Annotated in this window: 97 protein-coding genes, 1 tRNA gene, 1 pseudogene and 1 riboswitch (2 of these 100 cut by a window edge); of the genes and pseudogenes, 40 read left to right on the top strand and 59 right to left on the bottom strand. The window is 41.0% G+C overall.

The features are described 5' to 3' along the window. Both DC083_RS02160 and DC083_RS02165 read left to right on the top strand, forming a co-directional pair. Positions 1 to 435 carry the 3' portion of an ATP-binding cassette domain-containing protein gene (locus tag DC083_RS02160; RefSeq protein ID WP_109188610.1) on the top strand. The gene continues 363 nt to the left of window position 1, outside the view, so 435 of the gene's 798 nt are visible here — the last part of the coding sequence; the start codon falls outside the window, past its left edge; its stop codon occupies positions 433 to 435. 133 nt (positions 436 to 568) lie between these two features. Further along, entirely contained in the window at positions 569 to 1,351 is a 783-nt protein-coding gene (locus DC083_RS02165) for a HugZ family pyridoxamine 5'-phosphate oxidase (RefSeq protein WP_109188611.1), read from the top strand. Between the two features lie 611 nt (positions 1,352 to 1,962). On the opposite strand, the gene DC083_RS02170 is transcribed toward DC083_RS02165, so the two are convergent. The 18 genes from DC083_RS02170 to nirD all read right to left on the bottom strand — a co-directional run bounded on the left by DC083_RS02170 (position 1,963) and on the right by nirD (position 23,832). Next, positions 1,963 to 4,257, bottom strand: coding sequence for a tetratricopeptide repeat protein (locus DC083_RS02170; protein ID WP_109188612.1), 2,295 nt, complete (start codon positions 4,255 to 4,257; stop codon positions 1,963 to 1,965). A gap of 631 nt (positions 4,258 to 4,888) precedes the next feature. Continuing rightward, positions 4,889 to 6,658: an ATP-binding protein gene (locus DC083_RS02175; protein ID WP_109188755.1), complete on the bottom strand. Its 1,770-nt coding sequence runs from the start codon at positions 6,656 to 6,658 to the stop codon at positions 4,889 to 4,891. Positions 6,659 to 6,826: 168 nt separating this feature from the next. Next, complete coding sequence (mqo, locus tag DC083_RS02180; protein ID WP_109188613.1) at positions 6,827 to 8,314, bottom strand: malate dehydrogenase (quinone); 1,488 nt, start codon at positions 8,312 to 8,314, stop codon at positions 6,827 to 6,829. Between the two features lies 1 nt (position 8,315). Then, on the bottom strand, positions 8,316 to 8,747 hold the full coding sequence (locus DC083_RS02185) for a cupin domain-containing protein (RefSeq protein WP_109188614.1): 432 nt from the start codon (positions 8,745 to 8,747) through the stop codon (positions 8,316 to 8,318). Between the two features lie 390 nt (positions 8,748 to 9,137). After that, positions 9,138 to 9,704, bottom strand: a complete 567-nt coding sequence (locus DC083_RS02190) for a hypothetical protein (RefSeq protein WP_109188615.1) — start codon at positions 9,702 to 9,704, stop codon at positions 9,138 to 9,140. A gap of 547 nt (positions 9,705 to 10,251) precedes the next feature. Further along, a complete protein-coding gene (locus DC083_RS02195) occupies positions 10,252 to 11,886 on the bottom strand; it encodes a thiamine pyrophosphate-binding protein (RefSeq protein WP_109188616.1) in 1,635 nt (544 codons plus the stop codon). A 199-nt stretch (positions 11,887 to 12,085) separates the two neighbouring features. Further along, the gene (locus DC083_RS02200) at positions 12,086 to 13,549 is read right to left on the bottom strand and encodes an aldehyde dehydrogenase (RefSeq protein ID WP_109188617.1); all 1,464 of its coding nucleotides are present in this window, start codon (positions 13,547 to 13,549) and stop codon (positions 12,086 to 12,088) included. Positions 13,550 to 13,742: 193 nt separating this feature from the next. Beyond that, complete coding sequence (locus DC083_RS02205; protein WP_109188618.1) at positions 13,743 to 14,534, bottom strand: aspartate dehydrogenase; 792 nt, start codon at positions 14,532 to 14,534, stop codon at positions 13,743 to 13,745. Positions 14,535 to 14,601: 67 nt separating this feature from the next. After that, positions 14,602 to 15,414, bottom strand: a complete 813-nt coding sequence (locus tag DC083_RS02210) for an SDR family oxidoreductase (protein ID WP_109188619.1) — start codon at positions 15,412 to 15,414, stop codon at positions 14,602 to 14,604. Positions 15,415 to 15,601: 187 nt separating this feature from the next. Continuing rightward, a complete protein-coding gene (locus DC083_RS02215; RefSeq protein WP_109188620.1) occupies positions 15,602 to 16,405 on the bottom strand; it encodes an alpha/beta fold hydrolase in 804 nt (267 codons plus the stop codon). A 119-nt stretch (positions 16,406 to 16,524) separates the two neighbouring features. Then, positions 16,525 to 17,046 carry a cupin domain-containing protein gene (locus DC083_RS02220; RefSeq protein ID WP_109188621.1) on the bottom strand — a complete coding sequence of 174 codons (522 nt, stop codon included), beginning with the start codon at positions 17,044 to 17,046 and terminating at the stop codon, positions 16,525 to 16,527. Between the two features lie 202 nt (positions 17,047 to 17,248). Further along, positions 17,249 to 18,478, bottom strand: a complete 1,230-nt coding sequence (locus DC083_RS02225) for an MFS transporter (RefSeq protein WP_109188622.1) — start codon at positions 18,476 to 18,478, stop codon at positions 17,249 to 17,251. Positions 18,479 to 18,788: 310 nt separating this feature from the next. Continuing rightward, positions 18,789 to 19,997, bottom strand: coding sequence for an NAD(P)/FAD-dependent oxidoreductase (locus tag DC083_RS02230; protein WP_109188623.1), 1,209 nt, complete (start codon positions 19,995 to 19,997; stop codon positions 18,789 to 18,791). 97 nt (positions 19,998 to 20,094) lie between these two features. Further along, positions 20,095 to 21,027 (bottom strand): VOC family protein, encoded by a 933-nt coding sequence (locus DC083_RS02235; protein WP_109188624.1) that lies wholly within the window; start codon positions 21,025 to 21,027, stop codon positions 20,095 to 20,097. Between the two features lie 20 nt (positions 21,028 to 21,047). Then, positions 21,048 to 21,824 (bottom strand): SDR family oxidoreductase, encoded by a 777-nt coding sequence (locus DC083_RS02240; RefSeq protein ID WP_109188625.1) that lies wholly within the window; start codon positions 21,822 to 21,824, stop codon positions 21,048 to 21,050. Between the two features lie 12 nt (positions 21,825 to 21,836). Beyond that, positions 21,837 to 22,907: an aromatic ring-hydroxylating oxygenase subunit alpha gene (locus DC083_RS02245; protein WP_109188626.1), complete on the bottom strand. Its 1,071-nt coding sequence runs from the start codon at positions 22,905 to 22,907 to the stop codon at positions 21,837 to 21,839. A gap of 27 nt (positions 22,908 to 22,934) precedes the next feature. Next, the gene (locus DC083_RS02250) at positions 22,935 to 23,234 is read right to left on the bottom strand and encodes a recombinase-like helix-turn-helix domain-containing protein (RefSeq protein WP_109188627.1); all 300 of its coding nucleotides are present in this window, start codon (positions 23,232 to 23,234) and stop codon (positions 22,935 to 22,937) included. A gap of 283 nt (positions 23,235 to 23,517) precedes the next feature. Further along, a complete protein-coding gene (nirD, locus tag DC083_RS02255) occupies positions 23,518 to 23,832 on the bottom strand; it encodes a nitrite reductase small subunit NirD (RefSeq protein ID WP_109188628.1) in 315 nt (104 codons plus the stop codon). 340 nt (positions 23,833 to 24,172) lie between these two features. Between nirD and DC083_RS02260 the strand changes: the two genes are divergently transcribed. Beyond that, positions 24,173 to 24,961 (top strand): IclR family transcriptional regulator, encoded by a 789-nt coding sequence (locus DC083_RS02260; protein WP_109188629.1) that lies wholly within the window; start codon positions 24,173 to 24,175, stop codon positions 24,959 to 24,961. Between the two features lie 351 nt (positions 24,962 to 25,312). On the opposite strand, the gene trhP is transcribed toward DC083_RS02260, so the two are convergent. The 3 genes from trhP to DC083_RS02275 all read right to left on the bottom strand — a co-directional run bounded on the left by trhP (position 25,313) and on the right by DC083_RS02275 (position 29,235). Then, a complete protein-coding gene (gene trhP, locus DC083_RS02265; RefSeq protein WP_109188630.1) occupies positions 25,313 to 26,761 on the bottom strand; it encodes a prephenate-dependent tRNA uridine(34) hydroxylase TrhP in 1,449 nt (482 codons plus the stop codon). A 292-nt stretch (positions 26,762 to 27,053) separates the two neighbouring features. Next, positions 27,054 to 28,832 carry an N-acetylglutaminylglutamine amidotransferase gene (locus DC083_RS02270; protein ID WP_109188631.1) on the bottom strand — a complete coding sequence of 593 codons (1,779 nt, stop codon included), beginning with the start codon at positions 28,830 to 28,832 and terminating at the stop codon, positions 27,054 to 27,056. 85 nt (positions 28,833 to 28,917) lie between these two features. Then, on the bottom strand, positions 28,918 to 29,235 hold the full coding sequence (locus DC083_RS02275; protein WP_109188632.1) for a HesB/IscA family protein: 318 nt from the start codon (positions 29,233 to 29,235) through the stop codon (positions 28,918 to 28,920). Positions 29,236 to 29,532: 297 nt separating this feature from the next. Between DC083_RS02275 and relB the strand changes: the two genes are divergently transcribed. After that, positions 29,533 to 29,775: a type II toxin-antitoxin system RelB family antitoxin gene (gene relB, locus DC083_RS02280; RefSeq protein ID WP_229822220.1), complete on the top strand. Its 243-nt coding sequence runs from the start codon at positions 29,533 to 29,535 to the stop codon at positions 29,773 to 29,775. After that, a complete protein-coding gene (locus DC083_RS02285) occupies positions 29,759 to 30,031 on the top strand; it encodes a type II toxin-antitoxin system RelE family toxin (protein ID WP_109188633.1) in 273 nt (90 codons plus the stop codon). Before relB ends, DC083_RS02285 begins: the two co-directional genes overlap by 17 nt. Positions 30,032 to 30,401: 370 nt before the next feature. On the opposite strand, the gene DC083_RS02290 is transcribed toward DC083_RS02285, so the two are convergent. Beyond that, complete coding sequence (locus DC083_RS02290) at positions 30,402 to 31,169, bottom strand: hypothetical protein (RefSeq protein WP_109188634.1); 768 nt, start codon at positions 31,167 to 31,169, stop codon at positions 30,402 to 30,404. A 212-nt stretch (positions 31,170 to 31,381) separates the two neighbouring features. Here DC083_RS02290 and tenA point away from each other — a divergent pair, with 212 nt between their 5' ends. The 3 genes from tenA (at position 31,382) to queG (ending at position 33,951) form a co-directional block, all read left to right on the top strand. Further along, entirely contained in the window at positions 31,382 to 32,065 is a 684-nt protein-coding gene (gene tenA / locus DC083_RS02295; protein WP_109188635.1) for a thiaminase II, read from the top strand. Between the two features lie 288 nt (positions 32,066 to 32,353). Then, on the top strand, positions 32,354 to 32,863 hold the full coding sequence (gene coaD / locus DC083_RS02300; protein WP_109188636.1) for a pantetheine-phosphate adenylyltransferase: 510 nt from the start codon (positions 32,354 to 32,356) through the stop codon (positions 32,861 to 32,863). An 8-nt stretch (positions 32,864 to 32,871) separates the two neighbouring features. Continuing rightward, positions 32,872 to 33,951, top strand: coding sequence for a tRNA epoxyqueuosine(34) reductase QueG (queG, locus tag DC083_RS02305; protein ID WP_109188637.1), 1,080 nt, complete (start codon positions 32,872 to 32,874; stop codon positions 33,949 to 33,951). Between the two features lie 423 nt (positions 33,952 to 34,374). Here queG and DC083_RS02310 read toward each other — a convergent pair whose 3' ends face one another. Then, positions 34,375 to 35,676 (bottom strand): CitMHS family transporter, encoded by a 1,302-nt coding sequence (locus DC083_RS02310; protein WP_109188638.1) that lies wholly within the window; start codon positions 35,674 to 35,676, stop codon positions 34,375 to 34,377. 828 nt (positions 35,677 to 36,504) lie between these two features. On the opposite strand from DC083_RS02310, the gene DC083_RS02315 reads away from it, so the two are divergent. From DC083_RS02315 to DC083_RS02350, 8 genes are all read left to right on the top strand, one after another. Continuing rightward, positions 36,505 to 37,170 carry a DUF1345 domain-containing protein gene (locus DC083_RS02315; RefSeq protein WP_109188639.1) on the top strand — a complete coding sequence of 222 codons (666 nt, stop codon included), beginning with the start codon at positions 36,505 to 36,507 and terminating at the stop codon, positions 37,168 to 37,170. Positions 37,171 to 37,299: 129 nt separating this feature from the next. Continuing rightward, a complete protein-coding gene (locus DC083_RS02320) occupies positions 37,300 to 37,632 on the top strand; it encodes a hypothetical protein (RefSeq protein ID WP_109188640.1) in 333 nt (110 codons plus the stop codon). A 147-nt stretch (positions 37,633 to 37,779) separates the two neighbouring features. Next, positions 37,780 to 39,060 carry a sugar transferase gene (locus DC083_RS02325; protein WP_229822223.1) on the top strand — a complete coding sequence of 427 codons (1,281 nt, stop codon included), beginning with the start codon at positions 37,780 to 37,782 and terminating at the stop codon, positions 39,058 to 39,060. Position 39,061: 1 nt separating this feature from the next. After that, positions 39,062 to 40,333 (top strand): oligosaccharide flippase family protein, encoded by a 1,272-nt coding sequence (locus DC083_RS02330; RefSeq protein WP_109188641.1) that lies wholly within the window; start codon positions 39,062 to 39,064, stop codon positions 40,331 to 40,333. Between the two features lie 5 nt (positions 40,334 to 40,338). Beyond that, the gene (locus tag DC083_RS02335) at positions 40,339 to 41,067 is read left to right on the top strand and encodes a glycosyltransferase family 25 protein (RefSeq protein WP_109188642.1); all 729 of its coding nucleotides are present in this window, start codon (positions 40,339 to 40,341) and stop codon (positions 41,065 to 41,067) included. Position 41,068: 1 nt separating this feature from the next. Further along, entirely contained in the window at positions 41,069 to 42,367 is a 1,299-nt protein-coding gene (locus tag DC083_RS02340) for a hypothetical protein (protein ID WP_109188643.1), read from the top strand. Then, positions 42,333 to 43,259 (top strand): glycosyltransferase family 2 protein, encoded by a 927-nt coding sequence (locus DC083_RS02345; RefSeq protein ID WP_109188644.1) that lies wholly within the window; start codon positions 42,333 to 42,335, stop codon positions 43,257 to 43,259. The genes DC083_RS02340 and DC083_RS02345 overlap by 35 nt, the downstream gene beginning before the upstream one ends. 1 nt (position 43,260) lies before the next feature. Continuing rightward, positions 43,261 to 44,073, top strand: a complete 813-nt coding sequence (locus tag DC083_RS02350; protein WP_109188645.1) for a glycosyltransferase — start codon at positions 43,261 to 43,263, stop codon at positions 44,071 to 44,073. 98 nt (positions 44,074 to 44,171) lie between these two features. Here the strand turns inward: DC083_RS02350 and DC083_RS02355 are convergent, their stop codons facing one another. Continuing rightward, entirely contained in the window at positions 44,172 to 45,254 is a 1,083-nt protein-coding gene (locus tag DC083_RS02355; RefSeq protein WP_109188646.1) for an LPS O-antigen chain length determinant protein WzzB, read from the bottom strand. Positions 45,255 to 45,670: 416 nt separating this feature from the next. On the opposite strand from DC083_RS02355, the pseudogene DC083_RS02360 reads away from it, so the two are divergent. The 4 genes and pseudogenes from DC083_RS02360 to DC083_RS02375 all read left to right on the top strand — a co-directional run. Continuing rightward, positions 45,671 to 46,264 (top strand): annotated as a pseudogene (locus DC083_RS02360) (IS5 family transposase); the annotation flags it as partial. 374 nt (positions 46,265 to 46,638) lie between these two features. Then, on the top strand, positions 46,639 to 47,802 hold the full coding sequence (locus DC083_RS02365) for an O-antigen ligase family protein (RefSeq protein WP_157954870.1): 1,164 nt from the start codon (positions 46,639 to 46,641) through the stop codon (positions 47,800 to 47,802). Between the two features lie 17 nt (positions 47,803 to 47,819). Next, positions 47,820 to 48,947: a glycosyltransferase gene (locus tag DC083_RS02370; protein ID WP_157954871.1), complete on the top strand. Its 1,128-nt coding sequence runs from the start codon at positions 47,820 to 47,822 to the stop codon at positions 48,945 to 48,947. 233 nt (positions 48,948 to 49,180) lie between these two features. Next, positions 49,181 to 50,014, top strand: coding sequence for a glycosyltransferase family 32 protein (locus DC083_RS02375; RefSeq protein ID WP_308430446.1), 834 nt, complete (start codon positions 49,181 to 49,183; stop codon positions 50,012 to 50,014). On the opposite strand, the gene DC083_RS02380 is transcribed toward DC083_RS02375, so the two are convergent. Further along, positions 50,011 to 50,976: a glycosyltransferase gene (locus DC083_RS02380; RefSeq protein ID WP_109188651.1), complete on the bottom strand. Its 966-nt coding sequence runs from the start codon at positions 50,974 to 50,976 to the stop codon at positions 50,011 to 50,013. The two genes, DC083_RS02375 and DC083_RS02380, sit on opposite strands and share 4 nt — an antisense overlap. A 144-nt stretch (positions 50,977 to 51,120) precedes the next feature. Between DC083_RS02380 and DC083_RS02385 the strand changes: the two genes are divergently transcribed. Continuing rightward, positions 51,121 to 52,251: a glycosyltransferase family 9 protein gene (locus DC083_RS02385; RefSeq protein ID WP_157954872.1), complete on the top strand. Its 1,131-nt coding sequence runs from the start codon at positions 51,121 to 51,123 to the stop codon at positions 52,249 to 52,251. A gap of 51 nt (positions 52,252 to 52,302) precedes the next feature. Here the strand turns inward: DC083_RS02385 and DC083_RS02390 are convergent, their stop codons facing one another. Then, positions 52,303 to 53,868: a sulfatase-like hydrolase/transferase gene (locus DC083_RS02390; protein WP_157954873.1), complete on the bottom strand. Its 1,566-nt coding sequence runs from the start codon at positions 53,866 to 53,868 to the stop codon at positions 52,303 to 52,305. A gap of 606 nt (positions 53,869 to 54,474) precedes the next feature. Between DC083_RS02390 and glyS the strand changes: the two genes are divergently transcribed. From glyS to rsmD, 4 genes are all read left to right on the top strand, one after another. Further along, positions 54,475 to 56,544 (top strand): glycine--tRNA ligase subunit beta, encoded by a 2,070-nt coding sequence (glyS, locus tag DC083_RS02395; RefSeq protein WP_109188654.1) that lies wholly within the window; start codon positions 54,475 to 54,477, stop codon positions 56,542 to 56,544. Between the two features lie 83 nt (positions 56,545 to 56,627). Continuing rightward, a complete protein-coding gene (locus DC083_RS02400) occupies positions 56,628 to 57,329 on the top strand; it encodes a D-glycero-alpha-D-manno-heptose-1,7-bisphosphate 7-phosphatase (RefSeq protein ID WP_109188655.1) in 702 nt (233 codons plus the stop codon). A 79-nt stretch (positions 57,330 to 57,408) separates the two neighbouring features. Further along, the gene (locus DC083_RS02405; RefSeq protein ID WP_109188656.1) at positions 57,409 to 58,260 is read left to right on the top strand and encodes a lysophospholipid acyltransferase family protein; all 852 of its coding nucleotides are present in this window, start codon (positions 57,409 to 57,411) and stop codon (positions 58,258 to 58,260) included. 15 nt (positions 58,261 to 58,275) lie between these two features. Beyond that, positions 58,276 to 58,905: a 16S rRNA (guanine(966)-N(2))-methyltransferase RsmD gene (rsmD, locus tag DC083_RS02410; RefSeq protein ID WP_109188657.1), complete on the top strand. Its 630-nt coding sequence runs from the start codon at positions 58,276 to 58,278 to the stop codon at positions 58,903 to 58,905. Between the two features lie 234 nt (positions 58,906 to 59,139). On the opposite strand, the gene DC083_RS02415 is transcribed toward rsmD, so the two are convergent. From DC083_RS02415 to DC083_RS02425, 3 genes are all read right to left on the bottom strand, one after another. Beyond that, on the bottom strand, positions 59,140 to 59,850 hold the full coding sequence (locus tag DC083_RS02415; RefSeq protein ID WP_109188658.1) for a nucleotidyl transferase AbiEii/AbiGii toxin family protein: 711 nt from the start codon (positions 59,848 to 59,850) through the stop codon (positions 59,140 to 59,142). Next, positions 59,843 to 60,052: a hypothetical protein gene (locus tag DC083_RS02420; RefSeq protein WP_109188659.1), complete on the bottom strand. Its 210-nt coding sequence runs from the start codon at positions 60,050 to 60,052 to the stop codon at positions 59,843 to 59,845. The genes DC083_RS02415 and DC083_RS02420 overlap by 8 nt, the downstream gene beginning before the upstream one ends. A gap of 305 nt (positions 60,053 to 60,357) precedes the next feature. Continuing rightward, complete coding sequence (locus DC083_RS02425; RefSeq protein WP_229822286.1) at positions 60,358 to 60,627, bottom strand: helix-turn-helix domain-containing protein; 270 nt, start codon at positions 60,625 to 60,627, stop codon at positions 60,358 to 60,360. 826 nt (positions 60,628 to 61,453) lie between these two features. Then, a riboswitch (TPP riboswitch) is annotated at positions 61,454 to 61,575 on the top strand. A 135-nt stretch (positions 61,576 to 61,710) separates the two neighbouring features. On the opposite strand from DC083_RS02425, the gene thiB reads away from it, so the two are divergent. From thiB to DC083_RS02445, 4 genes are all read left to right on the top strand, one after another. Then, positions 61,711 to 62,679 carry a thiamine ABC transporter substrate binding subunit gene (gene thiB, locus DC083_RS02430; protein ID WP_109188758.1) on the top strand — a complete coding sequence of 323 codons (969 nt, stop codon included), beginning with the start codon at positions 61,711 to 61,713 and terminating at the stop codon, positions 62,677 to 62,679. Further along, on the top strand, positions 62,655 to 64,358 hold the full coding sequence (gene thiP, locus DC083_RS02435) for a thiamine/thiamine pyrophosphate ABC transporter permease ThiP (RefSeq protein WP_275667250.1): 1,704 nt from the start codon (positions 62,655 to 62,657) through the stop codon (positions 64,356 to 64,358). The genes thiB and thiP overlap by 25 nt, the downstream gene beginning before the upstream one ends. Then, complete coding sequence (thiQ, locus tag DC083_RS02440; protein WP_109188661.1) at positions 64,342 to 65,064, top strand: thiamine ABC transporter ATP-binding protein ThiQ; 723 nt, start codon at positions 64,342 to 64,344, stop codon at positions 65,062 to 65,064. Before thiP ends, thiQ begins: the two co-directional genes overlap by 17 nt. Before the next feature lie 467 nt (positions 65,065 to 65,531). Continuing rightward, positions 65,532 to 67,490 (top strand): bifunctional 2',3'-cyclic-nucleotide 2'-phosphodiesterase/3'-nucleotidase, encoded by a 1,959-nt coding sequence (locus DC083_RS02445; protein WP_109188662.1) that lies wholly within the window; start codon positions 65,532 to 65,534, stop codon positions 67,488 to 67,490. A gap of 161 nt (positions 67,491 to 67,651) precedes the next feature. On the opposite strand, the gene DC083_RS02450 is transcribed toward DC083_RS02445, so the two are convergent. The 3 genes from DC083_RS02450 to hemE all read right to left on the bottom strand — a co-directional run bounded on the left by DC083_RS02450 (position 67,652) and on the right by hemE (position 69,754). Then, positions 67,652 to 68,056, bottom strand: coding sequence for a response regulator (locus tag DC083_RS02450; RefSeq protein ID WP_109188663.1), 405 nt, complete (start codon positions 68,054 to 68,056; stop codon positions 67,652 to 67,654). Between the two features lie 156 nt (positions 68,057 to 68,212). Beyond that, positions 68,213 to 68,662 (bottom strand): NUDIX domain-containing protein, encoded by a 450-nt coding sequence (locus DC083_RS02455; protein WP_109188664.1) that lies wholly within the window; start codon positions 68,660 to 68,662, stop codon positions 68,213 to 68,215. A 3-nt stretch (positions 68,663 to 68,665) separates the two neighbouring features. Further along, positions 68,666 to 69,754: a uroporphyrinogen decarboxylase gene (hemE, locus tag DC083_RS02460; protein WP_109188665.1), complete on the bottom strand. Its 1,089-nt coding sequence runs from the start codon at positions 69,752 to 69,754 to the stop codon at positions 68,666 to 68,668. Between the two features lie 424 nt (positions 69,755 to 70,178). Between hemE and rpsB the strand changes: the two genes are divergently transcribed. The 4 genes from rpsB to DC083_RS10170 all read left to right on the top strand — a co-directional run bounded on the left by rpsB (position 70,179) and on the right by DC083_RS10170 (position 74,501). Then, positions 70,179 to 70,949, top strand: a complete 771-nt coding sequence (gene rpsB, locus DC083_RS02465) for a 30S ribosomal protein S2 (protein ID WP_109188666.1) — start codon at positions 70,179 to 70,181, stop codon at positions 70,947 to 70,949. Positions 70,950 to 71,051: 102 nt separating this feature from the next. Beyond that, a complete protein-coding gene (gene tsf, locus DC083_RS02470; protein WP_109188667.1) occupies positions 71,052 to 71,915 on the top strand; it encodes a translation elongation factor Ts in 864 nt (287 codons plus the stop codon). A gap of 505 nt (positions 71,916 to 72,420) precedes the next feature. Beyond that, positions 72,421 to 73,818: a H(+)/Cl(-) exchange transporter ClcA gene (clcA, locus tag DC083_RS02475; RefSeq protein ID WP_229822226.1), complete on the top strand. Its 1,398-nt coding sequence runs from the start codon at positions 72,421 to 72,423 to the stop codon at positions 73,816 to 73,818. 542 nt (positions 73,819 to 74,360) lie between these two features. Then, entirely contained in the window at positions 74,361 to 74,501 is a 141-nt protein-coding gene (locus DC083_RS10170; protein ID WP_157954874.1) for a hypothetical protein, read from the top strand. Between the two features lie 149 nt (positions 74,502 to 74,650). Here DC083_RS10170 and DC083_RS02480 read toward each other — a convergent pair. The 5 genes from DC083_RS02480 to pxpB form a co-directional block, all read right to left on the bottom strand. Next, positions 74,651 to 74,726, bottom strand: a tRNA-Val gene (locus tag DC083_RS02480). Positions 74,727 to 75,187: 461 nt separating this feature from the next. Continuing rightward, a complete protein-coding gene (locus tag DC083_RS02485) occupies positions 75,188 to 76,417 on the bottom strand; it encodes an NRAMP family divalent metal transporter (protein WP_109188668.1) in 1,230 nt (409 codons plus the stop codon). 322 nt (positions 76,418 to 76,739) lie between these two features. Further along, positions 76,740 to 77,534: a LamB/YcsF family protein gene (locus DC083_RS02490; protein WP_109188669.1), complete on the bottom strand. Its 795-nt coding sequence runs from the start codon at positions 77,532 to 77,534 to the stop codon at positions 76,740 to 76,742. 21 nt (positions 77,535 to 77,555) lie between these two features. Further along, positions 77,556 to 78,521, bottom strand: coding sequence for a 5-oxoprolinase subunit C family protein (locus DC083_RS02495; protein ID WP_109188670.1), 966 nt, complete (start codon positions 78,519 to 78,521; stop codon positions 77,556 to 77,558). Then, positions 78,518 to 79,189 (bottom strand): 5-oxoprolinase subunit PxpB, encoded by a 672-nt coding sequence (gene pxpB, locus DC083_RS02500; protein WP_229822230.1) that lies wholly within the window; start codon positions 79,187 to 79,189, stop codon positions 78,518 to 78,520. Before pxpB ends, DC083_RS02495 begins: the two co-directional genes overlap by 4 nt. Positions 79,190 to 79,932: 743 nt before the next feature. On the opposite strand from pxpB, the gene DC083_RS02505 reads away from it, so the two are divergent. Together DC083_RS02505 and gltS are read left to right on the top strand one after the other, a co-directional pair. Further along, positions 79,933 to 81,960: a TonB-dependent receptor domain-containing protein gene (locus tag DC083_RS02505; RefSeq protein WP_109188671.1), complete on the top strand. Its 2,028-nt coding sequence runs from the start codon at positions 79,933 to 79,935 to the stop codon at positions 81,958 to 81,960. A 355-nt stretch (positions 81,961 to 82,315) separates the two neighbouring features. Further along, positions 82,316 to 83,521, top strand: a complete 1,206-nt coding sequence (gene gltS / locus DC083_RS02510; protein WP_109188672.1) for a sodium/glutamate symporter — start codon at positions 82,316 to 82,318, stop codon at positions 83,519 to 83,521. Positions 83,522 to 83,897: 376 nt separating this feature from the next. Here gltS and carB read toward each other — a convergent pair whose 3' ends face one another. The 18 genes from carB to ndhC form a co-directional block, all read right to left on the bottom strand. After that, complete coding sequence (gene carB / locus DC083_RS02515) at positions 83,898 to 87,125, bottom strand: carbamoyl-phosphate synthase large subunit (RefSeq protein WP_109188673.1); 3,228 nt, start codon at positions 87,123 to 87,125, stop codon at positions 83,898 to 83,900. A gap of 9 nt (positions 87,126 to 87,134) precedes the next feature. After that, the gene (locus DC083_RS02520) at positions 87,135 to 87,704 is read right to left on the bottom strand and encodes a carbamoyl-phosphate synthase domain-containing protein (RefSeq protein ID WP_109188674.1); all 570 of its coding nucleotides are present in this window, start codon (positions 87,702 to 87,704) and stop codon (positions 87,135 to 87,137) included. A 636-nt stretch (positions 87,705 to 88,340) separates the two neighbouring features. Beyond that, a complete protein-coding gene (locus DC083_RS02525) occupies positions 88,341 to 89,027 on the bottom strand; it encodes a murein L,D-transpeptidase catalytic domain-containing protein (protein ID WP_109188675.1) in 687 nt (228 codons plus the stop codon). 142 nt (positions 89,028 to 89,169) lie between these two features. After that, positions 89,170 to 89,739 (bottom strand): molybdopterin adenylyltransferase, encoded by a 570-nt coding sequence (mog, locus tag DC083_RS02530; RefSeq protein WP_109188676.1) that lies wholly within the window; start codon positions 89,737 to 89,739, stop codon positions 89,170 to 89,172. A gap of 163 nt (positions 89,740 to 89,902) precedes the next feature. Then, a complete protein-coding gene (locus tag DC083_RS02535) occupies positions 89,903 to 91,366 on the bottom strand; it encodes an NADH-quinone oxidoreductase subunit N (RefSeq protein WP_229822247.1) in 1,464 nt (487 codons plus the stop codon). 12 nt (positions 91,367 to 91,378) lie between these two features. Beyond that, positions 91,379 to 92,893 (bottom strand): NADH-quinone oxidoreductase subunit M, encoded by a 1,515-nt coding sequence (locus DC083_RS02540; protein ID WP_275667251.1) that lies wholly within the window; start codon positions 92,891 to 92,893, stop codon positions 91,379 to 91,381. Between the two features lie 9 nt (positions 92,894 to 92,902). After that, positions 92,903 to 94,936 (bottom strand): NADH-quinone oxidoreductase subunit L, encoded by a 2,034-nt coding sequence (gene nuoL / locus DC083_RS02545; RefSeq protein ID WP_109188677.1) that lies wholly within the window; start codon positions 94,934 to 94,936, stop codon positions 92,903 to 92,905. 2 nt (positions 94,937 to 94,938) lie between these two features. Further along, positions 94,939 to 95,247 carry an NADH-quinone oxidoreductase subunit NuoK gene (gene nuoK, locus DC083_RS02550; protein WP_109188678.1) on the bottom strand — a complete coding sequence of 103 codons (309 nt, stop codon included), beginning with the start codon at positions 95,245 to 95,247 and terminating at the stop codon, positions 94,939 to 94,941. Position 95,248: 1 nt separating this feature from the next. Then, a complete protein-coding gene (locus DC083_RS02555) occupies positions 95,249 to 95,926 on the bottom strand; it encodes an NADH-quinone oxidoreductase subunit J (RefSeq protein WP_109188679.1) in 678 nt (225 codons plus the stop codon). A 9-nt stretch (positions 95,927 to 95,935) separates the two neighbouring features. After that, positions 95,936 to 96,427 (bottom strand): NADH-quinone oxidoreductase subunit NuoI, encoded by a 492-nt coding sequence (gene nuoI, locus DC083_RS02560; protein ID WP_026878784.1) that lies wholly within the window; start codon positions 96,425 to 96,427, stop codon positions 95,936 to 95,938. A gap of 21 nt (positions 96,428 to 96,448) precedes the next feature. After that, the gene (nuoH, locus tag DC083_RS02565; RefSeq protein ID WP_109188680.1) at positions 96,449 to 97,501 is read right to left on the bottom strand and encodes an NADH-quinone oxidoreductase subunit NuoH; all 1,053 of its coding nucleotides are present in this window, start codon (positions 97,499 to 97,501) and stop codon (positions 96,449 to 96,451) included. Beyond that, positions 97,502 to 99,832: an NADH-quinone oxidoreductase subunit NuoG gene (gene nuoG, locus DC083_RS02570; protein ID WP_109188681.1), complete on the bottom strand. Its 2,331-nt coding sequence runs from the start codon at positions 99,830 to 99,832 to the stop codon at positions 97,502 to 97,504. It lies immediately after the preceding gene. Beyond that, positions 99,832 to 101,118, bottom strand: a complete 1,287-nt coding sequence (gene nuoF / locus DC083_RS02575) for an NADH-quinone oxidoreductase subunit NuoF (RefSeq protein WP_109188682.1) — start codon at positions 101,116 to 101,118, stop codon at positions 99,832 to 99,834. The genes nuoG and nuoF overlap by 1 nt, the downstream gene beginning before the upstream one ends. Further along, positions 101,118 to 101,639: an NADH-quinone oxidoreductase subunit NuoE family protein gene (locus DC083_RS02580; protein ID WP_109188683.1), complete on the bottom strand. Its 522-nt coding sequence runs from the start codon at positions 101,637 to 101,639 to the stop codon at positions 101,118 to 101,120. Before DC083_RS02580 ends, nuoF begins: the two co-directional genes overlap by 1 nt. A gap of 31 nt (positions 101,640 to 101,670) precedes the next feature. Next, entirely contained in the window at positions 101,671 to 102,930 is a 1,260-nt protein-coding gene (locus DC083_RS02585; protein ID WP_109188684.1) for an NADH-quinone oxidoreductase subunit D, read from the bottom strand. Between the two features lie 7 nt (positions 102,931 to 102,937). Continuing rightward, entirely contained in the window at positions 102,938 to 103,636 is a 699-nt protein-coding gene (locus tag DC083_RS02590; RefSeq protein ID WP_109188685.1) for an NADH-quinone oxidoreductase subunit C, read from the bottom strand. 7 nt (positions 103,637 to 103,643) lie between these two features. After that, positions 103,644 to 104,129, bottom strand: a complete 486-nt coding sequence (locus DC083_RS02595; RefSeq protein ID WP_026878777.1) for a NuoB/complex I 20 kDa subunit family protein — start codon at positions 104,127 to 104,129, stop codon at positions 103,644 to 103,646. Then, positions 104,120 to 104,473: an NADH-quinone oxidoreductase subunit A gene (ndhC, locus tag DC083_RS02600; protein WP_109188686.1), complete on the bottom strand. Its 354-nt coding sequence runs from the start codon at positions 104,471 to 104,473 to the stop codon at positions 104,120 to 104,122. The genes DC083_RS02595 and ndhC overlap by 10 nt, the downstream gene beginning before the upstream one ends. A 197-nt stretch (positions 104,474 to 104,670) precedes the next feature. On the opposite strand from ndhC, the gene DC083_RS02605 reads away from it, so the two are divergent. Continuing rightward, positions 104,671 to 105,891 carry a M20 metallopeptidase family protein gene (locus DC083_RS02605; protein WP_109188687.1) on the top strand — a complete coding sequence of 407 codons (1,221 nt, stop codon included), beginning with the start codon at positions 104,671 to 104,673 and terminating at the stop codon, positions 105,889 to 105,891. 358 nt (positions 105,892 to 106,249) lie between these two features. Beyond that, on the top strand, positions 106,250 to 107,959 hold the full coding sequence (locus DC083_RS02610; RefSeq protein ID WP_109188688.1) for a proline--tRNA ligase: 1,710 nt from the start codon (positions 106,250 to 106,252) through the stop codon (positions 107,957 to 107,959). Positions 107,960 to 108,460: 501 nt separating this feature from the next. Here the strand turns inward: DC083_RS02610 and tsaB are convergent. The 3 genes from tsaB to ettA form a co-directional block, all read right to left on the bottom strand. Continuing rightward, complete coding sequence (gene tsaB, locus DC083_RS02615) at positions 108,461 to 109,189, bottom strand: tRNA (adenosine(37)-N6)-threonylcarbamoyltransferase complex dimerization subunit type 1 TsaB (RefSeq protein ID WP_109188689.1); 729 nt, start codon at positions 109,187 to 109,189, stop codon at positions 108,461 to 108,463. Positions 109,190 to 109,344: 155 nt separating this feature from the next. Then, complete coding sequence (locus DC083_RS02620; protein ID WP_109188690.1) at positions 109,345 to 109,512, bottom strand: zinc-finger domain-containing protein; 168 nt, start codon at positions 109,510 to 109,512, stop codon at positions 109,345 to 109,347. Positions 109,513 to 109,548: 36 nt separating this feature from the next. Further along, a complete protein-coding gene (gene ettA / locus DC083_RS02625) occupies positions 109,549 to 111,219 on the bottom strand; it encodes an energy-dependent translational throttle protein EttA (protein ID WP_109188691.1) in 1,671 nt (556 codons plus the stop codon). A gap of 526 nt (positions 111,220 to 111,745) precedes the next feature. Here ettA and DC083_RS02630 point away from each other — a divergent pair. The 3 genes from DC083_RS02630 to phnD all read left to right on the top strand — a co-directional run bounded on the left by DC083_RS02630 (position 111,746) and on the right by phnD (position 115,024). Then, entirely contained in the window at positions 111,746 to 112,735 is a 990-nt protein-coding gene (locus DC083_RS02630; protein ID WP_109188692.1) for a sulfite exporter TauE/SafE family protein, read from the top strand. A 483-nt stretch (positions 112,736 to 113,218) separates the two neighbouring features. Further along, positions 113,219 to 113,902, top strand: a complete 684-nt coding sequence (locus DC083_RS02635; protein ID WP_109188693.1) for an MBL fold metallo-hydrolase — start codon at positions 113,219 to 113,221, stop codon at positions 113,900 to 113,902. 102 nt (positions 113,903 to 114,004) lie between these two features. Continuing rightward, positions 114,005 to 115,024, top strand: a complete 1,020-nt coding sequence (phnD, locus tag DC083_RS02640; protein WP_109188694.1) for a phosphate/phosphite/phosphonate ABC transporter substrate-binding protein — start codon at positions 114,005 to 114,007, stop codon at positions 115,022 to 115,024. Here the strand turns inward: phnD and mnmC1 are convergent. After that, positions 114,936 to 115,343 carry the 3' portion of an FAD-dependent 5-carboxymethylaminomethyl-2-thiouridine(34) oxidoreductase MnmC1 gene (gene mnmC1, locus DC083_RS02645; protein ID WP_109188695.1) on the bottom strand. Its footprint extends 960 nt past the window's final position, so 408 of the gene's 1,368 nt are visible here — the last part of the coding sequence; its start codon lies beyond the right edge, outside the window; its stop codon occupies positions 114,936 to 114,938. The two genes, phnD and mnmC1, sit on opposite strands and share 89 nt — an antisense overlap.

Raw genomic sequence — 115,343 nt, forward strand, 5'->3', positions numbered from 1 at the left:
CAATTAGAGCTTGATTCGATTATCAATCGACCTTATCAACACCTTTCCGGCGGTGAACAACATCGGGTACAAATTGCGAGAGTATTACTTCAAACGCTCTTCTCACTGGAGGACTCTCTGAACCTAGAAGAGCGCATTTTGCTCCTAGATGAACCCTTTAATCACCTTGATCTCTATCATCAGAAACAGTTATTACGCTATTTCAAGAGCCTAACTGAAGCAGGATTAACCATTATCTGTGTCATGCACGATATTAATCATGCACTACAGATCGCAGATCAAATTATCCTACTACAAAATGGGATCATTCAAGGAACACATTCGCCGGCAGAACTTTGGCATTCAAAAATTCTCTCGAATCTCTTCAAAGTGGATTTTGTCACGTTACAACATCCTGAAGAAGCCGATTTTTCCACCCTTGCTTTTAAGGTTTAAAGCAAGATTTCACTTTTTAGATTTGAAGTTTCATTTTTAAGATTTATTTTTAAATTTTATTTTTTAAAGACCATTTTATCCCCTCATTTGAGGGAAATCATTGACAACTCACTGACATTTAAGGAGATCTACAATGTCCCATCCACATGATGAAGTTACTAAAAACAATTTGACTCAATCTTATAGCAAACAAGATGCAGCAAGAGATTCACAAAAGCAATTACTCTCTAACTTCAATGGTGTATTAGCGACCATTATGCGGGATACGCTTGATATCGGTGGCTATCCACTCGGTTCTGTGGTGCCCTTTTGCCTCAATGAGCGCAATGAAATCGTGCTCTTAATTGCCGATATCGCGCAACATACTAAGAATGTGAAAGAGAATGGTAAAGCATCATTAACCCTTCATAATGATGATCAAGACAATATCCAAAAAGGTTGGAGATTAACGATTCTTGGCGATGTAGAGCTTGCAACAGAAGAAGAGATTCCCTTCCTAGCTCGCCGTTATGAGCGTTTCTATCCTGAAAGCACGCTCTACTATAAAGTCCACAATTTTGCTTTCTATCTACTAAAACCTAAAAAAGTACGTTATATCAATGGCTTTGGGGAAATTCACTGGGTTGACTACAATACTATTTTAGCCCCTACGATTTTTGATGAGAAAGCAGAAGCAGAGATGCTTGATCATATGAACGCTGATCATCACGATGCGCTTGTTCTCTATCTCAACACACAAACTACGGTCACTAAACCCGAGAAAGTGCGTATGGTTCAAGTGGATCAATATGGCTTTACTGTAGCGCACGATGAGGCTTTCTTCCGCTTTACCTTCGAACAAGAAGCGACTTCAGCCATGGATGTCCGTAAATTCCTCGTAGAAATGGTACAAAAAATTCGTGCAGAAGCTGCGTAAGTAGCCAAATAGCCTATCTGCAAGCACTCGGTTTATCTGGACTTGCAAGCATTCCCTCCCGCTTTGAGTGGACTTCTATTTGCAACAACTTAGAAGATTCATCTCATCGCCGGGGAGAATGATCTTGTTCTTACAATAATCGCACGCCGGCAGTTGGGGCATTTCCTGATGCCGAGAGATTAGAAAATCTTTCACCTACGGGCGCGTGTTTTGTCTGGACTTGCAAGCATTCCCTCCCGCTTTGAGTGGACTTCTATTTGCAACAACTTAGAAGATTCATCTCATCACCGGGGAGAATGATCTTGTTCTTACAATAATCGCACGCCGGCAGTTGGGGCATTTCCTGATGCCGAGAGATTAGAAAATCTTTCATCTGCGGGCGCGTGTTTTGTCTGGATTTGCAAGCATTCCCTCCCGCTTTGAGTGGACTTCTATTTGCAACAACTTAGAAGATTCATCTCATCACCGGGGAGAATGATCTTGTTCTTACAATAATCGCGCACCGGCAGTTTGAGGAATTTCAACTTAAAAACTCAGAGAAGACAATCAAGAAAGCCTAGAGAAAAATAGCTCTCTAGGCTTTTACATTATTCCCCTTATTTAAGCGACCACTATAAGCCGTAACGCTCAATGATATTTTGATGCGGTTCTACCGGCATTCCGGCATCTTTAGCCAAACCATACCAAGCAAGAGGATGCTCCCATTCTTGAGTTAATTCGGTTAACCGCTGATAGACCGCTTTTGGCGACATACTTAAGGGTGCGGTCACATTGAAATAGACACCTTCTAATTGTCTATCTTCATCATCTGGATGACACACTTGATAATCATCCGGGCTGAATACCCAAATTTGATAGCCCTCTCCCCGTAACGTATCTCGGAACAGGTCAAAGGCAGCTTGCCCGGGATAGACACCATCGGCAAACCATGAATCATGATAACCGCCTTTTTCAAGAGTATGAACGGCTCTAAAGCAAGGGATAAAATGCTCTTCGGGATCTTCTGGACGTTCCACTAAATGCTCTGCATCAAAGACAACCCAATCGCCCATTTTTTGTGCCTGACCACTACTTGTTGGCTGAATGATTCTCGCTGTAACCGGCCCGGTACACTGTGCATAGCGCTCGGTGACAATATCTCCCTCTTCATAGTAACGGATAGAGACCATTCCCCAATCTTCTTCAATAGGCCCTTCGCTACTCTCAAGCTTAATCCCCAATTTCTCAGCATATTCCCGAGCCAATTCCCAATTTTTCGCAGCACTGGCATAAGTTAAAATGTCCCATTGGGTATTTCTAGGATCTTCCATCAATGCTTCTTGCTTTAAGAGCCACTCAACCGCCATAGGAAACTGCTGTAAACGAATACCTTCTGCCACCATCATAGAGATCGGCCCAATATAGTCTGGGAATTTTTCATGCATTTTAAGCGCAACTGCTTGCGCCGCATCATAATCTCGTAAACCTCTTAATCTACGTGCTTTCGCCCAAAGATGAAGATCACTTTCAGGATCAAAAAATTGCTCAATCTCTTCCACTTCATTGAAGCGCCCTTCATTCATTAATCGACTTGAAAGCATGGCTGTAATAGAATCATCTGCCCGATGTTTCCGTACATAATTCCACAGTAATCGCTCCGCTTCCTCTTTCTCTTCTAAAGCAAATAGCGCACTTGCAGCAGTTCCCACTAAAGCTTCATTATCCGGCAATTGCGTAATGGCTTCGAGCAACCACTCAATCTCCACCTCTGGATTACGCCCGTCTTCCGCTTCTGCCCGAGTATTGAGCCATTCCACTAACTCAGTGGCTTCAACAGGAAGATTCACCGCCGCTTTCTGCGCGGCAACTGCTTTTTCTAACTCGGCAAGTAATGCATCCATTCCATCTCGTTTCCGAAGTTTTGGTATAGCAGATTTTATCTGTGCCAGCGCCCGACTTGCATACCAAGTGGAATCTCGCTTTAAGGCAAGTCGAATCTGAATCTCCGCCATCTCAATCAGGTAGCGATAGCTTCCTACTTTTTCAAAATGGTCAATGGCAGCTTGAATTAAACCTGCGACTTGCCAATTATTATAACCGGCATCTAACACCGATAATTGCTCAATCGTACGAATCCAATGGCGATATCCTAAAGGGGCTAATTGTCCCCAAGGTACTAATTTTTCCCGGGCTTCCGCTTCATTTCCCAACATCGCTAATAGATAGGCTTCATCTACCTGTTCAAGCTGACGCCACTTCTTCCACTGATACTCCTTTGCTCTGGTCAATTTTTTGGCTTGAAGGAGCTCATAAGCTTCACTATATCTCTCTTGTTTGATGTAAATATCTATTTTACTCTCCTGAAAGTCATCTTTGACACCTGCTTCCTGTAACTTAGCTTCTTGTAACTCAATATAGGCTAGTGCTTCCTCATACTTCTCCTCATCGGCGAGAGCTTCAATATATTCCACACTTAAACAACGAAAGCAATTCCAATGGGGTGTAATGCGTTCCATCATCTCTTCAACCACCGCTTTACGCTCGTCCACCCAACCAGGACCATCCATATTCGCATAACAATCTGTCAAATCCTGTGTTAAACAGACTGATTGCGGACATTCATAAGTCTCTTCCCGATGCGCCATCTCAAAATATTTCACCGCATCCGCAAGCGCAACTTCCCCTTCTACACGACTCCCCACACGATTACGCATCTCCCAATGGCGAAAGTAAACTTCAAGCCAAGGATTATTCAGACTCCGGCTTAACGCAATCACCTCTGGTAACATTGCATCTACCTTCTCCATATTGAGTTCACATACCTCAACGCTAAATTGGTCAATAAGTTTTGCCGCCTGACCTTGCCCTGCTTCTTGTAATTCCTTATCCAATCGAATAATCCAATCCCAAATAATATTTTCCGCCATATAATATCCTTCTATTCTCTCGATAATGAGAGTTGATTCATAATCTAATAACCACTGTTACTGCTATTTTGTGCAACTACGACAATCCATCTCATCGCCGGGGGAATGATCTTGTTCTTTTATCAATCCCGCCCGGCAAGTCTGGCATTTCTCAATGCTCAAGATTGATCAAACTTGAGACGCTTCAAGCTTCTCACCTGCGGGCGCTCGATCTATCTGGATATGCAAACATTTCCTCCCAAAAGGATTAAACCTTATTTGAAAACTCAGACAACGCATCTCATCGCCGGGGCGAATAATCTTGTTCTTTCATCAATCCCGCGCCGGCAAGTCTGGCATTTCTCAATGCTCAAAATTGATCAAACTTGAGACGCTTTAAGCTTCTCACCTGCGGGCGCTCGATCTATCTGGATGTGCAAACATTCCCTCCCACCACGGATTAAACCTTATTTGAAAACTCAGACAACGCATCTCATCTCCGGGGAGAATGATCTTGTTCTTTCATCAATCCCGCGCCGGCAAGTCTGGCATTTCTCAATGTTCAAGATTAATCAAACTTGAGAAGCTTCAAGCTTCTCACCTGCGGGCGCCCGATCTATCTGGATGTGCAAATATTCTCTCCCGCCTTGCATCAATTTTTACTGGTTAATAGCTGATTGAGCGTTTGAGTATAGACATTTAAAGCTTCATTTAAATTGAGTGATTGTGATTGATCTCTCCCTGACATGAGCACTTTGAGCGCTTTTAAGAGCGGTGCGGCTCTCTCTGCTTGCCCAGGGTTAGATTCAATTGCTTCAAGTAATTGCTTAACGGCAGAATTATTAAGATTAAGGTATAATTTCTGATCACTCCCGCTCTCAATACGTTGCGTAAACAGCCTTGCAAGACGAAGCGCCGCTTGCGACATCTTCTTATCTGCATCATCTGCTTCTAATCGCTTCTTCAATTCCATTTCACGATCGATCACCACAACAAGGGGTAACTCTTCAGGCATAAAACGCGCGGCAATAATCTGCTCACCATCACCAATGTGCTCTGATAACCAGGTTTGTACTTCTGCCGTTAATTTCGCTGTGGTAAATAGCTGTTCATTCCCCTTATCCGTCCCGATCTCAATCAATCGACCTCGACCGGCTTGTACTGCTCGGCGCAAAAATGGCACTACCGCATAACGATCCCCAAAAGCAACCGGCACTTTAAGCGCACGAAAAAGAGTATCTTCAAATCCACCATTACTGCCGAGCATCACATAGAGCGTGCCATCGACCTTGAGATCTTTGAGTAGTAATTCTCCTTGGGAAGTAGGAATCCGTAAGTGATCTTTCAAAATTGAGAATAATCGTTCATCACAAAGGGATGCCCCTAATAGCGCTTCATTATGCCGCGTTAAAATCCGGCGCCACGCTTCCGGCTGTTTCTCGGCAATCTCCGCTAACCCGGCGATAATCGCCTCACTTAACGCATAGCGAATTGCATCATAATGGGCGTCTTTCTGCAGATCTTCTCGGCTGGCTGTCGGTACTAATTTTTGCGATTCAATCACACCGCCGATAAATCCCGCCCACGTTGGCAGAAGATCTCGGGCATCATCATCGAGTAACATCCCCCGAAGAAAGATCGAGAGATGCCGATTATCACTCGTGCCATAGGTTGCCCCATCTTGTACCCACAACAATCCTATCGCATCGCTCTTACCATCAGGTGTCACTGGCATTGTGGCAATCGGCTCAAAAACCCGTTCAAAGCGTTTGGCAAACTCTAAATCTTGCCGTAATTGCTGCGCAGGATGTAACACAATCGCCGGATCACGCTCCCAAGGGGGACGCTTCTCATTGATCGCCGTTGGACTCTGATTAATAAAGATCGGCTCTTTCAATAGAATGCAGTAACGACCTAAAATATTATTGAGAATTTCCGCTTGTGCTAAAAAAGCATATTCATCTTTAAGATAGAGGGTAATTTCACTGCCAATCGCACGAGGGGCTATGGCTTCTACAAAATAGTGCTCTGCATTTTTAGAGCGATACACCCAGCCTTGCTCCTGCGTTTGATAAGAGGTTGTAGCAAATTCTACCTCATCGGCTAATACAAATGCCGAAAGAAACCCTAAGCCAAACATGCCAATTAGTCCCGTTTCATCATCTTCCTGCCGAAGTGTGCGCGTATAACCGACACCTACCGTCGCTAAAAAAGCGTGGATCTCATCATGGGTTAAACCTGCACCGGTATCGATAATTTTAAGTTGCTGCTTCTCTGGAAAGCCGAGCACTGTGATCCGTCGATCAAAATCGCTGTTATGGGTTTCTAATTGCCGACGAATGATTGAGTCGTGGCCATTTTGAACTAACTCTCGCAATGCGACCATCGGCGTTGAGTAGAGATGTTTACTTAAAACCTGCATCAATCCCTCAAGATCAACGCCGGCAGTACAGAGTTCAGTTTCTTTGGAATGTTGTACCACGATTCAAATCCTTTCTATACTCAATATCATAATAACGCTTGCATTATGCCCGAGATTATATAAAAAAGAATATAAAAAGAGATATAAAATCGTAAATTCCATACCCAATTAAGCGTTAATTTTTAATATCTCCGCCGTTTTAGCGCGAATTGTTCGGCACGCATCAGCATCTTGAATAAGATCAATGCCAAAAGTGGGGATCATCTGCTCTAGTTTCGTACGCCAACCATTAGCAATTTCATCGCTAAAAGCGGTTTTTAATAGATTAAGGGTAATAGCGACAGCCGTTGAAGCACCGGGTGAAGCCCCAAGTAGCGCTACTAATGAATGATCTTGACTCATCACCAACTCAGTACCGAACTCTAAAATGCCCTCTTTTTCACTATCAGGTTTAATAATCTGCACTCGCTGTCCAGCGACCACTTCCCGCCATAACTTCTTATCTGCCTGAGGATAGAAAGCTTGTAAGGCGGCAAATTGATGATGCGATGTCTGTAGAACCTGCCCTACAAGATATTCTGCTAAATTCCAATTATCCTTGGCGACCGCTAAGATTGGTAAAATATTCCCCGGTTTAATCGATTCAAAGAGATCACCATAAGAGCCTTTCTTTAAGAACTTTGTGGAAAACCCGGCATAGGGCCCAAACAGTAACGAAGATTTTCCCCCAATCACTCGATGATCTAAATGAGGAACAGACATCGGCGGAGATCCCGTTGCCGCCTTGCCATATACTTTTGCTTGATGCGCCGCAACAATCTCAGGATCATCACAGCGAAGCCAAATACCACTGACAGGGAATCCCCCATAGCCTTTCCCCTCAGGAATACCCGATTTTTGAAGCAACTCAATCGCCCGGCCGCCGGCGCCAATAAAGACAAATTTGGCGGATATTGCCGTTGTTTCACGTGTCACCATATCTTGTAGTGTCACGCGCCAACCTTTTGCCTCTCGCTTCAGATCGATCACTTCCACTTCATAATGGGTTGCAACATTCGCGGATTTAGTTAAATTCCCCATCAAAAGATGCGTCAATGCGCCATAATCCACGTCAGTTCCCGTATCCATTCTCGTCATTGCAATGGCTTCATTAGGATCACGACCGGCGGTCATTAATGGCGTCCACTCGGCAATTTGATGCCCATCTTCGCTATACTCCATCCCTTCATAACAGTGATGTGCCGACATCTGCCGATAACGTTGTTTAAGATAGGCGATATTCTCTTTCCCTTGAACAAAGCTCATATGTGGGCAAGCGTGAATAAAATCTTGTGGCTGCGGAATCACCCCTTCGGTAACCAGATAACTCCAAAATTGCCGAGAGAGATCAAATTCTGTATTGACCTTCAAAGCTTCCGCTAGATCTACAGTGCCATCTGGTAAGGGGGGCGTATAGTTCATCTCACAATTCGCTGCGTGCCCTGTCCCTGCATTATTCCAAGAGGCTGAGCTCTCCTCGGCACAATCATTGAGTCGCTCAAAGAGAGCAATTTTTAAACTCGGATCTAATTGACTGAGGAAAGTCCCTAGGGTCGTGCTCATAATCCCGGCACCAATTAAGACAACATCCACTCGTTCTTGAACTGATAGAGACATCTTAAACCTCCTTGGCATTGTGAGTAATTTGGATCGATTTATGCGCACCTGATTGCGCTCTAAAAGTGAGATCAGCATCGGGATCAAAGACTACATAAGCCCGACGCCAAGGAGATTGATCGATCAAGCGCCAGCGATGACCTGAACCTAGATTATCCTCAGCCAATAGAATATCCCCAGGACGAATAATAAAAGAATCGCCACTAGCTACGGTAAACTCTAAGGTTCCTGAAAGCGTAATCACAAAACGGGGAACTGGATCGGTATGCCAAGCAAAAGCACCGCCCTCTTCTGTCTCCCGAAAAGAGAGGCTCATCACCGGAATCGGCGCACCAATCTCATCTTCTCGCTCTCCTGGTTTCATCACCAAGGAACCCTCTTCAAAGTGAGAATTACCATCTTCACCTGTCCACATACGTACACAACGAATCATCTTAAACTCCTTGCTCTAAACTTCGTGATGAGATCTATATTGCATCGATCTTATTGAATATCGTCATATATTAAAGAGATATAAGACAATATACAATTATTTACAAAAAGAAGAGCGATAAAGCGCAATAATCCACACATTACGCTGAACTCAATGAGTAAGATCGATACAAAATAAGCCTTATTTAAATGCCGGCGCATCGGTTGTAAGAAGTCAGAACGCTGTTCTATCCAGCATCTTGCAAGCGGTGCGTAGTAAGGTTTTATGGGGGAAAATAATGGAATAGTAATAAAAAAACGCCTAGCAGTGTGCTAGACGTTGAGAGGGAGTTTTTAGCGGATTATCAATAGATCAATGCCGAAGATCTACCATCGTATGGGATAATTGTAGCTACTTCTCAATGGGAAAAGTTAAACCATATATCCGTAGTGAAGCCGGCTTCTCCTCCACTTCAGCAAAAGTCCAAGTGACTCGTAACCCCGCATCTGCGGGAATCGTAATGGCACTCTGTTGATTGTCGCTACCGACATCAGTCGCAAGATGAGACGCAAATCCATCTCGATCGATCAATATTAAATTTTGTGCATCATCTAAGTTCATCAATCTTACAGGTTGATCCGCACTATTTTTAATAGCAACCCGTAACTCATATCGATGACCGGAAAGTGCTTTCCCTTTGATAATAGAGAGCGTGAGGTGTTCGGCAAAAGTAGTTTGATCATTAACAGTTAAAAGCGTATTCGAGAGATCGCTCTCCGTACCGCCCTCACTTAAACCCTCCTGGATACCGCTCAAGATACTCTTACTATTGAGAATCAATTGCTTAATATCTGTCGCTACTTCATCTTTTAATCCTGGTGTTTGTGCAAAAGCCCCTGAACTCAATAACAGGCTCACAACGAATAGAGCCCCCAAACGATATCGTTTCTTTGGGGTATTTTGAATATCTCGCATCATTTTGACTCCTTTTATCTCTTATCTATAAATCGCTAACTAGGCCTTTCAAAACTAGATTCAGCCTCTATTTCCACCTATATTGAATCTATAGCAATGTCGGTTCAAAATAAGCTTACGCCGGCGCATGGGCTGTAATAAGTAAAGAAGCCATTCTATCCGGCATCTTGCAAGTGTTGTTTAAAATCATTTTTCTTAAACCCCATTTACTATATATTCAATTTCTATTGAACCTCAATATTATTATAACTTTATGATTGTAAAACAAAATCAAGATATTCAAGCAGAAAGAGTGAGGTTTAACAGCTAGAGACGAATAAGACAAATAAGCTGAATCTTAATATTCAAAGTATTAGGTTAAAATCAACGAGCAAAATCCGATGCAAATAATACTATCGGGGAATAAAAAACGTCTAGTTCATCCACTCTGAGCTAAACGTTTTAAAAAAATATTCTATTTCTTCAATGATCTCTTTCCGATCTTTTCCCAATCTCGTTGGAGGCCATCAACGACCTATCGTGTAATATCTCGATCACTTAATCCGATCACTTAATACAATTTCTTTTGCGGGGGACCTGCAAAGTTTAGGGGGCCGATCGCCGTCATATCCACCTCAACGACGGTAGGTCCTTCAATTGCCACCGCTTCTGCAATCACTTTGCGAAACTCCTCAACAGAGCTTGCTAAAAAGCTGACGCATCCCATTGATTCTCCTAATTTTTGATAACTTGGCGTATGAAGCTCATTATAATATTGTCGCCCACCAAAGTAGTTATTCTGAATCCCTCGCATTACACCATAGCCTTGATCGTTCATCACTAATAGCACCATATTAAGGTTCTCTTGCACCATAGTGGCTATCTCACCAATTCCGAGCATTAACCCCCCATCGCCCACTAAAGAGACAATCTTCTTATCTCGATTAGCAATAGCAGATCCAATACCATGTGCTAAACCAAGCCCAATAGCTCCGGCAAGGGAGTGAATATTTCTAAGCGGTGCTTGCACAGGGAAAAGTCGACTTCCCCAAGTACTACCGGACATTGTAATATCTCGCACTAAAATACCATTCTCAGGCAAGGCATCTCGCAATGCAAAACAGATCTCTGCATAAGGTCCTAACTGCTCTATTAAAGCAGCCATCGCGGCTTCTTTTGCTTCTTTAATAGCTTGATCATAGCGCGGATCAATAAAGGTGTGATCTGCTAAAGCGGTCGCAAGATAGGCTAAAGAGGCTTTGGCATCTGCACAGATAAAATGATCTACCTTATAGTTTCGCTGTTGAGCAATAGGGTTGGCATCAATCTGAATCAATTTTTCAGGAAATTGAACGCTATAGGTCTTCGTCTCATTACTTCTTAAACGAGAACCCACCACTAAAGCGATATCCGCAGATTTCAATAGTTCCTCTACCTTTTGAGAGTTATGAAAAGCGCCTAAGCTACGAGGATGATAATCTGGTAATACTCCTCTAGCGTGAGTTGATGAAAGGACAGGAATCCCAAGATCTGCCAAGGCCTTTACCTCATCCTCAGCACCTAAACAGCCACCACCAATCCATAAAATTGGCCGTTTTGCCCCTTTTAAAGCCTCAACTAGCTGATCTAATGCCACTTGATCTAACATTGGCATCTGTAGCGCCCCTACAGGATAGAGTTCTTTTGGAAGTTCTATTTCAGCCGCTTGCACATCAATTGGAATCTCAACACTGACAGGGCCCATTGGAATAGTTTGTGCAACACGAATGGCTTCTCGAATAATTCCTATCGCGTTATCAGGACTCATAATACGATAAGCAGCTTTACTAGATGCTTTTAAAAAGGTTAATTGATCTTTCGCTTCATGAATAAAAGAGGCATCTCTATCTAGATACTCCCGCTCCACTTGCCCCGTTAGATGTAATACTGGACTTGCCGCATTATACGCTTCAATTAAAGATCCTACCGCATTCCCCGCGCCTGCACCGGTACTTGTAATAGCCACCCCTAATCCTTTAAAGCGAGCATGTGCATCTGCCATCGTCAAGCATCCCGACTCCCCACGAGAACAGACAAAGTGGATCTTCTCTCTACGACCAATTGCATCGGCAATCGGTAAATTATGAATCGAGATCACTCCATAAACATCCTCAACGCCATGCATCTCTAACAGACGTGCAATCGCTTCTCCCACCGTTACTTTCATATTCTTCTCCTGCAAAACTGATGATCAGATCATCTCTTATTCTTAGATAACTAATGTCTTACATTTAGGCTGTACACTTATTGCCATAGTCTTATTGTTATCGTCTTATTGTTGTTATCTTATTGCTGTAGCCTGCTAACTGTAGCCTGTTTACTACCTGCTTATATCCATTCTCTTATGGCTGATCCTATTTCTCTTATTAATCACACCAAGGATTTGGAGTATCATCGAGACTTAAAAAGATACTCTTTTGTTGCATATAAGAGAGAATCCCTAATCGCCCTTTTTCTCGCCCAATACCACTCTCTTTATAGCCGCCAAACGGGGTTGAGATTGAGAATTTTTTATAAGTATTAATCCAAATAGTTCCTGCTTCTAAGCGACGGGCAAGTTGCCAAGCGCGACGATAATTCTCGGTCCAAATCCCCGCTGAGAGACCATAAATAGAGTCATTAGCTTCAGCAATTAAAGAGGCCTCATCTTCGAAAGGAAGTACCACTAATACAGGACCAAAGATCTCCTCTTGACAGACAGAGTCACGATTACTTAGACCTGTAATAATCGTAGGCGCATAATAACTTCCCTTCGCTAATTCTCCGGCTAATAGTCGTTTTCCCCCTATCTCGATTTTCCCTCCTTCCGCAACTGCTTGTTGTACATAGCGATCAATATTGGCTAAATGTTGTTCACTGATCACAGGTCCTACTTGGGTCGCCGGATCTTCAGGATGCCCGACACGCAAAGCCGCCGTTTTCTCAATCAATTTGGCCAAAAAAACATTATAGAGCGAACGATGAACAAAGAGACGGGAACCAGCGATACAAGCTTGCCCCACGGAGCTAAAGATGCCGTAGATCACACCATTTACCGCTAACTCTATATTTGCATCATCCAATACAATTGTGGGAGATTTTCCCCCGAGCTCTAAAGAAGTCGTAATAAGACGCTCTGCAGCAATATGCGCTAAAGCCCTTCCGGTATTGGTTCCCCCGGTAAAAGAGATCTTCTTCACCAATGGATGATTAACAATCGCATTTCCTACTACCGAACCTCGCCCGGGTAGAACGCTTAATATCCCTTTGGGTAATCCCGCTTCTTCCAAACGCTTAGCTAACTCTAGCGCAATCAGAGAGGTCGCTTCTGCAGGTTTTAAAATGACTGCATTACCCCCTGCTAATGCAGGAACCAGCTTCTGAACTTCAGAGGCAATCGGCGAATTCCAAGGGGTAATCGCTGCAATCACGCCTAATGGCTCATAGAGACTTAAAGTGATCGCATCGTGCATCCGCTGATTTGTCAGCTCATTGTCCATTGTCTCTAATGTGGAAGCGACATAGCGCGTAGTAGCAATAGCACTCGCCACTAACCCTCGGGTTTCATAGAGGGGTTTACCATTATCTCTCATCTGTAATTGAGCCAGCGCTTCTCGATCTCGCTCTAAGATATCTGCAAATCGAAAAAGCACCTTCGCTCTTTCAGTCGGTAATAGATCTCGCCAAGAAGAATCTCTCCACGCGCGATCTGCCACTTCTATCGCCTCCGCCACATCTTCTAAAGAAGCGGTTGAAAACTCAGCATTCAAACTCATATCCGCGGGGAAAAAACTCTTTGAAGGTTCCCCACGCCCCATTCTCCACTCACCTGCTATAAATATCTCTTTCATTTTTCTCTAGCCTCTATCTCGAATCTACGCCGTGAATCGAAATGTCCGATTTATCTCTCATCTAAGTTTTCAATCTAGATTTGTAGTCTAGATTTCTACCCTAGTTTTTTTAATTAAAGTTTTTACTGTAAATTTTTACTTTAGACTTTTTTAATATCTGTCTAATATTGATCTAATATTGGTCTAAGATTATCTAAACCCATAAGGCCTCATCTAACTGTCGACAGAAACGCGCGACACTTAAAGCCGCTAACATCGATGTTTTAGGATTATCGGCTAAGGGGACCCCCATCATCGTTATCTCCATTTCTCCAAAGGTTCCCTGCGCTATAATTTTATGCTGATTACGCTTCATTTCGGGGTCTGCAATAAGCTCTACCGCTGTCTGATCCATTCCTATACCGGCAAGGGCAAGTGTTGCGGCGACATTGGCATTAGCGGGAAAACGCGCAGCAGCCTCTCGAGCGCTCCCTCTGAAAAAAGTCGTCGCTTCTATTAATTGATCTAGATCGATTAGCTCCTCCGCATAACTCCCTTTCCAGCTACGTGGATTCTTTCTACCCTGATAGAGCACACTATCTAGCCCCGCTAATTTCGCTGAAGCTAACCCATCAATTCCAGCAATTGCGCCAGATAATATAGCCACTTTCACACCTTTTGCTTTAGCAGCACGGGTCACAGCCTCCTGAAAATCAGTATCAGCAAATGTACCTACCGAGATAACGCCGACATCAATGCCTGCCGCTATTAGATCAAAAATATGCGCCTTTAAGCCCAATTGCCCGGCCATCTCTACTGCACAATCGGGGTTCCCTATAATCTCTGCAACAGAGCTTACTACTTGAATCTCATCCCCCACAATAGTTTGAATCTTAGCTACATCTTCAGGCATTACCACTAACCAACCCACTTTCACTGCTTCCGGCAATAGTGGCATCACTGCCTGCGCCATTGCACCATAACCAATCATCACGATTTTTTTCATTCTCTCCCCTCCGCTATCGATCTTTACCCTTAATACTGACCTACTCAATTTATAATGAAATCTATAATTAAATCTCTCGGCTAAACCCACCTGAGACATCTACTACAGAACCTGTTGTATAAGATGCCATAGGAGATGCTAAAAAGAGTAAAGCTCTCGCCGCTTCTTCCGGCTTACCCAAGCGTCCTAAAGGAATACCGCGCTCTTGAGCCACATCGGCAATCCACTTCTCCCAACTTTTAGAGCGATCAGAACGATTTTCATAACGGCGTTGCCACTGACCTGATTCCACCATTCCAATTAAAATTGAATTAACGCGGATACCATTAACACCACGTTGGGCAAATTCTTGAGAAAGCGTCTTACTTAAATTGAGTAATCCCGCTCTCGCTGCAGAGGTTGCGATCATATGTCGTTCAGGTTTCAACGCTAACAGCGAGTTAACATTCGTAATTGAAGCAACCGTTGAAGCCTCTAAATAAGGGAGAGCCGCTTTGGTCGGATTAAGAACCCCAAAATATTTTAATGTTACCTCACTCAACCACTCTTCATCTTTCGTCTCCTCAAAAGAAGCGACCTTTCCCTGCCCTGCATTGTTAATGAGAAAATCAATCCCGCCAAATTGGGCAACCACTGTTTGAATCATCTTCTCAATAGAATCCCGCTCTAGTACATCGGCAATGAGTGGCAACATATTCTCCGGCAATATCTCCGGGAATGCCTCTTGAATGCCCCTCAATGAATCCGCTAAACGCGCTTCATTACGTCCACACCAAGCTACTTTAGCGCCCCCTTTAAGGAGTAACTTTACAGTTTCTAATCCGATACCTGATGACCCACCTGTGACAATTGCAACCCGTCCCTCTATTCCAAAATCCATCCTCAATCTCCCCAATATTCCATTATTCTAATTGTGCATTACAATGAATCTATTCACTTATTTCGCCATTTTGCTGATGATCATTACTGTCTGCCTGATCATCATTCATTATTTTCGTACTTTGATATTTCTTTAATATTTCGTTGATATTTCGTTGATATTTGCTCTATTACAAAATCTTCTATTTCTATACAGCCTCATTCTTAAATAAGGTTGCTTTAAAAAAAGCCGGTTGATCGATATAAGCAAGGTGTCCGGCATTCGTAACCTTGATTAAATGCAACTGAGGATGCCGAGCGGCTAATTCAGCCATTCCCTCAGGTGGAGTAATGCCATCTTGCGCACCAAAATAGAGATCAATGGGAAGCGTTGATTGAATGTCTACTAAAGCATCATCAATAGAATCATAAGCTAAGAGATAGGAGGCCTGCGTAAAGCCTTGCATAGTTAATCGTTCAGACACTTGTCGCACAATGGCCATATTCTCCGGCGAGGCATTCCCTAATAGATAAGGCCCCCGCTCCTCTGCCATCCCTAATCCACCAAGCCGTTCTAATAATTGAGGTCGGCGCTGATAGACCTCTTCCTTCACCGATGCACTCTCCTTAGCATACCCCTGCGCCGGGGAGATCAAGACTAAACGAGTGAGATAGTGAGGGTATTTTGCAGCAAAAGATGCCGCCATCATTGCACCTAACGAATGCCCTACTAAGATCAATTGTGAACCCCCTAGCTCTTCGATAAATAAGGCAAGTCGATCTGCATACTCAACTGCTAAAGAAGCTTCTTCAGTTAAAGGTTTACTCTTGCCATAACCGGGTGCATTCCAAGCAATCAAATATGCATCGATTGTCGGATCTTGTAGCTGCTTAACCCAAGAGTAAGCACCCGAACTAATCCCATGAAGCAGAATCATTACCGGGCCATTCCCCTTTTTTTCTAAATATTCAATGCCACTTTTCGGGGCATATTGATATTGAATTTCGCTCATTTCTCTTCCTCTCTGATCAGGGCTTAAGTACTTTTCACATCGCCTTAAGCCCCTCTATCTTAATGATCAGAGTCACTACGACTCTCATACTATTTCTATTTTTCAATACAGTTTCTACTCTAATTCCGCTTCACTTTAGAGAGCGGATGCTCTTCAGGATAGGTAGGAATTTGAGGCTTTGAGGTACCTAACATCACACACATTAAGGCATCCTCCTGAGTATAGTTATAGAGTCCACGATAGATCCCTGGTGGAATAGAGATGAGGTCACGTTCTTTTAAAATCACCGAGTATTTCTCCCCTTTATCCTCTAAAAAGAGTTCAATAGAACCTCTTAAAAGAAAGAAAACCTCTTCAACATCATCGTGTAGATGTAATGGCCCCTCACATTGGGCAGGTAATACCATTGTCGAAAAGGTAAAATTTTCCGCCGGAACAGTATTACTATCTGCCGCAACACCTGTTGCTCCTGTTCCCATATAGCGCATCTGAGCACGGCGATATTTAGGATCATAATCCGCTTGAAACTTGAGGGCATCAAAATCATATTTTCGATCCTCAAGGCGTGCAATACGTGTATTCATCCACTCTTCTAAACTCTTTCCTTCTGGACGATTCCAAGTTGCAAATTCTCTAGACATATTGATTCTCCTTTGTGTAATAGATCCCCTTTGGGATAGATAATAATGGGGTGTAGCTACAATGCAGCGAAGTCTGTATCAGCCGGTAAATGAATCAGTCTATTAATCTATCAATATCGAAATACCGAAATACTCTCTTCTATCGCTGTTCTATAAGACTCGCTGAATATTATTTGTTGAATATTATTTGTTGAATACAACTTTAATAGCGTCTTAATAAAGGAAGTAAGATCAAAGATCCAACCACCGCAACGCCTGCTAAGAAGAGGATGCCGGTATTAAAACTTCCCGAAAATATGACAATATAAGCAATCAATACCGGAACAATAGCGCTGGTAAAATTCGCTAAGCCGTTAAAAATTCCTCCGGCAGTGGTTGCCACATCACGATCACTCACTTTAGATAAGAGCGCAAAGACCGCCGAGACAGAGACACCCCACATCAATGAGCTAATAGTCATCATTGTGATGACTAAGGCATTACTTGTCACAATGACCATCAAGTACATCGCGATGCCTGCTCCGAGTAGCCCAATAAAGACTTGTGGTGCTCGTCGTACTGAAAAACGATCCGAATAGAGTGCGCCACCGATCTCGCCAATAAGCATTCCTATAAAAGGAATCATTGACAAACTACCAAACTCCTTGAGATTGAAACCTTTTGCTTCCATTAAATAGGTAGGAATCCAACTATTAAGCCCCCACAGATAGGTCATAAGCGCAATATTAAAGATGCAGACTAACCAGAAAGGGCCATTACGAAGTAGCTGCTTGAGGTTCGCACTATGGGCCGTTTTAACAATCTTTTTACGCCCTGATACAATGACATTACGTAAACCATAATGCACTAACACTGTGGCTAGTAAGGTTAATGCGCCCATCACATAAAATGTGGTATGCCAATCATAATTACCTAAAACATAAGCGGTAATAGGAAATCCTAAAGCTGCGCCAATCGGGGTTCCTAAAATAAACATTGTGGAGGCTCGCGCCTGTTCCTTGTCGCTATAGCAGAGCTTGACGATGCTGTAACAGAGGGCAAAAAGCGGTCCTTCGGCAATCCCTAAGAGAATACGATTAATGAGCATCCCCTCATAAGTGGTTGTAAATCCCATAATCAGCATTAAGACTCCCCAACTCAATACAGACCAGAAGATTAACTTCTTCGGGCTAAAAATATCCCCTAAAAAACTTAGAAATACCGAAGAGAAACCATAAGAGAGTAGAAAGCTTGTCATCAGCCAACCTAATCGACTCTTATTCTCCGCAACGCCCATTGCTTCTTGGAACACGGGGTCAGAAAAGAGTACGGCAATACTGATCTTGTCAAAGAAAGCTAACACAACACAGATCATCAAAACCGTTGCCGGTGTCCAATGCTGTAATAGGTTTTTAGGCACAAATGGCAACCTTGCAGCGAGTGCTTCGTTCATAAATTTCCTCCTAGTAGCCTCAACTCATCGTTGCCAATAAGCATCGATCTTCTATTTTGTCTCTTCTATCTATCGATTTATCGATTCATTGAGTCTGATGATTAATATGTGATTTATGGGAATAAATTTTTATTATTGTTTTATTGTTTTATTGTTTTATTATTTCGTTTTATAACGTATTGAGGTCGATTGTATGAGTGGAGATAGAACCTACTTTACCCTCTCTCTTATGAGTTCTTGAGTCGTTGAGTTTTGCGCCCTCTTTATTATTAAAGAGGGAGGATAAAACACGTATTAACAGCACCTTCGACTAACGTAAGGTCATCACATTAAAATGTGGATCGGCTATTTCTGAAGCCTCTAGTTCTCTTCCGGCTTTTAACCAACGTTTGGCAATTTGAACAACTCTTGCATCATTCACCGAAACTAAGTAGTGCAAAGTCCCATCGGCATTTAAGTAGAAATAACTCTTCTGCCTTGGTGCAGAATCACGCACAATTACTGTTGTCTGCTCTAATCCTACAGGCGTACCCAAAATCTGAATATTGCAATCATATTGATCTGACCAGAGCCAAGGAGTCTCTTGATACTTCACTGCGCCCTCACCTAACATGGCTTTAGCCGCCGTAACTCCTTGATGCTGTGCATTCGCCCACGATTGAATACAAAATCCCAAATCAGGATGAATCGCCACATCGCCTGCCGCATAGATATCAGGATCAGAGGTTTGACAATAATGATCCACTACAATGCCATCCCTTGTTTCAAGCCCTGCAGCTACCGCTAGCTCCTTATTAATATGCGCCCCTGCCCCAACAATTACCGCATCGAACCCACGCCACTTCTGACCATCTTGGAGAATCATTAACTGCTGATCCTCCTCAATAATATCGAGTGAACCACACTCAAAGCAGAGCTCAACCCCCTCTTCACGATGTACCGTTTCCATAAAATCGGAAACCTCTACCGAAACAGAGCGAGCACAAAGACGTTCTCCTAACTCTAAAATTGTGACCACACAGCCCTGTTTACGCAGAGAAGCCGCAATCTCTAAGCCAATCCAACCCCCTCCAATAATGGCAAGCGTTTTGATCTTTGGTAAGGCTTTTTGTAGCGCTAAGCTATCTTCAACAGTACGAAGTGTAAAGAGATTAGGCAGAGTACGCCAAGCCTCGATAGGCACTCGCGCTTGACTGCCTGTCGCAATCAGTAACTTGTCATAAGAGAGTATAGTTCCATCCGTTAATTTGACCACTTTCTGATCCCGATTAATCTCTGTTGCCCGTATCGAGATATAGAGCGTTAAATCGAGCGATGCGATTTTTTCTGTAGGGAAAAAGTGCAAATCTTGATGTGACATTTCACCCACTAATACCTGTTTCGATAACGGTGGCCTTTCATAAAAGAGTAAGGATTCATCTGAGATCACGGCGATCTCACCGGTAAACCCCTCTTCTCTTAATGTATAAGCCGCCCAAGCACTCGCCTGACCACCTCCTATAATGACAACCTTCTCCATACATACTCCTTTAACTTTCTGCTCTATTCATCTTGATTGATCTCTTTATTGATTGATCTCTTTATTGATTGATCTACTACGATGAGTATTTAAGAGATTATGATTTTTTCACCTGACGTCTTGTATCGTGGTCTAATCCACCTTCTATAGCCCACTCTGTAAAGAGTTCTAACGCATAATCGTAAACCCGAGGTGTCCAAGCGGGTGTCACATAGTCATCATTCGTGTAATACTCAAAAGCGCCCCCTAATGGAGAATGAACATACCAGAAGTATGCGGATGAGACAGGATGACGGCCAGGGCCAATAAAGGAATCCCATTTCAAACGATTCATATTCAACCCACCGCCAATCACTTCATGAATATCCCGTACTACAAAAGCCACATGATTTAACCCTGTGGTTTCACGATGAGGTAACTTCAGTAAGAACAGATCATGATGCCAGCCCTCAGCGGCACAACGCATAAATGCACCGCGATCACGATAAGCATCGGAGAGATAAAACCCTAGCTTTTCAGCATAAAACCGCTCTGTTTTCGCTAGATCGGGCGTAAAGAAGACCACATGGCCAATAGCCACGGGATTAGCTTTTTTATAGACAGGGCTTGGCGCATTAATACGTGCTATACGGCCAAATTGATTTAAGGGTAGGCTCGTTTCTTCTAGATCCGCTTTTAAAATGGCGACCTCAAAACGGAGCGTCATTCCATTGGGATCTTGGCACTCAACGACATCATTCTCATAACGATAACCGGGCTCCTCTTTAAGCACCTCGGCCAAATGAATCATATCTTGAGGACGATTCACCGCCCAGGTAATCTCCCTTAAAGTTGAGCCTGGTTCAAAAGCAGGCGGTAAACGAGGATCATCGAGCGCAAAGATATAGAGCGCGCTGCCATTACTTAAAGTATATTTCGCCGTATCCGCTATATCGCTCTCAACCGCAGTTAAGCCAAAATCTTCAAGATATTGCCTCGAACGAGCCATATCTTCCACACCAAACTTCAATGTTTTGATTCCATTTAACATATTCAATTCCCCATTAATCTTTAATTAAAGACAAAACCACCATTAACGGGAATATTCTGTCCCGTAACAAAAGCCGCTAGATCTGATAAAAGATAGAGTGCGGTACCGCTGACATCTTCCGGTAATTGCTCCCGCGAAATCGCACGGCCATTGACATAGAGCGAGTGGCGCTCTGCCGGCACATATTCCGTTGCTTCGACCAAAGTTAAACCAGGAGAGAGACTATTCACGGTAATATTAAAGGGTCCCAATTCTCGCGCCATTGATCTGGTCATCGCTAAAATCGCGCCCTTACTTGCGGTATAAGCCATTAATCGAGGCGCTCCCCACAGGGCCGTATCTGAGGCAATATTCACAATACGCCCTTGACCTGATTGCTTAAGATAAGGCACTAGAGCTTGTGACATCAGCCAAGTCCCTTTAACATTAATTGTCATCACACGATCCCAAAGATCAGGATCATATCCCATCATATCAACACCCCCTACACCGGTAGCTAAGGCAGCACAGTTAATGAGACCATCGAGATGTGGCCATTCCTGTGCTACTTTTGCGGCTACAGCAGCAATCTCATCAGGGAGACTAAGATCGGCCTTTAAGGCGATTGCTGGGAATCCTTCGGCTTGAAAATCAGCTGCCCGTTCTGTTAGCAGATCTCCTAAAATATCAACCATTAAAACGGTTGCGCCGGCGTCTAAAGCCGCACGCGCAAAATCATATCCCAAGCCTCGTGCCGCACCGGTAATGACAATATACTTTCCCGTTAAGAGAGTTCTTCCTGCAAATAAGGCTGTCATAAATCCCCCGAGTTATTCATTAACGTGAATGGTTGCGCCTACAACATCTACATTGGCTTGACTTGCTTGATAGGCTTCATAGGCTTTAAATTGCTGTTCTGCCGCGCGCTTAAAAGTCCGACGAAGACGAGTAATCCCCACATCATGCTGATAGAGAAATTCATGCTCTCTCGCATTAGGGGCTAATAATTCTAGGATAATTCGATCCTGTTCAAGGACATCCCAGTGCAACCCTTCTAAATAGTTACGATACATAAAGCGCCAAGTATCTCTCTCCCAACCAGAAACTTTACGACAACGCCAGAAGAAAACGCGCGTGTTATGCTCATCAATCGGAGTTGCAAATCCGATAATCCAGAAGCTACCGCCAGGCCCAAATTTTGCTTGATAGGGGATAGAGAGTCGTAACCAAGCACCTCCAGTTTCCGCATATTCTACCCAATCAAAATTCACCCCTGATTGACCATCTTTTTCAAAAATAAAACCTGTTTTAGTCACTTTTAAACTCATCTCCGCCTGACGATCTCCTTCAGACATTGAGTGAGAAACCGAGTGAAGATAAGTGCCATGCATTGGATCCATGACATTATCAACGGCATATTGATAATTGACTTTCCAATCTGCAATACAGAGAAAATCACTCCATTCATCACTGGACAACTGCTCAGGAAATTGGAGTTCTACAGGCGCTTCCTCACCCACACCGAACCAAAGAAAAATCGCCCCATGCGCCTCTTGTACATGATAGGATTTAACACAAGTTGCACCAGTCATAGGACAATTTGCCACAGCCGGTACATCTTCTACTACACCATCAAAACGCACCTCAACGCCGTGATACCAACAGGCTACGCGATTTCCTAAGTTCCATCCTAAAGAGAGCCTCGCTCCTCGATGTGGGCAGCGATCCTCTAAAGCATGTACTTTTCCTTCCTCATCACGCCATACAACGATATTCTCTCCTAATCGAGTAATGCCTACCGGGCTAGTGCCTACTTCCCAACTCGCAAGCACCGGATGCCATAAATTCCGTAAACCAAAGTTCAAATATTCTTGCGCATCTTTAAATGTTCTTGTTGTCATAATGATTCTCCTCCAATCCTACAATTCTTAGTAACCTAATCGTGCCATCTCAGCCTGAAACAGTGCTTCTGTAAACGGCTCACCGCTCTCTAGTAACATTCCTTGGGTATTTAATGCAGTCACCACTTCTGATAAGGTGGTTGCACCGCTAGAGAAAGCGGTAATAAGATTCTCTACAAGCGCCATCTCATAGGCTGAGGGTTCATGAGCACGATTTTGCCAAATCACATGTTTCACATCGCCAGGCATCTGGATATTATTGATACCAGCATCAGGATTGGGGCGATTTTCCAGCCAAGTTCTGAGCTTCTCGTTATAATTTGCCATCTTGTTTTCTCCTTTGGTTTACTTTGATTTTCTTGGGCTAACAGAACCCTATTAAGTTTCGGCGTAGCAAAACCTATAGTGAGTTATCTTCCAATAACTCAACACATTGATATTATTCGTTACATTGCTAAGCAGAGTAGATCAATAGGAGTTGTATACTCCATTATTTAATCTATCGGTTTATACCTTGATATTTATATCTATATTGATTCCGCTATCGCGAATCCTTCTATAGCCTCTGTAGCTTCTATGGCATTCAAATCAGAATAAAGATAATTATGAATTATGCCGATTCTAGAGAGACCTTAATCATTCCCTCTTCCACTTTTACGGGATACGTTAATAGATTGCGACAACCTGGGCCACTCTGTAATTGACCTGTTTGAATATTAAAGATCGCTTCGTGTAAGGGACACTCAACTGTACCATCTTCCACAAAACCCTCTGTTAATAGCGCATAAGCGTGGGGACAAATATTCTCGATAGCAAAATAGTGATCTGCCACCTGAAATATTCCAATTTTAGTCTCACCAAGATCTACCGATTTTGGCATATATTCATCGACTTCACTCACCTGACATACGGCAACCCAATTCATACTTCTCCTCCTTATACCTTTTTTTAACTTCGGTATTTTATTTAAGTATTTTTATTTAAGTATTTCTATTAAGTGGTTTTGAATCTGTATGAGCCTTCTAGACTCTTTATCATTATGATGCGCTGATACGCTTTTTATTTTTTATGATTGATTGTTGCTATTATCGCAACTATTTTTCTTATATTTTTTGTTTTGTATATAAAACATCGTTTACTTTATAAAACAATGATGTCAGAATACGATTAATAAAAGAATCTTGTCAAGGTTATTCTTCATTCCTCATCAAGATTTTAAAATTTTTGTCTAGAAAATAGGTGTTATCTATTGCGAGAGGTTTTGTATGAATGAAGTAGAACAGAGCGATAAGTATCTTGTCCCCGGCCTAATACGTGGCTTAAAAATATTAGAGAGTTTTACCATAGAACAGAATGAGATGAGCTTAGGGGATATTGCCAAAATTTTAGAGATTAATCGCTCTAGCGCCTTTCGATTAGTCCAAACATTAGAACATTGTGGATATCTTCTAAAAACAGCGCATAAAACTTATAAACTCAATGTAAAGGTTTTACAACTTGGTTATAGCGCTATTGAATCGATGAATATCCCACAACAAGTCACAACTATTATGCAGAATTTGCGGGATCAGACTAAAGCGGCGGTTCATCTCTCTATGCTCGACCATACCGAAATTGTTTATCTCAATAATATTCAAGCCTTAGGGGCCTTTACTTCTAATATTCGCGTAGGAACTCGATGGCCTGCCTATGCGACGGTCATCGGTCAGTTACTTTTAGCACCCTTAAGCAATGAAGAGATCCAACAACGTTTTAAATCGCTCAAAGCATGGACACGTTATTCCGACTCTACAGCAACCTCTATCGCTGAATTATTGCCCAAAATTGAAGTCGCTCGACAAGCCCCCTACCTCATTAGCTGGAAAAACTTCAAACCCGATATGATCGCCTGTGCGGCTCCCATTAAAAATAGAGTCACTCATCAGACACAGTATGTTCTCTCTATTAGTTGCCCTGCTACTAGTTATGCCGATCGTGATACTTTCATCGCTGAAGTCGTACCAGCACTATTAAAGGCCACCGAAGAGATCTCCCAATTAATGAGTGCAATCTAAGATCCTGACTATTGATTGTCCTGACAATAATTATCCTGACAATAAAATCCCCCAAACAATATAGCCAATTTGGTTTAAGAAAAATATTTTTTAACTGTCAGTATCGGATTTTAAAAAGAATATAAAACCTTATTAAACAATACTTGCAGGATGCCGGATAGAACAGCTTCCTTACTTGTTACAACTGATGCGCCGGCATTTTAATAAGCTTATTTTGAACCGATCTCACTATACTATAATTTATTTTTCAAAATCCATGACACATACAAAAAACACTTAATCACAAGTGCAATTAAGTGTTTTCTTTCGTCAATTTTAAATAACGAATCTATCAAGGTACTTCCTTAAAAACTAATCCACATTCTCATCATTATCGAGATAACGGGCAAGCATCGTCATCTCATCGGAGGGGCCAATATCTGCCCAGACAACGTAGGCTGATCCTTTAGCAGAATCGATCACTTCTCCTTTCTCTGTCGTCATTTGACCAATCACAATATCGCGATTGCCATGTTGATGAATCACTTCTAATCGATCCCCGGTTGAGAAACGATTTTTAGCCTGTAGTTTCGATAGACCTGTTTCGGCATCATATTCCAATACTTCCGCCACATATTGTTGACGAGAGTGAATAGAATTGCCGGTCAGGTAATTCTGATAAGCATGGGGTGCATGACGTTGTAAGAAGCCTTCGGTATAACCCCGATTCGCCAAACCATCGAGCTTCCCATAGAGCTCAGGATTGAATTCTCGGCCCGCTAGAGCATCATCAATCGCTTGGCGATAGAGTTGCGTGGTTCGTGCGACATAGTAAGGGGATTTGGTACGGCCTTCGATTTTCAGAGAGTCCACACCGATCTCAATAAGCTTTTGTACATGCTGGATCGCCCGCAGATCTCGAGAGTTCATGATATAAGTCCCATGCTCATCTTCACTGATCTCCATCCATTCGCCTTTACGCTGACCATTCTCTTGAATTAGATAAGGTTTAACTGCTTCAGGATGCGGTGTATAGGCTTTCCCTGTAGAGAGATCCGTATAAGCCACCTCATTCATCGCATCTTGGATAAAGGTCACAGGATTCACCCCGATATTAGGGTGTTGACTCTCTTCGCGGTAGATCTTCTGCATATCTGTTCCCACCGGTACTAGTTCCCCTTCCGGTGTTTCTATACCATCCGTTAAGCCATAATTCCAACGACAAGCATTGGTACAGGTCCCTTGATTCGCATCTCGATGATTGAAGTAACCCGATAGCAAGCAGCGACCAGAATAAGCGATACAGAGCGCACCATGCACAAAGACCTCTAACTCCATATCCGGACACTCATTACGAATCTCCTCAATCTCATTCAGAGATAATTCCCGAGAGAGAATCACCCGCGTCAATCCTTGTTTCTGCCAAAATTGCACAGTAGCGCTATTCACCGCATTCGCCTGTACCGAGAGATGTATATCTTGATCCGGGAAACGCTCGCGCACCATCATAATAAGTCCTGGATCTGACATAATAAGCGCATCAGGTTTGAGCGCTAATACCGGCGACATATCATCTACGAAAGTCTTGAGTTTACCGCCATGAGGCATTGTATTCACTGCTAGAAAGAATTTCTTTCCTAACTCATGGGCATAATCAATCCCCATCTTGACCCGCTCCGTATTACGGAAATCATTATTCCGTACCCGCAGACTATAACGGGGTAAACCTGCATATACGGCATCAGCACCATAAGCATAGGCATATTGTAAATTTTTGAACGTCCCCGCCGGTGCGAGAAGTTCCACTGAACGTTGTTTCATATTATAAAGTTCCTTACAGGGGAAAACAGGCATTGCCTGCTAGTGCTCAAGCACTATCTTTGTGGGAAATATTGCTTTTGTTTAAACTCAAAGCATCATAAAAGTTCAAAGCTGAACTAAGGCAAGGATTATACCTTGACTCCAAAATTTGTGGGGAAAAGTTTGATATTTTAATAAGGCAAATCTCAATCAAAAAGGCCAATCAATGTTGGCCTTTTCTCTCTTCTTCTCTGTTTTATAGACTTTCGATAAAAATGATCTGAATGATTTATCTCATCTCAGCATTCTCCGACTACAATCCCATCGACTCTAACCACATCTCAAGCAGCGCTGCTTGCCAGAGTTTAGAACCTTGAATATTGGTAAAGCTTGACGGGGCTTCTGGGTTTTTGATGAGATCTGCGATATAAGCTTGATTAAAGATACCCCGCGATTTCGCTTTCTCACTTGTCACTAAATCGGTCATCATCTCTAAGAATTCTCCGCGAACATATTTAAGCGCCGGCATTGGGAAGTACGCTTTTTTACGATCGATAATATCATCAGGTACACGACCTCTCGCGATCTCTTTTAAGATCCCTTTACCGTTATGCATCAGTTTATATTCCGGCGGCATTGCCATCGTTAATTCCACTAAACGCTGATCTAAGAAAGGCATACGCGCCTCTAAACCATGCGCCATTGTCATATTATCCACCCGTTTTACAGGATCATCTACTGCTAAGCGAGTCACATCAAAGCGTAATACTTTATCTAAAAATGTTTCTGCACCATCTCGTGTTAAATGATCCCGGATAAAATCGCCGGCAATATCACCTACCTGATAGGGTTTTGTGAAAAGATCCAAAGTCTCTGAATGTGGCCGATCAAGATAATATTGTGAAAAACGCTCATACGGATCAAATTCACCACTCTCTACCATTTGAGGATACCAGAAATAACCCGCAAAGAGCTCATCCGCACCCTGTCCACTCTGTACTACTGACGCTTTCGTTTTCACCTTTTCCGAGAGTAGATAGAAGCCAATGGCATCCTGCCCAAAGAGCGGTTCACTCATATTCCGCACCGCTTCCGGCAACCGGCGTAAAACCTCACTATTCGGGATCTCAAATTTATAATGATCTGTTTGATACTTATCGACAAATTGATCTGAATAGAAGAATTCCGAGCCCTTCTCTTCCGGTTGATCTTCAAAGCCCACAGAGAAAGTTTGAATCCCTTTAATACCCGATTCAAGCGCGAGTGCCGTAATCAACGTGGAATCTAAGCCACCTGAGAGCAATACCCCCACCGGTTCATTCGCCGAGCCCATCTCTTTCACAACCGCCGAAGTTAATGCGCTCTCAATCACCTCTTTCCAGGTTTCGTGGTCATATTCAGGATAATCACGCTGTGCCGTTAAATTCCAATAACCCGTTTCTGTGGCCATTCCATTATGCTGCACCACCATATAGCTTCCCGGAGCGATTTTACGAATCCCTTTAAGGATCGTCAGTGGCGCCGGTACCACTGCGTGCAGAGAGTACATAAAGTGCAATGCTTCAGGATCAATCGAAGTATCTACATCTTGGCTCTGCATAATACTTTGGGTATTAGAACCAAAATAGAACGCCTCACCTGATTGACCAAAGCCGTAATAGAGTGGTTTTTTACCAAAACGGTCACGGACTAAAAGTAGTGTCTCTTCCGCATCATTCCAAAGGGCAATGGCATAAGCACCATCGAGTTTCTCCACAAAGAGATTCCCCCAGCAGTGATACGCTTTCGTTAAGACTTCCGCCTGAGATTCGGTATAAAATTGATACCCCACTTCCCGAAGCTCTTCTCGAATTTCTGCCTGATTGTAAACCGTTCCATTGGTCGCCACAGCAATGCCGAGCGCTTCATCAAAGAAAGGTTCCATCCCATTACTCACCGCTTGCAAACGTGTATGGACTAATCCCACCATTTTCCGGCGAAAGATATTTGTACCATCTGGCCCGCGCTTGACAATAGGCTCTGCCATTTTCTGTAATAGTGATTCATCTACGGCAGTCTGATTTAACTTTAATACTCCAGCGATTCCACTCATTTCCCTATCCTTTCTCTACTTTTTATGGTTTGCAAACAGTGTGTAAAATTGATCAATTCCAGTCTGTTGATCGGGCTACTTCGCCTTACAGCATAAAGCTCTCACCGCAACCACATTCTGCTTTGGCATCCGGGTTACTAAACTTAAACATCCGATTAATGCCATCTTGAATATAATCAAGCGTTACATTTTGTAGATAAGGTAAAATTTCCTTATCAGCAACTACCATAATGGGGCTTTCTAATAGGATTTCAACGCGATCATTCACTTGATCACAGAAATCAATATAGTATTTATAGCCTGAACAGCCTGATTTTTGGAGCGCTACGCGAATCGCTTCAGCACTGCTTCCCTCTAAATTTTTGACTAATTGTGTTTTTGCCGCATCCGTTACTGTAAACATCTTTTCTCCCTTCAATTATGCATTTGACTTGGCATAATTGTGCAATGAAATATTCAATGACAATATAGAACTAAATTAGTGCTATTTTACCGTAAATAGCAAGAAATGGATATCACTTCTCTCTTTCAGCGATTCATTATTTAATAATAGGCGCAATTTGCCAGCACGAGATTTATAAAAAATAGGATCATTCGCCCCGGAGGTGCAATAAATTTTCTTAGTTAATCAAATAATATTCCTACCAATTGAGCTAATTCCCACAATAGAATAAGATTAACTATACTGTAAGGAGATATTATGATGAAGAGGCGCAATATGTTAGCAATACAATTACCTGATGATATTTCTACGCGATTAACGTCTATGGCTCAAAAAATGGGCAAAAGTAAAGAAGAGTATATTCAAGAAGCCATTTTGCAACATCTTGAAAAAATGGAAGAGTATTATGCTGCGCATCAAATGATTGATCGTATTAATCAAGGCGACGAACCGACTTACAGCAGTGATGAAGTGAGAAAAGAACTTGGCCTGGAAAATTAAATACTCTAAAGAGGCATTAAAAGCCCTCAAAAAGATTGATAAATTACAAGCCAAACGAATTCTAGACACTTTAGAATATAAAATTGCAGAACTCGATAATCCTCGAATTATGGGTAAATCATTACAAGGAAACTTAAAATCTCTGTGGCGTTATAGAATTGGGGATTACCGGGTATTATGTGATATTCAAGATGATGCATTTATAATTTTAGCTGTCTTTGTTGGTCATCGGAAAAATATTTATAAATTTTCTTAGTCGTTCTAAATCCAAGCTGTCTCCCGGGGGAGGGAATATTTGCAATATTCAGATAAATCCCTTGCCCGCGGATGAAGCGTTCAAAGCCTCTCAGGAATTCAGAATAAAGTAAATGAGCCCTCAATTATTCCGGCATTAAGAAATGCCACAATTGCCGGCGCGCGATTCATAAAAGAACGGGATCATTCCCCCCGGCGCTGAGATACATATTCTTAGTTGTATTAAATAAAATCTGTCTCCCGGCGGGAGGGAATGCTTGCAAATCCAGAGAAATCCCGCGCCCGCGAGTAAGGCATTCAAAGCCTCCTAACCCTATACAAATCCCGCGCCCGCGGATGAGAGACTCTAATCGCTCGGTAATGAATGAGTTCTACTCTAGCTTCTTGAGATTATTAATATCTACATAGACCTCGTTACTCTGCCCTTGGATATTTTTGATATCAGAGAGGGAACCTTCGGCGTAAATCACATCTAAACCGATTTCATAAATCCCATCTTCTTTACGGAATTGATCACAATAACGATACCATTTTGCAATCCAATGCCGCGTGCGTAATCCTTGAGTGGGCGTAAAAGGCTTGCCGGCAACGGCTTTGGCATCTAATAGAAGCGTTGATAAGCGCTCATAGGTTAAATTGATCTTTTCAATAAAGAGCACCGCATTTTTAAAGCCAAGGGCGTGTAGAAAATCCCCAATATCTTCAATATCCGGAAATTGATTGATCGCGGGACCCTCGGCATTACTCAAATCTTGAAAGCTTCCAACACCGATTGTGGTAAAAAAGAGCTTACCGCCGGCATTGAGCGCTAATTGATAAGCTCGAATTCGATCTTCTAATTCCCATAGATCCTGCAAATAGAGATTACTAATCACCATATCCACGCGCAATAATTGCGGATCAGCCATCCCATTATCATAGATATTTTCATAGATCTTCGCCTCTGGGAAACGCGCCTGCAATAACTCAGTTAAATAGACATCTCGCGCACCATCCACCCAGATCGATTTCGGTGATAAATCCTCCTCAAGATACTCCACCATTCTACGGGCAATCTCATGATGCACAAATGCACGCTTAGTATAATCCTCAATAGTACATGAGCGATATTGAGGCAATGAATTGGTGAAAGTTGTCATATGGCCTTCTCTTGTTAATCAATTAGAATATGAATTTAAAATAAGGGATATAAGCCCGATATTCTAGCATGCTTCAGACTCAACGGGAGATTGAAAGATTATTTCCAACTAAATCCTCTGATTTAAATAGTAATCTCGGCTATATTGACTTTCTACATGACTAAAATGATAAAACTTAGTCTCTATCCCCTTTCTCAAAGGAGTATATAATCATGTCTCAAACTTTCTGTGATCGACTCTTTACACATGTTGAACCGCTCTGGCAACGTTATCTTGAACATCCTTTTGTCAAAGGTATTGGCCTTGGCACACTGGATCAAGCCAAATTCCGTCACTATATGTGTCAAGATTACTACTACCTCATCGAATATTCTCGCCTCTTTGCCCTAGGTGCTGCTAAAGCAGATAATTTAGAGACTATGACGCTTTTTGGCAATCTACTCTCCGGCACCATGAATTTCGAGATGGATCTCCATCGTCAATATGCCGCACAATTCGGCATTACAGCAGAGGCATTAGAAAATACGAAACCCGCAGCCGTCACGACTGCTTACACTAGTTATATGCTTCAAGAAGCTTATCGTGGCAATGTTGAGCATACTGCCGTTGCTGTGCTCGCTTGTGCCTGGAGTTACAACTATATTGGTAAGATACTAGCGACTTGGAATGGAGCCCTTGAGCATCCTTTTTATGGCAATTGGGTTCAAACCTACTCAAGTCAAGAATTTACCGATCTTGCAGAAACCTGTATTCAATTGGTAAATCGATTAACTGAAGGCTTACCAGAACGGAAACTACAAGAATTAGAAGAGATCTTCCTCAATACTAGTCGATTTGAATATCAATTTTGGGATATGGCAGACAATCAGAGTATGTGGGATGGGATTAATAATTAATAAATCATTATGATCTTCAATCAACGTCGATTCCCGGCGGGAGGGAATGTTTGCAACTCTAGACAAATCCCGTGCCCGAAGGTGAGAAGCTTAAAGCCTCTCAACGATTTAGAATAGATAAGTGAGCCTTCAATAATTTCGGCATTGAGAAATACCATAACTGCCAGCGCGCTATTAATGGGAAACAAAATAACTCCCCCTCGAAATCCCAACATAAATCAGGTAAGATGAGCTCAATCTATTTATCTGTACTATACAATCAATCCTATGTCAGTAAGAGGTTGCAACATGAGCGAATATACTGCTGTTTATCCCGGCACTTTTGACCCCATTACAAATGGGCATTCGGATATTATTGTTCGTGCAGCACGGATATTTCCTAAGCTGATCGTTGCAGTCGCTAAAATCAGTGGACCGAAGAAAAAGCCACTCTTCACGTTTGAAGAACGTATCGATATGGCCAAAGAGATTTTTAAGGAATATGACAATATTGAAGTTGTCGGATTTGATAATCTTCTCGTGCGCTTTATGGATACGATTAATAGTCGTGTTTTAGTGCGTGGTCTTCGGGCTGTTTCTGATTTTGAATATGAGTTTCAGATGGCAAGCCTCAATCGTCACCTCAATGCCAATATCGAAACGATTTTTCTCACCCCCAGTGAAAAATACTCTTTCGTCTCCTCCACGATGGTACGGGAAGCCTCCATGCTCGGCGGTGATATTAGTGCCATTGTTCATCCTTATGTTAAAGAAGCCCTTGAGCGAAAATATCAAGAGCGCCTCCTAGCGGAATCTTAATCCCCCGAATGAATGCCCCTATTCAATCGCCGGAATTTATTTCGCGGCTTTTAGCAAAAGCCGAAGAACTCGGCATTAGTGAACTTTCTAGTAGTGATATCGATCCCGGCATCAACCGGGATTACTTTATCGAATGGCTCGGTAAGGGCTATCACGCCGATCTTGATTACATGGAAAAGCATGGTGAAAAACGCTATCACCCTGATCAGCTTGTCCCCGGCACAGTGTCCCTTCTCACCGCCCAGCTTCATTACTTTAATCCGGAAATTGATGCTAAAGCGCGGCTTGAAGATCCTCATCACGCCTATGTTGCAGAATATGCGCTCGGCAGGGATTATCATAAAGTACTGCGCAATATGCTCACTAAATTAGGAAAATGGTTACAAGAAGAGATCCCCGGATTAGAATTTAGAGCCTTTGTAGATAGTGCGCCGGTGCTTGAACGCGCCTTTAGTCAAAAATCGGGATTAGGTTTCTTTGGCAAAAATACGATGATTATTCATCCGAAACGAGGCTCTTTCTTCTTTCTCGGGGAACTGCTACTCTCTCGGCGTATTGAGATCCCAAGTGAACCCATTACCAATCATTGCGGTCAATGCACTCGCTGTATTAAAGCCTGCCCGACCGATGCCATTGTGGCACCCTTTCAAATTGATGCCGGTAAATGTATCTCTTATCTGACCATTGAACATTTTGGTGTAATTCCGATTGAGTATCGAGCAGCGATGGGGAATCGGATCTTTGGTTGCGATGATTGCCAGATTGTCTGCCCTTGGAATCGCTTTGCGGTGCCCCTCAATACCGAAGATTTCTTGCCACGGCATCAACTCGATTCTTCAACGCTACTTGAACTATTTGCTTGGAGTGAAGCGGAATTCCTACGCAAAACAGAAGGCTCTCCCATTCGCCGGCTTGGTTATCAGCGTTGGCTTCGCAATATCGCCATCGGCATTGGTAATAGCCCTTATAGCGAGGCGAATATGATTGCCTTACAACAGCGATTAACCATCACGGATGAAATGGTACAAGAGCATATTCAATGGGCACTCAATGAGCAGAGCGCCAAACAATTTGTATCTGTTTCATAAGACAATTTACCGCATCGCCGGAGCGAAAGATCTCGCTCTTTCAACAATCACGCGCCGGCAATTGTGGCATTTCCTCATGCCGAGGTAATAAATAGACCGATCATCTTTACCAGGCATTGCCGAAAGATTGATCATCCCTCACCTGCGGGCGCGGGATCTCTCTGGAATTGCAAGCATTCCCTCCCGCCGGGAATCAACTTCTATTAGTATCACTAAGAGAATTCCTCCCTTCGCCGGAGCGAAAGATCTCGTTCTTTCAACAATCACGCGCCGGCAATTGTGGCATTTCCTCATGCCGAGGTAATAAATAGACCGATCATCTTTACCAGGCATTGCCGAAAGATTGATCATCCCTCACCTGCGGGCACGGGATTCTTCTCGAGTTGCAAGCATTCCCTCCCGCCGGGAATCAGCTCCAAATACTTATACTGTAATTACACCCATTATGATTGCAGCTATTAATAATAAAATCCCAATTCCCCACATCCAGAAGAAAGCATAACGGATATAACGGCCCATTTCGATATTCGCTAACCCTAAAGCTAACCATAATGCCGGAGAGAAAGGACTGACGAAAGTCCCGACAATATTCCCTACAATCATCGCATAGGCGGTGGAAGTAGAGGGAATTCCATAAGTAGATGAGATCTGATCTACAACCGGTAGAAGCGCAAAGTAATAAGCATCTGTACTCAATAATAAATCAAATGGTAACCCTAAAAAGCCGATAATCAAATGGATATAACGACCTAAAAATGCTGGAAGAATATTGATAAGATCCTGCGCAATCGAAGTCAACATCCCAGTTCCATTCAGAACACCTAAGAAAACACCAGCCGCTAAAATAATAGAAGCCATTGCTAAAGCACTTGGTGCATGACGCTTAATACACTCATTTTGTAATTTGATTGTTCTAAAATTCACCGGCAATGCAATAGCCACACCGATCATAAAGGCAAATCCTGCAGGAATCATCCCCGTGACCAAAATGGCAATAATCGCAATCGTTAAGAGGAGATTAAAGAGATAGAGCCCTTTATGAGCTCCTTCTCTAGAGGTAAGGAGCGCTTCTTCACTCTCCTCGACAAAGGTCGCCTCGGGAAGTACGGCGATACGTCGTTTCTCCCGAATGCCTAATATGGTAGCCAATGCGATCATTAACATCATTCCCACTACTTGAACGGGAATCAGAGGTCTCCACAACTCTGTCACATCCATATGAATCACACTAGCAGTACGCCCTAAAGGCCCACCCCAAGGGATCATATTCATGATACTCGCACTTCCCCCTATTAAAAGCACTAAGAGGTAAGGGCTTATCCGCATTCGCTTATAAAGCGGTAATAACGCCGGAATCGTGATTAAAAAAGTCGAAGCCCCGGACCCATCTAATTGGGCAATTGCAGCAATTATCACACTACCAATACAGATTGTAATAATATTCCCTCGAGTTAATTGGATCATCTTATTAATCAGTGGATCGAAAAGACCGGCATCTTGCAAAATCCCAAAAAAGATAATAGCAAAGATAAACATCACCACCACATTCATCACTGAGCCTAAACCAGATTTAAAAAATCCGCCAATCTCTTCCATTCCAAACCCAGCAACAAGCGCACCGATAATAGGAATAAGCGTTAATGCAACAATCGGGATCACTTTTCCACGAATTAATAAAGTTACAATCGAAATGATTGTGGCAAATCCAATCAGACTTAACACGATAGACTCCTTTGGGTGTATCCCTCATTGTGGATACTGAATTATATTTATATATATTTACAATAAAGTCTTTTATGTATATAGCAGTTTTCTCTTCAGGACAAGTCATGATTCTTAATTGTTAAGATTATTCGCTAAAATAGCCCTGTTTTATTTTTAAAATTATTTGAAATAACTAAGAAAATTCATAGCATCGCCGGGGCGAAATATCCCGTTCTTTCAACAATCCCGCGCCGGCAGATTGGGCATTTCTCATGCCAAAGAGTTCTAAAAACCATGCGCTGGCAGGTTGGCATCGCTTTATACCGAAAAAATTTCAAATATTTTCCCACTTTCTGAGGACCTGTTCTATATTTAGAGAGATTAAATAACCCCTCATCCGCGGGCGCGGGATCTCTCTGGAATTGCAAGCATTCCCACCCGCCGGGGATCAGCTTTGATTTAGAACAACTAAGAGAATTTACCGCATCGCCGGAGCGAAAGATATCGCTCTTTCAACAATCCTGCGCCGGCAACTGTAGCATTTCCTCATGCCAAAGAGTTCTAAAAACCGTACGCCGGCAGGTTGGCATTGTCTTATACCGAAAAAATTTCAAATATTTTCCCACTTTCTGAGGACCTGTTCTATATTTAGAGAGATTAAATAACCCCTCATCCGCGGGCGTGGGATTCTTCTGGAGTTGCAAGCATTCTCTCCCGCCGTGAGTCAAAATTGATCAAAAACCAGCAAATCTCCATAATTTCCCCCATACTCTAAATATAATTTATTAAATTAATGCAAATAATATTATAATTTAAAATAAATATTATTAACCTATTTTGGAGCCTCTTATGCATTGGTTAACTCATGTTATCTCCCACGCTTGGCATACTCGATTACGCTTTATCTGCTCGCTCATTGTCGCCATTACGACATTTGTCATCCTGATTCAAGATCATACGATCTTCACAACTTTTATCGTCAGCTGGAATGCTTTCTCTTGGGTATATCTATTATTTCTACTACAGAAGATCCTCTTTCACCGGCATAAAGATATCCGAGAAATCACACGTGAAGAAGATGAGAGCGCCAAAATGGTCTTTTTCTTTCTACTCCTCGGCTGCTGTGCAAGCTTACTTGCCCTCTTCTTTGGCCTTGGCGGTCATGATGGATTAACCGGTCGGGATAAGATCTTTCAATATATCCTAACTGCCTCCACCCTTCTCTCCTCCTGGCTTCTGCTCCCCATGGGCTACACAATGCACTATGCTCATCTCTATTATGGCAACCCGACACCTGAAAAACCTTGGCTTCTCTTCCCCGATAAGATCACAACGCCCACCTATTCCGACTTTATGTACTTCTCCTTCACCATCGCCGTCGCCTCCCAAACTGCCGATGTCTCTATCAGCTCAACGCCTATGCGCCGGGCGGTTTTGTTACAATCAATTATCTCATTTCTCTTTAATATGACCATCTTGGGATTGTGTATTAATATCTCGGCGAGTTTGTTTTAAAAGTTTAAAAGAAGCAACGGATCAAGTTCATGAGATCACTTTAATAAATGTGCATTTCTCAATAAAAATTGATATAACAATCAATTAATGGAAAAATCAATGCAATATTTATTTAAAAGGAGTTTTTTAATGAGTGAACCTACATCTTCTACTATGACCTGTCCTCACTGCATGACTGAAGTAAAACGAGGCGCAAATGTCTGCGTTGGATGCAAAGCCGAAATTAAATATGGCGTATCTGCCGGCATTTTTTTTGGTTTCTATATCTTGACATTCATAGTAATTGCAATTGCCACTTTGATTATAGCTGAATTCACAGGCCTCCCCCTCGATACCCTAATGATAGATCACTTTATCACCTTTTTGATATTAACTGGGATGGTGTATCTAGTCATTTTTTTCAAATTTATTATGCCTAAATTTGAAGATCGGGTGATATTCTCTCGGAAAAAGAATCAGTAAGCATATTATTTGTAGCTATTTTAAGATAAAATTCACTAAAAATTTCTAAATCATTTAAAATGATGGGTTAGTTATTTAGATTAAATATCATAAAAAATGATATCTTATCGGGATATCATTTATTTTTAATATGTAATAGAGGTCTCTGTGTCAGAAAGTTATCGTCGTCGCCACTCACGTTGGTATGAAGTGATTTTATTTAACTTCTGGTTTCAAGTGATTATCGGCTTTCTCTTTGTTGTTTTACTCCCTCAATGGCTTCGCTATGGTGGGGTTGTAGACTCTTTAACGCTGACAATTGGCTCTAATAGCAATACACTTTATGCTAATACTGTAGCATTTTTATTATCTTTAATCGTTATTCGTCAAATGCATCAGTTTCCAGGATCACGAACGATTGCGTTCCTTTTCCCTACAATTGCAGCTAGTTGGCTTTTAGTTATTGCTACACTCTTCTTCCTTCGAGCAGATTACGCTCGCAGCATTTTAGCAATGTCTTACATATTTGCTAATTTGTGGGCTATTTGTGGATTTTTTATCGGGCGACGTTATTACACAACTAAACTTGCTTTGCTACCATTTGGTAATATTTCTGAATTAAAAGCGCACCCCCATATTAATACCAATGTGCTCAAGGTTCCTAATTTAGAAAATCGCCGCTATGATGCCGTTGTTGCAGACCTCCAAAGTGAAATTCCAGCAGAATGGTTAAAATTTTTGGCTGAGTGCACACTCGCTCGAATTCCCGTTTATGATGCAAAACAACTCACCGAGCGAGTGACGGGTCGAGTCAAGCTCAACACCTTATCTGAAAATATATATGGTGTACTCTACCCATCACCAATCTATGAGCTGGTTAAGCGTTGGATTGAATTTCTTGCGGTATTAATCACCGCACCTTTATGGCTTCCTATTATGCTGATCACCGGCATTATCATTAAACTGGAGAGCCCCGGTTCGATGTTTTTTACTCAAAATAGAGTCGGTTTGGGTAATCAAGACTTTACTGTCTATAAACTCCGCTCAATGTGTCAAAACTCAGAAAAAGAGGGAGCACAATTTGCCAAAGCAAATGATATGCGTATTACCCGAGTAGGCAAATTTATCCGTAAAACCCGGATTGATGAGATCCCACAATTCTTAAATGTCCTCAAAGGGGATATGAGCCTTATTGGCCCACGCCCTGAACAGCGCACTTTCGTAGAACAGTTTGAGAAAGAAATCTCTTTCTACGCCTACCGCCATGTGGTGCGCCCTGGTATTACCGGTTGGGCACAAGTCACTCAAGGCTATGCGGCTGATACTGATGAAACTCGTATTAAGCTCGAGCATGACTTCTACTACATTAAACACTTCTCTCTTTGGCTTGATATTTTGATTGTCTTTAAGACGATTAAAACAATGCTGACGGGATTTGGGGCAAGGTAAGATGACTAGGCCTACATCATTAAAAAGAAACGCCTTTGCATTACTTACAATGCAAGCAATTAACTACCTAGTTCCATTAATTACCCTTCCCTATTTAACAAGAACATTAGGGGTAGATCAGTATGGTGCATTAAATCTAAGTTTAAGCTTAATCCAATATGGGATGCTATTTATTAATTTTGGATTTAATCTAAGTGCAACACAATATATTGCCCAACATAGAGACCAACCACAACTTATCAGCAAAGCCTTTTGGGAAACTGTACTTTCCAAATCATTACTCTTTTTTATTGCTTGTTTTGCGCTTACAATCATCACTTTAACTATAGAGAGCTTTTATGAAATAAGATGGATTATCTTCATTTTATTCATCCAACTGTTATCTATTGCCATTGATCCTCTTTGGTTTTTCCAAGGAATAGAGAAGTTAGAGAAAGTATCATTTATTGGCTCACTTATCCGTTTCCTTAACATTCCGCTGTTAATTCTATTTGTGCACACACCTAACGATGTTGAAATAGCAGCACTTATTCAAGGAGGAATCCTCTTAATTGCAGCTATCATTAATATGATATTTGTACAGAGAGAGCATATTATTACCTTTGTAAAACTACATCAATTAAAAATTATCCAAGCGCTTAAACACTCACTCCCTTTATTTATCGGTGCAGCTGCAATTAGTCTCTATAATACAAGTACACCGATTATTTTAGGATTAGTAAGCGATTATGATCAAGTCGGTATCTACTCTGCAAGCTTTAGAGTACAAGTAGCTGCCATTGGTGTTTTTACGGTGTTAGGACAAGTGATATACCCTCGCGTTAATCATCTATTTGCAACTGATATAGATGCAGCATATCTATTCATCAAAAAACTGATGATCTACATGTTTCCGATTTTATTAATTTCCTCTCTCTTATTTTATTTTCTTGTTCCAATGCTTGCACCGCGGATACTCGGAGAAGAATTTAAGGAATCAGCAGAGACATTAAAAATTATGGCTCCAATGTTATTTTTAATACCTTATTCTGTAGTATTTGCCCACAATCTGTTATTACCTTTAGGTTACCAACGTATCTATTATCTAGTTCCATTAATAATCGGATTATTTCACTTAGTTTATAGCTCGTTTCTAAGCCATTATTATGGGGCGATTGGTGCATCCTATTCAATTCTTATTACGGAAATAATTACTCTTATTGTCTTAGCATCATATGTCTTGCGGCATACAAAAATTTATAAGTTAATTTTAAAAAACAAAAAAAGAATATAAACATTATGAAATTCGATATTAATATAATTTCAATTCCTAATTCCCATAGAAGAAATCGTTTTAATAGCTTTCCCTACCCTTTTAACTTTTTTGACGCTTATAGCTCTCCTATAAACTTTGATGTAAAAAAAGCCACAGAAAATTATGGTAGAGAGATACGAAATGGAGAAATCGGATGTACCACAAGTCATTATGAATTGTATAAAAATCTCAAAAAAAGCTCTAAGTATAATTGGCACCTAATATTAGAAGATGATGCAAAAATAGAGGAAGGTTTTCAACCCTTTTACAACAACTTTGATCCATCAATATTCCAAAATGTTCCTACGATATTAGTTCTGGGGCATAGCAAAACTATTAAAAAATTTCAATGGGTACAAAAACTCAAACAACCAATAAGCGTTGAGTTTACATGTGGGCATCATCAATTTGGAAAAAAGCATGTCAATCTGGTTGGCACCGTAGGATATATGATCAATAATGCTGCTATAGATACTATTTTAAAACATACCCCTTACTGGCTTGCCGATGATTGGAGAATTATCGAAGAAATGGGAATAAATGTATTGCACATCAAAGACAATTTAGTATATGAAGAGTTTGATGGAATTAGCCTGACAAACAATCAACTTTTTATACAACATGATATAAAGAATCAACCTATCACAACAATTTTAAAAATAATTCTAAATCAGCTTTATTTCTTTACTGGCATTAAAAAAAGATATTACTAATATGCGTATTTTCTACAAAGATACAACTTCTGTTCTCTTATGTTTTTTACTTATAAATGGTTTTTTTATTGGCAATAACCTTAATAGCACCTTTTTAGTTATTCCTTTAGCTTTATTGTTCGCTTTTTTTTTAAAAAACAACTACTTATATAGCTTAAAAAAAATAGTTTCCTCCCGAATATTTATAAATTTATTTATCTTTTTGACAATCATATTAATAACTAATTTGGTTTTAATTCTAACTCATCAAACATTGGACTTAAGCTATGCAAAAAATATCATTTCTCAAATAATACAACTTATCTGTATTATCTTCTTTATAGCATATATATACACAGCCTACCCTCCTGTAGAACAAATCTCTTACAGTATCTATATTGGAAAATTAATTTGTATTACTTTTTTTGTACAATCTATAATAGAAATTATTGCTTTTCTATCTCCTCAGTTTGCAAGTATTATTCATATTTTTTACTCACCAGACCAATATGAAATTCTTTATAAAAGCTATGGGGGAATAAGAGGTTTAGCATTAACAGGATCCCCAGGTTGGGGATTAGCCGTTGGTTATGCCTATTCTTTTCTATTTTATGTAAGATATATGGTGATAGAAAAATTCAACTTCAAAACATTTTGTTTTGGATTAATATTGGTACTCGGAATGTTTTTTGCTGGAAGAACAGCCTTTGTTGGTATTATCTTAGGTATACCATTGTTTTTATTTTCAAAAATACAACTTATCTCAAAATTAAAAATTATATTTTTAACTGTTCTCTACTCTATAATGATTGCAATTATAGTATATTTTTTATTTTTTGATTTTTTATTAATTCTAGAACAAAAAGTATTCCCTTTTGTCTTTGAGATGTTTTATCGCCTAGAACATACTGGGAAACTAGAAACGGGATCAACTAATGTATTATTAGAAATGTGGAATAGAGATATTCCTGAAGGAGTCGAGTTATTCGGAACAGGGTTGTTTACTGATCCTGAAACAGGGAGATATTATTTACAAACAGATGTAGGCTATATCCGCAACTACCTATTTGGAGGAATCTTCTGGCTACTCTTAATATACTCCTTCTCTCTCTTCATCTTTAAAAAATCATTGAATTATAGTGTAACGACTAATGATAAGTTACTAATAATTTTTAACTTAATGATGGTATTTTTATTAGAACTAAAGGCAATGACAGCTAGCTATAATAAATACTTTTTTTTAATAATGATAGTATATCTATTCTCCCTCTACCTTGATAAAAAAAATGAACAAATACAGTATAATTATTCCTGCTTATAATATAGAAAAGTACACAACAAAAATACTGGACTATATCTCGGCTATTTTAAAAAAAAGAAGGGATGTTGAATTCATCATTGTTGATGATGGTTCCACTGACAAAACATATGCCTTACTTAAACACTCTAAAGATATAGTTTTATATCGACAAAATAACAAAGGTGTATCTGTCGCTAGAAATAAAGGAATTGATTTGGCCACAGGCACTTACATATTATTTCTAGATGCTGATGATAGTTTTTCTGAAAAAATATTTGAAATTCTAGACTCATATATAAAAAAAAATAATCATGAGCTAATAGCTTATAACTACACACTATCAAACAATCAAGCTTTGAATGCTTATCCAATGACAGAATACAAGCCTCAAAACTTATCTGTCTCTTTTTTGAAAAAAAATATTAACATCCATATTTGCTCAGTTTGTTTTAATAGAGATTTCATAGTTAAAAATGAACTTAGATTTCCTACTGGCTACCCTTTTGGAGAAGATGTTTATTTTATACTACAATCAATCTTGACAACAAGGAAAAATATTCTATATATCCCTGATATTTTATTTCGTTATAATTTTGATGCTAGCCAAACTGTAGCATCAGCAATGACTCAGGGAAAAATTAAAGTATTATCTCTTTATCAATTAATAAAAACCGATAATGTTGAAATTGAATATGCTTTGGAGTATTTCATTCAAAGAACGTACTTGTATTTAGTGAAAATTGCTTTGAAATATGGCGTGGACAGCAAAAAAACTATCGACTACTTAAAAGAATCTGTTTCAGTATTAAATAACTCTATAAAGATACAACCTCAACCTTTCGACTTCAAAGTAGCGAAATTTTTTATTAAACATTTTCAAAAATTATTCTTCTCCTTTATTAAAGTAAGATAATATGAAATTTTCAGCTCTTTTATCTGTATATCATAAAGAAAACCCAACGTACTTAAACCAAGCGTTACAAAGTATTTGGGATCAACAAACACTAAAACCCGATGAAATTATTTTAGTAAAAGATGGTTCACTAACGACCGAATTAGATCAAATTATCGAGCAATGGAAGAATAAGCTAGAAAATGTTCTTAAAGTTATTGCCTTACCAAAAAATGTAGGCTTAGGTAAAGCTCTTAATGAAGGAATAAATGCTTGTTCTAATAACTGGATTTTTCGAATGGATACCGATGATATCGCGTTATCCGATCGGTTTGAAAAACAAGTAAACTATCTTAAGCAGCATCCAGAAATAGTGCTGCTAGGTGGGCAAATAGAAGAGTTTATTGGCAGCGAGAAAAATATAACAGCGAAAAGATTAGTTCCATGTAAAAATCAAGAAATTATATCTTATGCACAAAAACGATCTCCATTTAATCATCCAACTGTTGCATATCGAAAAGATATATTGGAAAAAGTATGCTTATACCAACACCACCTATTAATGGAAGATTACAATCTCTGGATTAGGATTTTAGCTTCTGGATATAAAGCAGCAAATTTACCTGATACTTTACTCTACATGAGAACTGATGCTATGCACGGCCGTAGAAGAGGTTTGCAGTATATAAAGAGTGAATGGCAACTCTTTAAACTAAAAAGAGAGTTAAAATTCCAAAGTTTTTTACCGGCATTTACTTTACTTATAACACGTTCAATAGTTCGATTATTACCAGCTTCATGCTTACATAAAATATATCAGTTTATTCGAAAATAAAAATATATACTTACGAAGATATCAATATAAATAATTATTGATCTAAAAAAGCATCCAAATGGATGCTTTTCATTTCATTAGTGATAATGAATACTATTTTACATAGCATTGGCTATTTCTCTTCTATTTCTAATCATTACCCTTACCAAAGCGATACCGATTCCCATCATTCCTCCTATTAAGAACCCTATAACCACAATTAATGATTTCTTAGGCTTAATCGGAAAGTCTGGTAATTCTGCAGGTTGGTCAAAAGTATAGGTTTTAATTAACTCAGGTTTAAATTGAAGGGATTGATAAAAATTAAGTTGCCGCTGTAAATTTGATAGTTCTTCGATAAAAGGGTCATCATTTTTTCGTTGTTTTAATACATTGAGCTGTGCAGCAAGTGCATTTGCCCCACGTAAATATGGTAAATTACGATCAATATAGGCGGCTCCCTCTTCCATCATCTTCCCTTCAGGCTTTTGAGGTTCAAATATACCAATCTCTCTAGCGATATTATACGCTTCAGTTAATCTCGCTATTTCGCTCTCCCGCTCTAATTTCGCTTGCTCCCGTAATAACTGAATATCAATAGTTAAAGCTTGGACAATATTTTCAACTTCTGAAGATCTGTCTTTTATTAAAATATTTTTAGTAATATCCCCTGCCATTGTAATATACAAATTTGCCCATTCTTGCGTCATTTTCGCTTCTTTAGGCAAGGTGATCGTGACAAGATCTTGTTGCTCGTTTTGTTCAGCTCGTTTAACGTCAATCACTTTTGCAAATGCTTTTCGCAATGATTCTGCAGGCTTATTACGCTCTTCATCACTTAATGATGGTAAAAATAGATCTTCATAAAATTTATTTTTTAATGTTGATGAAGTTAATATCTGCGTAAATAGAGCAAAAACCTGTGAGGTACTGATAGGTCGTAATAACACTTCATCTTCTTTTTGCGGCTCTGGATTTAACGCTACTATATCGCTTACTCTAGGAGGTAATACAGCCGCTTGTGATTGATATATAGGGGCTGCCATTACAGCATAAGCTATCGCAATTACCGTTGCTAAAACAGTACATACAATGATTATTATCTTCTCTTTCCAAAGATTCGCTACGAGTTCGAAGAGATCGATTTCATCATTGTCCACTTGCGTGGCTTTATGATTAAGGTGCGCATTATCTTGAGTCATAACAGAATAGATACCCTTATATTCCAATCAAATTAAAGGGAATAATATAACATATTTATTAGATAAGAAATATTTATTGAGGGTAATTTGATAATTTAATAGAATTTCATTGAGGCGTGAGGGTGGAAAATAAGAATTGTTAAAAAATTTGGGGCTGACATAGATAAGCCAGTTAAAATCAATGGTTAAAGGTAATTTAAAATAGCTTATCTATGTCAGCCCCTTAAATTATATACTACAATGAAATTATTAGAGTCATTACAAACCATTTAACATTGTACTTTGATTAATGCTCCACCCCATCCAATCGAGAGGTTGGATAGTTAAGATTAATAGTGGGAGCTGTTGAACATTGTAGTTCAAAATAAAAAAAGCGAGCGGTAGAATATTATCATCAAACAAACCTACCACTCGCTATATCTCAAACCATGCTTACAGATAAACTATGGCTGAAACTAAAGCCTATTCTCCTAGATTTAAATATTTATGACAAACCAAATTTAAGAAATATCGTTGAGGGTATTCTATATAGAATGAGAACAGGCGTTCCTTGGAGGGATATTCCTAAGAAATTTGGGCGACCTAATACGATTTTTAAGACTTTTAGTCGTTGGTCTAAAAATAACAAGCTCTTGAAATTATTTAAAAAACTATCACAAGATGTTGACTATGAATGGCTGTTTATAGATGGAACTCATATTAGAGCTCACCAGCATAGCACGGGAGCCGCCACAGATAATCCTCAAGCAATATCTAAAAGTATTGGTGGAAATAGTTCAAAAATTCATATGATCGTAGATGCTTGCGGTAATCCCTGTGAATTTATCGTAACAGATGGAACGACTCACGATATCAAGGTTGCTCCAGAGTTACTGAGCAGGGTTCATTTAAATACGACAGATTATGTTAGTGCAGATAAAGGTTATGATTCTGCAAGTTTTAGAGAAGAGATTATAAATCAAGGTGCTAAAGCTATTATTCCTAAAAAGAGGAATACTCTTACGAATAATATATCAACATTCTCATCCTCTCGATTGTTTGGGGTCTTTTCATATAAAATAATTTAGTAAAAATAGATATCTCTCATTTTAATTCTTCTAAATCAAAATTTATCCCCCCCACTCTTAATATTACACCTCAATATAAGCATGCATTTTCGATCTTTGCCAATGAAGCTGTTGCCCTTTTTAGGGTAAGTTTACGGCTTTTCCAATAAATAACCTTGCATTTTAGATACAAAAAGTCATCTCTTAGATATAATCATATTTCCTTTTCTATATAACCTTAATATAAGTAACTCTATATCAACGATATGACTATAAATAGCCTAAAAAATTTCTGTAAAAACAACTTATTTCTTTTTTTTTATATTTTGCTTTTTACAATGATATTAGGGCGCCCAACATTAGAAGTGGTTGCTTCTATTGGTACACTGCTCAGCTTTTATCTTCTAGTTCGCCATTGGAACTACTACTTCAATGAGCTTATTAATAACCGCTATCTATACGTAGCTTTAGCCTTTGTGATTCCCATTGGTGTCTCGCTGATCGATACACTCAATATGTCTAAAGCACTTTCTGTATTTTTACAGATGCTCCGTTATCTCTTTATCGGTGTCATTGCTGTTGCTATGACACAGAATATACAAAATTATGTTCGTTTAGCACAATTCACCTTCTATACACTGATGTTTATCTGTATCGATGCTATTGTGCAATGGTTAACTGACTATAATATTTATGGTTATAATCCTGTCACTATTAATCGGGTAACAGGAGTCTTTAGTTACTATCATATTAGCTATTTCTTAGGGACTTTCGCTCCTATAGTTCTTTTTTATCTCTATAAAAAGCTAAAAGAGAAATTTACGCTACTAAGAATTACTCTCTCCATTATTGCGAGCCTCTTGCTTATCACTACAGTCATTATTGGTGGCGCTCGAGCAGGGATGGTTTCCCTATTAGTCTCTATTGTTCTCTTTATTGGTTATCTATTCTATACAGAAGCAGTGAAACATAAACTTCGCTTCCTTGCTGGAGCATTCGTGGTGTTAGCAATAGGAATAGGGGTTGTGAGTCAATCCCAAATGGTTCAAGAGCGTTTTCATAACACAACCTCCACATTTGGTAGTGACCAATTTATGGATCAATTTACCTCCTATAGAACTAATATTTGGTATGTAGGATTTAAAGAGATTCCTAACTATTGGGTTAATGGAGTAGGTCCCAGAGCTTTTGATAAAATTTACCAAACATATCCTGATGATTATAAAATCTTTACATATGTACACCAACCTCACCTTCATGGCTTAGAGGTGATGATCGAAACAGGCATTATCGGCTTTATTCCTTATCTCTTAGTGTTACTCTATCTCTTTATCCGTATGTTTAAGGCTAAAGCAGGTAATGAATGGATTATGGTAGGCTTTGTTGCGATGATGCCGATTAATAGCCATGTAGGCCTATATGAGAATTTTTGGATGCCTTTAGTCTGGATTCCGATTATGCTAGGTTTAGCAGAAGGTTATAAAATAGAGAATAAGTTATGATTGAGGGGATAGTTAAAATGAAAGTTGGTTTTTTTATTTATCACAGAATAGATGGCAAAGGTGGGTTAGAAAATACATTAATTAAAATAACCAATAATTTAAAAAAAGAAGATATCTCCTCTCATATTTTCTTTTGGACTCCTCCAGTGTATACAGACTTTTTTAAAAATTTTGATGAAATTTCTGTAGCAACCGAGTACAAAGAAGATGAAAAAAAATATCGATTTATTCCCAAGTTTATTTCAAGACGAATTAAGTTATTCCATGACTTTTTAAAGATGCAAAATTTTTTTAAAAAAGAGATTCTTCCTGCGGAACTAGATGCCTTAATTATTATAGATCTTCCCGATACACTCTGTTTTTATCAAAAAATACTCAAAAAGTTCACTACAAAATATAATGTACCAATATTATCTTGGATACACAGTTCAATAAAAAACTCCACCCCAAAACAAATTGCTAGAACTCGAAAAATACTTCCTATATATAAACAACACCTTACTGTGAGTTTTGGAATAATGGAGGAGTTAAAAGATATTTATAAGATTTCTAATATCACTTATGTTGGTAATCCTATAGATTCGGCAAAAATTATTCCAAGAACATCCAATGATTTTTTATATATTGGCAGAATTGCCGATCCTAGAAAACAGGTTAACCAACTAATCTCTTCTTTACCTGCACTCAAAGGAAACTGGAAACTCCATATAATTGGATCTTCCGGCAATAAAGAAAAAGATGATTTATTTCAACAAAAAATATTAGAACTCCAATTACAAAACCATATTATTTTTTATGGTTGGGCAGAAAACCCATGGGATCTTATATCAAAAGCAACTGCTCTAATACTTAATTCCTCCACAGAAGGTTTTGGTCTAGTACTTGTTGAAGCAATGATGAGAGGAATACCCTGTATTTCCTCAGACTGTCCCGTTGGACCACGAGAAATTATTCAACCTAATATTAATGGATGGCTCTTTAAAGTAGGGGAAGAAGAAGAACTAATCAATATAATGCAAGAAGTAATAGATAATAAAAGATCATTACCAGATCCTTATATAGTACAACAATCTGTACAGCATTATGAAACAAGCCAAATTGTCCATCAATTCAAAACGATTCTTAACAATTGTATTAATCTCTAGAAGTAAGAACTTTCATCTCTTTATCTAATGATATCTACTAATAAAAGCTTGTCAGTAACCAATCAACTCCATCAAAATGGAGGTGTTGATTGTCGATAGTCCTCTACTTATCAGCATATACCAAAGCTAATTTTTTCCGGAAGATATTCCCTATACAGAAGAAAAATTACAATAAGTAATATGCAGCGCCTAAACTATAGATAAATTAGCTGATCCTTTAATAATAATTTAAAATAGCTCAGAAAAACATATTCTATAAAAGAAAGCTGATTAAGATGATTCCTAAAAAAATACACTATGTTTGGGTTGGCAATAACCCTAAATCACAACTGATATTGAATTGTATCGAAAGCTGGAAAACACAACTCCCTGACTATGAACTAATAGAATGGGGAAATGAATCTATCAAAGATATTGATATTCCATATCTTCACGAAGCATATGAACATAAAAAGTGGGCCTTTGTCTCAGATGTAATACGCTTATATGCCTTATATACTCAAGGAGGGATCTACCTTGATACAGATGTGGAAGTTAGAGATTCTTTCAACAGCTTTTTAGAACATGACTTTTTTTCTGGGTATGAGTTGCACAATAATATCTATTCACCTATCGTAACTGCAGTAATGGGTGCTAGTCCTCAAAATTCAATAATTAAAGACTTATTAGATAACTATAAATGCAACTCCTTTATTACAGACAAAAACCGCTTTAATCTTCTTCCTAATACCGCCAGAGTGACTAAATATTTTGAACAAAAATTTAAGATCGCTCCCCCCTATGATGGTGAAACAACATTATATTTAACCGAGAATAGCATTATTTATCCATACTATTTTTTCTGTACACCTAAAAAAAATAAACCTAACTATTCTATTCACTTATTTGATGGCTCTTGGATTCCAGGGTTTTCTAGGAGAGATAAGATAACCTTCGCTGGATATTCTATTGCACGTTTTAAAAGGGTTGCAAATAATGAAATTCTCGACTTAGGTATCAGTGACCAAATCATTTTGATCATTAACGTATCAAAAAATAAGAAATTTGCACTAATAAGAAATGGTTAGCCCCATCGTTTTTTTAGATATTTAGAAGCTAGATTTAGCGGTAATAAAAACAAAAAGTTTTGTAAAATTAATTTGCTATTTTTACAACTAAAACGAGTATTAATATTTTTTAAAAAAAGTAATTCTTGATAGATAAAATCAATATCAAAGGTACTCATCCACTTTAACGATCGCCTTTTTAATTTTTCTATTTTGGTCGCTATTAATTTTTTATAAAAGGGATTTTTTTCTGAAAGATATGCCTCATACATCTTCTCTATAACAAAGTTAAGATCTACAACATTTTTTTCTTTAATCGAAAAAGAAATAGAACCCTCTCGCTCTAAATAATCATAAATAACCATAGATGTTGCGCGAAGGTTCTTCACACATCGATATAGTAAGAAAGACCATAATTCATCTTCATGATATATTCCCTCTTCGAAGTAGAGATTATTTTTAATTATTAGATCTCGAAGTACCAATTTTCCCCATGCTGTTACCGTCAACCGGCCTTCAACGTACTGATGATAAATCTCATCCGTAGATGATAAATAAAGATCTTTTTGAAAGCCTATTTCTAAAGTATCTCCTTGTGGTGTAACTTTTTCAAAATTACCTATTACAACATCACAACACTCTCCATCACTCTTTGCCAAGCTTACCAAATCAGCTATTACGCTAGGAGAGCTTAAGCTATCATCACTATCTAAAAAAAAGAGATAGTCCCCGGTAGAAGCATCTATGCCGGAATTTCTAGCAGCGGACAACCCCTTATTCTCTTTATGTTGAACTAAAATAGTACGTTTAGTCGCCTTATAAGCCTTTACAACTGCAAGAGCTAGATCAATACTATTATCTGGAGTACAGTCATCAACTAAGATTAATTCAATATCACTATACTTTTGTTCTAAAACAGACTTCAAACAATGCTGAATTTCTGCTTCAACATTATAAATGGGGATGATTATCGATATTTTCATAAATGCCTACTGTATGAATATCTAGTATCCATAGATTAACTAAGTGTTATAATTTACATGTTTTATCTGTATCTATTGTATGCCATTTTACCACTAAGATATCGACTATATTTCTTTTTTGATTAACCAATAATGCTAATAAGTATGAAAAAAAACAATTCTGATAATCTCTCATTACCCACACTTGTATCAAAAGCCGACAAAGTTTTGTTTATTATCCATCTAGCTATTGGTGACTTTGCCTATCTTCAAAGTGCTTTTAAAGTTTTCAAAAAACATTATCCTAGTTTAAAAATAGATCTCTTTGTCGTTGAAAGCCGTTGTACGGAAGATCGAAGTAAGTGGCCATACTTAGAAAAAGATGTTATTTACGATTGGCTTGAAGGCTGTGGGCTATTCAATAAAATATATAGAAAAAATTATGCCCCCCATCTTTTCGCTGAGTCGATCAGTGAAGCTAAAAAAGAGAACTACTCTCTTATTATCTCTTTTGGTGATGTTCACTCTGAACCTACAGAAAAGTATGCTAGAGAAATGGCAGGGCCTGATAGTATTGTGGCTGGCCTTAAACTGCATATTAATTGGTACCGATTTAAATACCAAATATATAAGAGAAATCTTTGGAAAAACTTGGATATCACTTTCAAATCCATCCCAATGACAAAGGGTCGTCATATTAGTGATCTTTTTGCATTTTGGTTTGAGCAAATTGGTGGTTATCAAATGACTGAGGAAGAAAAGCTTCCCTTTATCGATATTCCACAATATTGGCAAGACAAAGCAACAAAAAAACTATCTCAGCTTAAACACAATGCATCTCAACAAGTCATTTTTATCAATTACTTGGCAAAAGACCCCAATCGCTCATGGAGATTAGAACAAGCAATTGAACTAATAAAGAAGATGCAGCAGTTACCAAAATATGCCGATGCCCTCTACTTTCTAAATACCACGCCCGACCATCTCTCTGAAATAAGCGGAGCGATTCAAATGGCTAATTTAACAAACACCATTCCCTTTAGTGCAACTGATAACTTTTATGAGTTACCAGCAATTTTAGGACAATCCGATTTAATTATATCTGTAGAGACTTCGATTATTCATCTAGCAAATGCCGTAAATACACCATTAATTGCTTTAATGAGACATAAAACTCCCGAGTGGGAACCTCCTAAAAAAGAGATTACCGAGGTTATTTGGTGTCATAAAAAAAGAGATAAAATTGTAGATATCTCTCCTCTTGATGTTATTGAAAAAATAAAAGCCTATTCCTAAAATAGACTTTCAACTTATTCATAAATATATCGATGTATAAATTTTTAACTCTTAAGATTGTGGAGCTAAGGGGATAATCTCGACTTCTTTTAATTCTTTCTTCTGAGCATCACTCTGAAAAAATGGAATTGCCCTATCATAGACAAAATGAGGGATAGTATCTTCTTCAGAAAGTTTAAAATACTCTGTAAATTGAGCAATATCGCTATCTTTGTAACCTAATGCCATCATTATTAATGCAGGAATATAATAATGGCTTTTAATACTCTGATTTTTTTTAATATTTTCAATTGTTACTGATTCATTAAGAAGCTGTGGACCAATAAATAGAAGAGGTACTATAGCCTCCTTGATATCTGGATTACGGGTATCACAATGAAATGATTTCTGCCCTGGGGCATCGAATGTTTGTCCGTGATCAGAGGTATAAACGATAGCAACTTGCTCTTTGTAAGGTAATTTTTCTAAAATAGCTTCAAAGTATCGATCAGTTTCAAAACGAGCTCTATTTTTATAGGTATTGATAATCTCTTCTCGCGTAGCTTGGCTTAAAGAGGCATTTTGCATTACAGGTGAAAAGTAATTTTCAATCCCCTCTTTATAGTACGGAAGATGTGCCCCCTGTTTAATAACAAGATAAAATTGTTTCTGTTCAGGATATCGATCTCTCATCTCTACTATCAAATCAATGAGCTCTGCATCGCTCTCATCATCTACCTTTATAATGTTGATCTGATCTGTTTCGGCTTTTGTGAAATAATTATGTCCTACACCATTTGCTTGAGCATCGATTAGATAAGGGACGAAGCCCGCTTGTTTTACAATTTCCCAAATATAGACTATCTCGGTTCCGAGCAGATCTTTTTCCTCTTCACCATATCTTACAAATTTACGAATAGAAGCATTAGAGAGGTCACTACAATTAGCATAAGATACGGCTCTGCCAAAGTTAACAATATTCTTCTCTGGGTAACGATATAAACTAGGTGTCACGTTGCCATTATAATTCAAATCAATAAGATCCCAATTGATAGATTCATCAATGGTCATAATAACTGTATTAATCTCCCCAGAATCGGCAATAAATTTTCTAAAATCAGGTCGTTCTTTTGGTTTTAATGCTTCATTGATATCTCTATTTTTCCCATTTACATAAGTATAGAGAGCAAATTGCACTGTAGGTAGTATAAATCCTGGACGGCCAATTAAACCTCGTCCTTGTGTATTCAGTAAAGACAAAGTATAAGAAAACAGTACTAGCAAGTAACAGGCTGAAAGAGTTAAAGAACCTCCCCATTTAAAGCGAATTGTCACTGGCCATAAATATACAATAACAAATGGAATATGCATTAGTAAGGCCACTAATAGTTGATCTCCATATCCCATTATTGCATCATCTATTTTTGCTTTAGCATTTAATAACGTGATTAGATCACTGAAGGTTAAATATGTTCCAACTGATTTATAAAAAGTCAGATAAAATAGAGAATTAATCAAAAACATTATAAGAAACAGATACTTTACAACCCTCTTTGTATAGATGAATAGTGTTACTAAAACTAAGGTAGCTATCAATTGAACTAAATATCCTGTTAATTTCCCCCACCACTCGACCATTAAATAGAAATTTACCCTATCATCGATAAAAGGTTCATTAATAAGATAATATGTAATAGCAATAAGCAAAAATCTAATAAGGAAAGATCTATATTTCATTAACTTTAATTCTCTATTTTTTAATTGAACAATATACAACCCGCGACAAATTATAGATTAATAGCAATAAAAATTGATTTTTAATTTAAAGATAATTATCAACAACTATAGAAAAAGTATATTATTAAATCCTCGATAAATATAAACTCTATTTTGCCATAGATTTTATATTCTCTTACCTCTCTACTCTAATCATTACAGTATTACAAAATCGATATTACGGATTCCCCTCCCTCTCTTTATATTTATAGTAATATCGGTTCAAAATAAGCTTATTAAAATGCCGGCGCATCGGTTGTGAAAAGAGAGGTAGTTATTCTATCCGGCATCTTGCAAGTGTTATTTAGTACGGTTTATGTTCTTTTAAAATCCCGCAATAGCTGTTTAAAAATCATTTTTCTTAAACCAGATTTACTATAATTTGTGAGAAAACATCCAAAATACGCTAAAATAACCGCCTATATAAGAATTCTAGGTTATTTCATACACTTTTCAGATGGAATCACAATGATTAAAGAGACGCTACTAATTGAAATTGGGACGGAAGAGCTTCCGCCACGGGCTTTGAATAATTTATCGAATGCTTTTAAAGAGGGCATTGCGGCTGAGCTGAAAGCGAAGAAACTCGGTTTTAGTGAGATCAAGGCCTATGCCACGCCTCGCCGTTTGGCGCTTGTGATCTCGGATCTTGACTCTGAGCAAGCGGATTATGTGAGCGAACGCCGGGGGCCTGCGGTACAGGCTGCAATGAAAGATGGTGAACCTACGCCGGCACTTCAAGGATTTGCGCGCTCTTGTGGCGTAACGGTGGAGCAGTTAACGGTGCTTGGGACCGATAAAGGCGCTTGGTATACCTACAAAGAGGAAGTGAAAGGTCAATCGCTTGCGGCCCTATTGCCGGCAATGATCGAAAAAGCGCTTAAGGGCTTGCCTATTCCAAAGAGAATGCGTTGGGCGGGACACGATTTTGAATTTGTACGCCCGGTGCGTTGGGTTGTGGTGATGTATGGTGATCAAGTTCTTGAGACCAAGATCTTCGGAATTGATGCCGGCAATGAGAGCCGTGGACACCGTTTCCACACATCGGCACCAATTGCGATTCCCCACGCGAAAGAGTATGAAAGCACAATGGAACAGCAAGGGCACATTGTCCCTGATTTTGCAAAACGTAAAGCGTTGATTGAAGCAGATATTCAGAAGGTGACAGCATCAATTGGTACGCCGATTGTGAATGAAGGTTTACTTGATGAAGTCACGGCACTAGTAGAACACCCTAAAGCGATGATCGGTAGCTTTGAAACGCACTTCTTAGAAGTACCACAAGAAGCGCTCATTATTGCCATGGAAGATCATCAACGTTACTTCCCGATTGTGGATAAAAATGGCAAATTGGTAGATAAATTCTGCTTTATTAGCAATATCGAAAGCAGTGAGCCACAAGCGGTCATTGATGGGAATGAGCGGGTCATCCGTCCTCGTTTTGCCGATGCAGAGTTCTTCTGGAATGAAGATCGCAAGAAACCGCTTGAGAGTTATCTTGCTCATCTTGAAAGTGTGGTATTCCAAACTAAACTCGGTTCACAAGCGGATAAAATTCGCCGTGTTGCCACTTTAAGTGAAGCGATTGCGAAGATGATCGGTGCTGATGAAGCATTAGTGGCGCGTGCTGCACGTCTTAATAAGGCAGATCTCATCAGTGATATGGTGCAAGAGTTCCCTGAACTGCAAGGCACAATGGCACGGTACTATGCCCTTGATCAAAATGAGAATCCCATTGTTGCCGATAGCTTAGAGCAAGTTTACTGGCCTCGCTTCGCCGGCGATCGCTTACCGGAGAGTAAAGAGGCGCAAGCGCTCGGTTTGGCTGAACGTCTAGATACTATTGTAGGGATCTTCTCGATTGGTGAGATTCCAACGGGTTCTCGTGATCCTTATGGTCTTCGCCGAAATGCCTTAGCGGTTCTACGGATTTTAATCGAAAAAGAACTCAATTTAGATCTTTTGAAATTGATTGAGATTAGTGCGGCGACAATGCCGAAAGCAATTGAAGCTGACAAATCAGTAATGACCATCTTTACCTATATCTTCGATCGTCTTCGTGCTTATTCTGCAGATTTAGGGGTATCAAGTGATGTATTTGCGTCAATCTCTGAACTGAAGCTCACTAATCCGCTCGATATCTATCATCGTCTTTTAGCGGTTGCGGCCTTTAAAGCGCTACCGGAAGCCGGCTCTCTGATTGAAACAAATAAACGAATCCACAATATCCTCGAGAATAACAAAGAGGAAGCGGTGGCAACGGATGTGAGTGAAGCGTTATTAGAGAATGAGTCTGAAAAGTTACTCTTCAAAGCCACAGAGCTTCTCAAAGGTGAGATTGCATCGTTAGTAGCTGCGAAAGATTATCGCGCTATTTTAGAGCAATTAGCGAATCTTGCAGCCCCCCTCGCACGCTTCTTTGAAGATACGATGGTAATGGCTGAAGATCGTGACGTACGTCATAACCGTATTGCGCTTCTCACTGAAATTCGTGATGATTTTGAGACTGTCGCGGATATCTCTAAGCTTCAGCTCTAATCAGATATCATAGTGATATTGAGAGTGCGTGATCTCTTGATAGATAGCGCGCTCTCGACTCATCAATATCAGAAGGAATCATTATGAGTCAGATCAATCAGACTGCATCACAACAACCGGATCGATTATTAATAAATGACCTATTAACGACTGAGGATGTTTCACAAGAAACGCTCCCTTGGCCTGATCTTGTCATTCTCGATCGCGATGGCGTGATTAATGAGGACTCTAAAGCTTATATTAAATCAAGCGATGAGTGGCACCCTATTGCTGGAAGTTTAGAAGCCATTGCAACGCTCAATCAAGCCGGTGTTCCGGTTGCCATCGCCACTAATCAACGGGGTATTGCCTTAGGGCTTTATGATCATCAAGCACTTGATGAGATGCATCAAAAAATGGCGGCTCTACTCGATGAGCATCAAGGGAAAATTGTGGCATTAGAATATTGCACCGCCGATGATCCCGCGCATCCTGATCGCAAACCTAATCCGGGGATGCTACATAAAATTATGGCTCAGTTAGCGATTATGCCGCCTCAAGTAATCTACTTTGTTGGGGATAAACAATCGGATCTCGAAGCCGGAAAGCGTGCGGGCATTCGCCCTGTTTTAGTGCGCACAGGGAATGGCGCAGAGACAGAACGAAAGCTACAACAAGCATTGGTAGAAACACCTCAATGTCATAATAATGATGGCCTCGAAAATGATGGCAATCACGAGAATACGATCCCTTGCTTTGCTTCATTAGCCGAATTTGTAACGATACTACAGCGACTGCATCAGTGACTGCATTAGTGACTAATTTACCCCCATTTACCCTACTATCGATCTCTCGATTAAGCACTTTTCATAGGAATCAATACATATGGTGACTTGGATACGTTCCCTTATTACCTTTATCGGTTATCTCTTTATCTATCTAGTGATTACGCCCATTATGATGCTCTGCACGATCTGTTTCTGGGGCTCATGGTTTCGCCGGGTAACCATTATCTGGTCTAGCATTCTCATCGGTTGGATGCGAATCGGTGCCGGCGTGCATTATCGGGTGGTAGGGCAAGAGAATCTCGAAAAGCTCAAAGATCGCCCTCATTTTATTATCTCTAATCATCAATCGGCATTAGAAACACTCATCTATACGGTGATTTTACCGCCACACTCGTTTGTCCTCAAAAAAGAGCTTCTCTACATTCCATTCTTTGGTTGGGGTTTAGCGAAGGCTAAGCCGATTGCTATTAATCGCAAAGATGGGAAAAATGCCCTTAAACAGATCTCCGCTCAAGCGAAAGAGCGCTTTAATGATGGTCGCTCGGTGATTATCTTCCCGGAAGGAACGCGCGTTCCCTTTGGTAAAGAAGAGCCTTTTAAGAAAGGGGGATTTATTGTGGCGAAGCAGTTAGAAGCGCCGGTCTTACCGATGGCCATTAACTCCGGTTTAGCCGCACCGAAAGGCCGTTTTATCAAAGAGCCGGGGATGATTACGATCGTGATTGGCGAGCCGATTGAATCGACAGGACTCACGACCGGCGAGCTTGCGAAAGTCACCGAAAGTTGGATTCGAGCACATATTTTGCCCACATTAGATCCAAATGCCGAAGTCACAATCGCACCAACGGTCATTGAGGAAGTCTCGGTTGTGAAAGAGGATGAAGAGACCAAAGAAGCCATTGAAGCCGTAGCTTCAGAAACAGTATCAGATATCAAAACGCACTCGTAGGAGATCAACTGCATTATGAAACGCGCCCCAGGTAAATCCACCGCTCACGCCATTCAGATTATTGGTGGGGAATATCGTTCTCGTAAAATCAATGTGATTGATGCGGATGGCTTACGTCCAACCGCTTCACGGGTGCGTGAAACGCTCTTTAATTGGTTACAGCTCACTATCCCCGGCGCAATCGTGATCGATGCCTTTGCCGGCAGTGGTGCTTTAGGGATTGAAGCGCTCTCTCGAGGGGCAAAAAAAGCGATCTTTATCGAAAAAGATCCGGCAGTCTACCGGCAATTACAAGCGAATCTTAATACGCTCAAGATTCCAGAATCGCGTTATACCCTGCTCCCGATGAGTGCCTTAGAGTTTCTCAAACAAGATCCGCTTCATCCTGAAATGGAAGCCTGTTTAACCGCTATTGAAGAAGAGGGGTTACGCTCACACCTCTTCCTCGATCCGCCCTTTCATCACAATCTCTATTCTGAGATTTTTAATCTGCTCCAAGGTCATCCTCTCACAGAACATTTAACCTCTCTCTCCCTAGAGATGCCTCACAAGCTCCCCTTACAAGCCGCGAGCTTTTTACCGCTTAAAGAGGCAAGAGAGATGAAAACCAAAGAGAGCCGACTCTATCTCTTTAGAGCGGAATAAAGATTTTGATACTGATTGAAAGCTGATTCCCGACGGGAGGGAATGTTTGCAACTCCAGAAAAATCCCGCGCCCGCGGGAGAGCAGTTTCTCAACTTCTCAAACTAATCTCCCAGCGCGAAAGCGCCACAACTGTCGGCGCGCGATTGATAAAAGAGCGGGATACTTCGCCCCGGCGATGCGGTTAATTTTCTTAGTTGTTATAAATGATATCTAATTCACAAATGAATTGTATATTAAACAGATAATCTATTGTGCTTTTCTTGATTGATATAGTTTTCGAAATTAGGTACCAAGTCACTCATTAAGATTGCCTTAATTTGATGACTCATTGAATACTCAGTAGCTTTTTCTAAATAATGAGACTTATTCAATAAAGCTTTTTCTAACCCATAAAAAATAACTTGATATGAGTAATGTTGCGCTGCGATCCGCCAGCTCTCCTCCGGTATTTCTCCCCAAAAATGAAACATCACGATCAAATCTAATATATCTTTATATTCTGTATATCTATCTGCATTCGCAAGCAGTTTATTGACATAACAGGATTTCTGATCTAAATAAGGGACATTAAAAAAATGCCCCTCGGATCTTGTTAACTCATAATCTGCAAAAGATACAAATTCTAATTTTATTAACGTATTTTCTATACTAATAACTGCTCTTACAGCATCTCGATCTGCCCGAATATCTCTTGGATAATCAAAATCTTTTAAAACTAAATTCCCTAGAGATTGATTTGTGACTTCGCTTCTAACCGCTCTGTACGAATCCTTATTGGGACAGATAAAATCAATATCTACAGATTCTCGATATTCGTTTAACTCCAAAGCAATTCTAGTTCCACCACCAAATAAAATTGTATTTTGACTTAAAAATTCAGAATTAAATCGCTGTAATGCTTTATAAATAATTTGATGATGTCGGCGTTCTATTTTTTTAAGCATGAAGAAAAATACCTTTTCCTACTACGTCTATCAATTGTTGTAAAAGCGCTAGCTCTTTATGAGAGAGATCTTTTTCATCAAAATATTGATATCTTTTTTCACAAAAATAGAAGACCTCTTCAGGCGTAAATTCCTGTTTAGTCGTATCCCATAAAATTAAATCTAAGAAAGGATACTCTTGACGATTGATGGTATTTTTCATATTGATACCTCTCTTATAAACTAATAATGATCTTTTTTACAGCAACTATCTGTATTGTAAGGTGGCTTAATATTAAAGACAATGTATCTTTCTTAGCGATTCCCAAATCAAATCTGATTCCCGGCGGGAGGGAATGCTTGCAAAGCCAGAGAATCCGAGGCGCCTGTGGGAGAGCCATTTCTCAACTTCTCAAACTAATTTCCCAGCGCAAAACGCCACAACTGCCGGCGCGCGATTGATAAAAGAGCGGGATACTTCGCTCCGGCGACGTGAGGAATTTGCTTAATTGCCCCGAATAAAATGACCTATACGTTGATAGAGAAAGTTTTACCCGTAGGGAGATTAATATTGATACTCATAGAGCCACCTAATGCTTCAATATATTTTTTCATTGTTGAAAGCTTTATATCTTGAGTAACATTTTCAATCCCTGAAAGCGTCGGTTGTGATATCCCCAATATCTCAGCAATCTCTTTCTGAGTTTTATTGAGTTCTTTTCTGATCAACATAAGACTATATTCCAAATCTAGCTGATCGGTTAATGCTTGAATACATTCTTGACTCTCTTTCGACATATATTTTTGTGTAAATTCTTTAGAAGAGATTCTCTTTTTAGATTTTTTTAAATCTGATTTCATTTTGATACTCCTCTTATTAAGCGATATTAGAGAATAAGCTTTGATATTACCCATTTAAAATATAGCCTTCAACCTATATTTTGATACCCATTGAGTCATTATTAATTAGCCATTTCTTATTTTCGACCTAAATAGATATCTCTATTACCATAAACATAGCGCTTACCCGTTATTCCGGGGATAATTTCAAAAAATTTTATCCTAAATCGAATCTAATTCCCGGCGCGAAAGCACCACAACTGCCGGCGCGCGATTATTGGAAAAACGGGATACTTCGCTCCGGCGATGCGGTTAATTTTCTTATGGAATAAATATCTTCTATTTAAATAAAAGCTGATTCCCGGCGGGAGGGAATGTTTGCAATTCCATAACAATCTCGCGCCCGCGGGTGAACAGTCTCTCAACTCCTCAAACTAATCTCCCGGCGCGAAAGCGCCACAACTACCGGCGCGCGATTGCTGGAAGAACGGGATATTTCGCCCCGGCGATGCGGTTAATTTTCTTAGTGATTCCAAATCAAATCTGCTTCATAGCGGGAGGGAATGCTTGCAAAGCCAGAAGAATCCCGCGCCCGCGGGGGAGCAGTCTCTCAACCTCTCAAACTAATCTCCCGGCGCGAAAGCGCCACAACTGCCGGCGCGGGATCGCTAAAAGAGCGGGATATTTCGCCCCGGCGATGGGAGGAATTTTCTTAGTGACAACGGTCAAATATCCCCTTTTATGACACAAGTTTACAGCGCTCTTGAAAATCTCTACAATGAGGGCTATCTCAACGGGGTGCCATTTAGGAATGATTAGGATGATCTGATCTTTAAAGGGCTGAGATTTCACCCGTCGAACCTGATCCGGACAATACCGGCGTAGGGATTTGAGAGCAGATGGCCACGAGGGCGATCTCCCTCAGATCCTGTGACGCATTACACAGGAGCTGTTATGACCCATAAAACTAATTCTTCTATATTTCAACGTTTACCTCAATCGATTGCTCAACCGCTTGGGCGAATTCTCCTTGCCACTTCTATGATTTTAACCAGTGTAACCACATTGGCATTGGCAGAGAAACCGACACTCACCGTCTACACTTATGATTCCTTTGCCGCAGAATGGGGACCGGGGCCACTTATTAAGGAGCGCTTTGAAAAAGAGTGCGATTGTGAACTGAAATTAGTCTCTCTCGGTGATGGTGTTGCCCTACTCAATCGCTTACGAATGGAAGGCAAAAAGAGTAAAGCGGATATTATCCTTGGTCTTGATAATAATCTGATTGCAGCAGCGGAAGAGACGGGGCTATTTTCGCCGGCCGATGTGGATACCTCAAAACTCAAACTCCCAATTAAATGGGATCATCCCACATTTATTCCTTACGATTATGGCTATTTTGCCTTTATCTATAATAAAGAGAAGATCCAAAATCCGCCCACAAGTATGAATGCACTTCTCGATAGCAACGAGCCTTGGAGTATTATCTATCAAGATCCTCGGACTAGTACGCCAGGATTGGGATTACTGCTTTGGATGGAGAAACTCTATGGAGATGAGAGTGCAGCCGCTTGGCAAAAGATGGCGAACAAGACGCTAACCGTCACCAAAGGTTGGAGCGAATCTTATGGTCTCTTTCTCAAAGGTGAGAGTGATTTTGTCTTGAGCTATACCACATCGCCAGGTTATCAGATGCTCTACGATAAAGATGACAACTATGCGGCAGCCATCTTCGATGAAGGGCACTATCTACAGGTAGAAGTTGCGGCGAAGTTGGCTACAAGCCCAAATGGCGTATTAGCCGATCAATTCCTGCAATTTATGTTAACACCGGCATTTCAAGAGACGCTTCCGACTACCAATTGGATGTATCCAGTGATCGATATTCCATTACCGGAAGTCTACAAAGCGTTGCCGATTCCAAGCAAAGCGTTGCTCTTTAGTGCTGAAGAAGTGGAGAAAGAGCGACAACATTGGATTCGTTTATGGCAATCGGCGGTAAGTCAATAATTGACTTGAATGAGAATCTCTCATTGATGCATTCCCTACCTCATCATCACCGCCCATCGGCTTTGCAAGTTCAGGCTCATCGGCCAAAGAGTTTCCTCTCTCTTTGGCCGGGCATTGTAGCGGCATTACTGCTGATCACCGTTGCACTCCTCGCCTTTGGTGCGCTCTGGTGCTTTGCGCCGTCTGTTTCCTTGAGCGCTATTTGGAATGATCACTATCTCTGGCACGTGATTGGCTTTACCTTTTATCAAGCCTTTCTCTCTGCTCTACTCTCTGTGATCCCCGCTATTTTACTCGCTAGAGCACTCTATCGCAGGCGCTTCCCCGGGAGAACCCTGCTTCTTCGCCTCTGTGCGATGACGTTAGTCTTACCGGTCTTAGTAGCTGTATTTGGTATTCTCTCGATCTATGGTAAAAGTGGTTGGCTTGCAATGCTATTGGAGATGATGGGGATTGAATATCGCTTCTCACCTTATGGCTTACAGGGGATTCTACTCGCCCACGTCTTTTTCAATCTACCGCTTGCTACCCGAATGTTACTACAAGCCCTTGAGAGTATTTCAGTGGAACAGAGGCAGATCGCAGCACAATTGGGCTTTAATGAATGGCAACAATTTCGCATTGTAGAGTGGCCCTATCTGCGCCGACAACTGTTACCTACTGCGGCACTGATCTTTATGCTCTGCTTTGCGAGCTTTGCCACAGTGTTAGCCCTTGGAGGTGGACCGAAAGCAACCACAATTGAGTTAGCGATTTATCAAGCGCTCAATTATGATTTCGATCCCGGTAGAGCGGCGATTTTAGCCCTTATTCAACTCTTTTTCTGTATTGGTTTAGTCCTACTTAGCCAACGCATCAATAGCGCCTTTGCCATTGGCACAACACAAGCACGGCATTGGTTCGATCCAGCAGATAATCATTTTCGGCAGATTCGCGATACGCTAGTTATTCTCTTAGCGCTTTTACTACTCCTGCCACCGCTCATTGCCATTATTGCAGATGGATTGAATGGTCGTATCCTTGCCGTATTACAACAATCGGCGCTTTGGCAAGCGGCTTCCACATCGCTCATTATTGCCCTGTGTGCCGGGCTTCTCTCGGTGACACTCACGATGATGATTCTCTGGAGTAGTCGGGAGCTTCGACTTCGGGGAAATGGACGGTGGGGACAGACTTTAGAGCTCAGTGGCCTGTTAATTTTAGCGATGCCGGGTATTGTATTAGCAACAGGTTTCTTTATTCTCTTTAATGAGACGATCGGCATTCCCCAATCCCCTTATCCTGTAGTGATTGTGGCGAATGCGCTTTTAGCGATTCCTTATGCCCTGAAAACCCTCGATAATCCAATGCGCGATCTTGCGGAACGCTATAATCCTCTCTGCCAATCTCTCAATATTCAAGGCGTTCACCGATTATGGATCGTTGAACTGAAAGCCCTCAAAAAGCCCATTGCTCAAGCCCTTGCTTTTGCTTCAGTGATCTCCATTGGCGATTTTGGCGTAGTGGCGCTCTTTGGCAATGAGGATTTCCGCACATTACCCTACTATCTCTATCAGCAATTAGGGGCGTATCGTACCAATGATGGCGCGGTAACGGCAATGCTACTACTATGCCTCTGCTTTACTCTTTTTAGCTTACTCGAACAACTTTCAGGAAAAGATTATGATTCAGCTCAATAATGTTCTCTTTAATCCTAGCGTTAATGACAAGACGCAATCGATGCTGTTTCAATGTGCCATTGAACAAGGGGAGCGAGTAGCAATTATGGGGCCAAGTGGCGCGGGGAAAAGTACGTTATTGAGTTTAATCAGTGGTTTTCACGTTCCGCAACAAGGGGAGATAATCCTTGCCGGAAAAGATGTGACTAAGCTTCCGCCGGCAAAGCGTCCGGTATCGATGCTCTTTCAGGAGAATAATCTCTTTGCCCATTTGACCGTTTTGCAAAATATCGGTTTAGGATTACGCCCGACACTGCATCTCAAGCCAGATGAAATTGCAAAAGTCACACAAATTGCTGAACAAGTAGGATTACAAGATCTTCTTGATCGTTATCCTAATGCCCTCTCAGGAGGCCAACGACAACGTGCCGCGCTTGCCCGCTGTTTTATCCGCCGGCAACCAATTCTACTCCTCGATGAGCCTTTCTCCGCGCTTGATCCTGCGCTTCGGCACGAGATGTTACAGCTCCTCGATGAGATCTGCCACGCGCATAATATGACCTTAATTATGGTCTCGCACAATATCGAAGATGCCCACCAAATCGCGCCCCGAACGCTTGTGATCCACGACGGTACCATTGTGTATGATGGTAGCACCGAACAGCTCCTCAAAGGAGAAGATCCCGCGGCAAAGCTCCTCGGTATTGAAGCAAGTCATTCTCAATAGAAGCCGATTCCCGGCCGAAAGCGCCACAACTGCCGGCGCGGGATCAGTGAAAGAACAGAATCATTCGCTCCGGTAATGAGAGATGTTTCTTAGTAATTTCAAATCAAATCTGATTCCGGGCGGGAGAGAATGTTTGCAATTCCAGACAAATCCCGCGCCCGCGGATGAGCGATTCTCAATCGTTCAACAGTATAAGCAGACACAATATGTTTAAAAAAATGCAAAAAATCGACACATCAATAAAACGTGGTTAAATAATCGAGAAAAATCGACATGAGTTTTCGGCATTGAGAAACACCACAACTGCCGGCGCGGGATCGGTGAAAGAACAGAATCATTCCACCCGGCGATGGGATAAATTTTCTAAGTTATTCCGAACAATAATCCGCCTCAATAAACATTAATTGTATTAATCGATATAATATTGCTAATCTGATTTTGATTATCAACTCAAAGGAGAATAAATCATGAAGCAAATCTGCAAATTATCGGCTTTAGCGCTAGTAGTTACGCTCAATTTACAAGCCACACAAGCGGCAACTGTTGATCTTCGAGTATTGGAAACCACAGATATCCATAGTAATTTACTCGATTTTGATTACTATAAAGATCAGCCAACCGAGCAATTTGGCCTTGTACGCACGGCGACACTCATTAAGAATGCCGAAGAAGAAGCCCCCAATTCCGTCTTAGTCGATAATGGTGATTTGATTCAAGGCAGCCCACTTGCAGATTATATGGCAGCGAGAGGCATTCATGATGGAGAATCTCATCCAGCGCATACCTTGATGAATACCATGGGTTATACGGTGGGGAATTTCGGTAATCATGAGTTTAACTTTGGGCTTGATTATCTTGAGCAAGCCATTGCCGGCGCAGAATTTCCCTATGTCAATGCTAATGTGATGGATGCCACTACGGGCCTTAATTACTTCAACCCTTACATTATCGTCGATACGCCGGTCATCGATCGAGATGGTCATCCACAGAATATTAAAATTGGCTATATCGGCTTTGTTCCCCCTCAAATTATGATTTGGGATAAGCCCAATTTAGCCGGTAAAGTGACGGTGAATGACATTACCGAAACCGCTCAAAAATTTGTGCCGGAGATGAAAGCGGAAGGTGCAGATATTATTATCGCAATTCCCCATTCAGGATTCTCACAAGAGCCCTACAAAGCAATGGCAGAAAACTCCGTTTACTATCTGAGTGAAGTGCCCGGAATAGATGCAATCCTCTTTGGTCATTCCCATGGCGTTTTCCCCAGTGCCTCTTTTGCTGATATTCCCGGCGTTAATCTCGAAAAAGGCACTATTAATGGGATTCCTGCGGTGATGCCCGGGCAATGGGGGGATCACTTAGGCGTTGTTGATCTTGTCTTAAATGATGATGACGGCCATTGGAAAGTCATTGATGCGCAATCTGAAGCGCGCCCCATTTTTGATAAAGCAAATCGCCAAGCGCTTGTGGAACGAGATGAGGATTTAGCGGCTTTGATAAGCCAGCCCCATGCAGAAACCCGGGAATTTGTCGGCCAACAGATAGGGAAAGCATCCGATAATATGTATAGTTATCTCGCCCTAATTCAGAGTGATCCAACGGTTCAAATTGTCAATGATGCGCAGGCAGCTTATACTCGCCATTTTATTCAAGGTGATCCCGATTTAGAAGATATCCCGGTATTGTCCGCAGCAGCGCCTTTTAAAGCTGGCGGCCGGAAAAATGCCCCTCAAGATTTTGTCGAAGTTGAACAAGGGGATCTCACATTCCGTAATGCCGCAGATCTCTATCTCTATCCTAATACCCTTGCCGTTGTGAAACTAACCGGTGCTGATGTCATAGAATGGCTTGAGTGTTCCGCTGGAATGTTTAACCAAATTGATCCTGACAATCCTGAACCGCAATATCTACTCAATTGGGAAGGATTTAGAACCTATAATTTCGATACAATAAGCGGCGTTGATTATGAAATTGATGTGACGGAACCGGCAAAATATGATGTGGATTGCCAAGTGATTAATCCTGATGCCAATAGAGTTAAATCGGTGACTTATAATGGCAAGCCCATTGATCTTAATGCACCTTTCTTAGTAGCCACTAATAATTATCGGGCTTATGGGGGGAAATTTGCCGGCACAGGTGATGAGCATGTGGCCTTTGCTTCTCCTGATGAAAATCGTACTATTCTGGCAAACTATATTGCCAAAGAGACGAAAGAGAAAGGTGTTGTCACGAGTAAAGCAGTGAATAATTGGCAGTTCAGCCCCATCAAAAGTGATCAACCACTTGATATCCGCTTTGAAACATCCCCAAGTGAAAAGGCAGAAGCCTATATTCAAGAGAATGCACAATATCCTGTCAATCGTATGACCACCGATCCCATCGGTTTTGCGGTATATCAAATTAATTTAATGGGAAAATAGTCATTCACAGAGTAGAGAAATTAGAAAGATGCAAGAATCTGTGATTTATAGTGAGATCGGTTCAAAATAAGCTTATTAAAATGCGCTTGAACTTTGGAAGGCTCAAGCGCATTTCTCTCATAATAGGCAGTCTTTTTAACAATCAATATCGACCGGTTTAATCACTGATCTTGGCTGTTCTCGATGCTGTTTTGATACTCATCCCAAAGCTTTTTAATCCGCTCATAAAGGAAGGTTTCATCACCACTTTTACTAATAATGCCGATCAGCTCTGGTGGGCGCGGCTCTGAATAGAGCACAAGACGATCATTGGTCGTTGTGATAATCCCCGGAATAATCCTTGGCGAAAGCTGCTTTTGTAATTGTTCAAGCGTTTCAGGTCCACTGCTACCGGGTAATACAAGATCAACGACAATCAGATCTGGCACAATCCCTGTTGCTAAAAGGGTTACTGCTTCTTCATAGCTATGGCAGAGATAATAGATCTTCTCGGGGAATGTCTCCTCAATACGATGATTAAATTCTGTATCTGCACAGACACAGAGTACTTTGTCTAATCGTTGCATACGTTTATATCCCTCAAATTATCCATTACACATTCTATTGCGCAATCATCTATTAAAAATCAACTACTATAAATTAGCTACTTCAAGTTATTGAAAACAACGCTCAATCCCAATTTGGCTGGACGAATTTAACTGGACCAATTCAACTAGACCTAACTAATGTTGTCCAACCCGCCGATCGTAGGCCAGATAAGTGTCAGACCATAAGATCACTTCCTGCACTCGCGGTGTTACATGCTTCAGCGCTTCACTTCGCGTAAACCATGCCCAATCACTATGTTCAGGACGACCAATTTCGGGATTAATAGGCAAACGAATACCGCGCCGACGAGTTTCGGCCAAGTAATAACGCGCGACCTTTTTACCTCGGAAATAGGGTTCTGTCTCATAATAATCTTGCCCCCAAGGAAAAGTGAGATCTCGAATCGTCGTCTCTTCCCATACTTCCCGCAAGGCCGTCTCAAGTGGCTTCTCCCCCTCTTCAATCTGCCCTTTTGGAAAATCCCAAAAGTTAAAAGATTTTAGTAGAAGATAACGAAAAGCCCCTCGATCCCATCGAACAATTACCGCCCCACATGAGAGAATCTCTGGCGGATAACTATTCATAAATTACCCTTTTTGCTGACCTAATATATGGTACTGCGGGCTCAATTCATGAACGGCTTCCACCATCGCTTTCACATTTTCAGGATCTATACCTGGATGAATACCATGACCTAAGTTGAAGATATGCCCTTCATTTTCTCCAACGTGGCCAAATCCTGCGAGAACTTGTCCTACATGCTCACGCACCACTTTCGGTGTTGAGTAGAGAACGCCAGGATCCATATTCCCTTGAAGCACAACTTGCTGACCGACTTGCGCTTTAGCTTCGCTAATATCCGTCATCCAATCAAGTCCAAGCCCATTTGCCCCAATCACAGCTTGCTCTTTCAGCCACATACCGCCATTTTTAGTGAATACGATACTAGGAATAGGCGCACCATCATACTCTTTGATCAAACCATTGATAATCTTCTGCATATAACGAAGCGAGAATTCTTGATAATGCTGTTTAGAGAGAATTCCTCCCCAAGTATCAAAGATCTGCACCGCAGCCGCCCCACTTTGAATCTGTGCATTGAGATAATCGATTACCACATCCGCTAATTTATCAAGTAGTAGATGCATCGCTTCAGGATGTTCATACATAAAGCCACGCACTTTACCGAAATCTTTACTGCTACCGCCTTCGATCATATAGGTTGCAAGCGTCCAAGGGCTACCGGTAAAACCAATCAACGGTACTTCATTTTTAAGTGCTTTACGAATGGTTGACACGGCATTCATCACATAGCCAAGTTCATCATTCACATCGATCTTCGGCAATGCTTCGATATCCGCTACCGACTCAATAGGTTTAGCAAAAACCGGCCCTTTACCTGAAACGAAGCTAAGATCTAAGCCCATCGCATCAGGAATGGTCAAAATATCAGAGAAGAGAATCGCCGCATCAAAGCCAAATCGATCAATGGGCTGCAGTGTTACTTCACAAGCAAACTCGGCATTACGGCAGAGCGACATAAAATCCCCTGCTTTTGCCCGAACAGCACGATACTCAGGGAGATAACGGCCCGCTTGACGCATCATCCATACAGGCGTACGATCCACTGGCTCTTTGAGTAGCGCACGAATAAAACGATCATTTTTATAAGTCATTGTTCTATCCTAAGTCTTAAATTATATCGCCGAAATTATACCATAAGACGTACCGTTCCTCCCCTTAATATTATTTTAAATTGCTAGATAAAATCTTACGTTAGCGCTATAATACGGGGCTTGTCATTTTTAAGAGCCGATCCCGTTACTTCTTGATATGGGCAACCATTTTGAGAGTGATCTGGTGATGACTGTTAAAGAGGATAATTACGCGTAAGTTGAGGGTCACAAAATATTGTAATCCGTATTTTTGATACGTTTCATACATTTAAATCGGCCTTATACTTACATTTTTTATTTTACATTACTCACAGATTTTCAAACCTAAACGGGGGTGCTTGCGTAGATTTCAGCAATGGAACTTCGACAAGTTACGTTTACGGATGATCTGGAGGCTTAACCCTAAATTATAAAAGGAAAAATTATGTCACAAGTTTCTATGCGCGATATGCTCGAAGCGGGCGTTCACTTCGGCCATCAAACTCGTTTTTGGAATCCAAAAATGAAACCTTATATCTTTGGCTCACGTTCAAAGATTCATATCATTAACTTAGAAGAAACGCTTCCTATGTTTAATGATGCGATGAACTTTATCTCTAAAGTTGCATCACAAAATGGTCGTGTATTGTTCGTAGGTACAAAACGCGCAGCCTCTGACATTATCACAGAACAAGCTAAACGTGCAGGTATGCCTTACGTTAACCATCGCTGGTTAGGTGGTATGCTTACTAACTTCAAAACTGTTCGTAACTCAATTCGTCGTCTTCGTGAAATCGAAGAGATGAAAGCTGATGGTTCTCTTGAGCGTTTAACTAAAAAAGAAGGTATTCTTTTAGAGCGTGAACTCAACAAACTTGAGAAAAGCCTCGGCGGTATCAAAGAGATGCCAAACATTCCTGATGCAATTTTCATCATCGATGTAGGCTACGAAAGCAATGCAGTTGCAGAAGCTAGAAAAATGGGTATTCCTGTGATTGGCGTTGTAGATACTAACAGCTCACCAGACAATATCGATTACGTTATTCCTGGTAACGATGATGCGATCCGTGCAATTCAACTCTATGCAACAGCAGCCGCTGATGCAATCATTGAAGGTCGTGGTTCAAATGCACAATTGGTTTCTCAAGATCTTCAAGAGAAAGATCAATTTGTAGAAGTCGTAGAAGAAGTTGTTGAAGTAGAAGCAGCAGAATAATGCATTATTGAGTGTCATCGAGATCTTGCTTGCAAGTACTTTATGGCACTCAATCTTCTTCCTCTTTTCTAATTAACTTTTCATTGATAAAGGTATTTTATAATGGCAATTACAGCAGCTATGGTAAAAGAACTCCGTGAGCGTACGGGTTCTGGAATGATGGAATGCAAAAAAGCATTAACAGAGACAAATGGTGATATCGAAGCAGCAATCGAATTGATGCGTAAAAACGGCCAAGCAAAAGCTGATAAAAAAGCAGATCGTGCAGCGGCTGAAGGGACTCTTTTAGTACGTAACGACGATAAATTCGGCGTGATCGTAGAAGTCAACTGTGAAACTGACTTCGTCACTAAAAACGAAGACTTTATCGCATTCTCTAATAAAGTTGCAGATATCGCTTTCGAAAAACGTGCAACTTGCATCGATGACTTAGCAGATATCACTGTTGACGGTATCTCTCTTGATGAAGCGCGTAAAAACCTCATCGCGAAAATCGGTGAAAACATCACTGTTCGTCGCGTCGCAGGTATCGAAGCAAAAGGCACAATCGGTGCATATCTTCACGGTATCCGTATTGCAGCAATCGTTGACGTTGAAGGTGGAAACGCTGAACTTCCACGCGACATCGCAATGCACATCGCAGCAGCTAAACCTATTTGTGTAGACGCATCTGGCGTTCCTAGCGATATCTTGGATAAAGAGCGTGAAATTTTCACAGCACAAGCGGCTGAATCAGGACGCCCTGCAGATATCCAAGAGAAAATGATCGAAGGCCGTATCCGTAAATATCTTGAAGAAGTGACACTTGTAGGTCAAGCGTTCGTTAAAGATCCTGACACAACTGTTGAAAAACTTCTTAAATCTGAATCAGCAAAAGTGAACAGCTTTGTTCGTTTAGAGCTTGGTGAAGGTGTTGAAATTGTTGAATCTGACTTCGCTGCAGAAGTGATGGAACAATTAAAATAAGATTTATAAAAATAAGATTCATATACTGATCGATTCGATGAGTCACTAAACAGAATCAAAGAAAAAGAGTGAGGATTGATTCCCCACTCTTTTTTTGTGCCTACTTCTTATAGTAGTATCGGTTCAAAATAAGCTTATTTAAATGCCGGCGCATCAGCTGATCGAGGCGAGAAAACTGTTCTATCCCGCATCTTGCAAGTATTATTGAGTACGATTTGATGTACTTTTAAATCCCACACTAGCTACTTAAAACTATTTTTTCTTAAACCAAATTTACTATAAATGACATTATTAAATTCAAAAATGACTTTAACTAATTGACTTTAACTAATTGACTTTAACTAATTGACTACATCGATAACTCATTAAATAAAAATAATAAACACAATACAATATCCACTTAAAATATCGATATCTATTTTTTATTATTTTATTGCTTATTATAGATTATAATAATGACCGTTATTTCAAACTTGTTACTGCCTCACTACTGAAGGATTTTATTTTGAAATTTAAGTTTATCGACCAATTAATTAAAAGCGATAAAACACCGCTCCATATCTTACTACTATCGGCGATCATTGGGGCTTGCGCAGGCCTGCTCGGTGTCGCTTTTCAATTTAGTGTGGATTTTATCTCTACCATTCGCGTCAGTAAAGTTGAGCAATATCTCTCTGACCCGCTTCATATTGCCATCGCAATCTTTATTGTCTCGATGATCTTGAGCATGATCTCTTACTATATTGTGAAACGCTTTGCACCAGAAGCGGGTGGTTCGGGGATTCCGGAAGTAGAGGGAGCACTTGAAGATCTCCGCCCTGTTCGCTGGTGGAGAGTATTGCCGGTAAAATTCTTAGGGGGATTAGGTACGCTCGGCTCCGGAATGGTACTCGGCCGCGAAGGGCCCACCGTACAGATGGGAGCCAATATTGCGGGAATGTTTGCCGATATCTTTCGTCTTAAGCAAGGAGAAAATCGCCATATTCTATTAGCATCCGGCGCAGCTGCAGGTCTTTCTGCCGCCTTTAATGCCCCACTGGCAGGTATTATCTTTGTTATTGAAGAGATGCGAAGTGAGTTTAAATACGGTTTAATCTCTTTTAAATCGGTACTGATTGGCTCTGTTATGGCCACGATTGTTTTCCGCGTTATCTATGGTAGTAGCACGCTCCTTAATATTGGTACCTTTGATCACGTCGATCTATCTGCACTTTGGCTCTTCTTACTCTTAGGGTTTTTAATGGGACTTGTTGGCCTCTCCTTTAACCGCTCGTTACTCTTCTTACAAGATCGCTTCGAAGCGTTTTATAGAGGGAAAATGCTTCGCTTTGTGATTACAGGTGGCATTATTGGAGGTTCTTGTGGTGTCATTGCGCTCTATCTGCCGGATCTCGTAGGGGAAGGCTTTAATGTAATCCACGCTTGGCGCAATGGCTCCTTTACGCTACAGATGTTACTCATCATCTTTCTACTGCGCTTTTTAACCTCTATTATCTGCTTTAGCTCCGGCGCTACCGGCGGTATTTTCTCACCATTATTAGCCCTCGGAACACTTTTTGGGGCACTTTTTGGGGATTATGCCATTCATTTCTTCCCGCAATATGAGCTACATACAGGCATCTTTGCTATTGCCGGTATGGGCGCGCTCTTTGCGGCAACGGTACGTGCGCCTTTAACAGGAGCGATCTTAGTACTAGAACTCACCAGCAGTTTCACCCTTATTTTACCGATGCTCATTACCTGCTTAGGGGCAACGATTGCAGCGCAACTCTTTGGTGGTCATCCGCTCTATACGGTACTACTTGAGAAAACACTTCTCAAGAACCATCAACCAATTCGCAATCCTCTTGATACGCCCAATTGCGAACCTAGATCGACAGCTTCGACTGAAACAAAATCATAATCAGGAAGCATAATGAGGTAATTGTCATTAGTAATAAGACAAATGAGAGCCGTTACAAGACGGCTCTTTTTTATATCCGCTTATACAAAACTATTCGCAGATATGAGATTCTTCTTGAGATGCAACTACCCTCTCCGGAATCAGGTTTAATTTGAAACAAATAAGATAATTAATCTCATCGCCGGGGCGAATGACCTTGCTCTTGCAACAATTGTGCGCCGGCAGATTAGGTATCTTCAATACCGAGAGATTAGAAATCACTCACTTGCGAGCGCAGGATCCCTCTGGAATTGCAAGCATTCCCTCCCGCCGCAAATTACCCCCTATTTAGAATCACTCAGAAGAGTTTCCTCATCGCCGGGGCGAATGACCTTGCGCTTGCAACAATTACGTGCCGGCAAATTAGGCATTTCTAATACCGAGAGATTAGAAATCACTCACTTGCGGGCGCAGGATCTCTCTGGAATTGCAAATATTCCCTCCCGCCGCGAATTAGCCCCTATTTAGAATCACTCAGAAGATTAATCTCATCGCCGGAGCGAATGACCTTACTCTTGCAACAATTGCGTGCCGGCAGATTAGGCCTCTCTAATACCGAAAGATTAGAAATCACTCACTTGCGGGCGCAGGATCTCTCTGGAATTGCAAATATTCCCTCCCGCCACGAATTACCCCCTATTTAGAATCACTCAGAAGAGTTTCCTCATCGCCGGGCGAATGACCCCGCGCTTGCAACAATTGTGCGCCGGCAGATTAGGCATCTAATACCGAGAGATTCAAAAAATCGAGATAAGAAAAAACCTCTTACATTTCTGTAAGAGGTTTGTCTATTTGGTGGGTGCTGAGGGGTTCGAACCCCCGACCCTCGCCTTGTAAGGGCGATGCTCTACCAACTGAGCTAAGCACCCAATAGAAGAGAAATTATATTCAATTCTGTTGGCGTTGTCAAGATTTTTTAGCTATCTAATTTAAACGCTGATTTGTAAATTTTGTTACTAACCGGTTTAAATGTTTGCTGTCTCAACCAACGAAGACAAGTATACGCTATTTTTTATAAGAGTCAAAACTTTTTATGCCTAATTTTTTACCGTTTTTTGAACTTTTTTGGAATAAATTTATCGGCTCTTTCTAACTTATTATTTTACAAAAATAAGCCTTTGATTTAATCATTTCACTTTCTTGAAAAAAACATCTCTCATTTCTCTTTAATAATGAGAAATTTATGGATTAGATTCCCATTTATACCTTCTATTTGCCTTTTATAGACAAAAGAAAAGCAGATATTGCCTCTGTAAAATTCTCACAGTCACAATATCTGCTTACTTTATTGTCATCACTTCTTAACTTTTCTTAAATGGAAAAAATGATTTTATCCCACAATATAATGGTAGAGTGTTTGTACACCTAAAACAGTCATAATCACAACCACAATCGCCCCAAATACTGTCTGCCAAATAGGATGTTTGTAATCGCCAACAACATCTTTACGGTATGCCGCAAATAGAATAGGCCCTAATGTTAACGGCAGAATCAAACCATTGAGCGCTCCTACAAAAATCAATATCTCAACAGGACGACCAATACTGACAAAGACCACTGTCGAAATAAAGATAAAGGCGATGATAAATTGATTCTGATTCTTCGCCACTTTATCGCTAAAGACTCGCAAAAAGGTGACTGAAGTATAAGCGGCACCAATCACAGAGGTTACCGCTGCAGCCCACATAATTACCCCAAAGAAGAGATAACCTACTCGTCCTGCAGCGTGTTCAAAGACTGAAGCCATCGGATTATCTGCAGCGAGTTGTACGCCTTGACTAATCACGCCTAATACCGCTAAGAAAAGAATAATGCGCATTACGGCTGTGACACCGATCCCCATCAATGAGCCTTGGGAAACTTCTTTCACTACATTCTTGCCATGTACCCCGGCATCTAAGAGACGATGTGCGCCGGCAAAAGTGATATAACCACCAACAGTACCTCCCACAAGCGTTACGGTTGCTAATACTAAAGCAGATAATGGTGCATCGGGTACAAAGGTACGGTAAGCAGCTTCAGCAACCGGTGGGGATGATTTAAACACAATATAGAGCGTTAAGAAAATCATCACGATACCAGCCAATTGGATAAATTTATCCATAATGCGCCCCGCTTCCTTAAAGAGAAAGATCGCAATCGCTATCGCGGCACTAATCATTGCCCCCACTTCTACCGATACACCGGTGAAGACATTTAGTCCTAACCCAGCGCCCGCAACATTCCCAATATTGAAAGCAAGTCCACCCATTACGACTAGCACAGAGACAAAATAGCCTAATCCGGGAATTACTTTATTGGCAATATCTTGCCCGCGCATATTCGACACAGTAATAATTCGCCAAATATTGAGCTGTGCCCCTAAATCCAAAATAATGGAGAAGAGAATCACAAAAGCAAAACTAGCCCCTAGCTGCATTGTAAATGTGGTTGTTTGTGTTAAAAATCCAGGTCCAATGGCGGATAATCCCATAAGGAAGACCGCACCAATAATTGCACTACGCCTTGCCTTGGCATTTTCATTGATATCGTAAGGTTTGTTAGAAGATGCTTTGCCCATAAATGACTCCTTTGATTGTTTCTGAATATTCTCTTCACTGTAGTAGTTTTTGAGATATAGCAGAGATAATGATAAATAGAATCACACTTAGTGATTATTCCGATGATTTCAGTGAGCTTATATCGACTCTATTCGTTGTTATTATGCTGAACTCATCGCACAGTTTAGGCTATCGAAACACGCGCCTCGGTAGCCTGATAAAATTGATACTCAATATAGGGATAATAGCCACAATGAACATTCAACAATGAATACTCAAATAGCCCCCAATAGAGCTCTTAAGTAGCACTCTTAAATAGAACATTTAAATGACATTTCCCATTTAATATGCACTAATAAGAATCTGTCGTTCTTTAAAGGTTTGACGAATCTCTTCAACAAACTGTAATGCCGAAGCCCCATCACCGTGTACACAGATAGTATCTGCCTCTAAAGGGATGATTTCTCCTGTGACCGCCGTCACAGAATTCGACTCTACCATCTGTAATACTTGTGCAATCGATACTTTATGATCGGTAATCAGAGCATTTGCATCGGTACGAGGAGTCAGTGTCCCATCTGTTTGATAGGTTCGATCTGCAAAGACCTCATTCATGACGGCTAAACCCACTTCTCTTCCCGCTCGGATCAGCGCACTTCCCGATAAACCATAAAGAATCGCTTCCCCTTGAGAGACATCCACAATGGCATGGGCGATCGCTAAGGCTAGGGACTCATTCGTCGCTGCCATATTATAGAGCGCGCCATGTGGCTTGACATGATGCAGCTTTCCGCCTAAAGCTTGGATAAATCCTTGTAATGCACCCACTTGATAGACCACCATGTTATAGGCTTCTTTGGGGGTAATAGCCATATTCCGTCGACCAAATCCTTGAAGATCAGGTAGCCCCGGATGCGCACCGATCGCTACCTCATAATCGAGCGCTAATTCCACCGTTTGTCGCATCGTATCAAAATCGCCAGCATGAAAACCACACGCGATATTCGCCGAGCTAATTAAGGGCAAAATCGCTTCATCATTCCCCATTTTCCAAGCACCAAAGCTTTCCCCTAAATCACAATTGAGATCGGCTTTCTTACATTCATTCTCAGTAGCACTCTTATTGTCATGAACCATCTTACTCTCCTAAAAATGTGCTTAAAGACAAGGTTGTGGTAGACGCAAAATATATTCCACATTTCGTAAATATTGTTGTTGAATCTCTAGTTTTTCTCGAGCTTCCGCTTCATCAATTAAGACAAATTGCACTTTCTTACGGGCGGGTAAATAAGCTAACTTCCACAATTCCGCTTGAGGGATAACGGCAATTCTCGGGTAACCGCCAGTACTTTGACATTCTGCTGCCAGTACAAGAGGCTGCCCGCTAGGTGGCACTTGAATAACGCCTTCAAACACACCTTGAGAACGCATCTCTTCTGGGCGATCCCGTACTAATGCCTCACCCTCTAAGCGAACCCCCATACGGTTACTATTACTACCAATTTCCCATTCTTGCGCAAAAAAACGTTGCTGAGATTGTGCATCAAATTGCTCAAACTCTGGTCCTTTGAGAACCGATACAGTACTACTAATATAGGTGCGACTAAATGCACGCACGCCAACAGCATGATTAATAGCATAAGTAGAATCTTTGAAATTGAGGCGATCCCCTTTCGCTAAAGGTGCACCATTCCCTTTATGACCACCGAGACGATTTTTAATATCCGCACTACAAGAGCCCATCACAGGTGTAACATCAAAGCCCCCTTCAACAGCAAGATAACTATACATTCCTGAGTTATGTGCTGGTTTTAATTCAACTATTTGTCCTCGCCGAATATAAGTTCGCCAACCATGCCAACCTTGGCTCTGTCCATCTATCACAATAGTACAATTAGAGCCTGTAACTGCTATCCAGGTTGCACGATGAAACCGAAATTTTACTGGCGTAACGATACTCACTTCTAATGCCGGTGTATTACCTGGGTTCCCCACTAAACGATTGGCAAGATGTAAGGATACACCATCAATCGCACCTGCTTTTCCTACGCCCATCTGTGCATAAGAGAATCGACCATAATCTTGGATACTGCTTAAAATTCCGGGATTCAATACTTCCATCATAATAGAATCTCCTTGGCAACAAATCGTAGCTGATCGCCGGGTGAAAAGAGTGAGGGATGTTCTTGTGAAAGATCAAAAAAAGATAATTCAGTATTCCCTAAAATCTGCCAACCACCGGGGGATTCGCCGGGATAGACACCTGTTTGAGAACCACCAATACCCACACTACCCGCCGGAATCACCACACGCGGAACGGCTCGGCGATCCGTATGAATCTTTGGATCTAAGCCACCTAAATAGACAAATCCCGGCATAAAGCCCACAAAATAGACGGTATAAGTCGGGGCAGTATGCAGAGCGACCACCTCTTCCGGTGTCATCTGATGAATTTGCGCAACTTCTAGTAAATCAGGGCCTTTCTCACCGCCATAAGTGACAGGAACTTCGATTAATTTACCTTGAAACTGTGTAGAAAGATCTAACTGCCCTGCCTCCTGCCATAATGCATTTAATTCTGCCATGCAGGCTGTTTTATCAATATATAAATAAGGATTTAGAAAAATCGTTAAATTGTTCATTCCCGGAACAATATCGATAATATTCGGATCATTGCGCTGTTGCAACGTTTGGCCAATCCACCATATTTTTTGTTGATTTTCTAAACTCATAGCGCCTGTCACCGAGAGGGTTATCCCCCGATCACCGACACAATATATTGCTATGGACACGTGACTCCTCCTGTTTCCATGATTTCATAAAACAGCTCTAGTTTATTCATTGATGGCTTATGACTAGAGTACAGATCTATTTGATTATGATGCTATTGCTTGATCTATAGGATATCAGTCGATGATCACAAACTATCGAGAATCAACCTATTACGTTAATTATCGTGACGGACAGTGAATGCGTAGATTCCTACATTAGGTCACATCTATTCTGATTGTTATTTTTATTAAACAGATGATCTCAATATAAATTCAAGCATATTAATTCTTTATAGACTACCTACATATATATAGCACTTATTTTTATCAAATTGACACCCTTTTTTGAATTTTTTTATCAAATTGCTTTGTTTAGCATGATTTATCATTTATTCGAAAATCTTCTTGTGCTTTTTTTATACATTTTCCTCATTCCAAATAGGAGAGGACAAATCGCTCTATCATGTTAGTACAGAGACACATCTCTCATATATCTTTACTTTTTCATGAAAAATAATAGGTTAATCACCTTAACAAGCCATACTTTTATGAAATTATGTTTGACAATAGCTTTTAAATAGGAATAATTACTATTTACATATAGCAATTATTCTTCTCGGCATAAGACACAGATATTGCTTTTGTAAAATAAAAGGTTACCAGTAGTATTTTATCTCTCTTATCAAAACTAATGGCACCTATATTTTTAACCCTTTTTTACCAATCACTGAGTTGTGTTCTATCTCACCCATAGGAATTTTTCAATGTTACAATCCGATCCCGCAAAGCGTTCTTTCTCTCGGCTTAATCAAGCTTTATTCTCCTTTCTTTTCCTCTCTACGCTCCCTTTTGCAACAGCACAGACAACTCCTGAATCTGTCTCTTTAGCAGAAGAGGATCTCCTTAATGTGCCAACCATCGATCTCTCAAAAGTTGTTGTGACCGCAGGTGGTTTTGCACAAGCCGTCAAAGATGCACCGGCCTCCATCTCTGTTGTTACACAAGAAGAGATTGCACAAGCCCCTTTCCGTGATGTCACTGATGCCATTGCCGATATTCCCGGCGTTGTCATTACCGGCGGTGGTGCCAATGCCGATATCAGTATTCGCGGTATGGGCTCGCAATATACCTTGATGATGGTCGATGGCAAACGACAAAACTCTCGTGCCACGCGCCCCAATAGTGATGGTGCGGGTATTGAGCAAGGTTGGATTCCACCGTTAGGCGCCATTGAACGTATTGAGGTGATTCGTGGACCGATGTCTTCCCGCTATGGCTCTGATGCGATGGGCGGTGTCATCAATATCATTACCAAAAAAGTGAGTGATCGTTGGATGGGCAATATCCGTACAGATGCGACCATTCAAAATGATTCCGATGCCGGCCATAGTCTCAATACGGAGCTTTACCTTAGCGGCCCCCTTATTCAAGAAAAATTAGGGTTACAAGTCTATGGGAAATATTCTCACCGTAAAGAAGACGAGAAACTCGCAGGTCAACCTAAACGACAAATTCAAAACTTTGGAGGGAAATTAACCTTTGTACCGATGGCAGGACAAACGTTTGAATTAGAGTACGGAAACGGTTCTCAAAAACGGAATAAAACCGAAGGCAAATCGGCAGATGCCACGAGCGAAGATAAGTATAAACGTACTAATTACTCTGCTCGTTATCTAGGGGAATTTGATCATGGCATTATGGCGGAATTGTTCTATGCTTACGAAAAAAATGACAATACTTCTCGCCAAATGATCGTAAAAAATACCGAAGTGAGCGGTAATGTGATCATTCCGATTGCTAATCATACAGTCACGCTCGGCGGGCAATTCATTGATGAAAAACTCTCTGACAATAATAACCGTCTTGATAGTGATATCAGACAAATTACCCGTAAAAGCCATGCAATTTTCTTAGAAGATGAATGGTGGTTATTCGATAATTTTGCGATCACAGCCGGCCTTCGTTACGATCATGATGAAAACTACGGAAGCCACTACTCTCCAAGATTGTATGGGGTTTGGAATATTAATGATGCTTTCACCTTAAAAGGCGGTGTTTCTACCGGTTATAAAACGCCGGCTATTCGTCAAGCGGTTGCCGATTGGGGCGCACAAACAGGTGGTGGCCGTAGTAATGGGTTGATTCTTGGAAATCCAGATCTCAAACCTGAAAAATCTACCAACTATGAAATCGGTTTAAGTTATACCCCGCACGATCAATTCAACTTTGATATCACAGGATTCTATACAAAATTTAAGGATAAACTCCAAAATATCGAGCTCTGCCGGAGTACAGGTAAGAGTGATGATTGTGTCGCCCCTAATGGTTCAAAATTCTTCTTTATTCAAACAAATGAGAATATCGATACGGCAGATCTGAAAGGAATTGAGCTTGCAGTTCAATGGCAACCGATAGATCCTGTGACTCTCAAAGGTAGCTATACTTGGACTAAGACAAAACAAACCAGTGGTCAATATCAAGGTGCTCCTTTAAACCGTATTCCTGAACATCTCTTTAATATCCATGCAGATTGGCAGATCAATCCACAGGCGAATGTGTGGGCAAAAGTGAGTTTCCGCGGTAAAGAGACTTCACTTTCAAGACAAGGTGCTCGTGGTACTGAGTATGATAGCTATACATTGATGGATATTGGGGGCTCTTATCAATTGAGTCGTGATGTGAGTTTCTATGCGGGTATTTATAATATTGCCAATAAACACATTACCGATGAAAATTATGGCCGTGACTTAGATGGTCGTCGCTATTGGATGGGAGTTGATATTAGTTTCTAAGTTACCTTTAGATCAGTAAGTTATTCGGTAATAAATATCAATATTAACTGGGATTAAATATGAATTAAATAGGAATTAAATGCAGCTTAATGGCCGATATCTATCGTTTATTACCGGATATTCCTAATGATTAACTGAAAGCTGTAAAGGTGGATTTTTAACCTTTACAGCTTTTTTGCTATAAATTGATACAAATTTGTAGTACAAATGATCTCTTCAATAAAATAGATAGCCGATGCTTGATTCATGCATTTTTAAAATGCGTTAGGCATTATTAGAATATTCGCTAGGGAATAATAACAATATTGTGAACCCTATTCCGGCTACTATTCGTCACTTTTAGAGGTTTATTGTTATGGTTTTTCAATTTGATGTGCTAAGCACACTTCTTCTCACAATTCTCTGCCTACTCGGCGGTAGTGAACTCAAAAAACGCATTAAATGGTTACAAAAATTTTGTATCCCGGCACCTGTTATTGGTGGATTCTTAATCAGTCTAATAATCTGGTTACTTCGAAGTTTAGAGCTCGCCTCTTTTCAATTCGATACGAGTATTCAGAGCTACCTGATGGTGGCATTCTTTACCACAGTCGGCTTAGGGGGCAGCTTTAAAATCCTTCGTTCTGGTGGAAAATTACTCTTAATCTATCTTTGTATCTGCTGGTTTATCGCCTTTTTCCAAAATACCTTTGGAGTTGGGATTGCTATGGCGCTCGATACTAATCCGATACTGGGTGTGATGGCTGGAGCCGTTTCTCTGACCGGTGGTCACGGGGGGGCAGCGGCCTTTGGTGGAATGGCTGAAGAATTAGGTCATAGCTCTGCAACGATTGCAGCCCTAGCGGCCGCAACTTTCGGACTTATTGCCGGTAGTCTACTCGGCGGCCCTGTGGCGAGCTACCTTATCCGTAAACATCATGTCAAAATTGAAGCAGATAGTGATGTCACCTTTACTAAAGAGATTCATGAGAATCCGCTCATCTCCACTACAGTGGATACCTTTGCTTTCTTAAAAATGTTAGCACTGATTCTCTTCATTATGGTCATTGGTCGGATGGCTTCTACCCTTTTCACCGAAGCAACAGGCTTCTCATTACCGAGCTATGTCGGCGCAATGTTAGTTGCGGTGGTCGTCCGTAATCTCAATGATCGTCTCGAATGGATTCCCATTCATGAGAAGAGTATTGATCTGATCTCCGGGGCTTCTTTAGGCTTATTCCTTACAATGGCGATGATGTCGCTTAAAATCTGGGAGCTGAGTGAAGTGGCTTTACCGCTCTTTATTATTTTAGTATTGCAAGTTCTCGCATTATTACTGATGACGATCTTTATCGTCTTTCCTCTACTTGGAAAAAACTACGATGCTGCGGTCATGTGTTCTGGTTTAATGGGACATGGGCTCGGTGCAACACCGAATGCGATGGCCAATATGACCTCTGTATGTGAACGCTATAAAGTAATCTCCACCAAAGCCCTGATGATCGTACCATTAAGTGGTGCCGTCCTGATTGATATCGTCGCAATTCCCTATCATACTTGGCTGATTAACTTTTTCTCATAAAAAAGATATCAGGTTCAGAAAACATATTTCAGATCTCATCACAATAAAGTACTGATCTGTCATCACTAATGAATAAAAATCCCTGAAATAGTCGAAAGTCACTTGATCGAACTATCTCAGGGATTTTTTATGATGAGTGTAAGATTTTCACCTTACTCCACCTTACTTATTATAGTAATATCGGTTTAAGAAAAATGGTTTTTAAACAGCTATTTCGGAATTTTAAAAAGCATAAGACCGTACTAAACAACACTTGCAAGATGCCGGATAGAACGGCTTCCTTACCTCGATCAGCCGATGCGCCGGCATTTCAATAATGCTTATTTTGAACCAAATTTACTATAAGTATCCATATTGCGAATATTCCTCTATAAACCTAGGCAATAGAAGCTAAATCTTGCAGGGATACCACTGCTAATTGTGGTGCAAAATGGAGACTTTCACAGATCGCTTTTGCACCAGCCATCGTTGTGTAATAAGGTACACGATGACTTAATGCAGCTCGGCGAATCGCATAACTTGATGCTCTACCGGCGAGATCCCGCGCCTCAGTATTAATCACCATCGCCACTTTTCCTGCTTTGATCGCCTCTTTGAGCGTTAATTGTGCTTCATCTACAGTAACCACAGTAATCGCAAAGCCACTACTTTGTAACGCTTTTGCCGTTCCTGGCGTTGCCCAAAGTGTATAACCTGCCTCTATCAAATAAGGGGCAATAGCAGGTAATAGATCTTTATCCCGATCTTCTACCGAGAGGAAGACAATACCTTCCGGGCGAACCTTTTCTCCGGCACCCAGTTGTGCTTTAAGGTAGGCTTCTGCCATCGTCTGACCAATTCCCATCACTTCACCTGTGGAACGCATCTCGGGCCCTAAAATTACATCAATACCACTAAACTTATTGAAAGGAAATACCGCCTCTTTCACTGCATAGCCCCCTTTTGCTTGAGCCATTTCGGCAGCTTGTAATGGATCAACCCCCGTTAAATTTTGTGCTTGAAGGGGAATGCCGGCCATCACCCTCGCTGCAATTTTCGCCAATGGCTGTTTCATGGCTTTACTGACGAAAGGTACAGTTCTAGATGCCCTTGGATTGACTTCTAAAAGATAGACGATATTATCTTGTACCGCATACTGTACATTCATCAAGCCACGAACAGATAGCGCTTTCGCCAAGGCTTCAGTTTGAGCAATAATCTCCGCCTGAACATCTTTTGAAAGAGAGTGAGGCGGTAAGACTGAGGCTGAATCTCCTGAATGAACACCTGCTTGCTCAATATGCTCCATTAAACCACCGACTAGCAATGTCTCCCCATCAAAAATAGCATCTACATCTACCTCTATGGCATGATCTAAGAAATGATCTAACAAAATCGGGCTATTCGGTGTCACCGTCACTGCTTCTTGCATATAACGCTGCAAAGCCTCATCTGAATAGACAATCTGCATCGCCCGCCCCCCTAAAACATAAGAGGGTCTAACGACTAAGGGATATCCTACTTTCGAGGCAAGCTGCAATGCCTCCGCTTCACTATAGGCAATTTGGTTTTCAGGTTGAGTAAGCGCCAATTCATTCACAATCGATTGAAAACGCGCCCGATCTTCTGCAAGATCAATGCTATCTGCCGATGTACCGATAATCGGTACACCATTCTCTTCCAGTGCCTTGGCTAATTTAAGCGGTGTTTGTCCGCCATAATGCACAATCACCCCTTCTGGCTGTTCAATACGGATAATCTCTAATAGATCTTCTAAGGTCAAAGGCTCGAAATAGAGACGATCTGAAATATCAAAATCTGTGGAAACTGTTTCGGGATTACAATTAACCATAATCGTTTCAAAGCCTGATTCCCGTAAGGCCAATGAGGCGTGAACGCAGCAGTAATCAAATTCAATCCCTTGCCCGATCCTATTCGGTCCGCCGCCTAGAATCATCACTTTTCGGCGATCACTGACCCGCGCTTCACAATAATCTTCATAGGTAGAATAGAGATATGCGATATCTGTCGGAAATGCGCCGGCACAGCTATCTACACGTTTATATACAGGATGAAGGTCTAAGCTCTCCCGCAGCGCACGAATATGTTTCTCTTTAATTTGTAGGCAATCGGCAATTTTCTGATCAGAAAAACCTTTCCGTTTTAAAGTCCGTAGACGATTATACGTTAAATCAGATAATTCCGAATCTTGAAGAGCTTTCTCTTCTGCCACTAAATCGGCAAGCTGCGCAATAAACCAAGGATCAATCCAAGAATATTGATTAATCTCGGCGATACTCATTCCAATACGAAGCGCATCCGCTACATAGAGGATCCGCTCAGGGCCTGCCTCTTTTAATTCCCGAATAATTACGGCGCGATCCTGACTGCGAGACGCTAAGCCTGAAAGCCCCGTTTCTAAACCTCTGAGAGCCTTCTGTAGTGATTCTTGAAATGTTCGTCCCATCGCCATCACTTCTCCCACGGATTTCATCTGCGTAGTTAAGCGATCATTTGTATTCGTAAATTTTTCAAAGGCAAAACGGGGGACTTTCGTTACCACATAATCAATCGCGGGTTCTACAGTTGCCGGTAGATCTGAACCGATCATATCATTATCAAGTTCTGCAAGCGTATAACCTACGGCTAATTTAGCAGTGATCTTCGCAATCGGATAACCGGTTGCTTTTGAGGCAAGAGCAGAAGAGCGAGATACTCGGGGATTCATCTCGATGACCACTAATTCCCCATTTGCAGGATTCATCGCAAATTGTACATTTGAACCGCCGGTATCAACACCAATTTCCCGAATAATCGCAAACGTCGCATCGCGCACTAATTGATACTCTTCATCTGTGAGCGTTTGCGCCGGGGCAATCGTAATTGAATCCCCGGTATGAACACCCATCGGATCAAAGTTTTCAATAGAGCAGACAATCATCACATGATCCGATTTATCCCGAATAACCTCCATCTCAATCTCTTTCCAACCTAATACCGATTGTTCAATGAGTAATTCATGAGTCGGCGATGCTTCAAATCCTCGTTCACAGATCTCAATAAATTCAGCTTCATCATGGGCAATGCCGCCCCCTGTTCCCCCCATCGTAAAAGAGGGCCGAATAAGTGTTGGATAACCTACGACAGTTTGCGCTTCAAAAGCCTCCGCCATCGAATGAACAACAAAGGCTTTAGGACACTGTAAACCAATATTCTCCATCGCAATTTTAAACTTACCACGATCTTCCGCCTTATCAATTGCGGTAATGGTTGCGCCGATAATTTCAACATTATATTGTTCAAGAATCCCATTACGGCTCAAATCAAGGGCACAATTGAGAGCTGTTTGCCCACCCATCGTTGGTAAAATAGCATCCGGGCGCTCTTTCTCGATAATTTTAGCCACTGTCTGCCAAGTAATAGGCTCGATATAAGTGGCATCTGCCATCTCAGGATCAGTCATAATTGTTGCCGGATTTGAATTCACGAGAATAACTCGGAATCCCTCACTTTTGAGAGCTTTACAGGCTTGCGCTCCGGAATAATCAAACTCACAAGCTTGACCAATGACAATCGGGCCGGCACCGATAATTAAAATAGATTGTAAATCTTGACGTTTTGGCATGATGTCCTCCTATCCTTGGGGATTTTGTAATGAAATAGTGGTTGAATTTTGAGTAACTGAATTTTGAGTAGATCTGTTTTGGCTGGATGATAAAAGGGTTGTCATTCTATTTTCGGGATATTCAACGCCAAAATAGTGCTTAAACTTTGCCTCTAACTGCAAGGCACTCAATTTACCTGTGATAATCACACCAGAAATCGTGCCAAAATTACTCTCAGCTTCACGCACAAGCGTGCTCAAATGACGAGTATCCACTTCACTGATCGCAATAATATGATGTCGTCGCAAATACTCCTTCAGGGGCCATTGACTCTGAAAATGGCTCTCCATCACAGGGTAATCCCGTAAGATTACACCCGAAACAACCGGTTTTCGGTCTTCACTTATCCCGGTATTACCGATATGGGGATAGGTAAATGCGATGATCTGTTGCTCATAAGCTGAATCTGTTAAGACGTTTTCATACCCTGTAGCACCACGATAAAGTGTGATATTGGCCATCACTTCACCCTCTGCGCCTACGCTTACACCTGTAAAAACAGTCCCATCAGCTAATAGCAATGTTGCGATCTCTTTCATCAGTTTTCTCTCTCCTTAATTATTTCATTATTGTTATGATGATTTTCACCCACTTTTTTGGGGCAAAAAAAAACACGTCCCCCTCAAAGATGAGGGTTTTACGTGCTTTTGTGACATCAATGCTTCATGTCATAGAAGCATTTCATCATAACGAGCGAAAGCTCACTTGACAACGATTTTTTACATTTTTTATCTAATAAGCTGAAATTATAAGAAGATTTTTAACAATCAATCACCTATCTATAAACGATTATCAGTCCGCAAAATAACAAGGATTTAAGCCATTTAATCCGACTCTATTCAAGGGATTTTCCAAGTCCCATCAAATCAGAAAAATTTTGAAATCTACGCAATATCGTTTGAAAAATGCGTCAAAAATAGACTAGAGAGGCACCATTAATAATTGTCTATCACATTCAATTCCTATGGAAATATAATAAATTGGGTTTAAGAAAAATGGTTTTTAAAACAGCTATCGCGGGATTTTAAAACACATAAAACCGTACTAAACAACACTTGCAAGATGCCGAATAGAACGACTTTCTCACTGATCACAACCGATGCGCCGGCATTTATTTTGAACCGACATTACTATACTATTTCCGACCATGATGACGATTGACTGGTTTACCGTAACTATTCAAGGTAATAGGCCCATAATAAAACCGGTTTCTGCTTAGTCTGTAGTAGCGCATCAACTTTTCGCATAGTTTCATCATCAACCACTGGGCAACCTTGGCTAAAACCTAAAGGGAGATAGGCCGGATATTGCTCTTCTGTCGGAATCATATCAAATGAGTGCAACACAATATAACGCTCAAAAGCCTTATCATTGGTGGGTTCTAACCCATGCAATTTATAGTGAACATGAATGCCCCATTTGCTCCAAGCTCGTTCTCCAATCCGATATTTGCCAAGAGATGAGGTGTAACTATTGGGAATATTGCTAAAGACAATCTCCTGATTACTACTCTCAAACCCCTTATTACCATAACCATGAGCGACTAAGCTCTCAATCACCGGCGCTTGCTCGGCAAAACTCCATACAAAAAAACGATGGGTGCCAGAATGTCGCCCAAAATCGATCAAAATCACATGTTCTAAATCAAAATCATGCGCTTTAGCATATTCATACGCCTCACCCGCCCGCACTTTAAGATCAATCGGTGAAAAATGGGGATCTTGCTTTGCAATCTCAATCGGCGATTCTGTTCCTTTATCAAAGTACATCGGAATCAACCATAATCGATCCCGAAAATAGTACATAGAGCCAAGACCGGCAATCAGTAGTAAGAGCAATAAACTGATTAATAGACGTTTCATACATCCTTTATGAGACACAGAGAAAAAGGGATTTAATGCTTAAAAAAGAGCAACTGTCAGCAACTCTTCCATGAGCAACTGACCTTCGTGAGTAACCATTAATCCCTGACAAAATCGATACTATCTAGTATCTTGAGTTCTTCTACTTCTTCTTTGGCCGGAACGCACTCGTTACCGCTTCATTGACTTCAATATAACCTGCACCAATCAGATCAAGACAGTAAGGAATAGCGGCGAAAATACCTTGAACTAGGATATTCCCTGCTTCATCTTTTACACCAGCTAATGTCTCTTCAATGGCTCGAGGACGACCGGGCAGATTGACGATTAACGTCTCTTTACGAATCACCCCTACCTGCCGAGAAAGAATCGCTGTAGGTACGAAATGAAGGCTCACTTGGCGCATCTGTTCCCCAAATCCCGGCATCTCTTTATCTGCCACGGCTAACGTAGCATCAGGTGTTACATCTCGTTTAGTGGGCCCTGTACCGCCAGTTGTGAGAATGAGATCACAATGTTCATTATCGACTAAATCTTTAAGTGTTTGTTCAATCAACGGTTGTTCATCGGCGATTAAACACTCATGAAAGCGAATCGGGTTACGAATTGCTTTTGTCAACCACGCTTTAAGATGTGGAATCCCTTCATCTTGATAAACGCCTTGGCTTGCTCTATCAGATATGGATACAACGCCTATCGTAATCTCTTGCATAATCTCCTCACTATTTTTAGTATTCAATCATAGATAATTTTGGGTCAATATATAAAAAAGAGTTCCCGATACCGTAGTATCTGATAGAACTCTTTTCAAAGTAGATGATACCACTATATCTCTATATGGTGATTCATCTTCCCTATTTCAATACTTCAATCACTTAGAGGAAAGCGTAAAGCAATGATGGTGCAACACCTAGTACCACTAAAGCAAGTGCATTCACATTAAAGAATACCCGGCTTAAACCCGTTGCTTCAATCGTTAACTCACGACCTTGCACTTCTTCATCAAAGAACATCACTTTCACAACACGTAAGTAGTAGTAAAGTCCAATCACTGAAGTTAAAAGTGCAATGATCACAGTAAAGATATAACCTGCATTAAAGGCGGCTTTGAGTACCACAAATTTCCCATAGAAACCAACGAAGAATGGAATACCGCCCATAGAGATCATGATCGCTGCCATTAAAAGTGCATACCAAGCATGTTGGCGAGCAAAGCCTTTTAAGTCATCAATCGCTTGCACTTCCTTGCCATTTACTTTCACCGATAGCATAAAACCAAAGGCAGCGGTCGTTGTCATCGCATAAGTAATGGCATAGAACATTCCTGCACTTAAAGCAGCATCACTTTCTGCTGTAACTAGTAGGCCTAATAAGATAAAACCCGCATGAGAGACTGCTGAATAACCGAGCATCCGGCGAATATTATCTTGTTTCAATGCCACTAAATTACCGATGATGAATGAGATAATAGAGATTGCGATGATAAATGGTTGCCATTGACCGGCAAATTCACCTACCGCACCTAATAAAATCCAAACACCCATCATGAAGGCGGCTACTTTCGGTGCAGCTCCAATAAACATCGCAACAGGTAATGGTGCACCCTCATAAACATCCGGTACCCAACCATGGAATGGTGCTGCACCTAGTTTAAAGACTGTTCCTACAATAAGAAACGCTGTTGCAAAGAGCACTAAGCGTGATTGACTATCTGTCATACCATTGGCAATAACCGTGCGAATATCTTCAAACTGTAGAGAGCTTGTTGCCCCATAGAGTAGCGCCATACCAAAGAGTAGAATCGCTGATGACATTGCCCCCATAACGAAGTATTTCATCGCAGCTTCCGTACTCTTATTGTTACGGCGATTAAGCGCCACCAAACCATACATCGGTAGAGACATTAACTCAAGACCAACATAGACCATCAGCATACTTGCCGCCGAGACTAATACTAACATCCCTAACGTACTGAGTAATACTAACGCATAATACTCCGCCGTTACGATATTTTGCTCACCGGCTCGGCCATAGCTATAGACTAAACCGAAAGCAACAATCACAACCATCGCCACTTTTAAGACAAGCAGTAACGGGTTATAGTTGATCTCACCAAACCAGAAATGGTTACTGATTACAATGCCTTGTGTAACATCGACATTGTATAAAACGATACTGATAATACCCGCACCGAAGAGCCCGATAAGGCTCAATGTGAAGAGCATTGATTGCTTCGCATTCTTATTGAGGCTCTCATATAACAAGATGACAACGATCATACCCATTAAAAAGATCTCAGGAAGAGCAACGAGCATATCTGTCAGATTTAATTCCTTCATTTTTAACTTCCTTTAGAATTGACCTGTCAAGTGAGTAATAAGTCCATCAATCGTTGATTGCATTAAATTCGCAATAGGATCTGGCCAAACACCAAATAATACGATTAATACAGCTAATGAACCCAATAAGAACCATTCTCTACCATTAATATCTTTCATCTGTCTTACGTGCTCATGGACGATATCGCCTAAAATCACACGTTTTGTTAACCAAAGGTTGTAAGCAGCACTTAGAATCAATGATAACGCAATCAGAATCGCAATATAAACAGAGTAATGGAAGCTCGCGAGAATCGTCCAGAACTCACCGATAAAGCCTGAAGTTCCTGGTAATCCTGAGTTTGCCATCGTAAAGAAGATGAAGAAGGCACCAAATACTGGCATGCTATTAATCACACCGCCGTAATCGGCAATTTCACGTGAATGGATACGATCATAAAGCACACCAATACAGAGGAACATCCCTGCAGATACAAGGCCATGAGAAATCATCTGCATCATACCGCCTTGAAGCGCCATCTGCATTGCTTCAGGGTCAAGTACATTCCCGCCCAACATCGCAACAGGAAGAATAAATGCTAACGTCACAAATCCCATATGAGAGATAGAGGAGTATGCAATCATCTTCTTCATATCACGCTGAACTAATGCCACAAGTGCGATATAGAGGATTGCAATCACACTTAAGCCCACGATTAACCATGAGAAATAAGCGGCGCCCAAAGGTGCAATCGGTAACATGAAACGTACGAAACCATACCCCCCAATTTTAAGGGTAATCGCTGCTAGAATTACTGAACCACCGGTAGGTGCTTCAACGTGCGCTGAAGGCAACCAAGTATGCACAGGGAACATCGGCACTTTCACCGCAAATCCAGCAAGGAATGCGAGGAAAAGCCATTTTTGAGTTGATTCCGCTAATGTTAAATTTTGGAAACCGATAATATCGAAGCTACCGCTTTGTAGATAGAGGTAGATCAATGCGATCAGTAAGAAGATTGACCCTAAGAATGTATAGAGGAAGAACTTAAGAGCCGCAGTAATACGGTTTGGTCCACCCCAAACACCGATAATGAGGAACATCGGGATTAACATCGCTTCGAAGAATACATAGAAAAGAATCCCATCTACTGAAGCAAAGATCCCGTTCATTAAACCTTCGAGGATTAAGAAAGCGGCAAAATATTGATTAGGCCGATCTTTGATAATTTCCCATCCCGCAATAACCACTAAAATCGTCACGAAAGTGGTTAAGACAATAAAGGGCATTGAGAAACCATCTATCCCTAAGTGGTAGCTGATGCCAAGCTCACTGCTCCACACCATCTGTTCCACAAATTGCATACCACTGATACCAGAATCAAATAGGAATAGTAGTGGTAACGAAATAATAAAAGCAAGAATAGCAAAGGCAAGCGATAACCAACGGACTCGCGTGGGCTCATTACCCACAGCAAGCACAATGAGTCCGCCGAGAATCGGAAGCCAAATGACTAAACTTAACCAAGAGATTTGCATTGTGTCCATTGTTTATTCCTAGTTAAAAAATACGACCCAAGTCATAAGTGCCAATAAACCAACTACCATTAAGAAAGCCATATGGTAGATGAACCCTGTTTGAATGCGACGAATACCAGCACCTACAACAGAGGCAACACGAGCCGCACCAAAGACAATTCCTTGATCGATAATCTTATCGTCAATTTTCGTCCAGAAGAAGCGACCTAATGCCACTGCCCCATTGGCAAATACTTTTTGGTTTACATCATCAAAGTAGTATTTATTTTCAAATACTTTATAAAGACCGATTTTCTCAAGGAACTCACGACCTTTCACTGCAACTTTCGGATGAATTAAGAAGCTATACCATGCCGTAGCAATACCCGCTAAAGTGAGGTAGAACGCCGGTGCAGTTAAGGCCTCTTTTGTCATCTCCCATGAGCCATGGAAATTATTTTTCATAAACTCAGTGGCAGGATTCACAATATTGTCGATATAGACAGAGTGTTCAAGGAATGTATTCTCAAACATCATCGGTGCCATATACCAACCTAGAATGATCGATGGAATCGCAAGTAAAATAAGCGGTAATGTTACAACCCAAGGTGACTCTTTCGGCATCTCTGGTAACACACTCTCATCATCGCCATGATGATCATGTCCTAAAGACTCATCAACGGTATAACGCGCTTTACCATGGAAGACTAAGAAATACATTCTAAAGGTATAGAGTGCGGTTAAGAAAACACCGATCTCAAGTGCTAAATGGGCAAAACCTGAACCAAACGCTGTGCTATGCTCAAGCGACCAGATAATCCCCTCTTTTGAATAGTAACCTGAGAAGAATGGCATCCCCACAAGCGCAAGTGAACCAATTAAAGTGGTAATCCAAGTAATCGGCATCTTCTTCCGAAGCCCACCCATATAACGCATATCTTGAACGTGACTCATACCAATAATGACAGAACCTGCACCTAAGAAGAGTAATGCTTTAAAGAATGCGTGCGTCGTTAAATGGAAAGCGGCTAATGAGTATGCTGATGCCCCTAATGCCACAGTCATATAACCAAGCTGTGAGATTGTCGAGTAAGCGATAACCCGTTTGATATCGGTTTGGAATAATCCTAAGATTCCCATAAAGAGCGCAGTAATTGCACCTAGAATCATCACCATTGACAGAGCCGTTGTTGATAATTCATAGATCGGCGACATTCTCGCTACCATAAAGATCCCTGCTGTTACCATCGTTGCCGCATGGATTAACGCAGAAATTGGCGTTGGACCTTCCATTGAATCTGGTAACCAAACATGTAAAGGAACCTGTGCCGATTTACCCATAGCGCCGATAAAGAGGAATACCGCCGCAAAGGTCATCATATTCCAATCAGTCCCTAAGAAATGGATACTCCAATTTGTACCAGCTACTTGATTCATAGTAGATATTTCATCAACTTTAGAAAATACATCTGTATAGGTTAATGAACTAGTTGCATACGCCACACAAGCGATACCGATAATAAAGCCAAAGTCTCCAACGCGGTTGACTAAGAAAGCTTTCATATTGGCATAAGTTGCGGTTGGCTTTTTAAACCAGAAACCAATCAAGAGATAAGAGACTAAACCAACGGCTTCCCAACCAAAGAAGAGCTGCATGAAGTTATTAGACATCACAAGCATCAACATTGAGAAGGTAAAGAGTGAAATATAGCTGAAGAAACGGTTATAACCAGGATCCCCTTTCATATATCCCACCGAGTAGAGATGAACCATCGTTGATACCGAAGTAATCACGACCATCATCATTGCCGTCAGGTTATCCACCATAAAGCCCACACCCACACTTAATGAACCTGTGTTCATCCAAGTATAGAGATTCTCATTGAAAATTGGTGCACGTCCTGTCATGTGTTCAATTAACACAAAGATCGAAAGTGCAGCTGCGATTGCAACAAAGAGAATCGTGACAGTATGGGCTACTTTTTGATTAATGACCCTACAGAAGAGACCAGCAATCGCTGAACCCATCAGAGGCAATAAAACAATCAAAAGATAAATATATTTAAATTCCATTGTTAGCCTCTTAACTCTGTAATTTCATCGACATTAATATTGCCACGATTTCTGAATATTAATACCAAGATCGCAAGACCAATCGCTGCTTCTGCCGCTGCAACTGCTAACGTAAAGAAGACAAAAATTTGTCCATGTAAATCGCCAGAAAACTGTGAGAACGCCACAAAGAGAGTACTACTTGCTAAGAGCATTAACTCAATGCACATTAAGAGCACAATCAAATTTCTACGATTAATAAAGATTCCCGCCGTACTAATTCCGAATAGAATTGTCGAGAGAATAATATAATCATCAATAACAAGATTCATATTACTTTTCCTCCTCTTGTGTGACTGCATCAGCTTCCTCTTCCTTGACAGGCGCCGGTGCTAAAACTGCTGAATCCATTTTTACCATCCGTACACGTTTGGTAGGATCCGCTTTAATCTGCCAACCCACAGGTACATCTTTACGACGAAGTGGTCCAACGCGATGCGTTAAGGCAATCGCTGCAATCATTGCAACAAGAAGAATCAAGGCTGTTGCTTCAAAGGCATAGATATATTCCGTGTAGAGAATGACACCAAGCTCTTGAGCATTCGTTAATTCTGCCCCTTCACGAATAGATTCAACTCCACCTGCAAGCGCAAAGTTCTGAGTAATAAAGCTATCGCCCCCTAAAGTCACCACTAAAATCTCAGCAATAAAAACGATTGCAACCAATACCGCAACCGGTAGATATTTCACTAAGCCTTTTTTCATCATATCGTGAGGAATATCGAGCATCATCACCGCAAAGAGGAAGAAAACCATCACCGCTCCACAGTAGATAATAATCAAGGCTAAAGCCAAGAACTCTGCTTGTAATAATAACCAACAGCAACTCACCATGACGAAAATCAGAACCAGGTGAAGTACTGATGTCATCGTATTCTTAGCGCTTACCACCCGAATAGCTGAATAGACGGTAATAAGTGCGAAGATATAAAATAAAATCTTAAATAACATCTTCTCCCCCTAGTACAATTTAGAGTCAAGCGCGCGATCGGCTGCGATCTGTACTTCATACTTATCGCCGAGTGCTAGCAGAGTCTCTTTAGTGATGATATTTTCCCCTTTCTCTTCCATGTGATATTCAAATACGCGAGTTAACACGATTGAATCTACAGGACAGGCCTGTTCACATAAACCACAGAAGATACATTTAAAAAGGTCAATATCGTAACGCGTTGTTCGACGAGTGCCATCGCCACGCTCTTCTGTATCAATAGTAATTGCTAATGCAGGACAAACTGCTTCACACAATTTACAACCAATACAGCGCTCTTCCCCATTAGGATAACGGCGTAGTGCATGCAACCCACGAAAACGATTCGATTGTGGTGTTTTTTCAAACGGATACTCGATCGTAAATTTCGGTCTAAAGAAATAACGAAAGGTAATTCCTAAACCTTTACGCAATTCTCTTAACGTAAACGTTTCGTAAAATGATTTTAAATATTTAAACATTGATTAGTCCTACCCTATTTCTTAAAACCATGGTTTTAAACCGATGCCATACATCACGAGTACTACCGCAATCCATACAAGTGCAATCGGAATAAAGAATTTCCAACCTAACCGCATAATCTGGTCATAACGATATCCCGGGAATGTTGCGCGAACCCAAACCATTGAGAAGAGGAAGAATGCCATCTTCAAAATCATCCAGAAAAGGCTATCTTGTGCCAAGAATGAGATCACTGGAATATTCTCAATCGCTTCAACCCCTGAGAGCGGTGCAAGCCAGCCACCAAAGAAGAGCAAGCTCATCAATGCAGACATTAAGATCATATTTGTATATTCAGCAAGGTAGAAAGTCACGAAGCCTGTTCCTGAATACTCAGTGAAGTAACCTGCAACAATTTCTGATTCCCCTTCTGTCACTTCAAATGGAGCACGGTTTAATTCCGCAAGACCGGCAATAAAGTAGATCACTGCCATTGGTAATAATGGAATAAAGTACCAATTAACTAACCCTAAGCTACCTGATTGCGATTTCACAATTTCAGAGAGATTCAAACTTCCTGAAATCATGACAACGGTAATCAACGCAAAACCAATCGCAAGCTCATAAGAGATCACTTGTGAGGCACTTCGGATCGCCCCGAACATGGCAAATTTAGAGTTTGATCCCCAACCACCAATCAATGATGAATAGACCCCTAAAGAAGTCATTGCAAGAATAAAGAGAATCCCTGAATCCATTGATGAACTGATCCAATTATCTTGGAAAGGAATCACTGCCCATACTGCAAAAGCCGTTGTTACAGCCACAAATGGGGCGATTAAGAACATCGCCTTATTCGCAGCTGAAGGAATAATCCACTCTTTGAAGATCATCTTCATTAAGTCAGCAAAGGGTTGTAACAAACCTTTAGGACCCACACGATTTGGCCCTAAACGGATATGCATATATCCCAGAATTTTACGTTCTGCAAATGTTAAATACGCTACAGATAAAACGATCGGTAGAAAAATCGCCAACGTCTTAAGTAGAGCCCAAACAAGCGGATAATGAATAATCGCCATGATGATATCCATCTAATTTGCCCCCTTGATAAATTGATAAAAAGGTGTCTGCCCCGCATATTCTGTCGGAATTCGAACACATCCAGGCGCTACTTTTGTTGACACTCTAGAAGTGAAACGGCTCTCTTGATTTAAAATCGCCATTACTTGCGCTTCATCACTGCTATTGTTAAATGCAATTCGTGCACGACTTGCTAAAGGCGTTTTTTGTAACGCTTCACCACGACGAACATAAGCATCCACTGAGTAGATTGAAGTCGTTGGAATCGCCATTAACCCTGCCTTTGGCACAGCTTGATAATTAAAGGCAATTGCCCCTTGAGTATTATCTGCTGCTGTTAATTGTGCTTCATGCGCCAAACGCCATTTTGCCAATACATCTTCAGAACTGATATACCCAAAGCCTGGCAATTCAAATTGATTACCAAGAACACGAAGAATCTTCCAAAGTGGACGAGCTTCTCCTTGTGGCATACTCGCTGCCTGCAGTGACTGTAAACGTCCTTCTAAGTTCACAAAACTCCCTGAACTCTCGGCCCAAGCAGCCGCAGGTAGAATGATATTGGCCAACGACTGTAGTGTTTTACTCGCAAACGGTGTAATCGCAACAACGGCTTCAGCAGATTTAAGTGCAGTGAGTACTTGCTCTGTTTCTACGAAGTCATGTTCAGGATCAATTGCGCCTACTAAAATATAAGCCTTGAGTGGTTTTGCAAGCATCGATGCAGTATTAAAACCATCCGTTGTAATCTGCGTTAACGCTGCACCAGAGCTATTTGCTCCCGCAGTAAAATAACCAAGACTTGCACCCGTTAAGCGTGCCAACTCAATACTTAATGCACGAATCGTTGCAAATTGTGGATGACTCATCGCCTCATCCCCAATCACAATCCACTCACGCTCGCCATTGAGTAACTGATCAGCAACGCGATCAACTAAGGCATTATCCACCGCTGTATCTGCATGAATCTCCGCAAATTCTAGCGCTAATGGTTGCCCTTTAGCTGTAGCAACACGTTTTACGACAGCCATTAAAGTACCAACCCAATCAAATGGGTGAGCAATTAATGAGGCATGCATTGAATGTAATTGATCCGCATCATAAGTCCCAAGACGAGAGACTTTCGCGCCATTTTTAACCGCATCTCTTAAACGAATGGCTAAAACAGGCACCTCCATGCGAGGATCGGCCCCTACTAAAAAGACCGAATCAAGCTGATTGATCTCTGTTAATTTAAGCCCTAATGAACGGAAAGCTGGCTCACTCTTTTCACCGCTAAAATCCCGTTGTTTCAAACGGTAATCAACATTTTTAAGATTTAACCCTGCTTTTAATTCACTAATTAACTGAAGCTCTTCTACTGAAGCAAGCGGTGAAACAAAGACACCTACTTGATCAGAACCATATTTTTGAATCGCGCCTTCAATAACAAGCTTCGTTGCTTTAAGCGCATCAGCCCAATCTGCTTGTTCTAGCACACCTTGACCATTATCGATCAATGGGAAATGAGCTCGATCTGCACTAAATAGCGCTTCATAACTGAAACGATCGCGGTCAGCAATCCAAGGTTCATTAATCTCATCATTACGACGAGATACCACTCTTGCTATTTTGCCACGTAATGTATGAATTTCAGTATTCGTACCAACACCATCATGAATCGAAATTGAATCATGATTCATATATTCCCAAGGACGCGCACCATATTTTGAAGGTTTAGCAGTTAATGCACCTACTGGGCAGATATCGATGATATTCGCCGAGACTTCTGAAGCAAGTGCATGCTGAATATAAGTGGAGATTTCTAAACGATCTCCACGATCTAATCCACCTAGCTCACGCATTCCTGCAATCTCATCGCCATAACGTACGCAACGAGTACATTGAATACAACGATTCATAAAAGTCTCAACGAGTGGACCAATATCGCTTTTCGGGAAATGACGTTTCTCTTCAGTATAGATTGAGTGATTTTGCCCATATTCAGCAGAAAAATCTTGTAACTCACATTCACCACCTTGGTCACAAATCGGACAATCAAGTGGGTGATTGATTAGCAAGAATTCCATAATGGCTTTTTGTGCTGCTCGTGCTTTTTCACTTCTTGTACGAACAATCATGCCATCCATAATCGGCGTTGCACAAGCAGGTGCCGGCTTTGGCATCCGCTCAACATCGACTAAACACATCCGGCAACTTGCGGCAATCGATAGCTTATCATGGTAGCAAAAACGAGGAATGGTAATCCCCTCCCGATCCGCAACCTCGATTAACATTGTGCCCGCAGGTGCTTGAAATTCCTTACCGTCAATATTTACGGTAAATATTTTTTCATTACTCATTATTGGGCTCCCTCAATCATACTTCTCCCATGCTCAATATAGAATTTGAACTCTTCTGGGAAATGTTTAATAAAGCTTAAAATAGGCGTTGCAGCCGCATCACCTAAAGCGCAGATTGTACGACCGCCGATATTATTAGCCACATGAAGCAGTTTATCGAGATCTTCAGGACGACCTTGCCCCTCTAAAATACGCTCAACCACACGATAGAGCCAACCTGTACCCTCGCGACATGGCGTACATTGACCACAAGATTCACTAAAATAGAAACTTGCAAGCGTCTTTAATACTTTAACCATGTCTGTTGTCTCATCCATCACGATCACAGCACCGGACCCCATCATTGAACCCGCTTTTTTCGCAATAGAATCATAATCCATGTTGGTTTCCATCATGATATGACCCGGAACAACAGGAACGGATGATCCTCCCGGGATAACGGCTTTAATCTTGCGACCTTTCCAGATACCACCGGCTAACTCTAATAGATCCTTGAAAGGTGTTCCCATTGGAATTTCATAATTTCCAGGTCTTTCAACATGACCTGAGATAGAGAAAATCTTCTGACCACCCGCACCAGGAATTCCATGATTCTTAAACCATTCTGGGCCATTTCTTAAAATACGACCCACCGATGAGAGTGATTCACAGTTATTGATTGTTGTTGGCTTACCATATAAACCGACAGCTGCAGGGAATGGTGGTTTAAAACGAGGTTGACCTTTCTTACCCTCTAAAGACTCTAGTAATGCCGTCTCTTCCCCACAGATATAAGCCCCCGCACCGAGCGCACCGTATAACTCAACAGAAATACCAGTCCCTTGGATATTCTCCCCTAAAAGTCCTGCATCTCTAGCTTCTTGTACAGCGGCCTCAAAGCGTTTAAACGGCTCTTCACTAAACTCTCCACGCATGTAGTTGTAGCCTACTTTTGCGCCGATTGCATAAGCCGCAATCGCCATGCCTTCAACGAGGGCATGAGGATTATAGCGAAGAATATCTCTATCCTTACAGGTGCCTGGCTCAGATTCATCTGAGTTACAAACAAGGTAACTGCTACCATCCGTGTTCTTCGGCATAAAGCTCCACTTCACACCCGTTGGGAAACCTGCCCCCCCACGACCGCGAAGTTCTGAAGCCTTCACCATCTCGATCACTTCTTCTTTCGAGAGTTCGCCTCTTAATATCTTCTTCCACCCATCGTAGCCACCTAAGCTCATGTAGGTCTCAATCGACCAAGGCTTATCGTGCCCGAGAGTGAAGTAACAAACTTCATTTCTAACCATTAGTTTGCCTCTTTCTTATCTGCTCTTGATTCGATACGATCGAGAATTTCATCAATTTTCTCAATCGTTAAATTCTCATGGTACACATGATTAATTAAAGCTGCGGGTGCTGCCGTACATGCGGCAAGGCATTCATCCTCTTTCTTCAACGAAAAAAGACCGTCAGGTGTTGATTCCCCGGCCTTAATACCTAAACGGTTTTCCACGTGTGCTAGGATCTCTTCGGCGCCACGAAGCATACAAGAGATATTAGTACAGATAAGAAGGGCATTCTTACCACATGGTTTCAATTCAAAGTTGGAATAAAACGAGGCTACCTCATATACCGCAATCGGCGGCAACTCAAGATAATCAGCAATGGCATCCATCAATTCTGTTGTTAAATAACCGCCATTTTCATGCTGAACTTCACGCAGTGCAGCAAGCAGTGCAGATTGCTTCCGGTCTTCCGGGAAGCGCGCTAGCCAGCGATCAATCTCTGCTCTCGCATGGCTACTTAAAATGCTTTCTCTATTTTTCATTTTCGCTACTCTATTTCTGTCGTTCGTAAAATTAGCGGTCGATGTCCCCAAACACTAAGTCTTGTGTTCCGATAATCGCAACTAAGTCAGATAACATGTGACGGTGCACCATCTCTTCGGTGGCCGAAATATGGGAGAATCCAGGCGCTCTCAACTTAACACGATAAGGTTTATTCGCCCCATCTGATACTAAATAAACACCAAACTCACCCTTAGGATGCTCAATCGCAGCATAGGCTTCACCCTCAGGCACACAAAAACCTTCTGTAAAGACTTTAAATTGCTGAATCAGAGATTCCATTCCCTCTTTAACATCGCGTCTTTGTGGAATTGTTACACGACTATCTTCCGCCATTACTGGCCCTTTGTTCTCACGAAGCCAAGCAATACATTGCTTCATAATATGTGCTGATTGCACCATCTCTTCTAAACGAACTAAGAAACGATCATAACAATCACCATTTACGCCAACAGGCACTTCAAAATCAAGCTGATCGTAAACTGAATAGGGTTGTGTTTTACGTAGATCCCAAGCAACACCTGAACCACGAAGCATAGGCCCTGTAAAGCCTAGTTCGATCGCGCGCTCTGCAGAGACAACACCAATACCGACAACACGACCTTTCCAAATACGGTTTCCTACAAGAAGGTCCCGATACTCTTTCATGTTTTGATTGACAAAACGGTCACAGAAATCTTCTAAGAAGTCTAATACATCTCCTTGACGTGCCGCATTGATCCGTTCAAGTTTCTTTTTCGATCTGAACTTACTCGGCTCATATTTAGGCATCTGGTTTGGTAGATCTTTCGCAACGCCGCCCACACGATAGTAGAATGGGTGAATACGTGCGCCGGTAATTGCCTCTTGCGCATCGTAAAGTTCTTCACGATCACGGAAACAGTAGAGGAGCATCGCCATCGCACCTAAGTCATGACCATGTGAACCGAGCCACATTAAATGGTTCATGATACGTGTTGCTTCATCCATTAACACCCGGATATATTGTGCTCGAATAGGTACTTCGATACCGAGTAACTTCTCAACCGCTAATACAAAAGCATGCTCATTATTAAGACATGAACAGTAGTCTAAGCGATCTAAGTAACCAATGGATTGCGTATAAGGTTTCGCTTCCATTAATTTCTCAGTACCACGATGAAGCAAACCTACATGCACATCGGCACGCTCAACAGTTTCCCCACGTAGCTCAAGAATCAAACGCATTACACCATGCGCTGCTGGATGCTGTGGTCCAAAGTTAATCGTATAATTTTCAATATTAGTTGTCATAACTCTCCTACCCCTTACGAATCATTCGTGGAATATTGACACGCGATTCAATCGAAACGGGTTGATACACCACTCTGCGCAGTTCTTCATCATAGATCACTTCTACATTCCCAGTTAAAGGGAAATCTTTACGAAGTGGATGACCGATAAAACCATAGTCAGAGAGAATACGACGTAAATCAGGATGATTTCTAAAAGCGATGCCAAACATGTCAAAGGTTTCCCGCTCAAACCAGTTTGCGCCAGCCCAAATATCCGAAACAGAATCCACCATCGGGATCGTGTTATTTTGCTCGCCATCAAGATAGGTCTTTACACGTAAACGCGCATTATGCGTCAACGACAATAGCTGATAGACAACCGCAAAACGCTCTGTCATTGATTTTTTATGGGCTGTTTTTTCTAATTGTGTACCGGCTCTACCTACGGCTTGCGGCGTTGTACCACGACTAAAGCCATGATTAGAAGCCTCTACATCCCATTCGGTTAGTCCATATGCGGCATAGTCGACGCCCGTAATATCTGTCATCTGCTCAAACTTAAGTTCATCATGGTGACGAAGTGTTTCCATCACGGAATGAACTGTATCGGGGGCGATTGTAATAGTCACTTCACCGACATGTAGCACTGACTTGAGAATTTTATCCCCAAGAATTGTTGTTAACGTTTCTAACAATTCTTCCGGATTTCTAATAAATCTTGCCATTTCTCACCTACCCTAATCTTGCAATAGTACTGGTACGTTTGATCTTTTCATGAAGACGTAAGATCCCGAACATCAATGCTTCAGCAGTAGGCGGACAACCTGGCACGTAGACATCTACCGGCACCACTCGATCTGAGCCACGTACAACAGAGTAAGAGTAATGGTAATATCCTCCACCGTTGGCACAAGAACCCATGGAGATCACCCATTTTGGTTCTGGCATCTGATCGTAAACTTTACGAAGCGGAATCGCCATCTTGTTGGTTAATGTCCCTGCAATAATCATTAAATCTGCTTGTCTTGGAGAAGCCCTAAATACAGCACCACCATAACGGTCTAAGTCATATCGTGCGGCGCCGACATGCATCATCTCCAATGCACAACAAGCAAGTCCAAACGTGACCGGCCATAGCGACCCGGTACGCGCCCAGTTAATTGCTGAATCGAGGGTGGTTGTAATAAACCCCTCTTCTAATCTAGCTTCTAATCCCATTCAAGTGCCCCTTTCTTCCACTCATACGCAAAACCAACCGTCAATAAAACGAGAAAAACTACCACAGCCATAATACCGGGTAGTCCTATCATTTTAAGTGCTGTTGCCCAAGGAATGAGGAAGATTAACTCTAAGTCAAAAACAATAAAAAGAATTGCGACGAGAAAGAATCGGACATCAAACTTCATTCGGGCATCTTCAAACGCCTCGAATCCGCTTTCATATGGAGATAGCTTTTCAGCATTAGGTTGACTTGGCGACAAGAAATAACCAAGGCCAACAAGAATGCCGGCAAAGGCAATACTGAAGCCTACAAAGACTGCTACAGGAAGATATTCCATCATAGCTCATTTTCCTCCAAGACTCTGATTTTCATCATAAATTGATATAAACAAGTGCGAGGCCTATTCAGGGATCCCCCGAATAGACTTCTAAACTCTGACATGAAATTGTATCCTAAGGGTTCTATACTAATGGATTAAACGATAAAATTAAAGTCTATACCGAATTTAAACCTGTCACTTCCAAAGGGCAATAATCAATGCTGACACATATTGTGCAAAATCCTGACTCACCGCTCATTCAATTCTTGCAAAAACATGATGAAACTTTCCGGCAGTTGCGCCAATCATTTCATGCGCACCCCGAACTCTCTCGGCAAGAATTTAAAACCGCTGACAAAATTGAAGCACTATTACAGTCTTGGGGTATTAAAACAGAGAGGCTCTCAACCACTGGGGTGATCGGCATTTTACAAAAAGGGGATTATCAGAAGGGGAAACGCATTGGGCTACGCGCCGATATTGATGCCCTACCCATCACTGAAGCGACTGATCTTCCTTATAGCTCAAACAATAGTGGCACTATGCATGCTTGTGGTCATGATGGCCATATGACCATGCTCTTAGCCGCAGCCCATTATCTTGCATTAGAAGCAGAATTTGATGGCACAATCATCTTTATATTCCAACCGGATGAAGAGGATCAAGCTGGCGCTCGCACCATGGTTAATGATGGATTATTTGAAAAATTTCCGGTAGATGCGGTCTATGCGATCCACAATTATCCCGGCGCAAAACAGGGTGAAATTCTCATTAAAAAAGGTCCACAAATGGCCGGCACTTGTGAAGTGCATATTGATGTTTTCTCTAAAGGCGGTCATGCGGCGCACCCCTATCAAACGGTCGATAGCGTCTTAGTCGCATCAGAAATAGTCGTTGGCTTACAATCGATTATATCGCGTAATATCTCTGGGCTCGATTCTGCCGTTATTACCATTGGCGCAATCCATGGCGGACATGCGAATAACGTCATTCCCAACAAAGTCTCGCTACTCGGAACGTTACGTTATTTTGATCTTAAAGTAAGAGACCTGATTAAAGGACGAATCAAGGCTCTAGCCGAAGGAATCTGTAGTGCATATGGCGCAACCTGTGAAGTACGATTAATTGATGGTTATATTCCCACGATTAATCATGATAAAGAAACAGATATTGCTATTGAAGCGATCGAAAAGCTGATACAACCACAACATATCCACTACGACAAAAAGCCTTCAATGGGTGCAGAAGATTTCGGTTTTATGCTCCAAGAATGTCCCGGCGCTTACTTTTATATCGGCAATGATACTCACGAACAACATGAGAATGCTGAACTAATAGGCCTGCATACAGAACAATATGATTTCAATGACAACAATATCTTAATTGGCGGCGCAACCTGGGCCAATCTAGCGCTCCATTTTTTAAAAAATAGAGAATAGAATCAATTTCTTGCCACAATCAAACGATCATTATTGATTAATAAATAGACAATTCTCTCTGCAAATATTGATATAGATCAATATTAAGCAGCAACTTTTATAACAATTATATTTTTTTTGATTAAATCACGTTAACAATCACTGATGATCATAAGAAATATTGCGTAGATATTGTTTTCTCCCTACACTATCACTCCTTATATCATCTATTTTCCGTACAAATAAGAGCAATAACAGAATTAGATAACCATGAATTTAACATCGAGATTTGGTTCTCCCGATTGACCAATATAGTTATCCGAACTCTCTGTATTCAATATTCAATTATTAATTTTAAGCGATTAACAGACCATCTATTATGAAAACAAGTCAATTTTTAATTAACACCCTTCGCGATACCCCTAATGATGCCGAGATCAAATCACATCAATTAATGCTACGCGCAGGCCTCATTCGCCGCGTTACATCAGGCATCTATAGCTGGAGCCCATTAGGCTTACGGGTATTACAAAAAACCGAAAATATCGTACGAGATGAGATGAATAAAGCCGGTGCGCTTGAGATGCTCATGCCATCAGCGCAACCTGCAGAGCTTTGGATTGAATCAGGCCGATGGGAGAAATTTGGCCCTGAATTACTTCGATTCAAAGATCGCCATATGCGCGATTACTGCTTAGGCCCCACTCATGAAGAGATTATTACTGATTTTGCTCGCCAAGAACTCAAGAGCTATCGTCAACTCCCGATCAACTTCTATCAAATTCAATGGAAATTCCGCGATGAAATTCGCCCACGTTTCGGTGTAATGCGCTCTCGCGAATTTCTGATGAAAGATGCTTACTCTTTCCATATTGATGCAGAATCACTCGATGATACTTACAATAAAATGTACACCGCTTATAGCAATATTTTAGATCGTTTAGAGCTAGAATATCGCGCTGTTTGGGCAGATTCCGGTGCGATCGGTGGCAGTAAATCTCAAGAGTTCCACGTTGTAACGCAAGCGGGCGAAGATGCGATTGTCTACTCTACAGAATCTGATTATGCAGCCAATGTGGAAGCAGCAGAAGCTATAGCCGTTGGGACGCGTGGAGAAGCAACCGGCGCACTCAAAAAACTCGAAACACCGAATGTCCATTCGATTGAAGATTTGGCAAAATTCTTAAACTCTCCGCCTGAGATGCACCTTAAAACCTTAATTCTTCATGGTCAAAAAGAGAATGAACTCATTGCAGTGTGCTTACGAGGTGATCATGAACTCAATGAAGTGAAAGCAGAGAACTGTGGTCTTTTTGCCGTACCACTCACATTTGCGAGCGATGAAGAGATTGCAAATATACTCAACACAACGCCAGGTTCCATTGGCCCTGTCAATATGCCAATCAAAGTGGTATTTGATCGCCAAGCAGCCTTGATGAGTAACTTTAGCTGCGGTGCAAACGAAACAGGTTTTCACTATATCAATGTAAATATTGGTCGTGATCTCCCTGAGCCTGAAGTATTAGATCTTCGTGAAATTAAAGAAGGCGATCCTTCACCTTGCGGTAAGGGTAAAATTGCCATTGCTCGTGGTATTGAAGTCGGCCATATCTTCCAACTAGGAGATCGTTACTCAAAAGCGATGAATGCGACGGTACTTGATCAAAATGGTAAAGCAACGGTGATGCAGATGGGATGTTATGGTATCGGGGTCACTCGAATTGTCGCGGCAGCTATTGAGCAGCGTAATGATGATGCCGGCATTATCTGGCCTAAAGCAATTGCTCCTTTTACCCTATCACTCATTCCCATGAATTATGGTAAATCTGAACTGGTGAAAGAGACTACCGATAAACTCTACAATGAATTATTAGCGCTCGGTATCGATGTTTTATTAGAGGATCGAAATATTCGCCCAGGCGAAGCCTTTAGTGATCATGAGCTAATTGGTATTCCTTATCGAGTTGTGATTGGTGATCGTACACTTAAAAACGGGGAAGTTGAATTCAAAGCAAGAACGGATGAGGCTGCAACGATGGTATCCGTTACAGAGATTGTGAACGTCATCAAAGCAACGCTCAATCCATAAAACGATATTTTATTCATAGAATGAATATCTATTCATAAGAATCTATTCCTAGAAAATCCTTTGATTACACAAGGATTTTAGGACACAGAAAAGCGCCGATTGAACTCATCAATGGGCGCTTTTGTTTTACTCATCTTTAAGTATGTTCACTTCAAAACAAGCTGATTTATGGTAAATTTGGTTTAAGAAAAATGGTTTTAAACAACACTTGCAAGATGCCGGATAGAATGGCTTCCTCGCTTTTTACAGCCGATGCGCCGGCACTTAAATAAGCTTATTTTGAACCGACATTATTATAAATTTGGTTTAAGAAAAATGGTTTTTAAACAGCTATTGTGGGGTTTTAAAAGAACATAAAACCTGACTCACCAACACTTGCAAGATGCCGGATAGAATAGCTTCCTCGCTTTTTACAGCTGCTGCGCCGGCATTTACATAATGCTTATTTTGAACCGATATTACTATAAATGCCGACATATCGATTGCAAAAAATAGGTAGGCTTATAACGATTCCTCAGCTTCTGCTTTTGCCGCACGTAGCGCTTGCTGCTCTTCAATCGTCAACGCAATGTTATGGCGTAAATAGACAGGTGAAACTTGATCAGCATAGAGGCCGAGACCTTTATCCAGATCCCGCTTTGCCAATAAGGCAATATCTCCGGCTCTGGGATAATGACGATCGACAATCATTGTGGCATTTAATTTTTCTACTGCTTCACTATCTAACGTCCAACCATCACCAATACCTAATACCGGTTCAGAACTCTCGGCAAAAAGTGCATAGATCTCTGCCAAAGTATTCACTTGATCTTCTGCAATATTAATAAGCTGTTTATCTTCATCTAATGCATAAATGGCCCAGTATACTTCATTCATCTTCGCATCAAGCATCGGCATCACTTTGGCCTCAGGATGCTCTTCAAGCACCGAATAAGCTAAAGCTGCCAGCGTTGAGATAGGTGCAATAGGCAGATCAAGTCCTGCTCCTAATCCTTGAATAAAACCGCAGGCTATGCGGAGCCCTGCAAAACTACCCGGACCGACGGCGAATGCTAAACCATCTAAATCTTTAAAATCGAGCTCTGATCCCGCCATCACTTCTAATACCATTGGCTTTAAAAGTTCGATATGTTTACGTGAAGCGACGGTGAGGCGCTCAACCACTTCTCCATGTGCATAGACAGCTGCTGAACAAGCAGCAGTTGAAGCATCGACTGCTAAAATTTTCATAAATATTTAGAGTTCTTTAATTAATTTTATAAGTAATAGATACTTTATAAGAAATGCAACGAGCACTTCAGTCAAAATCTCACAAGTGAGAACACTGAAGTGCCGGCAAGATCTTTCAAACCTACTTGAGATAATTCAACCGATTACTCAGCAGATTACTCAACAATATACTCAGTACTGCAATAAGGGCATTTTACTTTCCCCTCTTGATCAGGACTGAGATACACACGAGGATGATAACCCCAAGCATCCACCTCAAGCGGAGGACAGCAGATAGGCAATGCATTGTCGTCTAATTCTACTTGTTTCTTATCTAGTGCCATAATGATTGCTCCTTAAGGATAGATCTAGACTCACGCTTAGCGAGAGATCGGTTTGTATTTAATACGTTGAGGACGATCCGCATCATCTCCTAAACGGCGACGGCGATCGGCTTCATACTCTTCATAATTTCCTTCAAACCATTCTACATGAGAATTACCTTCAAAGGCCAAAATATGTGTCGCAATTCGATCTAAGAACCAGCGGTCATGGGAAATCACAACCACACAGCCTGCAAATGCTAAAATCGCATCTTCAAGTGCCCGTAAAGTTTCCACATCAAGGTCATTTGTCGGTTCATCGAGAAGAATGACATTCCCACCTGAACGCAATACTTTCGCTAAATGCACCCGATTACGCTCACCTCCGGATAGATCGCGTACTAATTTTTGCTGATCTGAACCTTTAAAGTTAAAGCGCCCACAATAAGCGCGAGATGGCGTTTCATAAGTGCCCACACGAATCATATCTAAACCATCTGAAATCTCTTCCCAAACAGTTTTATTCGGATCAAGCGTATCACGACTCTGATCCACATAGGCAAGTTCAACGGTTTCCCCTACTCGGAATGTCCCTTTATCTGCTTCTAATTGACCAGTCATTAACTTAAAGAGCGTTGATTTACCAGCACCATTAGGTCCGATAACCCCCACAATCCCACCTTTAGGCAGATTAAAGCTTAAATCTTCATAAAGTAATTTATCGCCAAAGGCTTTCGCAACATCAGTAGCTTCAATCACCAAGTCCCCTAAACGAGGTCCAGGTGGAATATAGATCTCCATGGTCTCATTACGTTGTTGATATTCTTGACTTTCAAGCTCTTCAAAACGAGCTAAACGTGCTTTCGACTTCGTTTGACGACCTTTCACACCAGAACGTACCCACTCAAGCTCTTTCTTAATTGCTTTAGCGCGAGATTCTTCCTGCTTGGCTTCTTGCTCTAAACGGCGAGTCTTCTGCTCAAGCCAACTAGAGTAATTCCCTTCATAAGGAATACCATGTCCGCGGTCAAGCTCTAAAATCCAACCTGCCACATTATCAAGGAAGTAACGATCATGGGTAACCGCCACAACAGTACCGGGATAATCATGCAAGAAACGTTCAAGCCAAGCCACTGATTCTGCATCTAAATGGTTCGTTGGCTCATCGAGTAGCAGCATATCAGGCTTAGAAAGTAGTAATTTACAGAGCGCAACCCGGCGTTTTTCACCGCCTGAAAGCGTTGCAATATCACGATCCATCGGTGGTAAACGAAGTGCATCGGCAGCAATCTCCAATTGACGATCTAAACTATGACCATCACTACTTGCTAAAATCGCCTCAAGCTCTGCTTGCTTCGTTGCTAATGCATCAAAATCAGCATCGGGTTCTGCATAAGCGGCATAGACTTGATCAAGCTCTTCTTGCGCTTTTTTAATATCGCCGAGGGCTTCTTCGAGATTACCACGCACATCAAGTGCTTCATTAAGTTTAGGTTCTTGCTCTAAATAACCGATCTTAGTACCGGGCTGAACACGCGCTTCACCTTGGATATTGGTATCAACCCCCGCCATAATGCGAAGTAGTGTTGATTTACCGGCACCATTCAATCCTAGAACCCCGATTTTTGCGCCAGGGAAAAATGAGATTGAGATATCTTTTAAGATCTCACGATTAGGCGGTACCACTTTACTCACACGATTCATCGTGTAGATAAATTGTCCTGACATAAAAATAAATCCTTTACTAACAATAAGGGCGCAGAAGTAACTTCTGATGAATTTTGCTAAAGATAGCCCACCCATCAATACTCAAGCGCAGAATCACAAAAATAGTTCCCCGCTATTCTACCCTATCTCGCTGCAAATTCATTCTTTCATCCATAAATTTATCCGTAAGTCACTATCGAATCACCATTGATAAATACTCTAATGCCATCCTCACTAATACTTTCGCTCACTTTTCCTCTTACTCTTTCTCTTGCTTTTTCTATGCCTTTTTCAAAATCGCTTTACAGTTTACTATGATGCTGACAACGAGTTTTTCTTTGCGTCTTTGGTAATTTCCATTATGATGATCAGCATTCAAAAATAGTCATAATTTCACACTCAATCATTTAACGCTAACCTATGGATTATCGATATCAGATCATCAACATCAGATGAGCAATATCAGCCCATCGGCATTAACGCATTGGTTTCTATAGAAATTATCGCTTTAACAATCCATTAATAATAACAATATGAGGACTTCGCAATGATGGAATTTCTAGCCCTAATTTCAGGGGCATTTTTTATAGGCTTTGCCGCTCAAACCCATTGTGTCGGAATGTGTGGCCCTGTAATTGGTATCTTGGGAATGAATAATGCCTATAAACGAATTCCGGCAGCGATTCTCTATAATCTAGGTCGTATTTCAACCTATACGCTTCTAGGTGTTATCGGCGGATTAATCGCAGCGTCTGTCTCAGATATTACTGCTATTCAATATATTATCCGTTATGTTGCCGGTGCTATTATGATCTTTATTGCCTTGCAACTCTTCGGCTTGCCACAAGCTTTAAGTTGGATTGAGCGCCCTTTCCAATCAATTTGGAAACCGATTCAAAAATTCTCTCAACGCTTCTTCCCTATCCGCACTGCTAAAGGCACTTACCTTGTCGGCATGATTTGGGGATTATTACCATGTGGTGCAGTTTATGGTCCCTTAGCCGTTGCTATGGGCGCAGGTTCTGTCGCAAAATCTGCGGCCATTATGTTTGCCTTTGGTCTTGGCACACTTCCTATTATGTTAGGCCTTGCGATTTTTGGAAACTTTGTAGGCCACTTCTTTGCGAAGAAAGGAGTGCGTATGATCGCAGGTTTAGTGGTTCTGGTAATGGCGATCTACTATCTCGGTTGGATTGCGCCACAAGATCGTGTCACAAAACGCGCTGAAATGGTCAGTACCCAAACAGAGAAAATCCGTAGCGGTGAACAGAGTGCAACAGAGATTTTAACGCAGATGCAAAACATGGGACACGGACATGGCCACGGCGATCATGGCAATGCAGCCGATCACAGTAATTCGGAGAATCACGGAGACAATAGCAGTAAAGGTGCAGATCATTCTATGAATCATAATATGCCTGAACATAACATGCCAGAGATGCCAACAATGCAGCAATCTCAGATGCCGACAGATCATAAAGCCACCAAACAGAATGAGCATACGATGCCCATGGATCATTCTCAGATGAACCATTAAAGGTTACTATAATCTAATCATGTAACGCTTTCTGAAGAGTTGTAATGCTATTGACCAGAGTCCCATTAATGATGATGCAATCATAATGGGGCTTCTTTTATAGTATAGTGAAATCGGTTTTAAATTATTAAGTAAAGATGTTTGTAAGCTTGTAAGACGCTTCATCCTATAATGATTGTGAATTTTCTTAAACCGGAATAACTATAAATGCCGGCGCATCGGTTGTAATAAGTGAGGAAGTTGTTCTATCCGGCATCTTGCAAGTGTTGTTTAAAACCATTTTTCTTAAACCAAATTTACTATAAGCAAAAAATTGAGAATTTAAATTTTTTGATCATTAGAGTTTTCGATTATCTAATAGGCGATGAATCCACTACGACAAGGGAATAACATAGATACAATATGTTATATTGAAAGATATCAGGAAGATAATACTACTTTTGCAGCCACAATGGCGCGATCATCAATATTTAGGAGATCTCTATGGCACCCCGATATCGTATTCATTCCGAAGTTTATGAACGTTATGAAAATTTTAGTCATATTATTGAAGATACTGAAACTGGTGAAGCGATCATCATCGATCCCGCTTGGGATGAGCAATACTTTATTGATCGTTTACAAAAACTCAACCTCAAACCTGTGGCGATTTGGTTAACCCATGGCCATCATGATCACGTGAGCGCGGTCAAAGCATTAAGAGAGTATTTCCCTATTCCCGTGTATGGCTCAAATGTGGAAATTGATTATATTAATTCCTTCCCAAAAGGGGATCTTCCGCCAGCCTTTCGAGAGTTACCGGATGATATTATTCCACTATATGACAATGATTTACTCGACTTTGCCGGCGAAAAAGTAAAGATCATTTTAACGCCGGGACACAGCAGCGGCTCTATCTGTTTTCTCTTAAGTGATGACCTTATTACCGGCGATACACTCTTTATTAATGGTTCAGGACGCGCAGATCTACCCGGATCTGATCCTGCTGCGCTCTTCGATTCGCTCAATCGAATTAAAACAGAAGTTCCCCATCATGTGACGCTTCGAACAGGTCACGCCTATGGACCCACAGCAACAGATACTTTAGATCATCAAATCAAATCAAATCCTTATATACAATTACTTGATAATAAAGATGAATTTATTAAATATCGTATGAGTCATTGATTTCATTTGTAAAATAAGTGAAAAATATTGCTATAAATGTTAAAAAATATTATTATTTAAGAAATTTTGAACATTTTCATAGCTACTTATGAGGGATTCACAATGAACAGGCTACGCTTCATTGTCGCCATTATAGCAATATTTTTCAATATGTTAGTCGCATTTAGTGCCGAATGTCATCACCGAGGAATGCTCGAAGAGCCCTATTGTGACAATGATTACGATTTGATTGCCGATCTTCCCACAGATCCCAAACAAATGATTACGCCTCAAACATTAATCGTCTCATTTTCCCCTTTTGAAGATCTTTCACCCTATTCAAAATATATAACAAGATTTACAGATCATTTAGCAACTTGCCTTGACTCAAAAGTGATTTACTATCAAATGCAGAGTAATGAAGCAGAAATTGAAGCAATGCGCGCTGGTCGGTTGCATGTTGCAGGATTCTCTTCAGGTAGCACCGTTGCCGCTGTGAATCGTGCTGGGGCCGTTCCATTCGCAGCAAAAGGGAATGAACAGGGTATCGCTTATTCTGGTCTGATTGTCATTGCTCGTAGCGATAGTCCTTATCAAAAAATCACAGACCTAAAAGGTAAACGCGTAGCCCATACAGATGCTGTCTCTAACTCTGGGCATTTAGGTGCTTTAGCACTATTTCCCCAAGAAGGTATTATTCCCGGCGTTGATTATGAGGTGATCTTTTCAGGTAAACATGATCTCTCCATTGTAGGTGTAAAATCAGGAGATTACGATGCAGCAGTCATTTCAGCTGAGGTGTATGAAAGAATGATCGGACAACAACGCATTAAAGAGGGCGAATTCCGTATCATCTATCAAAGCGAACCTTTCCCTGCTGCTGCTATTACTTATTCTCATAAATTAGCCCCTGAGTTTCGAGAAAAACTACAGCAATGTATTTTTGATTACCGCTTTTCAGGGAGTATGCAGCACGAATTATTAGGTGCTGATCGCTTTGTTCCCATTAATTATCAAAAAGATTGGGCTTATATTCGGATGTTACTCGAAGAGGCTAACCAAATTCGCCAGGAGATTTTCCAGAACGTAGCTGCTGGTAATAAAAACGGTTGGGGTGCAAGACTCTATACATGGCTTCGGTAAGTCTAATAGTTCTCCACCCATTAATATTCTCCCCAATACGTTTCCTGGGCAATATCATATTGATCAACATCTTACCGGCTAAGGGTGCAGTAATCATTCCCCTTGCCCCATGAGCCGTTGATAAATAGAGTCCCTGTTCCCAAGGCACTTTAGCATCAGGAATACGTTTTGCATCTAATCGAATGGAAGCAAAACGCGCCATAAATTCATCGTATTGTGCAATGGGGCCGACAATGGGTAAAGATCCTGGTGCACTCGCTCGAAGTGCCACTCTCCCCTCTAATGTTTCCGGTAATTTGGGCATTATTGCACTTAATCC

This window comes from Ignatzschineria ureiclastica (assembly GCF_003121845.1).
Lineage (GTDB): Bacteria > Pseudomonadota > Gammaproteobacteria > Cardiobacteriales > Wohlfahrtiimonadaceae > Ignatzschineria > Ignatzschineria ureiclastica.

What these genes read in the sequence shown, in the direction of transcription:
- ndhC (WP_109188686.1), bottom strand. Translation starts at nt 104,473, where the DNA reads ATGATGGAATATCTTCCTGTAGCAGTCTTTGTAGGCTTCAGTATTGCC.
- gltS (WP_109188672.1), top strand. Translation starts at nt 82,316, where the DNA reads ATGGTTTTTCAATTTGATGTGCTAAGCACACTTCTTCTCACAATTCTC.
- thiP (WP_275667250.1), top strand. Translation starts at nt 62,655, where the DNA reads ATGGCAATCGGCGGTAAGTCAATAATTGACTTGAATGAGAATCTCTCA.
- nuoI (WP_026878784.1), bottom strand. Translation starts at nt 96,427, where the DNA reads ATGTTTAAATATTTAAAATCATTTTACGAAACGTTTACGTTAAGAGAA.
- DC083_RS02330 (WP_109188641.1), top strand. Translation starts at nt 39,062, where the DNA reads ATGACTAGGCCTACATCATTAAAAAGAAACGCCTTTGCATTACTTACA.
- DC083_RS02245 (WP_109188626.1), bottom strand. Translation starts at nt 22,907, where the DNA reads ATGACAACAAGAACATTTAAAGATGCGCAAGAATATTTGAACTTTGGT.
- DC083_RS02595 (WP_026878777.1), bottom strand. Translation starts at nt 104,129, where the DNA reads ATGGGATTAGAAGCTAGATTAGAAGAGGGGTTTATTACAACCACCCTC.
- DC083_RS02620 (WP_109188690.1), bottom strand. Translation starts at nt 109,512, where the DNA reads ATGGCACTAGATAAGAAACAAGTAGAATTAGACGACAATGCATTGCCT.
- DC083_RS02270 (WP_109188631.1), bottom strand. Translation starts at nt 28,832, where the DNA reads ATGAGTGGAATCGCTGGAGTATTAAAGTTAAATCAGACTGCCGTAGAT.
- DC083_RS02400 (WP_109188655.1), top strand. Translation starts at nt 56,628, where the DNA reads ATGAGTCAGATCAATCAGACTGCATCACAACAACCGGATCGATTATTA.
- coaD (WP_109188636.1), top strand. Translation starts at nt 32,354, where the DNA reads ATGAGCGAATATACTGCTGTTTATCCCGGCACTTTTGACCCCATTACA.
- DC083_RS02185 (WP_109188614.1), bottom strand. Translation starts at nt 8,747, where the DNA reads ATGATTCGTTGTGTACGTATGTGGACAGGTGAAGATGGTAATTCTCAC.
- DC083_RS02610 (WP_109188688.1), top strand. Translation starts at nt 106,250, where the DNA reads ATGAAAACAAGTCAATTTTTAATTAACACCCTTCGCGATACCCCTAAT.
- DC083_RS02525 (WP_109188675.1), bottom strand. Translation starts at nt 89,027, where the DNA reads ATGAAACGTCTATTAATCAGTTTATTGCTCTTACTACTGATTGCCGGT.
- DC083_RS02385 (WP_157954872.1), top strand. Translation starts at nt 51,121, where the DNA reads ATGAAAAAAAACAATTCTGATAATCTCTCATTACCCACACTTGTATCA.
- DC083_RS02365 (WP_157954870.1), top strand. Translation starts at nt 46,639, where the DNA reads ATGATATTAGGGCGCCCAACATTAGAAGTGGTTGCTTCTATTGGTACA.
- DC083_RS02415 (WP_109188658.1), bottom strand. Translation starts at nt 59,850, where the DNA reads ATGCTTAAAAAAATAGAACGCCGACATCATCAAATTATTTATAAAGCA.
- nuoK (WP_109188678.1), bottom strand. Translation starts at nt 95,247, where the DNA reads ATGAATCTTGTTATTGATGATTATATTATTCTCTCGACAATTCTATTC.
- DC083_RS02555 (WP_109188679.1), bottom strand. Translation starts at nt 95,926, where the DNA reads ATGTTATTTAAGATTTTATTTTATATCTTCGCACTTATTACCGTCTAT.
- DC083_RS02175 (WP_109188755.1), bottom strand. Translation starts at nt 6,658, where the DNA reads ATGCAGGTTTTAAGTAAACATCTCTACTCAACGCCGATGGTCGCATTG.
- DC083_RS02390 (WP_157954873.1), bottom strand. Translation starts at nt 53,868, where the DNA reads ATGGTCGAGTGGTGGGGGAAATTAACAGGATATTTAGTTCAATTGATA.
- DC083_RS02235 (WP_109188624.1), bottom strand. Translation starts at nt 21,027, where the DNA reads ATGTTAAATGGAATCAAAACATTGAAGTTTGGTGTGGAAGATATGGCT.
- mog (WP_109188676.1), bottom strand. Translation starts at nt 89,739, where the DNA reads ATGCAAGAGATTACGATAGGCGTTGTATCCATATCTGATAGAGCAAGC.
- DC083_RS02355 (WP_109188646.1), bottom strand. Translation starts at nt 45,254, where the DNA reads ATGACTCAAGATAATGCGCACCTTAATCATAAAGCCACGCAAGTGGAC.
- relB (WP_229822220.1), top strand. Translation starts at nt 29,533, where the DNA reads ATGATGAAGAGGCGCAATATGTTAGCAATACAATTACCTGATGATATT.
- nuoL (WP_109188677.1), bottom strand. Translation starts at nt 94,936, where the DNA reads ATGGAATTTAAATATATTTATCTTTTGATTGTTTTATTGCCTCTGATG.
- DC083_RS02585 (WP_109188684.1), bottom strand. Translation starts at nt 102,930, where the DNA reads ATGACAACTAATATTGAAAATTATACGATTAACTTTGGACCACAGCAT.
- nirD (WP_109188628.1), bottom strand. Translation starts at nt 23,832, where the DNA reads ATGAATTGGGTTGCCGTATGTCAGGTGAGTGAAGTCGATGAATATATG.
- DC083_RS02635 (WP_109188693.1), top strand. Translation starts at nt 113,219, where the DNA reads ATGGCACCCCGATATCGTATTCATTCCGAAGTTTATGAACGTTATGAA.
- thiQ (WP_109188661.1), top strand. Translation starts at nt 64,342, where the DNA reads ATGATTCAGCTCAATAATGTTCTCTTTAATCCTAGCGTTAATGACAAG.
- DC083_RS02445 (WP_109188662.1), top strand. Translation starts at nt 65,532, where the DNA reads ATGAAGCAAATCTGCAAATTATCGGCTTTAGCGCTAGTAGTTACGCTC.
- DC083_RS02170 (WP_109188612.1), bottom strand. Translation starts at nt 4,257, where the DNA reads ATGGCGGAAAATATTATTTGGGATTGGATTATTCGATTGGATAAGGAA.
- hemE (WP_109188665.1), bottom strand. Translation starts at nt 69,754, where the DNA reads ATGACTTATAAAAATGATCGTTTTATTCGTGCGCTACTCAAAGAGCCA.
- tsf (WP_109188667.1), top strand. Translation starts at nt 71,052, where the DNA reads ATGGCAATTACAGCAGCTATGGTAAAAGAACTCCGTGAGCGTACGGGT.
- DC083_RS02580 (WP_109188683.1), bottom strand. Translation starts at nt 101,639, where the DNA reads ATGAAAAATAGAGAAAGCATTTTAAGTAGCCATGCGAGAGCAGAGATT.
- DC083_RS02495 (WP_109188670.1), bottom strand. Translation starts at nt 78,521, where the DNA reads ATGATGGAAGTATTGAATCCCGGAATTTTAAGCAGTATCCAAGATTAT.
- DC083_RS02275 (WP_109188632.1), bottom strand. Translation starts at nt 29,235, where the DNA reads ATGTTTACAGTAACGGATGCGGCAAAAACACAATTAGTCAAAAATTTA.
- phnD (WP_109188694.1), top strand. Translation starts at nt 114,005, where the DNA reads ATGAACAGGCTACGCTTCATTGTCGCCATTATAGCAATATTTTTCAAT.
- DC083_RS02260 (WP_109188629.1), top strand. Translation starts at nt 24,173, where the DNA reads ATGAATGAAGTAGAACAGAGCGATAAGTATCTTGTCCCCGGCCTAATA.
- carB (WP_109188673.1), bottom strand. Translation starts at nt 87,125, where the DNA reads ATGCCAAAACGTCAAGATTTACAATCTATTTTAATTATCGGTGCCGGC.
- queG (WP_109188637.1), top strand. Translation starts at nt 32,872, where the DNA reads ATGAATGCCCCTATTCAATCGCCGGAATTTATTTCGCGGCTTTTAGCA.
- DC083_RS02450 (WP_109188663.1), bottom strand. Translation starts at nt 68,056, where the DNA reads ATGCAACGATTAGACAAAGTACTCTGTGTCTGTGCAGATACAGAATTT.
- DC083_RS02210 (WP_109188619.1), bottom strand. Translation starts at nt 15,414, where the DNA reads ATGGATTTTGGAATAGAGGGACGGGTTGCAATTGTCACAGGTGGGTCA.
- DC083_RS02220 (WP_109188621.1), bottom strand. Translation starts at nt 17,046, where the DNA reads ATGTCTAGAGAATTTGCAACTTGGAATCGTCCAGAAGGAAAGAGTTTA.
- thiB (WP_109188758.1), top strand. Translation starts at nt 61,711, where the DNA reads ATGATTTTAACCAGTGTAACCACATTGGCATTGGCAGAGAAACCGACA.
- DC083_RS02425 (WP_229822286.1), bottom strand. Translation starts at nt 60,627, where the DNA reads ATGTCGAAAGAGAGTCAAGAATGTATTCAAGCATTAACCGATCAGCTA.
- DC083_RS02215 (WP_109188620.1), bottom strand. Translation starts at nt 16,405, where the DNA reads ATGAGCGAAATTCAATATCAATATGCCCCGAAAAGTGGCATTGAATAT.
- DC083_RS02540 (WP_275667251.1), bottom strand. Translation starts at nt 92,893, where the DNA reads ATGGACACAATGCAAATCTCTTGGTTAAGTTTAGTCATTTGGCTTCCG.
- glyS (WP_109188654.1), top strand. Translation starts at nt 54,475, where the DNA reads ATGATTAAAGAGACGCTACTAATTGAAATTGGGACGGAAGAGCTTCCG.
- DC083_RS02230 (WP_109188623.1), bottom strand. Translation starts at nt 19,997, where the DNA reads ATGGAGAAGGTTGTCATTATAGGAGGTGGTCAGGCGAGTGCTTGGGCG.
- DC083_RS02165 (WP_109188611.1), top strand. Translation starts at nt 569, where the DNA reads ATGTCCCATCCACATGATGAAGTTACTAAAAACAATTTGACTCAATCT.
- DC083_RS02420 (WP_109188659.1), bottom strand. Translation starts at nt 60,052, where the DNA reads ATGAAAAATACCATCAATCGTCAAGAGTATCCTTTCTTAGATTTAATT.
- rsmD (WP_109188657.1), top strand. Translation starts at nt 58,276, where the DNA reads ATGAAACGCGCCCCAGGTAAATCCACCGCTCACGCCATTCAGATTATT.
- mqo (WP_109188613.1), bottom strand. Translation starts at nt 8,314, where the DNA reads ATGTCTCTATCAGTTCAAGAACGAGTGGATGTTGTCTTAATTGGTGCC.
- DC083_RS02370 (WP_157954871.1), top strand. Translation starts at nt 47,820, where the DNA reads ATGAAAGTTGGTTTTTTTATTTATCACAGAATAGATGGCAAAGGTGGG.
- DC083_RS02455 (WP_109188664.1), bottom strand. Translation starts at nt 68,662, where the DNA reads ATGAATAGTTATCCGCCAGAGATTCTCTCATGTGGGGCGGTAATTGTT.
- DC083_RS02630 (WP_109188692.1), top strand. Translation starts at nt 111,746, where the DNA reads ATGATGGAATTTCTAGCCCTAATTTCAGGGGCATTTTTTATAGGCTTT.
- DC083_RS02485 (WP_109188668.1), bottom strand. Translation starts at nt 76,417, where the DNA reads ATGGGCAAAGCATCTTCTAACAAACCTTACGATATCAATGAAAATGCC.
- DC083_RS02205 (WP_109188618.1), bottom strand. Translation starts at nt 14,534, where the DNA reads ATGAAAAAAATCGTGATGATTGGTTATGGTGCAATGGCGCAGGCAGTG.
- DC083_RS02605 (WP_109188687.1), top strand. Translation starts at nt 104,671, where the DNA reads ATGCTGACACATATTGTGCAAAATCCTGACTCACCGCTCATTCAATTC.
- DC083_RS02520 (WP_109188674.1), bottom strand. Translation starts at nt 87,704, where the DNA reads ATGAAAGAGATCGCAACATTGCTATTAGCTGATGGGACTGTTTTTACA.
- nuoG (WP_109188681.1), bottom strand. Translation starts at nt 99,832, where the DNA reads ATGAGTAATGAAAAAATATTTACCGTAAATATTGACGGTAAGGAATTT.
- DC083_RS02200 (WP_109188617.1), bottom strand. Translation starts at nt 13,549, where the DNA reads ATGAAAGAGATATTTATAGCAGGTGAGTGGAGAATGGGGCGTGGGGAA.
- nuoH (WP_109188680.1), bottom strand. Translation starts at nt 97,501, where the DNA reads ATGGATATCATCATGGCGATTATTCATTATCCGCTTGTTTGGGCTCTA.
- DC083_RS02240 (WP_109188625.1), bottom strand. Translation starts at nt 21,824, where the DNA reads ATGACAGCCTTATTTGCAGGAAGAACTCTCTTAACGGGAAAGTATATT.
- DC083_RS02320 (WP_109188640.1), top strand. Translation starts at nt 37,300, where the DNA reads ATGAGTGAACCTACATCTTCTACTATGACCTGTCCTCACTGCATGACT.
- DC083_RS02190 (WP_109188615.1), bottom strand. Translation starts at nt 9,704, where the DNA reads ATGATGCGAGATATTCAAAATACCCCAAAGAAACGATATCGTTTGGGG.
- DC083_RS02380 (WP_109188651.1), bottom strand. Translation starts at nt 50,976, where the DNA reads ATGAAAATATCGATAATCATCCCCATTTATAATGTTGAAGCAGAAATT.
- DC083_RS02535 (WP_229822247.1), bottom strand. Translation starts at nt 91,366, where the DNA reads ATGAAGGAATTAAATCTGACAGATATGCTCGTTGCTCTTCCTGAGATC.
- DC083_RS02290 (WP_109188634.1), bottom strand. Translation starts at nt 31,169, where the DNA reads ATGACAACTTTCACCAATTCATTGCCTCAATATCGCTCATGTACTATT.
- DC083_RS02345 (WP_109188644.1), top strand. Translation starts at nt 42,333, where the DNA reads ATGAACAAATACAGTATAATTATTCCTGCTTATAATATAGAAAAGTAC.
- nuoF (WP_109188682.1), bottom strand. Translation starts at nt 101,118, where the DNA reads ATGGTTAGAAATGAAGTTTGTTACTTCACTCTCGGGCACGATAAGCCT.
- trhP (WP_109188630.1), bottom strand. Translation starts at nt 26,761, where the DNA reads ATGAAACAACGTTCAGTGGAACTTCTCGCACCGGCGGGGACGTTCAAA.
- DC083_RS02350 (WP_109188645.1), top strand. Translation starts at nt 43,261, where the DNA reads ATGAAATTTTCAGCTCTTTTATCTGTATATCATAAAGAAAACCCAACG.
- DC083_RS02590 (WP_109188685.1), bottom strand. Translation starts at nt 103,636, where the DNA reads ATGGCAAGATTTATTAGAAATCCGGAAGAATTGTTAGAAACGTTAACA.
- DC083_RS02490 (WP_109188669.1), bottom strand. Translation starts at nt 77,534, where the DNA reads ATGGTTCATGACAATAAGAGTGCTACTGAGAATGAATGTAAGAAAGCC.
- DC083_RS02195 (WP_109188616.1), bottom strand. Translation starts at nt 11,886, where the DNA reads ATGAAAGTAACGGTGGGAGAAGCGATTGCACGTCTGTTAGAGATGCAT.
- rpsB (WP_109188666.1), top strand. Translation starts at nt 70,179, where the DNA reads ATGTCACAAGTTTCTATGCGCGATATGCTCGAAGCGGGCGTTCACTTC.
- DC083_RS02505 (WP_109188671.1), top strand. Translation starts at nt 79,933, where the DNA reads ATGTTACAATCCGATCCCGCAAAGCGTTCTTTCTCTCGGCTTAATCAA.
- DC083_RS02405 (WP_109188656.1), top strand. Translation starts at nt 57,409, where the DNA reads ATGGTGACTTGGATACGTTCCCTTATTACCTTTATCGGTTATCTCTTT.
- DC083_RS02335 (WP_109188642.1), top strand. Translation starts at nt 40,339, where the DNA reads ATGAAATTCGATATTAATATAATTTCAATTCCTAATTCCCATAGAAGA.
- DC083_RS02225 (WP_109188622.1), bottom strand. Translation starts at nt 18,478, where the DNA reads ATGAACGAAGCACTCGCTGCAAGGTTGCCATTTGTGCCTAAAAACCTA.
- DC083_RS10170 (WP_157954874.1), top strand. Translation starts at nt 74,361, where the DNA reads ATGACCTTACTCTTGCAACAATTGCGTGCCGGCAGATTAGGCCTCTCT.
- DC083_RS02315 (WP_109188639.1), top strand. Translation starts at nt 36,505, where the DNA reads ATGCATTGGTTAACTCATGTTATCTCCCACGCTTGGCATACTCGATTA.
- tenA (WP_109188635.1), top strand. Translation starts at nt 31,382, where the DNA reads ATGTCTCAAACTTTCTGTGATCGACTCTTTACACATGTTGAACCGCTC.
- DC083_RS02250 (WP_109188627.1), bottom strand. Translation starts at nt 23,234, where the DNA reads ATGGCAAATTATAACGAGAAGCTCAGAACTTGGCTGGAAAATCGCCCC.
- DC083_RS02340 (WP_109188643.1), top strand. Translation starts at nt 41,069, where the DNA reads ATGCGTATTTTCTACAAAGATACAACTTCTGTTCTCTTATGTTTTTTA.
- ettA (WP_109188691.1), bottom strand. Translation starts at nt 111,219, where the DNA reads ATGTCAGGACAATTTATCTACACGATGAATCGTGTGAGTAAAGTGGTA.
- tsaB (WP_109188689.1), bottom strand. Translation starts at nt 109,189, where the DNA reads ATGAAAATTTTAGCAGTCGATGCTTCAACTGCTGCTTGTTCAGCAGCT.